Below are 115,343 nucleotides of genomic sequence, written 5' to 3'. Positions count from 1 at the left end.
AGCGTATATGACGTTGCACTGGCAGCCTTCCGGCGCGCTGAAGAGGTGTTTGATAACCCGCGTATTCAGTCTAATCCGGCGTCATTGTCATTGGCGCAGCCATTGGTGCAGATAAAGCCCAATTGGGACCGCTTAGCGGAACTGGGACTGGATGCAGACGATTTGGGTTACATCGTGGCCTCGCTAACCGATGGTGCCTTTGTGAACGAGTTTTTCTTAGCCGATGATAAAATTGATATCTTCCTATACAGTGCGGCCGGCCAGCAGGTGGCGCTGGATAGTTTACCGGACTTACCGGTTTATGGCCCGGCTGGTGGGCCGGTGCCCTTGTCAGCATTGGCGCGAATCGTTGAAACCGTGGATACCAGCGTCGTACGCCGCGTGGATGGGCAACGAACGGTAACCTTAAACATTATCCCGCCACGTTCGGTCGCGCTTGAACAAGGCGTGGAAATGGTACTTACTGATGTGGTTGGCAGCTTAACTAAAGATGGTCAGATCCCCACTGATGTGAACACCACGATCTCAGGTGCTGCAGACCAGTTGGATGCAACCAAAGAGGCGCTGTCCAGTAACTACATTGTTGCATTGGTCATAATTTACCTGTTGCTGGTGGCCATTTTCAGTCATTGGGGCTATCCACTGCTGATCATGACTACTATTCCACTTGGTATAGCAGGCGGAATGGTTGGCCTGGCGCTAATGAATGGCATTGGTTCGTTGTTACCTATGTTTGGTCTGCGCGAACTGAACCAGCCCTTTGATATGATAACCATGCTTGGCTTTCTCATTCTGATGGGAACTGTGGTGAACAACCCTATTTTGATTGTTCATCGCGCCATTGAAAATGTGAAAGAGCAAGCTGAAGATGTGGTTACTGCAGTTACCGAAGCTGTTGATTCACGCATTCGACCCATTGCAATCTCTACGCTGACAACGCTGTGCGGGCTATCACCGCTGGTGTTTATACCCGGTGAAGGAACCGAACTCTATCGTGGTGTAGGTGCTATTGTATTGTTTGGTCTCATTGGGGCCACTGTGGTTACGCTAACGGCACTGCCGGCGCTTACAATATTGGTATTACAGTGGCGTCAACGTTGGGTGAAAAATTGAAACTGAAGCTCGTAGCCTGCACTATCGGTGCCACTTATCGGCACTGATAGCTGCCATTGCATGTGCGCTAAGCTGCACGCCCCCACCAACACACTGGCCTGCCATTGGTTAGCGGAAAGGTTAGCGGAAACCTGCTGCCACCGCACCGGAATTTTCCCCATATACATGTCTACGCCACGCAATTCACTGGGTTCTGGCATCACCTCAGAAGGTAAAGTCAGTAACAACTGAAATTCTTGCTCCACGCGGGGCTGCTGTGGATCTAATTGCAAGTTTGCTTCGTTATTACTATATATGGAATCAAGTGCGCTAATAACCTTAGGGTTCAATTGTGATAATGCCCCGGAATTAGCTTCGGGACTGTCCGCCGGACTACATCCCACAAGAAAAATAAACACACTCAATTTTAACAAATATCGCATCAGCTATAGCCACAATTTGAGGTCTAACCGCATTGATTAAACAATTGCCGAGTTTATCAACAAAACTTTGTTCCAAATCAGTATTTTTTGGAATCTAAACTATATTTTTGCAGGTGAACACCGTAAAATCGGGTTGTTTGAGCAGGAGCACCACAGCTAGCGGTGTCCGTTGTCCTGTTACATTCGTCTTAGACCATACAACTCTGTTTCTCACTCAGAGCATTACCGCGGAAGATTATGATGAGCCAAACGAGTCCACAAGAAGTCGAGTATAACCTCAAGGTTGTTCGTCAATTTTCAATAATGACGATCATTTGGGGTATTGTCGGAATGACTGTCGGAGTTCTGATTGCAGCCCAGTTAATCTGGCCTGAACTGAACTTTAACACCCCCTGGTTAACCTACTCACGGTTACGTCCGTTGCACACCAATGCGGTTATTTTCGCGTTTGGTACCAGCGCCCTCTTTGCTACCTCTTATTATGTGGTGCAGAAAACCTGTAAGGTTCGGCTGTTCTCTGACAACCTGGCCGCGTTCACGTTCTGGGGCTGGCAGGCCGTTATTATTGCAGCTGTTATTACCTTACCTATGGGTCTTACTAGCTCAAAAGAATACGCCGAGCTTGAGTGGCCAATTGATATTCTGATTGCGGTTACCTGGATTGCCTACGTTATCGTGTTTTTCGGAACTCTGGTGAAACGCAAAACCTCGCACATTTATGTGGCAAATTGGTTCTACGGCGCGTTCATAATTACTATTGCAGTACTGCATATATCGAACAGCATGGCAGTGCCAGTATCTTTTGGTAAGTCTTATTCCATCTACTCCGGTGCCGTCGATGCGATGATGCAGTGGTGGTATGGCCACAACGCAGTCGGCTTCCTGTTAACAGCAGGCTTCTTGGGCATGATGTATTACTTCGTGCCAAAACAGGCAGAGCGTCCGGTTTATTCGTATCGCCTATCTGTGGTTCACTTCTGGGGTCTGATTTCGCTGTATATTTGGGCCGGACCGCACCATTTGCATTACACCGCCCTGCCTGACTGGACTCAGAACCTCGGCATGGTGATGTCAGTAGTACTTTTTGTACCGTCCTGGGGTGGCATGATCAACGGTATCATGACCTTGTCAGGTGCCTGGCATAAGCTGAAAACCGACCCTATTTTGCGCTTCCTGATTGTATCCCTGTCGTTCTACGGCATGTCGACCTTTGAAGGTCCAATGATGGCGATTAAGTCTGTAAATGCGCTGTCTCACTACACCGACTGGACCATTGGTCACGTGCACTCTGGTGCGCTTGGCTGGGTAGCCATGATTACTATAGGTGCCTTGTACCATCTGATTCCACGTCTATATGGGCAAACTCAGATCCATAGCCTGCGGTTAGTTAACATCCATTTCTGGCTGCATACCATAGGTGTGGTTTTATACATTGTAGCCATGTGGATTTCAGGCGTTATGCAAGGTCTGATGTGGCGTGCGGTAAATACCGACGGCACCCTTACCTACAGCTTTGTGGAAGGGGTACAAGCATCTTACCCGTTCTGGTTCGTTCGCTTCGTTGGTGGGTTGTTTATTGTCGCTGGTATGCTCTTGATGGCATACAACTGCTACAAGACTATCCGCGCTGAAAAGCAGCTAACTGCCACTGATAATGCGGCCCAGAGCGCGTAAGGAGTCGTCCAGATGAGTAAGAAATTGAAACACGAATTTGTCGAGAAGCACGTTGGTTGGTTATCAATTCTGATGATTATCGCTATTGCGATCGGTGGTTTGGTTGAAATCACGCCGCTGCTTTATCAGAAGCAAACCAATGAACCTGTGGTGGGTCTACAGCCATACTCAGCATTAGAGCTTGAAGGCCGTGACATATACATCCGTGAAGGTTGTAATAACTGCCATAGCCAGATGATTCGCCCATTCCGTCATGAAACCGAGCGCTACGGTCATTATTCACTAGCCGGCGAGCACGTGTGGGAACATCCATTTTTATGGGGTTCAAAACGTACAGGTCCGGATCTAGCTCGGGTTGGTCAACGGTACAGTGACGAATGGCATTATGTACATTTAATGAATCCGCGTGATGTCGTGCCGGAATCAAATATGCCAGCCTACCCATGGCTGGACGAAAACACGCTTGACGGCGAATTAACCGCCAAGAAAATGCAGGTATTCCGTTCTTTTGGTGTGCCGTATACCGATGAAGATATTGCTGGTGCAAAAGAAGCCGTACAGGGCAAAACTGAAATGGAAGCCCTGATTGCATATCTTCAATCACTAGGAACCGCTTTGCAGCGGGCCGAGTAACAGGTGGGCTTGCAATGTTTGGTTTAGATTACGGAACCTGGCGCGGTGTATATACCGTTTTAGTGTTTGTGCTGTTTATTGGTGTCGTTTGGTGGGCTTTTGGCAGTAAACGCCGGAAGAAGCAATTCGATGAAGCAGCCAACTCAATTTTTGACGAGCAAGATTCGTCAGTAAACAGCAAAAAGCAGGAGTCTAAGAACCATGAGTAGCTTCTGGAGTGCATGGATTATAGTGCTGACATTGGGCACCCTGATCGGCTTAATCTGGCTGTTACGCTGGAATATGTCCAACTACACTGACGTCCCTGAAGGCGAGGAAATGGATCATGATTTCGACGGTATAGTTGAAATCAACAACCCACTACCAACCTGGTGGACTTACCTGTTTTGGGTGTGTCTGGCCTGGGCCTTTGTTTACTTAGCACTCTACCCTGGCCTAGGTAACTTTAAAGGGCTATTGGGTTGGAGTAGTTCGAATCAGCAAGTACGCTCGTTGGAAGAGTCACAACAAGCGGTTCAAGCGGCTCGTGAAGATGGTGACATCGTTCAGTATGACCGGGAAATTCGTCGTGCTCAGGAAGAGTTTGGACCCATTTTCCAAGCCTTTGCTCAGCAGCCAATTAAAGATCTAATTAAAGATGAACAAGCGTTAAAAATCGGACAGCGCCTATATTTGCAGAACTGTGCACAATGCCATGGCTCTAATGCAATGGGCGGCAAAGGTTTCCCTAATTTAACGGATGACGACTGGTTATATGGCGGTAGTCCGGAAGATATTAAAGTATCGTTATTGGAAGGCCGCCGCGGCAACATGCCGAGCTGGAATGAGCAGTTTAACGAGCAACAAATCTCCGAACTGGCTACTTACGTGCTGAGTTTAAGTGGACGTAAAGTAGATACTGAAATGGCCAAAGCTGGTGAGCAAAACTTTGCGGTTTGTGCTGCCTGTCATGGTCAGGATGGTAAAGGTAATCAAAGTCTGGGTGCACCAAACTTAACTGATAACATTTGGTTATATGGTGGCTCGCAGGCTGCGGTTGAGGAAACCTTACGCGAAGGCCGTTTCGGTGTAATGCCTGCTTGGAAAGATATTCTGGGTGAGGATAAGATACATATTATCAGCGCTTACGTTTATAGCCTTTCCAACGAATCCGAAGAAGAGTAACGAAACGAAGCCCCGCTGTTGCGGGGTTTCTTTTAATAACCGCCTTGGCAGTTAAGGAAGTATGAGTTAATGGTAAAACCTTGGTATAAGCAAGTATGGCCTTGGGTACTAATCAGTATTCCCTTCTCGGTAATTATTGCTATGGCTATTACGTTAACCATTGCCAGCCAGTATGGTGGCACGCCAATGGTTGTTGATGAATATTATAAAAAAGGCCGTGCTATTAATGCTGAGGTGTCTAAGGTTGTCGCTGCACAGGATCTTGGCATTAGTTTTGAGTTAACCCAGCAAGATCAGCAGTTTTCATTACGATTTAACTCTGGGGAACCTGAAGCGTTAACGGCATTGCGGGTAAGCTTTTACCATAGCACTTTGGCCGAGCGAGACCTGGAAGTGCAATTAACGGCCAATGCGAATGGTGTATTCCGCGGAGAATTACCCGACATCAGCAGCGGTAAGTGGACTATTACTATTCGTCCATTCGACAACAGTTGGCGTTTAAGTCAAAGCATACTGCTACCAACGCAAGAGCCTATCATACTTAAACCGCAAACTTACGGTGTATAGGGCTAAGCGGCAATGAGCTCAGATTCATTTCCCACTATTCCAGCCGGGCTTTGTTTTCATTGCCTTCAGCCTATTCCAGCCGACACCTTCATTGAAGTTGAAGTGGCCGGGAAATCGCGTGAAGTGTGTTGCCATGGCTGCCAGGCTGTGGCCGGTACTATAGCGGCTCATGGACTTACCCATTTTTACCAGTTTCGTGATATTTCCAATCCCACCAGCGTTGAATTGGTGCCGGCCGAGTTGCAAGCTCTGGAAGCTTATGACAATGACGAGCTCCAGCAACGCTTTGTTCAGCAGCTAGATAGTGGTAGCAGCCGACAAATAACCTTATCCGTAGACGGCATGACTTGTGCGGCCTGCGCCTGGTTGATTGAGCGCGAAGTAATGCGCTGTAGCGGGGTGCTGCAGGTAGGCGTGAATGCCACCACCGAGCGAGTACAAATTCGCTGGAACCCTGAGCAAGCGCGCTTAAGTCAATTGCTGAAAGCTATTCATGGTATCGGTTATAAGGCGTTGCCCTTTCAGCAGGATATGGCCGAGCAAGATTTTGCCCGGAAGCGCAAACAATATTTGAAGCGCCTGGGGGTAGCAGGCCTTGCCACTATGCAAGTGATGATGATTGCCGTGGCTTTGTATTTTGGTGCCGTAAGTGATTTAGCCAGTGATATGCGACTGTTCCTATGGTGGGTCAGTTTAGCTTTCGCTACACCGGTTATTTTATACAGCGCACAGCCGTTCTATATAAGCGCTCTGCGCAGCATTCAGGCCAGTCGACCCAATATGGACGTGCCGGTCAGTATCGCCTTGCTGGGTGCCTATAGCGCCAGTGCTTATGCGACTCTTACGGCCCAGGGCGAAGTCTACTTTGAGTCGGTATCTATGTTTACCTTGTTTTTGTTAGCGGGGCGTTACATAGAATTACTGGCGAAACAACGCGCCGTGAGCGTTGCCGCAAACCTGGTTAAGTTGCTCCCGGCTATTGCTGAACGTGAACTCGACCAAAGTACCGAACAGGTATTGGTTCAACAACTACAACCGGGCGATATTATTAGGGTTAAGCCGGGTGCCACCCTGCCCGTTGATGGTGAGCTGTTATCCAGTCAGGCGCAGGTAAACGAGAGTTTAATGACCGGTGAAAGCCGCCCGGTAATTAAGCAACCAGGTGACGCTATGCTGGCCGGTAGCGTGAATCAGTCACAATCGGTACGGTTAAAGGTTACCGCCACCCAACACGACACTGTGCTAGCAGGTATTGTGGCATTGCAGGATTCAGCACTGGCAAGCAAACCTAAACTGGCGCTAATGGCTGATAAAATTGCCAGTGTATTTGTGTGGCGATTGCTCATTGTTGCCGCCCTAACCTTCTTTATCTGGACCTGGATAGACCCGACCAAAGCCTTTTGGGTAACTCTGGCAGTACTGGTTGCGACCTGCCCTTGTGCTTTATCGCTGGCTGCTCCGACCGCAGTTACCGGGGCTATACATAGGTTGAATAAGCACTCGGTATTAGTTCGTAACGGCGATATTCTGGAAAATCTGCATCAAATTAAAACCATTATTTTTGACAAAACCGGTACGCTTACCACCGGCAACTTTGAGCTGCAAAAATATCACTACTATAGTCAGAACCAAAGTGCGGTGAATAATGTAGTGGCAAGCATAGAAAGTTACTCTGAGCACCCGCTGGCGGCACCGTTACAAAACTTAGGTGAAGCCACACCCATAGCGCAAATTGATCATATTGCCGGACAAGGTTTGGCGGCAACGACCGCCGCCGGCATCAATTATCGGTTAGGTTCTTTAGCTTTTGTGCAGCAGTGGCATTGTGAGTTTCAACCCAACAACACTGGCAGTAATGTATTTCTTTGCGATAACACTCAGGTGTTAGCCGAATTTGAAGTTCAGGATGCGCTGCGAGAAGACGCAAAAGCCACCTTGCAGGCATTGAAAGCAAAAGAGTATCGCCTGGTGATGTTAACCGGAGATAGTGCCGAACGCGCCCAGCGGGTAGCTACAGAGTTAGGTGTTGATGAGGTTTATGCCAAGCGCTCGCCGGCTGACAAGCTAGCCCAATTAAAACTGCTACAAAATGAACAGCCGGTGATGATGGTTGGCGACGGTATTAACGATGGCCCGGTGCTGGCCCAAGCCGATGTATCCATGAGCTTTGCTGCCGCGGCGGATTTAGCCAAAGCCAGCGCCGATACCATTAGTTTGAGTGGCAAGCTTGAGCACGTAGCGCTAGTGCTGGGGACAGGTATTCGCTGTCGCCAAATTATGCGGCAAAATGTGACCTGGGCATTAGTGTATAATCTGTCTATTCTGCCAGTAGCCATGGCTGGCTTTGTCACTCCTTACATCGCAGCTATTGGTATGTCGGTTAGTTCCTTGCTGGTGCTGGGGAATTCGCTTAGGCTGTATAAACTATGAGCATTATTTACTTGTTAATACCTATCGCGGGCTTATTTGTTATTCTAGCCGTGGCAATTTTCTTCTGGGCGGTTCGCAGCAATCAGTTCGAAGATCTGGAACGTCAGGGCATGAACGTGTTGCTGGATGACGATGACGCTAAGTTAAAATCGCCTGAAAAAAACCAACCAAGTAGCCGAAATGACAAGCATTGATGCTTTCACAGCACTACTTATGGGATTAGCCGGAGCTGGTCATTGTATGGCCATGTGTGGCGGGTTAGCGGCCGCTTTTGGCGATAATATCACTAAGTTTCAGCTGTTTATTTATAATCTTGGCCGTATTACGTCATATGCAATCGCCGGCCTGCTTATTGGCTCCGCCAGTGTCGCCTTAAGTGCTATTTCCCCTGATTACCTGCTGTGGCTGCGCGCGCTTGCAGCTCTGTTTCTAATTGCGTTGGGGCTTTATTTTGGTGGCTGGTGGCTGGGGCTTAACAAGCTGGAACGGCTTGGCTTACCCCTGTGGCGACGCCTGCAACCACTGGCAGTGCGATTACGTCAGCGGCCGGATAGTTGGTCGCTGCTAGGTGCGGGCATGGTGTGGGGCTGGCTGCCCTGCGGTTTGGTTTACAGCGCTTTAAGCTGGGCTGCTCTGCAAGGCACCCCAACCGGTGGTGCGATAGTTATGCTGCTATTCGGGATAGGCACCTTGCCAGCCATGTTTATTTTTGGTCTGTTCAGCCGTACACTAAGTAGTATTATACGCTCTAAAGGTTTCCGTAAAGCCATGGGGCTGCTGTTCATTGGTTATGGGTTATGGACGGCAATAATACTTGTAAGACAAGGATTGATATGACCAGCAAAGGGTTATCCGCGCAAAATATTTCCTGCCAGAACTGTAGTCTGAGCCAGTTATGCCTGCCCTATTCGCTTGATTCAGACTCGCTGTCCAAATTAGATGACATTATAGAGCGGCACAAGCCACTACATAAACGCGATCGGTTATTCTCTGCTGCCGACAAGCTGCAGTGCCTGTTTGCAGTGCGCAGCGGTTCGTTTAAATCTTTTACCATCAATCAGGATGGTGAAGAGCAAATCACCGGCTTTCATTTGCCTGGCGACCTCATTGGTTTTGATGCCATTCATGAACAACAGCACCAAACTTATGCGGACGCTCTGGAAACCTCCATGGTGTGCAAAATTCCATATACTATCTTGGATGACCTGGGTGTTCAGATACCGGCTTTACGCCAACAAATGATGCGTTTAATGAGTGCCGAAATAACCGCGGATAAACGGCTTCACAATGTGATTAATAACAAGAGTGCGGAACAACGCGTCGCGACATTTATCGCCACTTTAGCGAACCGGTTTGGCGAGCGCGGCTTATCGGCACGTCAGTTTCGGTTGAGCATGACCCGCGCTGAGATTGGTAATTATCTGGGGTTGACTGTAGAAACCGTGAGTCGCCTTATGAATCGATTACAAAATGATGCGCTTATAGATATTGATGGTAAATTTATTCATATCCTGGATGCCGCAAAACTTGCTGCACTGGCTCAACAAAACCGCGACAGCCCCTGTAAGTTGACTTAGATCAACAATAGAATTTTCTTTTTATAAGTTGCTTGGCTACACTTTAATCATCAATGCGATCATCCATTTGATGGCGCATCACTGTGGGAGAAGACCATGTCGACAGCCAAGCAAATATTAGTGGTTCTGGACCCTCACCAGCAGGAACAAAAGGCTCTGAGCAGAGCTCTGTATCTGGCCCGCCAGCTTTCAGCAGAAGTAACCGTATTTCTGTCTATTTATGATTTTGCCTACGAAATGACGACCATGTTAGCTGCCGATGAACGCGAATCTATGCGCTCCAGTCTTATTGCCGATCGAAAAGCATGGATTATCGATATCATTGACGATATGCAAGCCAACACTAAGTATTCAGGTGTGAATATAGATATTGAAGTGATGTGGCATAACCGCCCTTTTGAAGCCATTATTAAAACTGCCATACAAAAGCCATTTGACCTCATTGTAAAAGGTACCCGCCAGCACGAAGGGTTTCAAAATTTGATTTTCACTCCCACCGATTGGCATTTGTTGCGCAAAGCTCCCTGTCAGGTGTTAATGGTGAAAGATCATGCCTGGCAGCAACAAGGAAAAATCATTGCGGCAGTGCACGCTGGTGCCACCGACGACGATCACGTGTCGTTGAATGAAAGAATTATAACCAGTGCCTGCGAGCTTGCTGCACAAGTGAATGCTCAAGTTCATTTGGTAAATAGTTTCCCGCCGGCGCCGATGACGGTAGCCATGGAGATCCCTGAGTTTGACGTTACTGATTACAGTGATTCGGTGAAAACTAATCATGAACAAGCGCTGGCCGAACTGGCCGCAAAACATCAAATCCCGGGTGAACAAACCCATGTCGTTGAAGGCCTGCCCGAGCAAGTGGTGCCGGAATTGGCGCGTAAACTAGATGCGGAATTGGTGGTGCTCGGTACCATCGGCCGCAGTGGTTTGTCTGCTGCGCTGTTGGGCAATACCGCCGAACATGTGCTGGACCAACTTCAATGCGATGTTTTAGCCGTAAAACCTGCAGGATTTAAATCACCAGTTCAGGTATAATTGCGCCGTTTTTTTAATCTCCCGAATAAATGAGCGCATTACATGAGCACAGTAACCAGCAACAGCAGCGTTGAACGGCCTTCAGCGCGACCAACCGCCAATCACGCCTTCAATAAATTGCAAAAGCGTATCCGCCGGGATGTCGGTAAAGCAATTGGTGACTTCAATATGATTGAAGACGGCGATCGTGTCATGGTGTGTTTGTCTGGTGGCAAAGACAGCTACACCATGCTCGACGTGTTGCTGTATTTACAAGGTGTTGCACCCATCAAATTCGATATTATTGCGGTGAATCTGGATCAGAAGCAACCAGGCTTCCCAGAGCATGTTTTACCAGCATATTTAACGGATTTAGGCGTAGACTTCCGTATTATCGAAGAAGATACCTACAGTATTGTTAAAGACAAAGTGCCTGAAGGCAAAACCACCTGTGCGCTTTGTTCTCGCTTGCGTCGCGGTATCCTGTACCGGGTAGCGAATGAACTTGGAGCCACCAAAATAGCGCTGGGGCATCATCGTGATGACATGTTGGAGACCTTGTTTTTAAACATGTTTTATGGCGGTAAGCTGAAGTCTATGCCACCTAAGTTGGTGAGCGACAATGGTGAGCACGTGGTGATTCGTCCGCTGGCTTATGTGCGTGAAAAAGACATTCAGAGTTATTCTGACAAAAAGGCCTTCCCTATTATTCCCTGTAACTTGTGCGGTTCGCAGGAAAACCTGCAGCGTAAAGTTATTAAAGAGATGTTTCAGCAATGGGACAAGCAGTTTCCGGGCCGGCTGGAGAGTATGTTTAGTGCGGTGCAAAACGTCGTGCCGTCACACCTGGCTGATAATCAACTGTTTAACTTTAAAGCGGTGCAGGCAACAGGTGTGGCCGATGCCAATGGCGATATCGGTTTTGATCAACCCGAGTTAAACCATGCTGTAACAACGGAAAATGAGAATCCGGTGCGTCAGCATGGTGTTACTGGCAGCATAAAGGTCGTTAATTTAGGCTAATAGCGCTAACTTCGCGAATAAGTGAACGGTTCACACGAATCATGGCATTGAGTTCTTCAATGTATTCTTCGCGGCGCTCTGAGTAAGAAATCAGCCCCTGGGTTAAATCCGTTGAGGTCGCCTTTTCACCATTGCGGCGGTGTTGTTCACGGATTTGACGTAGCTCAAGATATGCAGGGTGTGTATTAATGTTACGTAAGTAGCTACGCACCGAGGCATTCACCGAGTCAAATTTCGCCACTTCATGGCGACCATCTTCATCACGACCTGACGGAACTAAACCACAGCCTTTGCGGAAACACCATTGGCCAAAGAAGTTTAGGCCTTCGGTAGCAAAACGAGAGCTACCCCAACCCGACTCGTTCGCGGCCTGCACCAGAATCATTGCCTCCGGAATAGTATCTACCCGACGTTTTAACAGCTGCAACGCATCTTTTTGCGAGTTTTCCTCTAAATCAACGTCATACTCATCGGCAAGTTGCACGAACGCTCGTTGCTCAGCTGAATTTAACGTTTCGCCACTATCAATTTGACCGGCCAGAGCCATTAAACGAGCGCGTTGCGCTTCAATTCGAGCATTTTCTGCAATCACGGCAGGCATTAAAAACTCGAAAAACGATTGCTTACGCTGGCGGGTGTCCTGTATTTCGGTAAAGTCAGGAACCTCAGTTTTAATCTCAACTTGAGGTACGTTAACACTTGGAGACATAGTATCTATTGCAACGGAATCATTGCTGGTCCACCAAGGTAAAGTTAAAGCACCTATTAACACCACAGCAGAGGCAAAACCAAGTAAAAATCGAGTCATCAGGCACTCCAGTCGTTACTATCAGGCGGCTGTTGATCATTGCTATTAGTACCGCTATTTACCCGAAGTAGACCAAATAAATAACTGTAAACAACGCCATGAAGTATAAAAATAAACGGCACTGTAATTATAAATCCTATCCCGAGTGTTAACAACGATATAAAAATAAACGCGAAAACAACCACATACAGCATAAAGAATTTGAAAAACTGGTGTTTCACCAGCAATACCGAGTAGTACAGCGCATTGAGTACTGATATTTTGTAGGTTAACAGCAATGGCACGGCAGCAATGGTAAATACGCTGATAACCATTTCAACCAACACCGCAGCCATAGGAAAGCCTTTTAACAGGCTTCCAATCACAATCCCAATAGTGGTGGTTATAGTTGCCAATAACATCAGCGGTAAGGCTCGTGGCAAGGCATCAAACATATCTTTCACTTTGGCTTGTTGCCCACCTGCTAGCTTTATCCCTAACCAAATTAAACCACCAACCAACGGCGCTAACAGTATTCGCAGCGCCCAGGCGGTATAGAAGAATGCAGAGGTGTAAGTGTCGTCTACCATTAACGGGCCAAACCAGCTGCCCGCAAGCGACACCACCAAAAATGCCACGGCCAAAATCATTAGTGCCGCGGGTAGTAGCGGATGTATACTGCGCAACGATAAACGGAAAGCCGTTTTAATGGCTTCCTGCACAGGCAGTTCATAGTCCCCGGTTAATACCTTCTGTAATTGTTCTTTCGAACCGACTTCAGTAATTTTGGGCGTTGAATTTGGTAATGGTTTCGGCATTCGTCTTGTGCTTCCGTTACTATCTGGGGAAAATAATACAGGCCTTGTCGTTACGCCTACTATAAAGGCGTCTATGTTAGAGGATTCATTTTCTTTAGCAAACCAAAATAACTCTGATTTCACCTAGGGACTAACTATGACTGAAGCCAACCGAGCTGCAACTACCAAGCCACGGCGCGCATCCCGCCAGCGGCATGCGAATCGCCGGCCTAAACCAGCCAACCCTAAATTGGTGATATTTAATAAACCCTACGGCATGCTCACGCAATTTTCCGGCGAGCCCGACGATGTGACCTTAAAAGGTACTGTTCCTTACAATGATATTTACCCAGCTGGGCGCCTGGATAAAGACAGTGAGGGCTTGTTGCTGCTCACCAACGACGGCAGCCTGCAGGCAAAAATTACCGATCCTCGCCATAAAATGAAGAAAATTTATTGGGTGCAAGTGGAAGGCGAACCAGATGCGGCCGCTATTCAAACTCTGCAGCAAGGCGTTGAATTAAACGATGGCATGACCCGCCCGGCGCAGGCTTTTATTATGCCTGAGCCAACCAACCTGTGGCCACGTAACCCGCCCGTACGTGAACGTAAAAGTGTTCCTGACACCTGGTTATGCCTGACTATACAAGAAGGTCGGAATCGTCAGGTGCGCCGGATGACGGCTCAGGTTGGGCACCCTACTCTGCGCTTAATTCGTGCCGCCATAGGGCCATGGCAATTACAGGGTTTACAGCCTGGCGAGTGGCGCGAAGTGCCTCCGGTGTGGTAATATCGCGCCCGCAAAATTCGTCAGCTGAAGGTGTATTGATGAGCAACTCTTCCATAAAAGTAATTGTCGGCATGTCAGGTGGTGTCGACTCCTCGGTGTCTGCCTATTTACTGATGCAGCAAGGCTACCAGGTGGAAGGCTTGTTCATGAAGAACTGGGAAGAAGACGATAACGATGAATACTGCGCTGCCGCTGATGATTTGGCCGATGCCGAACAAGTGTGCGCCACTTTGGGTATTCCTTTGCACACCGTCAACTTTGCTGCTGAGTACTGGGACAACGTGTTCGAGCACTTTCTGGCCGAATATCGGGCCGGTAGAACGCCAAACCCCGACATCATGTGCAACAAAGAAATCAAATTCAAAGCCTTCTTAGAGTTTGCGACCGAAGTTCTGGGCGCTGACTACATTGCCACCGGCCACTACGTGCGCCGCCGTGCGCAGGACGGTCAGTTCCAGTTGCTACGCGGGCTGGACGACAACAAAGATCAAAGCTACTTCCTGTATGCCATTAGCCACGAGCAAGTCGCTAAAACCCTGTTCCCGGTTGGCGATATTGAGAAACCGGAAGTTCGCCGTATTGCCGAAGAGCAAAATCTGGTAACAGCGGGTAAAAAAGACTCCACTGGTATCTGTTTTATCGGTGAGCGCAAATTCAAAGATTTTCTGCAAACTTATTTACCGGCACAGCCCGGCCCTATCGAAACGGTCGACGGTTCGGTAATTGGTGAACACGAAGGCTTGATGTATCACACCTTAGGTCAGCGCAAAGGCTTACATATAGGTGGTTTAGCCGAAGCCAGCGACGAACCCTGGTATGTGGTAGATAAAGACGTACCGCGTAACACCTTAATTGTTGCCCAGGGGAAATCCCACCCACGCTTATATTCCAAAGGTTTGATTGCTGGCCAACTGGACTGGATTGATCGAGCAGGACCTAAAACTGAGCTGCAGTGCACCGTGAAAACGCGCTATCGTCAGCAAGATATCGCCTGTCGGATTAAGCCGTTAGACAATGGCCAGTTACAAGTTGAGTTTGATAATCCGGTAGCGGCTGTTACACCAGGTCAATCCGCAGTGTTTTACCTGAACGAGCAGTGTTTAGGTGGTGGCATTATCGAACAACGTATTAGTGAACATGAGGTATTGCTGTGAACGAGTGGCAACAACGTACGCTGGCCCTGGCCGGACTGGCACAAGCCGTTGCCGCAGTGCAGCAATTAGCCCGCGAAGGTTCCCTGCGAGATAACGAAACCGCAGATATTTTGTACGAAAGCGTATTGGCTATGGAAGCACCGAACACCGAAGCTGTGTACGGATCCCGTACCAAGGTTGCCTGGGGATTGCGGGTACTATTAGAGCAAATTGGTGCCAGTACCAATAAAAGCACCGAAGTCACCCGCTATATGGTGTCTATAATCGCCTTGGCTCGCCGTTATGAATCCCGCCCTGAAGCTGTTGCTAAACTGGCCGAGCGCTTACAGCAAATTCAGCGTCAGCGCGACACTTTCGCCTTCGATAACGATACAATTGTGGGCAGTATGGCCAGCGCCTACAGCGATATCATTAGCCCGCTCAGTAAACCTATTCGTATTAGCGGCAACCCGGATCATTTACAGCGCCGTCACGTTCAAAATCAAATTCGCGCGTTATTATTAGCTGCCATCCGCAGTGCCTGTTTATGGCGCGCCGTGGGCGGCAAGCGACGTCACTTTCTTCTTTCCCGTAACCGTATGGTTGATGCAACCAAACAATTGCTAATGGCGCCGGCGGCGTCCTCGGAGACTTAAACCTATGATGGAATTATCTGCGCTTACCGCACTATCCCCTGTTGATGGCCGTTATGGCAGTAAAGCCGCCGCATTACGCCCCTACTTTAGCGAGTATGGCTTAATTAAGTACCGGGTAACCGTTGAAGTACGTTGGCTGCAGCAACTTGCTGCCTGCGCACAAATTACCGAAGTACCGGCCTTATCTGCTGAAGCCGATACCTTCTTAAACGCTATTATTACCGACTTCAGTGAAACCGACGGTGAACGCGTAAAAGAAATCGAACGCACCACCAATCACGATGTGAAAGCCGTTGAATACTTTCTGAAAGAGAAAGTTGCTGGTCACAAAGAATTAGCCGCTATTAGTGAGTTTATTCACTTCGCTTGTACGTCAGAAGACATTAACAACTTGTCGCACGGCTTAATGCTTAGCAATGCCCGCGATGAAGTGGTAGTTCCTATGATGCAGGAGCTGATTGATGCGATTAAAGCGCAGGCCAAAGCCTTAAAAGAAGTTCCTATGATGGCGCGTACGCACGGCCAGCCCGCAACCCCTACTACTATGGGTAAAGAGTTTGCCAATGTGGTAGTTCGCTTACAGCGTCAATTGAAGCAAATTCAGCAGGTTGAAGTATTAGGCAAAATGAACGGCGCCGTAGGCAACTACAATGCGCACCTGGCTGCCTACCCGAATATTGACTGGCATCAGCAGGCGCAAGACTTTGTGGGTTCACTGGGCTTAACGTTAAACCCGTACACTACGCAAATTGAGCCGCACGATTACGTGGCTGAGCTGTTTGATGCGGTTGCTCGCTTCAATACTATTGTTATCGATTTTGACCGCGATTTATGGGGCTACATTGCCCTGAATCACTTTAAGCAGCGCACTATTGCTGGTGAAGTTGGCTCGTCTACCATGCCGCATAAAGTAAACCCGATTGATTTTGAAAACTCGGAAGGCAACCTGGGTATCGCCAATGCTATTTTTGGTCACCTGGCCGCCAAGCTGCCGATTTCGCGCTGGCAGCGTGACTTAACCGACTCTACCGTATTGCGTAACATTGGTGTTGGTTTTGCCTACTCATTGATTGCTTATCAAGCCAGCTTAAAAGGTATTAGCAAACTGGAAGTGAATGAAGCCAGCCTGCGTGCTGAGTTAGATTCTAACTGGGAGCTGTTGGCCGAGCCAATTCAAACCGTGATGCGCCGTTACAATATTGAACAGCCTTATGAAAAGCTGAAAGAGTTAACCCGTGGTAAGCGAGTGAATCAGGAAGCTCTGGCGGTATTTATCGACAAATTGGAGCTACCAGACAGCGTGAAAGCGGAGCTTAAGCAATTAACGCCGGCTACCTACATTGGCCGCGCTGCGGCCTTTGTTGACGAGTTAAACTAATGCAGTTGCAGAACTTTACCAGCGCGGCATTTCTGCGCGACGACTGGCAGCGTCAGCCGCGCTTGTTTCGACAAGCCTGGCCTGACTTTGAAGACCCGATTGAAGCTGAACTGTTAGCTGGGTTAGCCATGGAAGAAGGTGTGGATGCGCGCGTGGTTACACTGGATCGCGCCACCGGAAGCTGGTCAGTAGAACATGGTCCGTTCGAAGACTATGAAGCCTACGGTGAAGAAGACTGGACGCTATTAGTGCAGTCGGTAAACGAGTGGTGGCCACAGGTTCAGCAGTTGCTTACACAGTTTAGGTTTCTACCGGACTGGCGTGTGGATGACGTTATGGTTAGTTTTGCTGTTCCTGGCGGCAGTGTTGGTCCGCATTTAGATCAGTACGACGTGTTCATTATTCAGGGCAGTGGCCAGCGGCGCTGGCAGGTTGGCAATAGAGCCGAACTTCAGCAGCACCGCCCTCACCCCGATCTACAACAACTAGCGCAGCCGTTTACGCCGGTTATTGATGAAGTTTTAGAAGCCGGCGATATGCTGTATATACCTGCCGGTTGCCCCCATCATGGTGAAGCCTTAACGCCAAGTCTGAATTTCTCGATAGGTTTTCGTGCCCCGGCGCAAACTGAGTTACAAGCAGCAGTGGCGGATATGTTGTTAGATGCGGATCAAGCTGGCAGTCGCTATCAGGATCCTGTTGCCGAAAGTTATGGTGACAGTTGGCGAGTGTCGAACACGCAGCTAAGTGCGATTAAAGACTTTCTGCAACAACAATCCGATCCAGCGGCATTCGATAATGCGCTATTGCGGGTATTGTCTATGAGCAAACGTCCATTGCCACAACCTGAACTGGATTTAGAGCCAGAGCAAGTGCAGGTGATGGCTACCGACGATGTTTGGTTTTGCCGTACCCCGGGAGCCCGCTTGTTGGTAACTGAACACGGTGACGCTTATGTAAATGGTGAGCGTTTGGAAGACGCTGCATCTGCAGCTGGTTTAGTGGCTAAATTAGCGGCTACCCAGGAAGACGTGCCGGCAGCTGATTTGGACTTGAGGATCACAGAGCACGCTAAACTGGTGGCCCAGTTAGTGAATTCGGGTGCCTGGTTCTTTAGCGTAGACGCCGATGATGTTGAAGAAAGCTAAGCTGCTTTCTTCAACCATCATGGTTTAGCAGCGGCTTAAACGTTCGGGTCGGTTTGCCACAGTTTTTCATCGTTGGAAATATCGTATAACCCTTCGCTACGATTCACTAACCGATGTGCAAAGGCTTGTTGCGTTGCATCATTGGCTGCATTTTTATCCTGAAAAATTGATTCTGCGCGCATTTGCCAGCTTAAGGCAAAGTGACGCATAGCCTCACGCGCATCTTTCGCTGCTTTACCGCTCACATGATCGGTTGGTAAATCACCGGTAACAACCCACCAGTGCTTGCCATCATTAGCTTCAAATTTCCACATGGCCACCAAAGGTGCCACGTAGCGCGAGTCTTTTACCAATACCCGTTTGGTTAAAATACCCTGCTCGGCCAAATACTTATTACCTGCCTGAAAACGTTCGCGAACCCACTCGGAATTCTGCTCAGGCGTTAGTTGTTGTTGTGCTTCAGTTGTCATTCGTTCTCTACTCTTTTTGAATACGAGTTTTAATGGGTAATCATAGCGTTTTCAGGGCGTGGAAGAAAGTAAAACAGCTGTAAACAATGCTTGCAATTTGAGTCACTAATGCAGGTTTTTATTTCCGCTATTCACTAGCGAAATACGCAATCGAATGATAATGTTCGCGCAAATTTTTTCAGAGCAAATGAGGAATCTCTACCCATGTCTCTATTCGAGCATAAAGAATTTGACCAGCATGAACAGGTTGTCTTCTGCCATGATAAAGAAAGCGGTTTAAAAGCAATTATTGCGATTCATGATACCACTATGGGCCCTTCTCTGGGTGGCACTCGCTTGTGGAACTATGCGTCCTCAGCAGAAGCCTTAACCGATGTATTGCGATTGTCGCGTGGCATGACTTACAAAAGCGCTCTGGCCGGCCTACCTTTAGGTGGCGGTAAAGCGGTCATTATTGGTGATGCGAAAAAAATCAAAACGCCTGAGCTGTTCCGTGCCTATGGCCGTTTCGTCAATTCTTTAAGTGGTCGTTATATTACGGCTGAAGACGTGAACATTCGCACCAGCGACATTGCTATTGTGAATGAAGAAACTCAGTTTGTTGCTGGTACCGAAGCCAAAGCTGGTGACCCTTCTCCGCATACTGCCCTGGGTACTTTCTTAGGTGTTCAAGCCGCAGTGAAGCATAAGCTGGGCAAAGAAAATCTGCAGGGAATCAAAATCGCGATTCAAGGCTTAGGCGCTGTCGGTTATGACTTTGCTGAATATGCGGCAAAAGATGGCGCTGAGCTGTTTGTTTGCGATATTAACGACGAAGCAACGGCACGTGCGGCCAAAGAGCTTGGCGCTACCGTGGTTGGCTTAGATGACATTTATGGTTTAGACGTAGACGTGTATGCACCTTGTGCACTGGGCGCGACTATTAATGATGACACCTTAAAACTGATTAAAGCCAAAATCATTGCTGGTAGTGCGAACAACCAGTTAGCTTCGAAAGAGCACGATCAAATTGTTCACGATATGGGCATTTTGTATGCGCCGGACTACGTTATTAATGCCGGTGGTGTTATTCACGTGTGTCAGGAAGCGTCAAACATGACTCAGGAAGACGCTCGTGAGCGTGTATTAAACATCTATAACACGCTGGAAACTATCTTCCAACGCTCTACCAACGAAAACCGCCCGACCGGTATTATTGCCGACGAATTAGCGCGGGAAGTTATTGCCAAGGCAAAACAAGCTAAATAAGCTTGTCTGCCAGTATCTGCAGCGGGTGTTTCACCCGCTGTTGTTCTATCCGCTTCACTTGCGAACGACACGAAAAGCCCGTCGCAAGAACCCGCTCCGTACCATAATCAGCAATAACTTCACGCCAGCTTAAATCGTACAAATGCAGGCTGTCGACCTTATTCTCTAATTCATGGCCAAAGGTTCCGGCCATACCACAACAACCCACAGCCACCGGCTGCAGATTAATACCTGCGCGTTCAAACACCTGTTGCCACCGGTTCGCCGAGCTTGGTAACGCCGTTTTCTCAGTACAGTGCGACAGTAAAATGAAGGGCGCGTTATCATGGTTGCCCAACGCAACCTCCGGCATCGCCTTTACCAACCATTCATCCACAGTCAGCACTTCAAAGTCGGTTGCATGACTGGTTGCAAATTGCCGGTATTCGTCGCGGAAACACAACACGGTAGAGGCATCCAAACCGACCATAGGAAAGCCCTGTTGTTGTAGCTTAGCCAGCTGGCCCGCAACAGTGGTGGCGGTTTTGGTAAACTCTTCCAGAAACCCTTTCACATGCTGCGCTTTGCCGTTGCCGATAAAGCTTAGTAACACCGGCTTAAAGCCCAGCCGTGATACCAACTCGGCGAAATCTTCCACTAAGTTAGCTTCGTAAAAGCTGGTGAAAGCATCCTGCACAATAACTACACAACCTTCCTGCTCGTCATCGCTCAATGCCAGTAATTGTTTTGGTGTGTACACCGGCCAGTTCCGCTCACCAAAGCGCTGGGTGAGGCTGGGTACTGATTGCTCGGGCGCGTCCACATAACCAATCAGCTTACGCAACAACCACTGGCTTAATGCATTATGGCTTACGGCATTACTCAAACGAGGAGCTTTGGCCATCAGCGGCGCTGTTTGCTCTACCGTTTTAACAAAGTAGTCTTTCAGCGGGCGCGCATAGCGACTGTGATAATGCGCCAGGAATTTAGCCCTAAACGAAGGTACATCTACTTTCACTGGACACTGACTGGCGCAGGCTTTACACGCCAGACACTTGTCCATAGATTTTTTTACTTCATGGTTAAAATCAGGTTTAGCAGACCAACTGTTGCCGATTTTTTTAAACCAACCAACTGACTTCGCGCGCGCATAGGGCAACACGCCAGAGTCGTACCCGGTTTGCTCATTCAGGCGCAGCCATTCACGAATAAGCCCTGCCCGACCTTTCGGCGAATAACGCCGTTCGGCCGACATTTTAAATGACGGGCACATGGCTGAACTGGTGTCGTAGTTAAAGCACAAACCGTTACCATTGCAGTCCATGGCCTGCTGAAACTCGGCCTGCACTTGCACTGGTATTTGCCGATCGAAACTGCCACGTTTGGTGGCATCAACCGACACTAAACTGTCGTTGCGGTTAGCCGGTGTACAAATTTTACCCGGATTCAGACGATTGTGCGGATCAAAACAGGCTTTGATTTTGCGCAGTTCATTAAACAACCCTTCCCCAAAGAATGCCGGAGCGTACTCAGATCGATACCCTTTACCGTGCTCGCCCCACATTAAACCGCCATACTTGGCTGTTAGTGCAGCTACCTGATCACTAATTTTACGCAATAAAACTTCGTCGTCAGGATTTTTCAAATCAAGCGCAGGGCGAACGTGCAATACGCCCGCGTCAACATGACCAAACATGCCGTAATGCAGTTCGTGGTCATCGAGCAACTGTCTGAACTCAGTAATAAATGCCGCCAGCTTCTCTGGAGGCACTGCGGTGTCTTCCGCAAAGGCAACGGGCTTGCGCGATCCTTTGGTGGCCCCCAACAGGCCCACCGCTTTTTTACGCATAGCGTAAATGGTTTTAATACTGGCTTGCTCGCGGCACACCTGATAACCAATCACGCCCGCCGCCGGGTTCTCGGCAATAAACTGGTCCAGCATGTCGCTTAGTTTATCAACTTTATCTTCAATCTCACTCGCGTCTACGGCCGTGAATTCAACCATGTTGATGCCGTTCATGGTTTGTCCGTCAACATCGCTTAAGTGCGGTGCCACTGACTCCCAGATAATGTCATTACGCGCCAGGTTAAGCACTGAACTATCAATGGTTTCAACTGAGGTAGCGCGGGCTTTGACTAAGAATGGAGCGTGCTCCAGCGCCGACTGAAAGTCGTTGTATTTTACGTTTACTAGTACTTTATGGCGCGGAATGCGAGTTAACGTTAACTTGGCTTCGGTAATAAAGCCTAAGGTGCCCTCTGAGCCAGCCAGCAGACGCGATACATCCACAGTATCATCGCTTGGCTCGTACGCATGCTTTAAGTCGTAACCGGTTAAAAACCGGTTTAATGGCGGGAATTTAGCTTCAATAGCCTGACGTTGCTGCACACAGCTATCAATAACCTGCCGATAAATTCTACCAATAGTGGTGTCTTCAGAAGCTATGGTTTCGGCTTCTTGTTTAGGCACTTTACTGGTGCTGAGCAATTCACCGTTTAACAGCACTGTGTTCAGGCTGGCAATATGGTCACTGGTTTTGCCATAAACCAGCGATCCTTGACCCGAGGCATCGGTATTAATCATGCCGCCAATGGTGGCTCGGTTGCTGGTAGAAAGATCGGGTGAGAAAAACCAGCCATATGGTGCCAGCGCATCGTTCAGGCGGTCTTTCACCACGCCGGTTTGTACCCGGGCCCAGCCCTCTTCTGCGTTTATTTCAAGTACTTCGGTAAAGTAACGACTTAAGTCCACCACAATACCCTGGGTAAGTGACTGACCATTGGTGCCAGTACCACCGCCGCGCGGACTAAAGGAAATTTCCTGAAAGGTTGCTGCGGAGGCAATTTTCATCGCCTCCTGTAAATCTTGTTCCGTTTTCGGGTAAATAATAGCTTGGGGTAAGGTTTGATAAACGCTGTTATCGGTGCCCGCAATAAGCCGGGCACCGTAACTGCTGTCAATGTCACCCTGAAACGCACTTTCCTGCAAGGCCTGCAAATAATCCTGATACACCTGCTGCAGCGCAGCAAGCGTGTGGTGCCGTGGTAATACTTGCGAAGCTGTGGTTGCAGTCACATTGGTTCCCTATTGCTTGAATTTACGCCTGTTTCGCTGATTCTTTACCTAGCTGCTCGCCTAAGTAAATCCAGGTTTCCAGCACGGTATCAGGGTTTAGTGATACAGAATCAATGCCCTGCTCTACTAACCAGGCCGCAAAGTCAGGATGATCTGATGGCCCCTGACCACAAATACCTACGTATTTACCTTTTTTGCGAGCCGCCTGAATAGCCATAGACAGCATAGCTTTCACTGCTTCATTACGCTCATCAAATAGGTGTGCAATAACGCCCGAGTCGCGATCCAGCCCCAGTGTTAACTGAGTTAAGTCGTTGGAACCAATCGAGAAACCGTCAAAAATATCCAGGAACTGTTCAGCCAACAAAGCGTTCGATGGCAATTCGCACATCATGATCACCCGTAAGCCATTTTCGCCCTGACGCAAGCCTTCAGCAGCCAGTAGCTCGATAACTTTGCGACCTTCTTCGAGCGTGCGCACAAAAGGAATCATTATTTCTACGTTGGTAAGGCCCATTTGGTTGCGTACGCGCTTAATGGCCTCGCACTCAAGGGCAAAACAATCGCGGAAGTCTTCCGAGATATAGCGTGAGGCACCGCGGAAACCAAGCATTGGGTTTTCTTCATGTGGCTCATATTGACGGCCACCCACCAAGTTGGCGTACTCATTGGATTTAAAATCAGACATGCGCACAATCACGCGCTCTGGCGCAAACGCAGCACCTAGCGTAGCAATGCCTTCGGTGAGCTTGGCTACGTAATATTCACGCGGGCTTTCATAGCCGGCCATCATGTCGCTGATTTGAGCTTTTAACTCGTCGCTTTGCTGGTCAAAGTTCAGCAAGGCTTTTGGATGCACGCCAATCATGCGATTGATGATGAACTCCAGTCGCGCCAGACCAACACCTGCGTGTGGCAACTGGGCAAAATCAAAGGCCCGATCCGGGTTGCCCACGTTCATCATAATCTTCAGTGGCAAATCTGGCATAGCGCCTACGTCTGACGTAGTAACATCAAACTCCAGCTCACCTTCATAGATAAAGCCGGTGTCACCCTCGGCACAGGACACAGTCACCGCCTGTCCGTTACTGATTAAGTCAGTAGCGTTGCCACAACCGACCACAGCCGGAATACCGAGTTCGCGCGCAATAATAGCGGCGTGACAGGTGCGGCCACCGCGATTCGTAACTATGGCTGCCGCGCGCTTCATAATAGGTTCCCAGTCAGGATCCGTCATGTCGGTAACTAATACGTCGCCCGGCTGCACTTTATCCATTTCAGAAATATCGTTCAGTACCCGCGCCACACCGGCGCCAATACGTTGGCCAATGGCCCGGCCGGTGGCAATGGTAGTGCTGCTTTGTTGCAGAGCATAGCGCTCAAGACCCTGGCCCTGGCGGTTTGATTGCACCGTTTCAGGACGTGCCTGAACAATATAAAGCTTGCCGTCAATGCCATCTTTCGCCCACTCAATATCCATTGGACGGCCATAATGCTGTTCAATAATCAGCGCCTGACGCGCTAAGTCTTCAACTTCGGCGTCGGTTACCGAGAACTGCTTGCTGGTAGCCGGCTCAACGTCTTCAATCACCACTTGCTTGCCGTGGCTGCTGTCATCGGAATAAACCATCTGAATCAGCTTGCTGCCCAGGTTACGGCGTAAAATAGCCGGCTTGCCTGCTTTTAGGGTTGGCTTGTGCACGTAGAATTCGTCTGGATTCACCGCGCCCTGCACCACCATTTCGCCTAAACCAAAAGACGAGGTAATAAATACCACCTGGTCGAAACCTGATTCAGTATCAATAGTAAACAACACGCCCGATGAAGCGATATCGCTACGCACCATGCGCTGAATACCAGCCGACAGTGCTACACCGCGGTGGTCATAGCCCTGATGCACCCGGTATGAAATAGCGCGGTCGTTAAACAACGACGCAAATACGTGTTTAATGGCTTCCATAATGGCGTCAATGCCACGCACGTTCAGGAAGGTTTCCTGCTGACCGGCGAACGAAGCATCCGGCATATCTTCAGCTGTTGCTGAGCTACGCACGGCAAAGCTAACTTCGTCGTTATTATTGCTTAGTTTGGCATAGGCTTCGTGAATAGCGCGGTCAAGTTCTGGCTGAAACGGGGTATCTATAATCCACTGGCGAATCTTTTTGCCAGCTTCAGCAAGCGCTTTCACGTCGTCTACATTCAGATCATCGAGCAACGCGTATATCTTGGCGTTGACACCGCTTTGGTCAAGAAACTCATTAAAGGCATCGGCAGTGGTTGCGAAACCGTTTGGAACTGTAACGCCAGCTCCGGCTAAGTTACTGATCATTTCGCCCAGGGACGCATTTTTACCACCAACGCGGTTAACGTCGTTCATTCCCAGTTCGTCATACCAAAGTACGTATTGTTGCACGATAAAATCCTCGTGAAGATTGGCTTGCATGAAGGTCATAGGACCAGAAGAAGTGCTTTATTTTACACGGACTGCCCACACAAGTTAACATTCGATTCAGTAAACCTTGAGAGAAATTGCCATGCGATCCGCTTTTTTTATTTCAGACGGTACAGCCTTAACCGCTGAAGCATTTGGTAACGCCCTGTTATCTATGTTTCCGGTGAAAATTAAACCAGTTACATTAGCCTTTGTAGATTCTGAACAAAAAGCCCAACAGGCTTGCCAGCGTATTAATCAGGTGTATCAGGAAACAGGCCATAAACCGCTGATATTTCATACCTTTGTTAACACTGAGATAAAAGGCATAGTGACCTCGGCAAACGCTGTCAGCTACGATTTCCTGGACCATTTTATTGCGCCAGTGGCCGCCGAGCTTGATTGCGCGGCGCAACCGAAAACCCATCGTACTCACGGTATTCATAATGACTATGATTTTCGTATTGATGCCATTAACTACGCGCTGGCAAACGACGACGGCAGCAATTTAAGTAACTACGAAGAAGCAGATTTGATTCTGGTAGGAGTATCCCGTACTGGGAAAACCCCAACCAGCCTGTATTTAGCACTGCAATACGGCATAAAAGCAGCCAACTACCCCTTTACTGAAGACGACAACATGGAGCAACTGAAGCTTCCGGAAAGTCTTAAAAGTTATCGTCACAAACTATTCGGCTTAACTTTGGACGCCGACCGTTTGCACCACATCCGCAGTAAGCGCCGCGAAGGCAGCCGCTATGCGTCAATGGCACAGTGCCGGTTTGAATTGCAGCAAGTCGAGAATTTGTATCGGCGCGAAGCCATTCCTTTTATTGATTCCACGCGCTTTTCAGTGGAAGAAATAGCCGCGAAAATTCTGGCAGAAACCAATCTGGAACGGCATCGATTTTAATCTCTGCTATGCCAAAAACAAACAAGGCGCCATGCGGCGCCTTGTTATTGATTGCACTGGCAACGCATTAACGACGCGCGTTCGTGCTTTCAAAGATTTTGTCTGCCGAAGCAGCGACAAAGCCGGTGTACAAACGGCCTGGCTCAATTTCATAGCGCTTGGCAAATTCGTAAAAGCAGCTTGGAATTTCTTTCGTGCCATCACTAAAGCTAACCGGATAGCTGTCAGCCATAGTGGATGACTGCTCCAGAAATACCTCTGGTGAGCCTTTAATTTCACCACCTGAACTGTTTAACACAAAGCCTTCGTCTTTCAGCTTCTGGTTTACTTGCTCCAGCGTTTGGTAATCTGGCAGGTAGTTCACGCTTACCGTAAAGTGGTTGGCACGGAAACCAAATGCGGCCATCCAGGCAGCATATTCACTTTCTTCCAGCAACTGCTCGTACTCTTCACTACTAACCTGCCAATGCGGCCCTGAGTATAAAAAGTTCTCAGCGCTCACTGCGCTAGGTTCAATTTGCTCCACCATTTTCTTCACAATGCTTTGTAACTCTGGCGAAAATTCTTCTACCAGTAACTCGCTGATGAATACTTTCGGTAACTCTGGATTCTCATGCTCGTAATGCTTAGCAACCAGTTTTTTAGCCTTAAACTCGTAATCACCTTTGGCTTCATAACCAAGTTTTTCAAAGTGATCAGCCAGCGCCTGCAAGCGTACCGGAGCAATATTGAACGTGCGGAAAGCCACGTGATCGTTAATGATTTCGCGGCCCTGACCCAGCACCTGATGCACTTTCGCGGCAGACGGGGTTAATTTAATATAATCGTTCCAAAGGTTTCCAAAAAGCTGCTCAACCTGCTGTGACATGTTGGTATTCTCTCTTATTCATTCAATTGACGGAGCGGCCAATGGCCGCTCACCGTAGTTCTTAACCTTTTCCGTTGCGGGCTTCTTTGAGCGAGTCAGCAACCAAAAATGCGAGTTCTAATACTTGATCTGCATTCAAACGCGGATCGCACTGAGTCCGGTAACGGCTGGACAAGTCAGCTTCGCTGATCTGATAAGCACCGCCGGTACATTCAGTCACATCTTCCCCGGTCATTTCAAGATGCACACCACCTGGATAGGTTCCCTCTGCTTGATGTATCGCAAAGAAATGGCGCAGTTCCTGATGAATGGCGTCGAATGAGCGCGTTTTCAAGCCATTGTCGGCTTTTACTGTATTACCGTGCATAGGATCGCTCGACCACACTACGTGGCGGCCTTCGGCTTTTACGCGGCGAACCAGTTCAGGTAGTTTACCGGCTAAGTTATCAGCACCCATACGGGTAATCAGGGTCATGCGGCCTGCTACGTTGTCCGGATTCAGCGCATCTAACAGCTGAATTAAATCATCCGGTGCCGTGGTTGGCCCAATTTTAACCCCTATTGGGTTGTTAATGCCACGCATAAACTCTACATGGGCATGATCCAACTGGCGCGTACGCTCACCAATCCAAACCATATGTGCTGAACAGTTGTACGGCATACCGGTAAGAGTATCGGTGCGAGTCAAAGCCTCTTCATACGGCAGCAATAGCGCTTCGTGCGAAGTAAATAGCTGAGTTTCGTGAATAGCTGAGTTGGTACTGGCATTTATACCTAGTACTTCCATAAATTTCAGTGCCGATTCGATCTGCTCAGCAATTTTAGTGTATTGATCTTTCAGTGGATTGGCTGCAACAAAGCTCATGTTCCACTTATGCACTTTGTGCAAATCCGCCAGACCGCCCTGCGCAAAAGCTCGCAGTAAGTTCAAGGTAGCTGCAGAGTGGTGATAAGCCTTAATCATCCGCTCCGGATCAGGCACTCGTGCACTAGCTTCAAACTCAGGCGCATTAATAATATCGCCGCGATAGCTAGGCAAACTTACGCCGCCCAGAGTCTCTTCGTTACTTGACCGCGGTTTTGCGTACTGCCCCGCCATACGGGCAACCTTGGTAACCGGACAAGAGCCGGCAAAGGTTAATACCACCGCCATTTGCAGGATAACCTTAAAGGTATCGCGAATTTTCGGCGCGTTAAAATCCTGAAAACTTTCAGCACAGTCACCGCCTTGCAGCAAAAAGCCACGCCCGGCTGATACTTCGGCTAACTGTTTGCGCAAATCTCGAATCTCTTCCGCAAAAACTAGTGGTGGGAAGGTTTTAAGCTGGCGTTCCACGGCCTGCAACGATTCGATTGAGGCATAATCAGGTTGCTGCTGAATAGGCTTTTCCCGCCAACTACGCGAGCTCCATTGAGTCATGAGTTACCTTGTTTTACTTAAGTTGATAGTGTGGGTAGCTGTTACCCTAAAGTTTATAAAAAATGCGCTGAATGCCGCCAATGTAGCGGTTTTGCGCACTAATAACAATTGCTGAGAAGCTGCTTTTAGCGCTTTTTACGAAAATTCGCTGAGGTTCATATTCAGCTGAAGATGATCAGCCAACTCTAACCTGTCCGAACTCTGTGAATACGGCAAGGTACCAAGCCAGGGCGCGTCAATTTTGGCGCGTAAATAGTCAATGTTTTCAGCTTGATACGGCATTTTCTGCGGCAAGCACTGATTACCAACCCAACCCACCAAAGGTACTCCGGCAGCGCGAATAGCCTGCACCGTCAACATCGCATGATTCAGACAGCCCAGCTTTAGCCCAACGACTAAAATAACGCCGTCTGCAGTTTGTTTTACGAATTCGGGCATGGTTTGGTTTGCCGACAGCGGTAACTCCCAGCCGCCTGCACCTTCTACCAACAGTAAGTCTGCCGGTAATTGCTGCAATGCCGACCAGGCTGCAACCAAATCAGCCACCTGAATAGGCTTGCCAGCAATGGCTGCTGCAATATGCGGTGCTATGGGTTCTACCAAGGCAATCGGGTTTACCTGTTGATAGGTCATGGGCACCGATGCCGCAGCCTGTAATAACAGCGCATCTGAATTACGTAAGCCCTCAGAATGTTGCTCACAACCGGCTGCAATTGGCTTCATAGCACAGGTTCGTAAGCCTGTTTTTGCAAACGCCTGCAACAGCGCCACCGCTGCCACCGTTTTACCCGCGTCTGTGTCTGTACCTGTTATAAAATAAGTTTTCATATTTCGATTTGGTTAACTTATGTTGAGTTTAAGTTTTGCTTTTATCTAGTTCAATCACGCCAATAGTCCAGTCCATAGGTAACTTACCCGGTTCCGCCAAAGCGTGCTGGCGCATACTAAGTTCAAGCTGCGCCAAGCCTCCCGCGGTTAATGCCGGAGTTGCGTTACGCACGGTATAATTGGCACCTATACCTTTTAGATCGCGCAGCATTTGCAGCACACTTGGATACCAGTAGCGGAAATTGTTCGCCCTTACCTGTGCCTGCGTCGCTAAATTCTGAGGCAGGCTTCGCAAACTTTGCTCACAAGCCTGCGGGCTTAAAAACTTATTGCTGTGTGTGCCGCCATCGAGGTTACGCCAGGTACTCATCAGTGGTTCCATTGACGGTGCCAGCACTGTGGTGCAAAGCACCCGCCCCCCAGGCTTTGTTACTCGCAGTAGCTCGGTTAGTACCTGAGTAAGGTCATCACACCACTGCACCACCAGATTCGCTACTACAGTATCAAATTGGCCCGCCGCCAGCGGCAACCGCTCTATATCAGCTAGCAACCATTGCTGCTGCGGGAAGTGTTGCTGTGCCTGGTTCAGCATTCCTGGCGCTAAATCTACCCCCAGATATTCACTGCAATGCGGCAACAAGGCCGCAGTCATCGCAGCTGGGCCGCAGCCGGCATCTAGTAGCTTGCCGGCATTCGGGCCAAGTTGGCTTAGTAAAGTTTGGGCGCAATCGCGTTGCAGTTCATTATGACGGGCATAGGTGGTGGCCGCTTTGCTGAATTGTTGGGCTACGCGTTTTTTATCAAAGCCAGTTGTCATAGTTAGCGCTTGGCTCATAACGCTGCCCCATTGCTAGTCCAGAATGGCTGCTGTTTAAGCGCTGCTAAGGCAGTTACTAGTTGATCAAGTTGTGCGGTGGTGTGGTCGGCGGTGATTGTAATACGCAGCCTGGCACTCCCCTTGGGTACTGTTGGTGGGCGAATGGCCGAACACCAGATACCGGCATCGGCTAAGTAACGGCTAGCCGACAGCGCAATGTCATCGGCGCCACAAATAATGCCTTGAATAGCCGTTGTAGAAGGCAATAAATCCAACTCTGCGCTTCGGGCTCCGCTTCTGAACCGCTGAATATTTTGCTGCAGTTGATAGCGGCGCCCGGCACCTTCATCGCTGCGGCAAATTTTAATGGCGGCAGTAATTGCAGCCGCCTGAGCCGCTGAAAATGCGGTTGAATAAATATATTCGCGACAGTTTTGTACTAAATAATTGGTCAATTCCGTACTACCGGCTACAACAGCACCACCCACGCCCAGCGCTTTCCCGAAGGTTGCAGTTAGTATGGGTACTTGCTGCTGACTACAGGCACCGGCTATACCCTCGCCATCCTCACCGCACACGCCAATAGCATGGGCGTCATCAACCATAAGGTCAGCTTTCGCATCGGTGCATAATGCTGCGATGTCGGTAACGGCGGAGGTATCGCCGTCCATACTAAACACACCTTCGGTTACCACCAGCGCGGAGCCACCGGCTGATTTGTTTAGTAGCTGCGTTAAATGCGACTGGTCCTGATGCCGGAATCGTTGCCACGTGCTAGTTGCTGAGTTGCCTTTAGAGCGGTGCTCGCCCAGTGCTTCGCGCACGCCATCAATTAACGACGCGTGGCTTAGCTTGTCCAATAGAACTTTGTCGTAAAAAGCAGATATTTGCTTTAAAACGCCCGTATTTGCGGCGAAACCACTGCTAAAAAGCAACGCATCATCACGCTTTAACCAGTCACAAAGCTGCTCTACCAACTGCGCATGCGGAGCCTGATAACCGGTTACTAGCGGCGATGCACTGCTACTGCAGCCATAATCTGCGGCCGTTTCACGAAAGGCTGTTAATAATGCTGGATGTTGGCTTAAACCTAAATAGTCATTGCTGGAGAAGTTAAGGTACGTGTGGTCATTCACGCGAATGCGCGAATTCTCCAGCAGCGCCAGCGTGCGTCGCTGCCGCCGCTCGTTTATAGCGGGTTCTGGCAACGCAATATGCAAGCCACCGGCACTGCCCATAGTTAACGAACTTCGTAGTATTGAGCAGGCTGTTGCTGCTCCTGTACGGCATCTTCAATAACCGCCTGATGAACCTCGTCGCTGTAATCATCACGCGCTTCAGGTTTTATTCCCAGTCGCTTGAATAGCTCCTGATCACGCTTTGCTTCTGGATTAGCAGTAGTTAACAAGCGCTCGCCATAAAAGATCGAGTTGGCGCCAGCAAAAAAGCACAAGGCCTGCATTTGCTCGTTCATGTCTTCGCGGCCCGCCGATAAGCGTACATGTGATGCTGGCATCAGAATACGGGCTACGGCTACGGTCCGAATAAATTCAAACGGGTCTAAGTCGTCCAGCTCAGCAAACGGCGTGCCCTCAACTTTCACCAACATGTTAATGGGTACACTTTCAGGATGCTGCGGTAAGTTCGCTAACTGCATTAATAAGCTAGCACGGTCACGCAAACCCTCGCCCATACCAACAATACCACCGGCGCACACTTTCATACCGGCATCACGCACGTTACCAAGGGTATTCAAGCGATCCTGATAGGTTCGGGTGGTAATAATATCGCCGTAAAACTCCGGCGACGTATCTAAGTTGTGGTTGTAATAGTCAAGACCGGCCTGCTGCAGCATTTTTGCCTGAGGCGCGGTTAACATACCCAGCGTCATACAGGTTTCCAGACCAATTTCCTTCACGCCACGCACCATATCAAGAATGTATGGCATGTCGCGGTCTTTCGGGTTCCGCCAGGCGGCGCCCATACAAAAACGGGTGGCACCAATAGCTTTGGCCTGCTCGGCTTCGTGCAGCACCTTCTCTACGGCCATTAAGCGCTCACGATCAACGCCGGTATGGTAATGCGCACTTTGCGGACAATACTTACAATCTTCCGGGCAGGCGCCGGTTTTAATGGACAACAAAGTGCTCACCTGCACTTCGTTTGGATTGAAATGCTGACGGTGAACCTGCTGAGCCTGAAACAACAGATCGTTGAAAGGTAACTCGAGTAAAGATTCGATTTCTTCAATGGTCCAGTCTTGGCGTATGGTTGTTTGTTGCGCAGTCATTGTTGGCGTTTCCATTAGTTAAAACTTGTTATAAGTTGCGAACCGTTATGCTCGACTAGCTTACTGGCAGTAGTTACACTGTCAACTTATTTACAACCAATAACTTTACGAATGGTTATTTATTAACCATTCACAAGCTATTAACCGGGAATTAACCATGAATTCAGCTGATTTAGACTTTGACCGTAAGCACCTGTGGCACCCTTATACGTCATTGACAAATCCGCTCCCCACCTACCCCGTAGTGGCTGCCAAGGAATGCCAGCTGGAACTGGCCGACGGCCGTAAACTGGTTGATGGCATGTCGTCCTGGTGGGCCGCTATTCATGGTTACAATCATCCGGTGCTGAATAAGGCTGCTGGTGATCAACTGCAGAAAATGAGTCACGTGATGTTTGGTGGTATTACGCACCCACCAGCTGTGGCCCTGGGCCGGCAATTGGTCGACATTACCCCCGACCCCTTACAACGCGTGTTTCTGGCCGATTCAGGTTCGGTTGCCGTGGAAGTAGCCATTAAAATGGCAGTGCAGTACTGGTTTAGCCGTAATCAACCTGAAAAAAATCGCATGGCCAGTATTCGCGGCGGCTACCACGGCGATACTTTCGCGGCTATGTCGGTGTGTGATCCGGTCAATGGCATGCATCATTTGTTTCAGGGCGCACTGCGCGAGCAGCTATTTGCTCCGGTACCAGGCCTTACGCCGCAAGACGACTGGCAGGAAAGCGAGCTGGATGCCTTAGAAACCCTGTTAAAGAACCATCAGCATGAGCTGGCAGCATTAATTCTGGAACCCGTTGTGCAAGGCGCCGGTGGCATGCGCTTTTATCACCCGAACTACCTTAGTGGTGCCAAAGCCTTGTGCGAGAAATACCAAGTTCTGTTAATCGCCGACGAAATCGCCACCGGCTTTGGTCGTACCGGTAAGCTGTTTGCCTGCGAACATGCGGCTATATGCCCTGATATTTTATGTTTAGGCAAAGCCTTAACTGGCGGCTATATGACCCAGGCTGCGGTACTTACTACCACCGATGTGGCCAACACTATCGGCAATGGCCCCGCCGGGGGATCCTTTATGCACGGGCCTACCTTTATGGGTAATCCGCTAGCCTGCGCGGTGGCCAGTGCCAGTATCGAGGTGCTGTTAAGCAGCAACTGGCAACAGCGCGTGGCAGCTATTGAACAGCAACTGCGCGATGAGTTAGCAGCGGCGCGGGACTTACCGGCGGTTGCTGACGTTCGGGTTTTTGGTGCTATTGGTGTGATGGAAATGCGCGAACCTGTTGATGCAGCCAGCGCCCAGAAGTTTTTCGTGGAGCGCGGCGTGTGGATTCGCCCCTTCGGTAAATTAGTTTACTTAATGCCGCCGTTTATAATAGAACCGAACGAGTTAACCCAGCTCACGGATGCCATGTTGGCGCTAGCCCGCAGCAGTTAATTCGGGCAAAACCACTAAATCAATAAATATCTGCGCTAAGGTGCAGGTATTACTTGAGTCTGCGGCAAAGCGCGGTAACATATCAGACCTTATTAATCCTATTCATAATTTATAAAGTGGAGCCGGTTCCCCCATGTCTTTCGCTTCTGTTGTTGATGTTCTATCAGGCGAGATTGCTGTTGGCAGCGAGATCACTGTACGCGGTTGGGTTCGTACCCGACGTGATTCTAAAGCTGGTATCTCTTTTATCAACATTCACGACGGCTCATGCTTTGACGCCGTTCAGGCCGTAGTGCCAAGCGAAGTTGACAATTACCAGAGCGAAGTCGTGAAACTCACCACCGGCTGTTCTGTTGCCGTTACCGGCACCGTTGCCGAATCAGCTGGTCAGGGCCAGGCATTCGAGTTACAGGCAACCAAAGTACATGTGTATGGCTGGGTTGAAGACCCCGACACCTACCCCATGTCACCAAAACGCCATTCGATGGAATATTTACGTGAGCATGCACACCTGCGTACCCGTACCAATGTAACTGGCGCGGTTATGCGAGTTCGTAACTGCCTGTCGCAAGCGTTGCACCGCTTTTTCCATGAGCAGGGTTACCTGTGGGTGAGCACCCCAATTATTACTGCATCCGATGCCGAAGGCGCGGGTGAAATGTTCCGAGTGTCGACGCTGGACATGATGAATATCCCGAAGAAAGATAACGGCCAGATAGATTACGCACAGGACTTTTTCGGTAAGGAAGCTTTCTTAACGGTATCCGGCCAGCTCAACGTTGAGTCTTATGCCTGTTCACTGTCAAAAGTGTACACCTTTGGCCCTACCTTCCGGGCCGAGAACTCCAACACCAGCCGTCACCTGTCAGAGTTCTGGATGGTTGAACCAGAAGTAGCCTTTGCTGACTTGAATGACATTGCCGGACTGGCCGAGAGCATGCTGAAGTATGCCTTCAAAGCTGTACTAACCGAACGTGCTGATGACATGGCGTTCTTCCAGCAGCGTATTGACTCTGGCGTTATTGATCGTCTGCAGCAAGTGATTGAGCAAGACTTTGTGCACATGGACTACACCGACGCTGTAGAAATTTTACAAAACTGTGGTAAAAAGTTTGAGTATCCGGTGGCCTGGGGTACCGATTTACAGTCTGAGCACGAGCGTTACCTGGCTGAAGTGCACGTCGGCGCGCCTATTATTCTGAAGAACTACCCGAAAGATATTAAGGCCTTTTACATGCGTCAGAATGACGATGGTAAAACTGTAGCAGCAATGGACGTGCTGGCGCCGGGAATTGGCGAAATCATTGGCGGTAGTGCCCGTGAAGAGCGTTTAGACGTTCTGGACGCACGCTTAGATGAAATGCAGTTACCGAAAGAACAATACAGCTGGTACCGTGATTTACGCCGTTATGGCACCGTACCTCATGCTGGTTTTGGGCTTGGTTTCGAGCGCCTGGTAACTTACGTTACTGGCATGCAAAACATTCGTGACGTGATTCCGTTCCCACGTGCACCAAAAAGCGCTGATTTTTAATCAGCGCCAGATTCACCTTTACTCGTTGAATCAAACCACTGAAAAACTCCTGAGGCTTCCCGCGCTGGCTTAATCGGCGTTGGAACCGCAGGCGTTCCTACATACAAAAAACCAATCAGTTCATCGTCTTCTGCCAATCCTAATTCAGTTCGCACGAATTCATCCTGAGCTAACCAGCCGGTACGCCAAATGGCCCCCAGCCCTTGTGCAAAACATGCTTGTTGCATAGCCATGACTGCCGCTGCGGTACTACAAATTTGCTCTACCCACGGCACTTTGTCATGTGGTTGATGCTGCATCACCGCCGCTATCAGTACGGGTGCACGAAACGGTAATTGAGCGGCATGATTCACGGCCACCTCGTCGTCGCCGCGCGCCTTTGAAGCGGTAGCAAAGAGCTGGCTAAGCTGTTGCCGGCCATCACCGCGGTATCCATAAAAGCGGTATGGGGTAAGCTGCATATGATCCGGCGCGCGCAATGCGGCCGCTTCAATAATTGCGAGCTGCTCGCGTGTTGGGCCCGGCTCCATTAAGCGCGGCATCGACGAGCGTGTCACTAATAATTCCAAAGCATCCATGGTTTTGTATCTACTTCTAATTGAGACTTGCAATCAGTCTATCAGGCTTCCAAACCCAGACAAAGAACAGCACCTGTACAAGCTGATAAAGATCACGCTCTGTTACATAGTAAGACTGGTTTAAAGCGGCCCGTTTCGTTATGCTAACAACTATCGTATAAAAGCCACAAGTAGGTATTTCATGGGCGCAGTATCGTCAACTTTCAGTCAGCTATGGCGAGTCTTAAACGGCACACGCAAAGTGATCGTAAACTTGGTTTTCTTTTTCGTTCTGGCACTAATTATTATTGCCCTGACCAGCGAAGAAGACCCTATTGTGGTGCCGGATAACGCTATTCTAGTGCTTAACCCACAAGGCGTTATTGTTGAAGAAAAAACTTATGTCGATCCGGTGGAAGCTTTCTTTGAAGAAACCTTTGGCGGTCAACCCGAAAATCCTGAAGTATTGCTAAGCGATATTCTAAATTCTATTAAACGTGCCCAAACCGATGACAGTATTGGCGCCCTGCTGCTGAATCTGGAAAATCTCCGGGGCGGTGGTGTTAATAAATTGCAGGCTATTGGTGCCGCTCTCGATGAGTTCCGTCAATCTGGTAAACCTATTATTGCCGTTGGTGATTACTACTCACAGTCGCAATATTACCTGGCTGCTCATGCTGATAAGGTCTACCTGAACCCGCTCGGCGGCGTTGATCTGCAAGGTTTTGGTTACTATCAGTTGTACTTCAAAGACATGCTGGCAAAACTTAAAGTGAACTCGCATGTATTTAAAGCTGGTGCGTACAAGTCAGCGGTTGAGCCCTACACCCGCAATGACATGTCTGACGAAGCACGTGAGGCCAACAGCGAACTCTATATGGCGTTGTGGGACGCATTTAAAGACGATTTAACCGCGCATCGAGCTATTGAGCCACGTTTATTACAAGGCGATTTAGAAGACTTTATGGCGCTGTATGAAGCAGCCGATGCCGACAGCGCGGCTTTCGCTGTGCAAACCAAACTAGTAGATGCATTAAAAACCCGGGAAGAAATTCGTACTGAGCTCATTAACTTGTCGGGCTTCGATGAAGAAAAAGAGAGCTATAAGAACATTAACTTCCTGAGCTATCTGGAAGCAACGAATGATGCACCACAACTGGGCGGTAGTTCGAAGCCAACTATTGCGCTTATTCACGCCCGTGGTGTGATTATGGACGGTTATCACAAGCCAGGTATTATTGGTGGTGACAGCACCGCAGAGCTACTTCGTAACGCCCGTTTGAATGAAAATACCAAAGCTGTGGTACTTCGTATCGACAGCCCTGGTGGTAGCGGTTTTGCCTCTGAGATTATTCGTCAGGAAGTACTGCAATTACAACAAGCCGGCATTCCGGTGGTGGCTTCTATGAGCACAGTGGCAGCATCTGGTGGTTACTGGATAGCAGCAAGTGCAGACGAAATCTGGGCAGCACCAACCACTATTACCGGCTCGATTGGTGTATTCGGTATGTTCTTCACCCTGGAAGACAGTCTGGCAGAGCTTGGTATTAATAGTGACGGCTTCAGAACGACAGAATACCCGTACCTAAACCCAACTCGCGAACTGTCTGACAGTGCCAAGCAGCTGGTGCAAAGTAACATTGAAAAATTCTATAAAGACTTTGTGTCCTTGGTTGCTGAAAGTCGCGAAATGAGTTTTGACGCTGTTCATGAAGTGGCTCAGGGTCGCGTTTGGACCGGCAGCAAAGCACAGGAACTTGGCCTGGTAGATTCACTGGGTAACTTGAATGATGCGGTATTGGCAGCGGCGCGTTTAGCTGAATTGGATGACTATCGGGTTGCCCCGGTAGAGCCGGAACTGTCTGCCAAAGAAATGTTCTTCAAGGAACTCTTCGGTAAAGCCGCAGTTTGGTTACCAGAACCAGCCCAGCAACCACAACGTGGATTGGTAAAACAAAGTATTTACCGGGTTTGGCGTGAAGTTGAAATGCTCGACAAATTCAACGATCCACAAGGCATTTATGCACTTTGTGAACTCTGCCCTACTGATTAAGTAGTGAAAAAATGCTATAAAGCGGGTTCCACCGAACTAGTAAATGGATTGTGAGCTCGTGAGCAGAAAACGTATTTATGTAGCCTACACAGGCGGCACCATTGGTATGCAGAAATCGGCACAGGGATTTATTCCGGTGCCGGGTTTTTTAACTGAATGCGTACAAAAAATGCCGGAGTTCTTTCGCGCAGAAATGCCGGAGTTCACCATTCATGAGTATGCGCCCTTAATGGATTCTTCAGATATGTCGCCAGCCGATTGGCTGCACATTGCCGAAGACATTCAAAACAACTATGCCGACTACGACGGCTTTGTGGTGCTGCATGGTACTGACACCATGGCCTACACGGCGTCTGCGTTGTCGTTTATGTTCGAGAACCTGGGTAAACCGGTAATCATCACCGGGTCGCAAATTCCATTAGCGGCGCTTCGCTCCGACGGCCAAACCAATCTACTTAATGCGCTTTATATAGCCGCTAACTACCCTATTCCTGAAGTCAGTTTATTTTTCAATAACACTCTGTTTCGTGGCAACCGTGCCACCAAAGCCGATGCTAATGGTTTTGATGCCTTTGCCTCACCGAACTTCCCGCCATTGCTAGAAGCCGGTATTCAAATTGTGGTGCACGAAGGCCAGCTAGCTCCGTTAAGTGACGAGCCATTGCGACTGACGCCAGTAAGCCCGCAGGCTATAGGTGTCGTAACTTTGTATCCGGGTATTGCCGCCGATATTTTTAATAATATGCTGCAGCAACCGGTAAAGGCGCTGATTCTGCAAAGCTATGGCGTAGGTAACGCGCCGCAAGACCCGGCGCTATTGGCCGCTTTAGAGCGTGGTATAGAATCCGGTACGACTATTTTAAATCGCACCCAGTGTTTCCGCGGCAAAGTAAATATGGGTGGTTACGCGACCGGTAATGCGCTGGCCGAAATTGGTGTGGTGAGCGCCAACGACATGAGTATTGAAGCGGCGCTGACCAAACTGCACTACTTGCTGTCACAAGATATGTCACGTTCGCAACGAGAGCATCTACTGCAACAGAATTTGCGTGGTGAACTTACCTTCTAGTCATCAGTTTCTAAATACCAGTTTCTACACCCCATTGAGGCCGTCAATCACTACCTGATTACGGCCTTTATTTTTTGCTTCGTAACAAGCACGGTCAGCCCGACGTATCCAGTCAATCACGTATTCATCAGCAATACTGGATGCAGCCAAGCCAATACTAATGGTTACCGCTTTTACACTCGGGTGCTCATGTTCCAGCTCTTCTACTTCCCGGCGAATCCGTTCGGCTATCTGTAAAGCATGCTTTTCATCGCAGTCGCGCAACAATACAGCAAACTCATCACCACCAACGCGGGCGGCAAAATCGTCCACTCTAATCTCGCCCACAATAATTTTTGCTAATTGCTGTAGTACCCAGTCGCCAACCTCATGCCCGGCACTATCGTTAACCGATTTAAAATGATCTAAATCCAGTGACAACAGCACCGTTTGTACCTGCTGTTGGCGATGTAAATTAAATAACTTTTCGATTTTTTCGTCGTAGCCACGGCGATTAGCGAGTTTGGTGAGCGCGTCTTCGTTCGCCACGTTAATAAGCTCTTTTTCACGCGCATAGCGCATGCTGACATCTACTATGGTGCCCACCATACCCACTAGTTTTTGGTCAAACTCAACCGGATATAGCTGACAGTTCACCCACACGGTATTGCCCTCAGGGCGCACATAGCGATGATCCAAGCTAAAGAAACTCTTATCTTCTAATGCTTGTTGCCACATCACGCATACACGTTTGGCATCATTCGCTGGCATGGCTTTGCACCAGTCGCCATCTTGAAACAGTTGTTTAGGCCAGCCGGTAATGCGGGCAACCGCTGAATTAATAAACTCAGCTTTGCCGTTATTATCAACGACAAACAACCCGGCACTGGAGGCCTCTAGAATGGATTGCAAATAAACCTGCCGTTGCTGCAATTGTTGCTGTGATACATGGTTGTCTTCCAATAGTTGATTAAAAGCGACCACCAATGCATCAATTTCTTCATACCCAATAGGGTCCAGTTCAGCGCGGGCGCCGGCTTGCAATCGCGAGAGTTCATTGGTCAGGCGGGGTAAATGCCGCATCTGCAAATGCAGTAGCCACCAAATAATAATCATCACCACAAAAGCTGCGGTTATTATGGCTAAAAGTAAGGTGCGAGTCGCTTGATCGGCAGCCGCGTAGGCTTCTTCTTCCGGAATCACGCCCGCAATAATCCAATTATTATCTTGCAGGCTTTCATAAGACTGCAATGATTTACCGCCACGCAGAGCTTCGATATGAACCACCCCACGCCAACCAGCAAGTACGCGTTTTCTGAAGATTTCACGATCCTCAGGTATTGCTTGCATAATAAAGTCTTGCTGCGGGTGGCTGATAATCAAACCATCGGCACTGATGACTGAAATATAACCGGTAAGGCCTATTTGCGTGCGCTCCAGTGCTTTCAGAAAACTGTTATCGCGCAACGACATGCTGCCGACCAGAATCGCTATAATATCGCCACGACCGTCTCTTACTGCGTAACTCAGATTCACTAGCGGTAGCTGGTTCGGGTCAGTCAAAAAGGGTTCGCTGAGAACAACTTCTGCACTCACCACTGCACGTTTGTAATAGTCACGAAAGCTCGCATCGGCGTTGCGCCGGGATTCAAAGATTGGCCAGTCGTCAAGCACGCGACCTTCGGGTGACAACACCAACAAATTATCGAATAACACTTTGAGGGCTGACTCGTTCGCCAAAGACACCTGTTCCGGACCTACTTGCCGAATATTTTCAGCCCACTGCTGTAACGCTTTTTTACGCGTATTCAGCATAAAATCAGCAGCGTCAGCAACAATAGCCGTGGCATGATTTAATTGCTCACGAGCAGCTAAGTCAGCTTGCTCACGTTGCACACTTAAGGTTACCCAGGCTGCCACGACAATGAGCGCAAACATTCCACTGGTTAGCGTAAAAAGGATTCGGGAGCGGAGTGACTTTGTTATCTTCGGCATCGGCGGTCGTTATAATTATGTTGTTTTAAGCAGAATACCATGGTGCTCCTTAATGCCAAGGGCGAATTTAAATTTTCTTTAATTGGTAATTTGCGGTGGAGTTTCGTGTGACATTTAAGTGAATTTCAGTATGCTAGCTGCTGCGTTAATCACTTAGTCTTAACCTTAACTATAAGAATAAAATTATGGCTTTGAAATCTCCTGCGTTTTCATCTCGAATTGGCTTTATTCTGGCTGCGGCCGGATCCGCCGTGGGTGTTGGTAATATTTGGGGCTTCCCTACCCAGGCCGCCAGTAACGGCGGCGGCGCATTTTTGTTGGTGTACCTGATTATGGTAGTGATTCTGGCCTATCCTATGCTGGTGGCCGAGCTCACCATTGGCCGTATGCGCCAGCGTAATCCGGTTGAGGCTTTACGTAGCTTAAGCAAACGCCCGTTCTGGCGCGGTTTTGGTGCGGTAAGTGGCGTTGTTGGCCTGATTGTATTAGCTCTTATTTTAAGCTTCTACAGCATCGTTTCCGGCTGGTTACTGGCCTTTATGTTTGCGCCCTTGGCCGAACTGTTTGGCTATCAGGAGTTAGCACTGTGGCTTACCGAATTCAGTACCGAACGCAATCTAATCATGATGGGACTATTCACCTTAGTTACCATTTATGTGGTGCGTTCCGGCGTAACCGATGGTATTGAGCGCTGGTCACGGCGCTTAATGCCGCTGCTGTTTGTGCTGCTGATTGCCATGGCGGTTTATATATCCACCCTGCCAGGCGCCACCGACGGCTTAATGATGTACTTAACGCCAGATTTCAGCCGCGTTTCTGATCCCGACTTAATTATCCGGGCTATGGGCCAGGCGTTCTTCTCACTATCGCTGGGCGTATGCTGCATGATGACCTACGGCGCTTATCTGTCGCGTGATGAAAACCTGCCAAAAACAGCAGCATGGGTAGCTCTGTTGGACAGCTCAGTGGCCTTCCTAGCCGGTTTACTGATTCTGCCGGCTATGTTCGCAGCACAGTATAATGGCGTTGAAATTTACGATGCCAACGGCAGCTTGCTATCAGCCGATACGCTGGTATTTACCGTATTGCCGGCCATGTTCGATACCATGGGTAATGGCGGCCTTTGGGTTGGTTTAGCTTTCTTTGCGCTCATGGTTATTGCGGCTATTACTTCGTCTATATCTATGCTGGAAGCACCGGTAAACGCCTTGCGCGAAGAAACCGGCCAACCGCGTTCACAAATGGTGTGGGTAGTAGGTTCAACCGTTGCCTTAATCTCCACCATCATTATTTTGAACTTCAACACGCTGTTCACGGCTGTGGTTACCTTCAGCACCGTCTATATGCAGCCTCTGTTAGCCCTTGTATTCGGCGTTCTACTTACTTGGGTGCTACGCCAGCACTTCCTGTTAAAAGCGCTGCAGGAAGGCTCACCGGAAATTCACAAGAGCCTGTTCTGGAAAATCTGGCCCTGGTACGTGAAGTTCATCTGCCCAATACTGATCCTCGTCATTATCTGGCAGGGTTAGTTCTTAACTGCTGCTTTATACGCATAAAAAAAGCCCGGCTAGTGCCGGGCTTTTTAGTGTTTGCTGCAGCCGAAGCTTAGATAACAAACATGTCCATAAATTCATGAACTGGTGTTTGTTCCAACTTCTTCTGATCTTTACACAGGCTGAAGATGTTGTTGGTACGACCGATTGGGAAGCGCGTTGCAAGGTTACGCTTGAACTTGTCTTCCAGTACCGGAATACCTTCTTCGCGACGCAGGCGGTGACCAATTGGGTATTCAACTTCAATACGGTCAGTGCTGCTGCCGTCTTTGAAGAAGATCTGCATAGCGTTGGCAATAGAACGTTTGTCAGGATCGTGATATTCACGGCTGTAACGCTCGTCTTCAACCACTTCCATTTTCTCGCGCAATTCATCAATGATCGGATTGCTACGGTGGAAGTCGTCTTCGTAATGCTCAGCTACCAGGTTACCAAACGCCAACGGTACTGCGGTCATATACTGTAAGCAGTGATCGCGGTCAGCCGGGTTGGCCAAATCGCCTTTCTTCGAAATAATACGAATGGCTGATTCGTGCGTGGTCAGCACAATTTTCTCAATGTCGTCCAGACGGTCTTTCACTTGCGGATGCAAGGTCACAGCTGCTTCACAAGCAGTCTGCGAGTGGAACTCAGCCGGGAACGAAATCTTGAACAACACGTTTTCCATTACGTAGCTACCGTAGTCACGCTGGAATTTGAACTGTGCATCTTCTTTCGACTTCAGTTTCTGGTCTTTATTGGTCTTGTTGAACAAGATGTCATAGAAGCCCCACTGTGGTGCAGTTAATGCACCTGGAATGCCCATTTCGCCGCGCATGCTGATGTCAGCTAAACGCACGGCACGTGACGTCGCATCACCGGCAGCCCATGACTTACGTGAACCAGCGTTTGGAGCGTGACGGTAAGTACGTAAAGACTGGCCGTCTACCCATGCTTGCGATACGGCAGCAAGGATCTGCTCACGGTTACCGCCCATCAACCAGGTAACTACCGCAGTTGAGGCCACTTTTACCAATACCACGTGGTCTAAACCAACACGGTTGAAGCTGTTCTCAAGCGCCAGTACACCTTGAATCTCGTGCGCTTTAATCATGCCTTCTAACACGGTCTTCATGGTTAGCGGCTCAAGCCCACGGGAAACGCGGTTTTGTGAGATGAAATCAGCGGTAGCCAAAATGCCGCCCAGGTTGTCAGACGGGTGACCCCACTCAGCTGCTAACCAGGTATCGTTGAAATCTAACCAACGGATAACACAGCCGATATCCCAAGCTGCTTTCATTGGATCCATACGGAACTGGGTACCAGGCACGCGTGCGCCGTTAGGTACCACAGTACCTTCAACCAATGGGCCTAAATGCTTGGTACACTCTGGGAAGCGCAATGCCAACAGGCCACAACCTAAGGTGTCCATTAAGCAGTTACGCGCGGTGTCCCACGCTTCGTCGCTATCTACTTTATAGTCGATAACGTAGTCTGCAATGTCCTGAATGACTTTGTCATAATCCGGACGTTCGTTTGTATCAAAATTCGCACTCATATTCTGCGTACTCCTTGTCGCAACTTTTTAAATTAAATAACTTAACGCTGTTCGATTGGTGTCACTTTACGTGGCTCTGCACCAACATAATCGGCTGACGGACGAATAATACGGTTATCCGCACGTTGTTCGAATACGTGTGCAGCCCAGCCAGTCAGGCGTGACATCACGAAAATTGGGGTAAACAACTTAGTTGGAATGCCCATAAAGTGGTACGCAGACGCATGATAGAAGTCGGCGTTGGGGAACAATCCTTTTTCACGCTTCATCACGTCATCAACACGTACTGAAACCGGGAATAAAGTGTCATCACCTACATCGTCAGACAATTTCTTCGCGTATTCTTTGATAATCTCGTTGCGCGGATCAGATTCGGTATATACCGCATGACCAAAGCCCATGATTTTATCTTTACGCTCAAGCATACCCATAATGGCTTTCTCAGCTTCGTCAGCTGAAGACCACTGAGCAATCATGTCCATCGCGGCTTCGTTAGCGCCACCGTGCAATGGTCCACGTAATGAACCAATAGCACCGGTTACACAGCTGTGCAGATCCGATAAGGTTGATGCACATACACGAGCGGTAAAGGTTGAAGCATTAAACTCATGCTCTGCATACAGAATCAATGAGGTATTCATCACTTCTTCGTGCAATGCATTTGGCGCTTCGCCGCGCAGCATGGTTAAGAAATGCGCGCCTACTGAATCATCATCAGTTTCGGTTTCAATACGCTCGCCGTCGTGGCTAAAGCGGTACCAGTAGCAAATGATACTTGGCAAGCTGGCCAACAGACGATCGGCTTTGTCTTCCTGCTCTGAGAAGCTCTCTTCCGTTTCCAGATTACCCAGCATTGAGGTACCGGTACGCATAACATCCATTGGATGTGCGTTAGCCGGAATACGTTCTAACACTTCTTTTAATGCTTGTGGCAGGCCACGCATGCCTTTCAGCTTAGCTTTGTAAGATTCTAATTCGCTTTGCTTCGGCAATTCGCCTTTTAAAATCAGGTATGCCACTTCTTCGAACTGACAGTTCTTGGCCAGATCTTTGATGTCGTAGCCACGGTACGTTAGGCCTGAGCCTGATTTACCGACTGTTGATAAAGCGGTTTTACCTGCGACTTGACCACGTAGGCCTGCGCCACCCTGTTTTTTCTCTGCCATGATTTGGCTCCTTCTTATTTATTTCTGCCTTGCGCAAATAGCGCATCCAGTTTTTCTTCAAAATCGTGATAGTTCAGAAAGTCATACAGCTCAGAACGAGTCTGCATGTTGTCGACAACGGCTTTTTGATCGCCGTCGGTTAAAATGTGTTCGTACACGTTGAGCGCGGCTTTGTTCATAGCGCGGAAAGCACTTAATGGATACAGCACCATTTCAACGCCAACGTCTGCTAATTCCTGCTTATTATACAGTGGCGTTTGTCCAAATTCAGTGATATTCGCCAATACAGGTACAGACAGTGCTTTAGTAAAGGCTTGATAGTGTTCAAGCTCCGTTACAGCTTCGGCAAAAATAGCATCGGCACCGGCATCAACACAGGCCTGTGCGCGTTCGATAGCGGATTCTAAACCTTGTTGAGCAAAAGCGTCGGTACGCGCCATAATGAAGAAGTCCGGATCGGTTTTAGCATCAACGGCGGCTTTCACCCGGTCAACCATCTCGTCCAGGCTCACAATCTCTTTGTTTGGACGGTGTCCACAACGCTTCTGTGCGACCTGATCTTCAATGTGAATACCAGCGGCACCGGCACGGATCATCTCTTTCACTGTCCGTGAAATATTAAATGCCCCACCCCAGCCAGTGTCAGCATCTACCAACAATGGCAGCGATGACGCAGCGGTAATACGACGTACATCTTCCAGCACGTCATTTAATGAGGTCATACCCAAATCCGGCAACCCAAAGGAAGCATTGGCTACCCCAGCTCCGGATAAGTAAATGGCTTTATGGCCAGTACGCTCTGCCATCATGGCGGTGTAGGCGTTAATAGTACCAACCACTTGCAACGGTGCTTCCGCTGCAATGGCTTGACGTAATTTAGCTCCTGGAGATACTTGCGACATCTTCCTGCTCCTGTAATTGTAATTTCACTTGAATATTTTTACGGCTGGCGGCGATATGACGCCGCATCAGCATTTCGGCCAGTTCACCATCACCTGAGGCAATAGCATCAACAATTTGGCTATGTTCTTTAAAAGCGGTTTTGGCGCGCGGCCCGGCCATGCCGAATTGCACGCGATACATGCGAACTAGCTGATACAACTCGCCGCACAACCAATCGATGAGTTGTTGATTCTGACTGCCGTGAATCAGTCGGTAGTGAAAATCAACATCGCCCTCACTTTGGTAATAACTTTGTCCGCTTTGTAGCGACTCGGCTTTGGCGTGATCGGCCAGTAGTTGTTTTAGTTCATCTATTTGCTGCACTGTCATACGCTCAGCCGCCAAACGGCAGGCCATGCCTTCCAGGGCTTCGCGTATTTCATATATTTCAATCAGTTTAGCAGCGGATAACGTAATAACTCGCGCGCCTACATTGGGTGTACGAATCACCAGGCCGCCAGCTTCTAAACGTTGGATTGCTTCACGAAGGGAACTACGACTGACATTGAACTCACGCGCCAATTCCGGTTCGCTGATTTTGCTACCCGGCGGTATATCCCCTTCAACAATGCGTTGCTGAAGCGTATGAAATACATGGAACGATAAAGACATAGTCACTTTGTCGACAATTCTAGATGGCAGAAGCCTAACAGATTCTAGTTCTTAGGTAAATAACAAGATATTGTCGACATCTTATAATTTCAGGATTTCTGATGTTGGGCTCTAAAAACCAATAAAAAGACAAAAAAAAGCTCGGGACCAATCCGAATTGTCCCGAGCATAGGGGAATGGCTCAAAGGGATTGAGCCGTGCGCTAACTCATCTCGCTAAACGCCTAAAAATTAAGCGTTGTTAATTGCGGTATTTTTAAGCATAGTCAAAAATTGAACAATTGCTAAAATTTTTATACTTTTTTTATACCGTTGTTTTATATAGAGAAATCAATAGTTACACACGACTAATGAACAAGTTGTACACACCTTCTACACCGCTGTAGGCGAGGCCCCACGGAACAATTGATAGAAATTATTGCGGGTAACCTCAGCCACCTCGGCCAGCGTAATATTTTTCACATCAGCCACACATTTGGCCACATCCGCTACAAATGCCGGCTGATTTTCTTTACCGCGATGCGGCACCGGTGCCAACCACGGGCTGTCGGTTTCAATCAATATTCTTTCTAAGGGTAGTTTTTGGACCGTTTCACGCAGCTCTTTGGCGTTGGCAAAGCTGGCAATACCGGAAATCGAAATATAAAAGTCCAGTTCGTCTATGGCTTGTTTTGCCATGTCATAGCTTTCTGTAAAGCAATGCAATACGCCGCCACAACGTTCCGCTTTGCCCTCACGTAAAATAGCCAGAGTGTCTTCCTGCGCAGCACGGGTATGAATAATCAATGGCTTATCAAGCTCTACCGCAATATCGACATGACCGGCGAAGCTTTCTTTTTGAATCTGTTGATTGTCCGCATCGTAGAAGTAATCCAGCCCGGTTTCCCCCACAGCTACAACTTCGGGGCGTGACGCCAGCTTTCTCAGCAGCTCAGCATCGTAACCATGTTCGGCTACGTACAGTGGATGCGCACCGCAAGACACTGAAATATTCGAGAATTCAGCCACGCGCGCCTGCATTTCTTCAAACTCAGCCAGAGTTACGCATACGCACAACATATGCTCTACTTTGGCTGCCGCAGCATTGGCCAGAACTTTCTTTAAGCCGGCGGCGTCTTTTGCTTGTTTGATTTTATCCAAATGACAATGGGAATCGACATACATAATGGAAGGTACCTTACTTCTTTAAGAACACCGTTAAATGGTGGATGTAGGTGCATCAGACTGCACCAAATGACCAAGCAGCGTTTCTATTCGATTGCGTAAATGCGATTTGTCTTCCAGCAGTTGCACACCGAAGCCGGCTTCACTGTTAGCTGATCCTCTGGGCGGAGACAACCACACGACCTTGCCTTTCACCAACGTTGCTTCGGTGTCTTTTGGTAACGTAACCGACAACATAACTTCTTCACCGAGCTTGTGTTGTACCTGGCCTTTACCAGTGGCCACGAACAGGCCGCCCTGCTGTACAAATGGCATATAGGCTTTGCGCACTTGCTCTTCATTACTCAAATTTAATGTGTAGTCACTCACTGGGCCACCTTAACCACTGGTCGCGCAGCAATAACCGGCCATTTAAGCCGGATTGTTGCTGTTGCTGCTGACGCACGCGTTGTATAGCATGAATGTGTTCACTCAAATCTGCCATCGACACGTTCTGACGCATAAGCCAGTCGTTGGCAGTAGCAACTTCATTCGTGTGCAAACGAAGTGGTTGTATATGTTGTTTGATACGGACTAAATCCTGCATCAAAAACTCGCTGGCGTCCAGCCATGTAGCCAGATTGTCTTTATCGGTTAAACCAGGCCAGGCGCCCTGACCCATTAAGGCAGCCCATAATTCAGCAATAGGATCATGCTCAGTTGTACTAGCGTCATCACTGCGTTGCTGTAACTGCGCCAATGCCTTCAATGGTGCTTCCGGCCAGGCGCGCAGAATAGGATCATCGGCGGCCAGCGGTTGTTGGCCATATTGCTCCAGCCACTGCTTCAGCTCGGTGCCCACAAAGGACGGAAATCGGTGCATACGCATCCGACTCCGCAGCGTGGGAAGCAATTGCATCGGCCGCTCAGCTGCAAGCACCAAAAAGGTATTCGCGGTAGGTTCTTCCAGAGTCTTCAGCAAGGCATTAGCAGCGGCTAGAGTGAGCTTGTCAGCATATTTAATGACCGCAAGTTTACGGCCGCTCTGATTGGCGGTTTGACTTAGTTGCTGGGTGAGCTTGCGAATTTGATCCACGCCAATTGACGCTTGCTCAGCATCGCCAACCTCGATCAGGTCGGGATGATTGCCGGCTTTCATTAGCAGGCAGCTTTTGCAGGTACCACAGGCTTTACTGGTGGGTTGCTGGCACAGCAGCCACTGGCTTAAGTTGCCAATCAATACGTCGCTGGCAGCATCTAAGCGCCAGGGAACACAATGCGCATGCGCCAGTCGATCGTGGCGCGCATCATCGAGTAGTTGTAACCAAAGTTCTCGCAGCCAGGGATAGCGCATTAAAATAAGTTCTCTTCAATCGCTTGTAATAAATCACGCTGAACCGCCGGGAAGCTTTGGTTCGCGTCTACTACCACTATATTGGGCTCACTGGCAGCTATATCCAGATAGCGCTGACGGGTGCGTTCAAAAAACGCTAGATCTTCTTGCTCAATACGATCTAAGGCACCACGACTACGGGCGCGTTCTAAACCTATTTCCGGGTCAATATCCAGCAACAAGGTTAAGTTTGGACGAAAATTACCAAGTACCAAATCGCGTAACGACGTCAGCATGGCATCACCGAGTTCACGGCCCCCACCCTGATAGGCCCGAGAGGACATATCGTGCCGGTCGCCCACTACCCATGCCTGCTGAGCAAGAGCTGGTTTAATCACATTTTCAACCAGTTGTACGCGGCTTGCATACATCAGTAACAGCTCAGTTGAAGCGGTTAACTGCTCGTCCCACTCTTGCTTTACCAGCACCCGCAGTTGCTCCGCCAACGGGGTTCCGCCCGGCTCCCTAACCGTTTCGGTTGGGATGCTTTTCGCCTGCAGGTGACTAACGATGCTAGCTATGGCTGAGCTTTTACCGGCGCCCTCTAAACCTTCAACAACAATAAATTTTCCTGGCATTAGTTCGACGTGTTCCTTTGATATTTATTCACGGCACGGTTGTGCTCAACTAAGGTGCGCGAAAATATGTGTTCGCCTTTGCCGTTGGCCACAAAATAAAAATACTCTGAGTCGTCAGGCTGTGCGGCTGCCAGTAAGCTGTCATAACTGGACATAGCTATTGGTGTTGGCGGCAAACCGTCAATACGATAGGTATTGTAAGCCGTGGACTCACGCAAGTGTGCACGGGTTAAGTTACCATCAAAATTATCAATACCATAAATGGTGGTTGGGTCCGACTGCAGCCGCATGCCTTCGTTAATACGATTGATAAACACCGAACTAACCAACCCTCGCTCACTGTCAAAGCCAGTTTCTTTTTCAATAATAGAAGCCATGATCATAAGCTCATACTTTGACTTTAAAGGTAAATCCGGCCAGCGTACAGACCATGCACGTTCAACGGCATCTTGCATTTTAGTGAATGCAGATTTCAGTATGGTTACTTCCGAGGTGTTCGCATGAAAGCTATATGTGTCCGGAAACAAGGCACCTTCCAGGCTTGGCCAAGGGCGGTCAGCGCTAATTCGCTCATATAATTCAGCGTTACTTAAGTCGGTGGTATCTTTCTTCAAATAAGGATGAGCCGCCAGTTGCTGCCGCCATTGTGCCAGGGTTTGTCCTTCTATCAACGTAATAGTGAACAAGTGCTGATCGCCTGTGGCCAGCTTATTAAATAACTGCTCTAAGCTCATTCCCGGTTCCAGTTGATACACCCCAGCCTGCAGTCGAGAACTATTGGACCACAACCGAATGCTGAGGTAGTCACGCTGAGGTTCAACCTGAACACCTTTAGCGGCTAAATCACGAAGCACGCTGCGGGTGTGGCTGCCTGATTTAATTTCCAGCAGTTGTGACTGTATCAGGCCCGGCATCGGACGTTGAAATAGCCAATAGCTGCTGGCAATTAGCGCAATAGCCACTAAACCAGCCACTGCAGTGGCTATAAGAATAAATCGTTTCATTTAATTAGCCCGTTCACACCCTTAGGAAGTGTTGCATCTGGTAACGCCACGCCGTTAATTGTGGCTATTGACTGCGCGCCGAATACGGAGTTACATATAAACGCCTGCTGCGCCGACAGTAACGCTGCAAGCGGGTAATCCCCCTGCGCAACCTTACCCAGCCACTGCTCAGTCAGAATCACCTGACGAGCTACTCCGGCCACCCCAGCCTGAGTTAGCGAAGGAGTATGCCACTGCTGACCATCATACCAAAATAAATTACCCCGTGTGCTCTCACAAAGGTAGTTACGGGTATCGCAAACGATTAAATCATCGATGCTGTCAGCTGTGTCCGAAGTTTGTTGCGCACTTAGCTCGTTAGCCAACAACACTTGCTCGAGCCGATTAAGAGTTTTCAACCCCGCTAAGGCTGGCTGACAAGCCAGTTGTAGTTTTGTCTGGCCTAACTGCAGTTGCTGTTTAATAGTTTTCGTACTAGTGGCTTGCGGCGGAAGATCAGACAGCGTCAGGTACCAGTTACTCTGATTTGGCACCCGTGCATAGCCTCGACCGGAAGCGCCACTGGTAATAATGATTTTAACAATAGCGTCAGATGCATGGGTTGCTGCTTCAGCAATGCACCGCAGCAAGCTGGACTCAGTGGGTATAGGCAGGTTTAAGTGGGCACTGGCCTGTTGCAGTCGTTGGTAGTGATAAGACCACCACAGCGGTTTGCTCTGGCTTAATCGGAGCGTGGTAAAGTGACCGTCACCGAACTGTAAACCACGGTCAAGCTGCGTTGTTGGCAACGCCTCGCACAATTCACCATTTAGCCAGGTTTTCTGCATGTGTAGTTCTCTGTTGCTGTTTGCCTATTTTAGTCGGTTAGCGGCCTCAAATTACAGACAAAAAAAAGGCGGAATTTTCATTCCGCCCTTTCTGACTCAGAACAATTAATCGTTCGAGTGATTTGTTACATAATCAATGGCGGATTGAACCGTTTTGATTTTTTCAGCTTCTTCGTCTGGAATTTCAGTTTCAAACTCTTCTTCCAGAGCCATTACCAACTCAACTGTATCCAGTGAGTCTGCGCCCAGGTCATTTTCAAAAGAAGCTTCAGGTTTTACTTCTTCTTCTTTAACGCCCAGTTGCTCGATGATGATTTTCTTAACGCGTTCTTCGATAGTGCTCATATTTTAAGATTCCCTTAAATTTATAGGTCTTTGATACGGAAATTGGCTGTAGTGTAGTTAAACCGAACCAATTAATAAAGTAAAAATTCTAACAATACCAACAGGTCATACCCCTATTGGTTATACCATTGCCATACCGCCATTCACATGGATGGTCTCGCCGGTAACATAAGCAGCGGCTGGCGATGCTAAGAACACCACGGCTGCAGCCACTTCTTCCGGCGCGCCCAAACGAGCGGTTGGGATATTTTTGAAAATGCTTTGCTTCTGATCGTCGGTTAAGGATTTTGTCATATCGGTGTCAATAAAGCCCGGCGACACACAATTAACGGTAATACCTCGGGCCGCAATTTCCTGCGCCAAAGATTTACTAAAGCCAACTAAACCGGCTTTGGCAGCGCAATAGTTCGCCTGCCCCGGGTTCCCGGTAGTACCTACCACCGACGAAATGTTAATGATACGCCCATTTCGACGTTTCATCATCCCGCGCATAACGCCTTTACACATGCGGAACACAGCTTTCAGGTTGGTATCCAGTACTGCGTCCCACTCATCGTCTTTCATACGCATAAGCAGGTTGTCACGAGTAATACCAGCGTTGTTTACCAGGATATCCAACTGACCATATTTTTCATCAATGGCTTTTAGTAATTCAGCAACAGCGTCGGCGTCGGTTACATCAACCGCGTAGCCCATGCCCTTGTCGCCAAGGTAGGCACCAATTGATTCAGCACCAGAGGCACTAGTCGCGGTACCCACCACGGTAGCGCCTGCGGCAACCAGTTGCTCGGCAATAGCCCGGCCAATACCGCGACTAGCGCCGGTCACTAAAGCTACTTGTCCATCTAAATTAAATAACATTCGCTAAGTTCCTCACTTTCCTTCGTGGAGTATTTACTGCTTGGCAGCATCTCTGAATGCATCAACTGTATTCAAAGCGTCGCAATTCATGGTTTTAACAATTCGTTTATTCAAGCCGGACAGTACTTTACCTGGTCCCACTTCATAAGCTTGTTCAACACCCTGCTGGGCAAGGTAGTTAATAGTTTCGGTCCAGCGCACTGGTGAGTATAGCTGGCGTACCAGAGCGTCGCGAATAGCATCAACAGAATCAGCATTGGTAACATCCACGTTATTAATCACTGGTGTTTGTGGCTGTTTCAATTCAACGTTGGCCAAGGCTTCCTGTAACTGCTCTGCGGCCGGGCGCATTAATTCACAATGCGACGGTACGCTAACTGGCAATGGTAACACGCGCTTAGCACCGGCTTGCCGACAGGCTTCTGCTGCACGCTCTACCGCCAGCTTTTCTCCTGCAATAACCACCTGCCCTGGTGAGTTATAGTTCACCGGCGCCACAATTTGACCTTCAGCAGCCTCTTTACAGGCTTTGGCAACTTTGTCGTCGTCCAGCCCGATAACCGCGGCCATAGCACCTTTACCCGCAGGTACGGCCTGTTGCATGTACTCACCGCGCAATGCTACCAGCTTCACTGCATCGGCAAAGTTTAATGCCCCGGCGGCTACTAACGCCGAATACTCACCCAAACTATGACCGGCCATAAACTTAGGTGTTACCAGGCCTTGCTCTTTAGCAACGTCGTACAACGCCACGCTGGCGGTTAACAAGGCCGGTTGGGTGTTATGCGTTTGATTTAACTCTTCGTCAGGGCCCTGCTGTACCAGCTTCCATAAATCGAAGCCTAATGCATCACTGGCCTCTTTATAACGCTGTTCAATACTACTAAATTCACTTGCAACATCGGCCAACATGCCCACACTTTGTGAGCCTTGTCCCGGAAATAAATAAGCTGTACTCATAACAGATGTATCCTTTATCTTGTTAATTTTAATACTTAACCAGCGCCGAGCCCCAGGCAAAACCGCCACCAAAGGCTTCTAATAATAACGTCTGACCGGGCTTAATGCGACCATCGCGCACCGCCACATCCAGGGCGATAGGAACAGATGCAGCCGAAGTATTGCCAGTGTAATCCAGCGTAATGACCACCTGATCCATCGACATTTTCAATTTTTTTGCCGTTGCTTTAATAATACGTAAGTTAGCCTGATGCGGAATTAACCAGTCTAAGTCATCCGCCGACAACTTATTTGCGGCCAAAGTATCGGTAACCAGTGAGCTCAACTTACTGACCGCAACTTTGAACACCTCATTACCCTTCATAAACATCCAGGCTTCGTGCACTGAGGCTTCTAAACCACGTTGGGGCATACCCGCACCAAGTAAGTGGCCAAATTCGCCGGCACTGTGTAAGTGGGTAGACATAACGCCCGGCTCTTCGCTTGCACTTAGCACGACCGCGCCGGCGCCATCACCAAATAAAACCAGTGTGTTACGGTCTTCCGGGTGACACAACCGAGCCAGAACATCAGCGCCAACCACCAGAATATTTTTACATTGGCCGTTACGAATGTACTGATCAGCAACGCTCATGGCGAAAATAAAGCCGGAGCATGCTGCTGCTACATCAAAGGCAGGAATATTGGTAACACCAAGTTTGCTTTGCAGTTGACAGGCTGCGCTAGGAAAGGCTTGTTCGGCCGAGGTGGTGGCCATCACTATCATATCAATGTCTTGCGCACTAAGGCCGGCCGCTTCTAGTGCTTGCTGAGCTGCCGCTTCGGCCATGGTAACCACGGTTTCACCGGTACCAGCCAAACGCCGTTCATGAATACCGGTGCGCTCGACAATCCAGTCGTGAGAGGTTTCAACTCGTTGTTCCAGGTCTTTATTAGTCAGCCGTTGCGGCGGCAAATAATGCCCCGTTCCAGCAATTTTTGAATACATGGCAATCGCTTATTGTTGTTCAAGTAAGACAGTTTCAACCCGGTCGCGGATACGCGACGGGAGGTCTTCCTGAGCCTCAATGACAGCCTGTTCAATTGCACTAAAAAAGGCTCTTTCGTTGGCGTCACCGTGGCTTTTTATTACTACGCCACGCAATCCTACCAGACTAGCGCCATTGTAGTGGTCGGGCTTCAGCCATTCCCAGCTTTGACTCAAGCGACGGTAGAAAAGTTTCGCAAACAACCGAGAGGCCCAATGCTTGGCAATACTCTGGCGAATATTGTTCAATAATAGTTCAGCTAAACCTTCACAACTTTTCAGCGCAACATTGCCAACAAAGCCGTCACAAACAATCACATCGGCCTTGCCGCTGAACAGGTCATCCCCTTCAATAAAACCAATGTAATTAATATGGGGCGACTGTTGGAACAGTTGCGCTGCGCCTTTTACGGCATCGTTGCCTTTAATGTCTTCTTCACCCATGTTCAGCAATGCTACGCGCGGGCGCTTACCTAACTGCCTGGCTTCAGCTGCCACAGCACCCATAACACCGAACTGGAATAAGGTATCTGAATCACACACCGGGTTGGCACCCAAATCCAGAATTAGCCCATGCCCACCGTTGTTATTCGGCAAGGCAGACATTAATGCTGGCCGGAGCACGCCGGGCAAAGTTTTCAAAGTGAAATAGGCAGTGGTCATTAAGGCACCGGTATTACCGGCACTGACGCACGCAGACACACTTCCCTCAGCCAATAGATCTAAGGCTACTCGCATGGAAGAATCAGGTTTAGCACGTAGTGAATAACCAGGCTTGTCCGTCATGGTAACGGTTTGGCTGGCATGTTGAATACGAACACGAGGATGTTCGTTTAAGTTGTGCTGGTTTAGCAGCGCTTGCAACTCTTGTTGCTCGCCTACCAGCACAAACTTTACTTTCGGAAACGCGTCAAGCGCACGTGAGAGTGCGCCAACTACAACTGAGGGGCCTGAATCGCCCCCCATTGCATCAAGTGCTAGTGTTAGGTCGGCCATAGCCATACCTGACTAGACTCGCTTAGTTACCGACTACTTTACGGCCTTTATAAAAACCATCGGCAGTTACGTGGTGACGACGATGCGTTTCACCAGAGGTAGAATCAACCGACAGTGTAGGGCCGCTCAGCGCATCGTGTGAACGACGCATGTCGCGTTTTGAACGACTTTTCTTACTCTTTTGTACAGCCATTTTACGCTATCTCCTAAGTTTATTTGCGCTTTAATTTTTGTAACACCGCGAAAGGATTCTCGCTTGGCTCCGGGGAATCATCAATCTTCCCCCAGCTCATGGCATTACTATCAATCGAACAATCTTTATCATCGTGCTTCACAACGACTGGCATGGCCAGTATAAGTTCGTCTTCCACCATACGATGTAGGTTTACTTCGCCGAGTTCATCAAGTTCTACAGCTTCGTAGTCGCTTGGTAACTCGTCTGCTTTTTGTCGCTTGGTAATAGGTGCATACTTAAATTCAGTCTGAAGCACAATTGACATGGCTTCGTTGCAACGTTCACAAGCAACCACGGTGGCGACTTCAGCTTTGCCTTCAATGTATTTGATGTTTTGCTCATCTACATCGAACTGCAGCTGCACGTCAACATCCGCGCAGGGTTCTAACAGCAGCTCCTGCAATCGCACCAGCGAACCTGCCGGAACGACGCCATCATAACTTAATTGTTTCCCGGAACTTTTAACCGGATCGACCGTTACCGGTACTCGAACCTTTTCCATAGCGCGCGAATCTTACTGGATTGAATGGTGAAACACAAGTGATTTCAAGGAATTCTACCCATTGAAACCACGATTCTTTTAACGATTAAGCGCCTGTATCTGCACTTGTATCTAACAGCGGGTTAACGCCATACACCCGCAGCATTTCCAGCAATCGAATCACCGGCAAACCAACTAAGGCATTGGGGTCGTTCCCGCGTAATGCTGAAAACAACGTAATACCAAGCGCCTCGCTCTTAAAACTACCAGCACATTGGTACGGCTGTTCTTTGCGTAAGTACCCTTCTATTTCTTCAGCCGTTAAGTTGCGGAACACCACTTCGAAGGTCTCAACGCAACTTTCTACACTTATTGTACCTTTAGTTACCGCGGCAACTGCCAGCCCGGTATAAAAGGTAACAGCCTGGCCTGACGCTGCAGTTAATTGCGCCACGGCCTTTTCGTGCGTGTGCGGCTTGCCGACAATACTGCCATTGACCACAGCAACCTGATCGGAACCAATCACCAAGGCCTGGGTGTTATCCTTAAACTGCTCTGCTACCGCGCAGGCTTTTGCTTTCGCCAGCCGCTCTACTAACTCAGTCGCGCTTTCGTCTGCTACCGGAGTTTCGTCAACTTCAGGAGCAATGGCACTAAAGGTAAGGCCGGTTTGTTCCAGTAACTGGCGGCGGAACGGCGACGTTGAGGCCAGTACGATTTTATAATTGCTCATGCGGCGCCCCTTCTATTTATACAGCCAGTGCTGAACATCAGCCACATCATCAATCACAGCCAGTGGTTGGTGCTGAGCTAACTGCTCCGCCGAATGCACGCCGTAACTCACTCCAATGCGAGGCATATCAATAGCCGCGGCCATTTGCATGTCGTAAATAGAGTCGCCCACCATAACCGCCTGATCCGGGCTTAACTGAAACTCGTCCAGTAAGTCCAGTAGCATTTGCGGGCTTGGCTTAGACTCGCTCTCATCGGCACAACGGGAACTATCAAAGTAATGCCCGGTTTCGGTTTCGAGCCAAATGCGATCCAGCCCCCGGCGCATTTTACCGGTAGCCACCGCCAGCTTATGGCCGTTGTTACGCAACAACCCTAAAGTCGTTAGGCTATTGGCAAAAAATGGGGTTGGAGTTGGGTTTAACTCAACGTATTCACGCCGATATTGTTCCAGAAAGCCGTTCAGCGAATCGGCCGGTAGTTCCCCGAACAGTCGGGTGATTGCCGGTTGTAAACTCAAACCAATAATATCCCGAACTGCATGGGCTTCCGGTACGGGTAAACCTACCGCCGTGGCACTGTTTTGCATGGAGGATACAATTCGCCCAACGGAATCCATTAAGGTTCCGTCCCAGTCAAATATAATCAACTCAGGTGCTTTGCCCATTACAGCCCTCGTAAGTATTTCAGGGTTTGCTTTAACGCTTTGTCCATAGGTGCGTTCACAGTTACGGTAGCACCCGTTTGCGGATGCTGGAAGCGTAACTGATGCGCATGCAGAAACAAACGCTGTAAGCCGGATCCGCTTAGCTTCTCATCAAAGGCTTGATCACCGTACTTGGAGTCGTAAGCAATAGGATGCCCGGCATGCAGTGCATGCACGCGAATCTGATGGGTTCGTCCGGTAACCGGCGAAGCCTCTACTAAGGTGCAGTCGGCAAAGCGCTCGCTGATACGAAAACGTGTTTGCGACTCCTTCCCTGCTGCATCAACGCGTACCACCCGCTCACCAGACTTCAGCGTGTTCTTTAATAAAGGTGCAGCCACCATACTGACATGTTGCTGCCACTGGCCACGCACCAGCGCGTAATACTGCTTATCCATTTTCTTTTCGCGCAACTGCTCGTGCAGGTCGCGAAGTGCAGAACGCCGCTTTGAAATCAGAATGCAGCCGCTGGTTTCCCGATCCAGGCGATGCACCAGTTCCAGGTGCTTCGCGTCAGGACGCAGCGCCCGTAAGCTTTCAATTAAGCCAAACTGTAACCCGGAGCCACCATGCACAGCCATACCAGCAGGCTTATTCAACACCAGCAGTACGTCGTCTTCGTACAGTACTTGTGCTTCGAGTTGCTGCACGCTATCTAACTTAGCGGAAGGCAACGGCGTTGCTGTGGTCACCCGCACTGGCGGAATGCGTACTAAATCACCCGCTTGTAATTTATAGTCGGGCTTGGCGCGTTTTTTGTTCACGCGCACCTCTCCCTTGCGCAGAATCCGGTAAACCAATGACTTAGGTACACCCTTTAAACGCGCTAAAAGAAAGTTATCAATTCGCTGGCCCGCATACTCTGCGTCAACAGTCTGCCAGGTGACTTTTTGTTGCTCTTCACTCATGGCGCGCATTCTAGCATTATTCGTTGTTAGCGAAAGCAGAAATTGCTGCTTGTATTTAGCTTGATTTATATGGGATAATTCCGTGTCAAATACCGTAAAAGGCATACTGTTTGTTATTAACAAACATTAAAGCTAAGTCCTTAATTACGGAGTGATTGCAGTAGAAATGCAGCGTTGCGGCGATAGACGCGCAACTCATAACACTATTTTTCGTGTGACCTGAATACTGCACAACAACCCGACATGTCCACGTCAGGGTACGATGAACAAACATCGAGATCCTGATGGCACGGAAAAGTTCGGAAGAAAACTGTTGTATGCGAGTTTGTTCAGGTCGCTAATTAAGCCAAAGCGACAACATGGCACGAAACGCAAGCGAAGTTCGGCTTGGTAACCAATTGAACGTAACACGTCGAGATGACGGGTTACTGGTCACGCAGCAGATGCTGGCCAATAAACAATGACGAATTCGAATTTGCGAGCCCGGTATTAGTACCGTCGTGTCAGGTTGTGGCTGACAAAATAACGAGTCACAACAATGAAAAGAATGCTAATTAATGCAACCCAGCTAGAAGAGCTGCGCGTTGCTTTGGTCGATGGCCAACGGTTATATGATCTGGATATTGAAAGCCCGGGTCATGAGCAAAAGAAAGCAAACATCTACAAAGGTAAAATCACCCGTATAGAACCAAGCCTAGAGGCTGCGTTTGTTGACTACGGCGCTGAACGCCACGGCTTCCTGCCACTAAAAGAAATTGCCCGCACTTACTTCCCTTCCGGCTATACGCTTGAAGGACGTCCGAACATTAAAGACGTTATTAAAGAAGGCCAGCAAGTTATTGTACAAATAGATAAAGAAGAGCGTGGCCAGAAAGGCGCTGCGTTAACTACCTTTATCTCGCTGGCTGGCAGCTATTTAGTGTTAATGCCGAACAACCCTCGTGCTGGTGGTATTTCCCGCCGCATTGAAGGCGACGAGCGGACAGAATTAAAAGACGCCCTGAACCAGCTGAATGTTCCGAAAGAAATGGGCCTGATTGTACGTACCGCTGGTGTTGGTAAATCACCAGAAGAGTTGGAATGGGACTTAAACGTTCTGTTGCACCACTGGGAAGCTATTCGCAAAGCGGCAGAAGACCGCCCTGCACCTTTCCTGATCCATCAGGAAAGCAACGTTATTTTCCGCGCAATTCGTGACTACTTACGTCGTGACATTGGCGAAGTGTTAATTGATAGCAAGAAAGTGTTCGAACAGGTACGTGACCACGTTGCCCTGATTCGTCCTGATTTCGTCAATCGCGTTAAAATGTATGACAGCGATGCGCCACTGTTTAATCATTATCAAATTGAAAGCCAAATTGAATCGGCGTTTCAGCGTGAAGTTCGCCTGCCCTCAGGTGGCTCTATTGTTATAGATCCAACTGAAGCCTTAACTTCAATTGATATTAACTCTGCCCGGGCAACCAAAGGCGGAGACATTGAAGAAACCGCCTTTCAAACCAACCTGGAAGCGGCCGAAGAAATTGCCCGTCAGTTGCGTTTACGCGACGTAGGTGGCTTGGTTGTTATCGACTTTATTGATATGACCCCAACGCGTCATCAACGCGAAGTTGAAAATCGCCTGCGCGATAGCTTGAAACACGACCGCGCCCGTATTCAGGTTGCCCGTATTTCTCGCTTCGGTTTGTTAGAAATGTCACGTCAGCGCCTGCGTCCGTCGCTAGGTGAAGGTGCGAACCACATTTGTCCGCGTTGTAGCGGCCAGGGCACTATTCGTTCAGACGAATCTTTAGCGCTATCTATTCTGCGCTTAATTGAAGAAGAAGCGCTGAAAGAAAATACCCTGCAAGTGCAAGCTCAGGTACCAGTACCTGTTGCTACTTACTTGTTGAACGAAAAGCGTAAAGCCATTAATGAAATGGAACAACGCCATAAAGTTTCTATTCTGGTTATTCCAAATCACTACCTGGAAACTCCACACTTTGACGTGAAACGCCTGCGTTCAGACGAAGTGGACGAAGGTAATAGCTTTGAACTGATTCAGAACCCGCAGTTAGCTGGCATTGAAATGAATCTGGGCAAAGAGAAGCCACAGTTAGAGCAACCTGCGCTGCAAGGTTTACAAGCACCATCAACCCCTGCCCCGGCGCCGGCACCAGCAGCCGCTGCTAAAGCGACACCAACAGCTCCAACTGGTCCTGGCCTGGTAAGTCGTATCGGCAAATGGTTGAAGTCGCTGTTTGGTAGTGATGACGATAAACAGAAGAAATCATCATCGCAACGCCCACAACGTGGTCAACGTGGTGGTCAACAACAACGTGGTAACCAGCAAGGTAACCAACAACGTCGTGGCCGTAATCGCCGTGGTCGTGGTGGCAACCGTAACCGTCGTGATGATGAACAACGCGCGAACAATCAGCAAAATGATCGTGCTGCTCGTCAAGGCAAGCCAGCACAAGCTGAAACGGCAAAAACTGAGCCGAAGAAGCAAGCAGCTAAAGACACTAATGCTGCTGAGAATAAGCCGGAAGCGAAAGCTGAAAATAAAGCTGAGAAGCCACCAGCCAAGCCGAAGCAACGCCGTCAGCGTCGCAAGCTGGACAAATCAGTTCGCCAGTCACAGCAAGACGGTGATGTAGCAGCTCCAGCGAAAGCCGCTGAGCCAGCCACTGAAACCAAAGCTGCCGCCGAGACTAAGCCAGAAGCTAAAGCGAAGAGCAGCGGTGGTCGTAAGTTAGACCCTCGTATGGCCGCAGCTGCCGAAATGGTTGCTGAAGAGAATAAATCAGCACCAGCAGAAGCTGTTAGCGAACAGGCTCAACCTCAGCCAGTAGCTCAACAAGAAGAAACAAAAGAAGAACCGAAAGTAGAAGCTAAAACTGAAGCGCCGGCAGTTGCTGAAACGCAAGCTGAGCAGCCGAAGCCTGAGCTTAACGCCGAGTCAGAAGCTAAGACTGAAGAAGTTGAACCTGAAGCGAAAGCTGATAGTGAGGCTAATAGCGAAGCTGCAACTGAGTCTGAGCCGAAAGACGAAGTAGCTGCTGAGCGACCAACTCGCAATCGTTCACGTCGTTCACCGCGTCATTTGCGTGCGGCAGGACAACAACGTAAGCGCGATAAAACAGCTGAAGCTGAAGCCAATGAATCAGCAGCTGCTGAAACTAGCGACACAGCCCCTACTGCTGATACCAGCGCTGCAGAAACGGCAGAAGCTGCTGCGGCACCAGCGCAAGAAGAAGCTGTAGCTGCTAAAGAAGAACCAGCAACAGCAGCGCCAGTTGCTGAGAAACCAGCAGCCGAAGCACAAGCCGAAGTGAAGGCAGAGCCAGGCAAAGCGGAAGCTCAGCAGCCAACTGAAGCTCCGGCAGCAGCAACTCAGCCGGAATCGGTAACGGCACCAACTGAAGAAGCATCAGCTCCTGCAGCCAAGCCGGATGCAACGGCAGCTAAGCCAGCAGCTGCCAGCGGTTCCGTATCCGTAGCTAAGAAAATGGCGTCTGCGCCAATGACGAAAGCAACGGCAGCGCCATCCTCGGGTGAGACAAAACAATTGTCTGCACGCGCGGTAGAAGCGCGTCAAAGTGTGACCAAAGACGAACGCGTTGCTAGTGTCGTAAATGCTCGCAACAAGTCAGAGTCGACTATGGCGAAGTGCTCTCCGGAATAAGCATTCTTGAAGAGCAGATATAAGAAAGGCGCCAATAGGCGCCTTTTTTTATGGTTTGCTAACTGTGTTAGAAGGTTATTTTACCGGCGTTCTTTTCCAGTAGCTTAGGGCCAATACCGCGCACATCCAGCAGTTGCTCAACCGCAGTAAAGCGCCCTATTTCTTCCCGTAAGGCAATAATTTGCTCGGCCCGTTTCATACCTACGCCAACCAAAGACTGAGCTAGCTCAGCTGCACTGGCGGTATTTAAATTCACGGTAGCTTCGGTGCCTTGTTTACTTTGAGTAGCGCTGCTTTGATCGGCTACTGCGGGTTGCAGCAATCCAAACGACATCATGAGCGCAACGATGAAAAAGATTTTCCGTACCATAACTGTCTCCAGGTTAAGCTGCTGTCCTTGCAGCTCTTGAAGTTTAGTTAGGCAGTGCGCTCAAACCAAGCGGATATGTCTTCTTAGTATTGCAGACTTTGATGAATTTGTTGTAAGGCTTCCAGCGGCTTGTCAGCAGCCGTAATAGGTCTGCCTATAACCAGCACGTCGACACCGGCTGCCTGAGCCTGTTCAGGCGTCATGGTACGGCGTTGATCATCAGCACCACTGCCTGCCGGTCGAATACCTGGCGTTACTAATATAAAAGATTCGCCAAGCTCGGCTTTTAACTGTTCGGCTTCCTGCGCTGAACACACCACCCCATCAAGCTCGCAGCTTTTGGTTAGCTTCGCTAAATGCAGCACTTGCTCAGCGGCACTGCGCACCACACCAGTTTCGGCTAAGTCTTCATCACTCATGCTGGTTAACACGGTAACCGCAATCAGCTTTGGTGCTTTACTACCGTATGGCGCCAAAGCTTCGCGCGCGGCGGTTAACATACGTCGGCCGCCTGAGGCGTGCACGTTTACCATCCATACACCCAGTTCAGCACTGGCAGCTACGGCTTTTGCGACGGTATTTGGAATGTCGTGATATTTTAAATCCAGAAATACCCGGAAACCTTGCTGGGTAAGCTCTTTCACAAACTCAGGGCCAGCTACGGCAAATAGCTCTTTACCTACTTTCAAACCACACAAGTCAGGTGACAGTTGATCTACCAACGCCTTGGCGTCCGCGCGGTTATTAAAATCCAGGGCAACAAATATCTGCGAATTCATTTACTCTCCATCTAATCCAATAATGGGCTTAATATCACCCCAGGTACGGCATGACGGACAATGCCAATACAAGGTGCTGCCGGAAAAACCGCAGTGCCGGCATTTGTATTTCGGCCGCTGGTGCAACTGCTGCTGCACCAGGCGTTGTAATAGCACTAAACTGTCACGGGCTTTGCCAACGTCAGCTGCCCGAATATGGAAATCCATCAACTGATGGAAACCTATCATAGTGGGGTTTTTACGCAGCGCATTCTGCACGAATTGCTCTGCGGCCTCAATGCCATTTTCGCTGGCAATTAACTCAGATAGCATCACAATTGACGATGTTGTCGGGTGGCGCTTAATGCATTCATGTAAAAACTGCACCAACCCAGACACATCATTAAGAGCGTTAAAGCACACCTGAATAAGCGGTAATGCTTCCGACAAAAAGTCAGCGTCTTGCTCCAGTACCTGCATTAAGGTTTGTACCGCGCGCTGATACTGCCCCTGCGAGTGCCACAAGCGCCCTAATGACAAGGTGGCCCGCACGCAGTTTGGATCGTGCTTCAATGCTTTCTGGTAGTACTTCACAGTATGGCGGGTGTCGGCCTGCTTCTCGGCAAGTTCGCAATACAGTTGTGACACCACGGCATGCGCATGTTTATCGTGGCGAGTAAGTTTAAGCGCCACAATAATAGCTTTGTCCCATTCATGGGTGGCTTCATAAAGTTCCAGCAAATGCTTTTGGCTAGGCTGTTGAAACTCTTTTAAGCGCTGTAATTCGGTAAACATGTCTTCTGCCCGATCGTACAAACCAGCCGCCAGATAGTCCCGCCCTAATTCAAACATAGCGGTGCGACGGTCAGATTCCGATAAGTTCGGTCGTGAAGTCAGGTTTTGATGTATTTTAATGGCCCGTTCAACCTCGCCACGGCGCCGGAACAACTTACCTAAGGCCCAGTGGGTTTCAATAGTGTCGGAGTCCACATCAAGCAACTCAACGAACAGGTCAACGGCTTTGTCAGATTGATCTGACAACAGTAAATTCAGACCAGTGACGTACTGGCGGGAAAATTGCTGCTGCTCACGTCGCTCTTCTATGCGAACGCTATTGCGCCCCATAAACCAACCATAAGCGGCGGCGACAGGAAGAAGTAAAAACAGCAGTTCAAGCATTGGACTTAGGATCCCTGCCTGGTTTTATTCAATTGCTGCACTTGTTTGCGCAAACGTCGAACCCGCAGTCGCAAGCGCCATTGGCTGGCTATCATACTGATAACGCCAAATAAGAAGCCGGCCCCAACGAATAGAGCAACTAAAGTCGCCACGCTAACATCGCGTTGCACCACAAAAAAATCAACGAAAACAACTTGATTGTTCTGTGCGCCAAAGGCTAATGCTATAGCAAACAAAACCAACACCGGAATCAGTACCAGCAATTTGCGAATCATGTGGGGGTCCTTTCTCACTCAAAAAAAAACGGCATGCTATATGATAGCATGCCGTTTTTGTTAACCTGAAGTTAACTCTGCCCTAAATTGTCAACCCGCTCGCGTAATGCTTTGCCTGGTTTAAAATGGGGCACATATTTTCCGCTTAACTCTACCTTGGTACCGGTTTTGGGATTACGCCCTACTCGCGGTGCCCGATAATGTAATGCGAAGCTACCGAAACCTCTAATTTCAATGCGCTCGCCAGTAGCTAGCGCTTGAACCATTTGCTCCAGTAGCTCTTTCACCGCTTGCTCGACATGCCGAGGGGGAAGCTGCGAATGAATTCCTGAGAGCTTCTCAATCAATTCAGATTTCGTCACACTAAACTCCTTCTCGTGGTCGCCAAGGGTGCTGCATTAATTAATCGTCAGTTTTCGCAGCTTTGAAGGCTTCTGCCATTGCGTTGGTGAACTTGTCACCTTCTTGCTGTTGTTTAGTATTAACAGACTCAACGGCTTCTTTCTCTTCAACTTCGTCTTTCGCGCGAATTGACAGGCTTAAAGTACGGTTCTTACGGTCAACGCCCATGAAGCGAGCTTCAACTTCGTCGCCAACTTTCAATTCAGTGGTCGCATCTTCAACGCGGTCACGTGAAATGTCAGCAGCGCGGACATAACCTTCAACTGAATCAGCAAGTTCAACTTTCGCACCTTTGGCATCAACTTCGATAACCTTACCAGTAACGATAGCACCTTTTTTGTTAGCTGCCAGATAATCGTTGAACGGGTCTTCTTCAAGTTGTTTAACACCTAAAGAGATGCGCTCGCGTTCTGCGTCAACTTGCAGTACCACGGCTTCAACTTCTTCGCCTTTCTTGAATTCACGAACGGCTTCTTCGCCAGCAGCGTTCCAGCTGATATCTGACAAGTGAACCAGACCGTCAATGCCGCCATCCAAGCCAATGAAGATACCGAAATCGGTAATTGACTTGATTTTGCCACTAACTTTGTCGCCTTTGTTGAAGTTCTTAGAGAACTCTTCCCAAGGGTTTGGTTTACACTGTTTCAGACCCAGTGAAATACGACGACGCTCTTCGTCAATTTCAAGAACCATAACTTCAACCACATCATCCAGGTTAACAACCTTAGAAGGATGTACGTTTTTGTTAGTCCAATCCATTTCAGAAACGTGTACCAGACCTTCTACGCCTTCTTCGATTTCTACGAAGCAACCGTAATCAGTCAGGTTAGTTACACGACCTTCCAGACGGTGTCCTTCAGGGTAACGGTTAGCGATATCTGCCCATGGATCTTCGCCTAATTGCTTCAGGCCAAGTGATACACGAGTGCGCTCACGATCAAACTTCAGTACTTTAACGTTGATTTCGTCACCAACATTAACAACTTCGCTCGGATGCTTCACACGTTTCCATGCCATATCAGTGATGTGCAACAGACCGTCAACACCACCTAAATCAACGAACGCACCGTAGTCAGTCAGGTTCTTAACGATACCTTTAACTTCTTGACCTTCTTGCAGATTTTCCAGTAACGCATCGCGTTCTGCACTGTTTTCAGTCTCAATCACGGCACGACGTGAAACAACAACGTTATTGCGCTTCTGATCAAGCTTAATAACCTTGAATTCCAAATCTTTATTTTCCAGGTGAGCTGTTTCGCGCACTGGGCGAACATCTACTAATGAACCTGGTAAGAATGCGCGTACGCCACCTAAATCAACAGTGAAGCCACCTTTGACTTTACCACTGATGATACCGATAACTGTATCTTCATTCTCGTAAGCTTTTTCCAGCTGCAGCCATGCTTCGAAGCGTTTCGCTTTTTCACGGGACAGGATGGTTTCACCGAAGCCATCTTCAACGGCATCAAGTGCTACATCAACTTCGTCACCCACGCTAATTTCCAGCTCACCTTCCGCGTTACGGAATTGCTCAACCGGGATTGCGCTTTCTGATTTCAGGCCAGCGTCAACTAATACCACATCGCGGTTAATCGCAACGATAGTACCTTTAACAATGGAACCTGGGCGAGTTTCGACTTCTTTTAGGCTTTCTTCAAACAGCTGTGCAAAATTATCTGACATATGAGTTAACTTATTTCAGTTTATCGACGTCCACCATTTGTCCGTATATGGCGGGGTTGTTTAAAATTATCTGACTGCAGTCCTTGCGCCAGACCCCTAAAGCCAGCAACACCTTATTGTGCGCTTGCCTCAGAATTTGAAAGTTTGCTGTGTGCAAACTTCAGTATCTCTGTAACTACTTGATCTATAGATAATTCTGTAGAATCAACAAACAGAGAATCCTCCGCAGGCTTTAATGGCGCTACAGAGCGATTTGTATCGCGTTCATCACGTTCTTCGATTTCGGCGATTAATTGGTCAATATTAGCAGTAAAACCTTTCTCAAGCAATTGCTTGTAGCGGCGTTCAGCCCGTTCCTGGGCACTTGCCGTTAAAAAGATTTTCGCAGCAGCATCAGTGAATACCACAGTTCCCATATCGCGACCGTCGGCAACCAGTCCGGGCATTTCTTTAAATGCGCGCTGGCGGCGTAATAGCGCTTCACGAATACGTGGCAAAGCCGCTACTTTAGAGGCCATGTTACCAACCTCTTCGGTACGTATGGTTACGGTTACATCTTCGCCTTCTAAAATAATGTGGGTTAGTGATTTTTCTTCTTCGGCAACAAACTTTACGTCCAAATCTGTTGCTAAGGCCACTAAACTCTCTTCATCATCCGGCGTAAACCCGTGATGGATGGCAGCTAATGCCAACACCCGGTAAATTGCACCACTATCGAGCAGATGCCAGCCCAGTTTTTCTGCCAGTAAACGACTTACTGTTCCTTTACCTGCACCGCTGGGTCCGTCCACAGTTATGACTGGTATATGCTTGATCATGCTGTCCTCATGAGTCCGGCACATAAAAAACTGTACCAGACCATTTGATTAAAAATACGAAGCGCCGTAATTATACGGATTTTAAGAAAAATTGCATTAACTGCCGACAACACTGTGACATCAACTGGCAGCGAACGAGATACTACCGGCCGTTAATGACAGCGCTGTGAAAATTCAGTAAAGAATTCAGGATAGGTTTTAGCGCAGCAATCAGGATCTAAAATGGTTACGCCCACTGGCGCAAAGGTAAGTAACGCAAAACACATAGCCATGCGATGATCGTTGTAGGTTTCTATTTCCGCGTGTTGCCACTGCTGCGGCGGGTGGATCAGCAAACCGTCATCAAATAACTTAACCTCAGCGCCAACCTTTTTCAGCTCAGTAGCCATAGCCAGCAAGCGATCGGTTTCTTTTAAGCGCCAGTTCGCTACATTGCGAATGCGGGTGGGACCGTCGGCAAATAACGCCAGTGTAGCCAGCGTCATCGCCGCATCGGGAATGGCATTTAAGTCCACATCAATGCCCCGCAATTGGCCGCTTTGTTCGGTTACGCCCTGAGCAGTCATATGCTGCGGCTGTACGTCAATATTCGCGCCCATACGCTGCAGCACTTCTGCAAAGGCGACATCACCCTGCAAGCTTTGCGACCCTGCCCCTGCTACCTGCACCGGACCACCGCCAATAACACCAGCAGCTAACCAGTACGACGCCGCGCTGGCATCACCTTCAATCCAGTACTCGCCCGGCGACCGGTAGCGCTGTGCACCTGCTATTTCGAAGCTGTTTTCGGTAAGTTGCGTAATTTCAATGCCGAACACTTTCAGCATGCTCAGTGTAAGCTCAATATAGGGCCATGACACAATAGTGCCGGTAAGCGTCAGTACGCTATTATTTGGGGCCAGTGGCAATGCCATTAGCAATGCGCTAATAAATTGACTGGAGGCACTGCCATCCACTTGTATGGCACCACCTTGCAAGCCACCAGCGATAGTTACCGGAGGATAACCAGGCTCGCCCGTCGATTTAATCTCAGCGCCACCCATTACCAATGCATCAATCAGCGGCGCCAATGGCCGCTCCAGCATGCGTGGCTCACCGGTAATAACCACTGAGTGCTTAATCGTAGCAGCCAACACTGCGGTTAACGGACGCACGGCTGTGCCGGCATTACCAAGAAAGAGTTCGCCAGGTTGCGAGGTCCAGCTCCCACCACAGCCATTTACCTGCAAGGTGCGGCCATTATCGCTTAGTTCCTGCTGAGCAACGCCTAAAGCCGCCAATGCGTTACGCATGTGGCGGGTATCGTCGCTAACGAGTAGATTGGTTAGTACCGTGGGGGTATCGCACAAAGCGGCCATAAGCAGCGCCCGATTGGCAATGCTTTTCGAGCCAGGTAACACAACCTGGCCCGAACAAGTTTTACTTGGTGCTAAATAAAGTTTAGTCGGTGCTGTCACAATGGTGCTTACAGCAACTCCTTCATCGCCTTAATGAAAGCATCGTTTTCATGCGGCAAGCCAATGCTGACCCGCAGGTGGTTTGGCAGCTCATAGCCCGCCACCGGACGCACAATCACGCCTTTGTGAAGTAGTTGCTCGTAAATTTCGCCCGACTTCGGGCCAAACTCGATGGTTAAGAAGTTACCGCGTGACGGAATATAGTTCAGCTTCTGTTGCTCACAAAAAGCAATTAACTGGTCCATGCCGGCATCATTTACCGCAACCGATTGCTGCAGGTAGTCCTGATCATCCAGTACGGCAGTAGCTGCTGCTAACGACAAGCTGTTCATATTGAACGGCTGACGAATACGATTCAGCAAGTCAGCAATTTCTTCGCTCGACACCGCATAACCGGCACGTAGGCCCGCTAAACCGTAGGCTTTCGAGAAGGTACGGCTGACCACCAAATTTGGAAACTCAGCTAACCAGCCAACCGAATCAGCACGCAGCTTTTCCGGTACATATTCGTTATAAGCTTCGTCTAGAACCACAATCACGTGTTCTGGTACTTTAGCCACAAACGCGTGTAAATCTTCTGCAGTTAAGAAAGTGCCGGTAGGATTATTCGGGTTGGCAATAAACACCATACGGGTGCGCTCAGTAATAGCAGCAGCCATAGCGTCTAAATCGTGACCGTAATCTACCGCAGGCACGGCCACCGGCGTAGCGCCAATGGCTTGGGTAACTAACGGGTACACTACAAACGCGTGTTGCGAGAAAATAACTTCATGCTCAGCACCCACGAAAGTGCGGGCTAAAATTTCTAGCACATCGTTGGAGCCATTACCTAAGGTAATCTGACTGGCCTGCACGCGCAGCCGGTCGGCCAGTTTCGTTTTCAGGTAGTAGCCGTTTGCATCAGGGTAGCGCGCCAGATCGTCTAGTTCGTCGCGCAGTGCCGCTTTTACTTTGTCGCTTAAGCCCAACGGGTTCTCGTTCGATGCTAATTTTACAATACCGCTAATACCAAGTTCGCGTTCCAGCTCAGTAATAGGTTTGCCGGCCTGATACGGCTTCAGTTTCCGAACACCCGGGTTAGCAAGTTCAAGCGCATTAAAACGTGTCATAGTAGTTTTGTTATCCATTTTTTTGTGCAAAGTCATGCATGAATTCAAGCAGCGTATCTATACCTGCCATTGGCATGGCGTTGTAAATGCTTGCGCGCATACCGCCAACGTAGCGATGCCCTTTTAAACCAACTAACCCGGCGGCATTCGCCTGCTGCAGGAATAAGGCATCAAGGCTGTCATCAGCCAATAGAAAAGGTACGTTCATACGTGAACGAAATTCAGGATGAACTTCATTGCGATAAAATGCGGAGCTGTCCACATAGTCGTAAATTTTGCGGGCTTTTTCGGCGTTAATTTTACCCATAGCTTCCACCCCGCCCTGACGCTTCAGCCAGGCAAACACTAACCCGGAAATATACCAGGCATAGGTATTCGGCGTGTTGTACATAGAGCCTTGCTCGGCCTGCACCGCATAATCCATGATAGTGGAAAGCTGCGGTTGTGGCTGACCTAGCAAGTTCTTATCAACAATAGCGATAGCAAAACCTGAGGGACCGATATTCTTCTGTGCACCGGCATAAACGATACCGAATTTAGTTATGTCTAGTGGCTCAGACAGAATGTTCGAGGACATATCGGCCACTATGGGCGCTTTTATATCGGTTGGAATGGTGTGCAGTGCTAAACCGTCAACGGTTTCGTTTGGGCAGTAGTGAAAGTAGGCAGCGTTGTCAGACAGTTGCCAGTGCTCGCGGGCAACTATAGCTTTACCTTCCGCGCGTTGCTCAACGCCACCGGCTACATTCACATGCTTAACGAACTTACCCGCTTCGCGAATGGCAAAATCCGACCACACCCCGGTATTCAGGTAATCTACCGTGGCATCGGGTGCAGCTATATTCTGCGGAACTGCGGAAAATTGACCACGCCCGCCACCATGCATAAACAACACATGATACTGCTCAGGAATGGTCATTAGCTCGCGCAAATCCTGTTCGGCTTGCTCAGCCATTCGCATAAAGGCCGGGTCGCGGTGACTAATTTCCATCACCGAAATACCACTACCCTGCCAGTTGCGTAACTCTTCCTGAGCTTGCTGCATAACCTCAGCAGGCAACATCGCAGGACCGGCAGAAAAGTTATACAGCGCTGGCATCAAGGTTATTCCTCGTCGGTTTCCGGGGCGTCGGTAGCTGGTGCATCAGTGTCGTTAACTTTAACGTCTTCAGATTCTGCCACGGCATCACCTTCAATCACTTCACCGTCAACCACCAGCTCTTCGTCGATTTCATCAATACGCTGCATACCTACAACTTTTTCGTCATCGCCGGTACGAATTAAGCGTACGCCCTGAGTGTTACGACCTACGGTTGATACTTCTTTAACGCGGGTACGCACCAGGGTGCCTTTATTACTAATTAACATGATTTCGTTGGTATCAATAACTTCCATGGCACCAACTACCTGACCATTACGCTCGCTCACCTTGATTGAGACCACACCTTTGGTTGCCCGGCTCTTCGCTGGGTAATCCGTAATAGGTGTACGCTTACCAAAACCGTTCTCGGTAACCGTTAAAATGGCTGGCACTTCTTCTTCAATAGTACGCGGTACAATCAGAGAAACGACGCGTTGCCCTTCTTCTAAACGAATACCACGAACACCAGTTGCGGTACGGCCCATAGAGCGTACTTGTTCCTGGCTGAAGCGAACCACTTTACCAGCGTCAGAGAACAGCATGATTTCGCTGCCGGCACTGGTAATATCAACGCCAATCAGTTCATCGCCGTCGTTCAGGTTCAAGGCAATAATACCGCCTGAGCGTGGACGCGAGTATTCAGTTAATGGAGTTTTCTTCACGGTACCGTTACGGGTAGCCATGATTACAAACTGATCTTCCGGATAATCACGTGTTGGCAGAATAGCGGTAATACGCTCATCGGCTTCCAGCGGTAACAGGTTCACAATAGGTCGGCCACGCGATGCACGGCTGGCCAGTGGTAATTGATACACCTTCATCCAGTAAATACGACCACGGGTTGAGAAGCACAAAATAGTATCGTGCGTATTCGCTACCCATAAGCGCTCAACGAAATCTTCGTCTTTCATCTTAGTGGCTGCTTTACCTTTACCACCACGACGCTGCGCTTCGTATTCCGTTAGCGGTTGATACTTCACATAACCTTCATGCGACAGTGTTACCACCACGTCTTCTTCATTAATTAAGTCTTCCATGCTGATGTCGTGTGCGGCAGCAGTAATTTCTGTGCGGCGCTCATCACCATAGTTGGTACGAATCAATTCTAGTTCTTCGCGAATAACTTCCATTAAGCGCTCAGAGCTGTTCAGAATTAGTAGTAGCGCTTCAATTTGCGCTAACAGATTCTTGTATTCTTCCAGAATCTTTTCGTGTTCCAAACCGGTTAACTTGTGCAGGCGTAAATCAAGAATAGCCTGAGCTTGTTCTTCGGTTAAGTAGTACTGGCCATCGCGAATACCAAACTCTGGTTCTAAATGATCCGGGCGTGCCGCATCAACACCAGCACGTTCCAGCATGGCCGCTACGTCACCTAATAGCCACGGGCGTGCTAATAAGGCCGCACGAGCTTCCGCCGGAGTTGGTGATTTACGAATTAATTCAATAATTTCGTCAATGTTAGCCAGCGCAATGGCCAGGCCTTCAAGAATGTGAGCACGTTCACGTGCTTTACGCAGTTCGTATACCGAGCGGCGCGTGACTACTTCGCGACGGTGCAAAATAAAGCACTTCAGCATGTCGACCAGGTTAAACAGGCGCGGCTGGTTTTTATCCAGTGCCACCATGTTAATACCAAATACAACCTGCATTTGCGTGTTGGCATACAAGTGGTTCAGCACCACTTCACCAACTTCACCGCGTTTCAGTTCAATCACAATACGCATGCCGTCTTTATCAGACTCATCGCGCAAACCGCTAATGCCTTCCAGGCGTTTTTCTTTTACCAGCTCGGCAATCTTTTCAATTAAGCGGGCTTTGTTCACCTGATACGGAATTTCGTTAACAATAATGGCTTCGCGGCCATTGCTGTCAGTTTCAATTTCCGCTTTGGCACGCAAATGAATACGGCCACGACCAGTTTTATAAGCTTCGATAATACCGGCACGACCAGAAATGCTGGCGGCAGTTGGGAAATCAGGACCCGGGATATATTCCATCAATTCTTCAATTTCAATATCCGGGTTTTCAATCATCGCCAAACAGCCGTTAACCACTTCGGTTAAGTTGTGCGGCGGAATGTTGGTGGCCATACCAACAGCAATACCGGAGGAGCCGTTTACCAACAGATTAGGGACTTTGGTAGGCAATACTTCTGGAATTTGTTCGGTGCCGTCGTAGTTAGGTACAAAATTAACGGTTTCTTTATCCAGATCGGCTAATAGCTCGTGCGCAATTTTCGCCATGCGAATTTCGGTATAACGCATTGCTGCTGCCGAGTCGCCATCAACGGAACCGAAGTTACCCTGACCGTCTACCAGCATATAGCGCAACGAGAACGGCTGGGCCATACGTACAATAGTGTCGTACACAGCACTATCACCGTGTGGGTGATATTTACCGATAACGTCACCGACAATACGTGCCGACTTTTTATAAGGCTTGTTAAAATCGTTACGGAGTTCGTTCATCGCAAATAACACGCGGCGATGCACTGGCTTCAAACCGTCACGCACATCAGGCAAGGCCCGACCCACAATAACGCTCATCGCGTAGTCAAGGTATGAACTCTTCAGTTCGTCTTCTATATTTACCGGAACTATTTCTCTGGCAAGATCACTCATAAAACCTGTCCCTAAAGATCTGTCAGTCTATTGTTATAATGATGCAGCATTGTACCCATACCGAGTGACTATCGCACCCTTTTTTCTGGATCCATATGTTACGAAAGAACAGGCAAGCTCCGGAACCCTTTTTTCACCTAACAAACTCCAGTACACTTGCATCAATTCTTGCTGTCTTAACGAGTAATCATTCCATGACCACGGCCAACACGCAATCAAACCAGAACGTAGATCCGCAGGAAATTGATAAATTTTCTGCACTGGCTTCACGTTGGTGGGATCCCGAAGGCGAATTTAAACCACTGCACAAAATAAATCCGCTGCGGCTGGACTATATTTTGGACCACTGTGGTGGCGTGTTTGATAAGAACACACTGGATATTGGTTGCGGCGGCGGTTTGCTGGCCGAAGGGTTGGCGCGTGCTGGTGCCAAAGTCACCGGCATTGATTTAGCTCCGGCATCGCTGGAGGTTGCCCGTTTGCACGCACTGGAAAGCCAGCTCGATATAAGCTACCAGGCAGTATCAGCAGAAGCATTTGCGGCTGAGCACAGTAACCAGTTTGACGTGGTCACTTGTTTAGAAATGCTGGAACACGTGCCCGACCCCGCTGCTATTGTGGCAGCAGCTGCTCAGGCTGTGAAACCAGGTGGCAAGGTGTTCTTCTCTACCTTAAACCGTAATGTGAAGTCATGGCTGCTAGGCATAGTGGCAGCGGAATATGTGTTGCGCTGGGTTCCAACGGGCACCCATCAACATCAGAAATTTATTCGCCCGTCGGAATTATTGCAGATGACAGATGCGGCCGGTTTGGTGGCACAAAACATGACGGGCATGCACTATTTGCCCTGGCGCGGTTTCTATTTTGATAATAGCAACGTAGACGTTAATTATATTGTGTGTCTGGAGCGTCCGGCGGAATGAGCACTGAAGCAGTAGCCAACACTGACTTACCTACCCAGGCACCAAAAGCCATTTTATTTGACCTGGACGGTACCTTATTAGATACCGCTGCAGATTTAGGTGCCGCCCTGAACCACATGCTGGAACAACATCAACGCCCGGCGGTACCCGATCACGAGTTTCGCCCGCTGGCCTCGCATGGCGCCAACGGCTTGCTGCAATTAGGCTTTGGCGATCACTTTCACGCGAATAAACAAAGCCTGCGCGAGCAGTTCTTAACTCGCTATGAAAGCAACATTGCTACCCATACAGTGCTGTATAAAGGCACTCAGGAGCTGCTAAGCGAACTCAGCAAACGCGGTATTGCAGTAGCCATAGTTACCAACAAACCGACTTTTTTAACCAAGCTATTGCTGCCGGAGTTCTCATTACTGGCACCCATTGAGGTGGTTGTGTGTGGTGATACGCTGAATGTAGCTAAGCCAGATCCTGCGCCATTAATGCACGCTGCGCAGGCCTTATCAGTAGCGGCCAGTGACTGTTGGTATGTGGGTGACGCTGAGCGCGATATTGAAGCGGGCCGACGCGCTGGAATGCGAACTATTTTAGCTGAGTATGGCTACATTCATGCTAACGATGAACCCCATAAATGGCAGGCTGATCACCACATTTCGGCCCCAAATGAGCTTATTAAGCTTTTACCCTAAAACACAAGATATAGTAAATGTTAGCCGCATTACCCACAGATGTTGTGGGTGATCGCCATCTAGCCCACGTTTTATAAGGCTTAGACTTTGTGGCTATGAGACTGTGTTTTTAATAGTTAAAATATTATTAAAAAAAAATTTAAACACTTGATTATCGGCAAAGTCGCGCCCCCTCTGCGTCCCATCGCAACCGCCACCATTTGCTAACTATAATTTACGGTTTTCTTCATAAAAAGTCCCTTGATCCGAGCGCGATAACTGCTAGCATAAACGTCAATCTCAAACCCAAGATATTGTGCAATTTTCAAACTGAACAACTAATAACCACTATATCTTGTGTTTCCTGGCTTCTACATAAATATGCGCTAACTCAATAAACAGAACCGGACACAGCCTTATGAACCAACAGCTTTTTGTTACCAAGCGTAGCGGCAAACGCGAGCCTCTTGATCTTGATAAAATCCACCGCGTTATTATCTGGGCCGCCGAAGGCTTGAACAATGTTTCAGCCTCACAGGTTGAAATTAAATCCCACATTCAGTTTTACGATGGTATTAAGACCGAAGACATTCACGAAACCATTATTAAAGCTGCGGCGGATTTGATTTCTGAAGAAGCTCCGGACTACCAGTACATGGCAGCTCGTCTGGCGGTATTCCACCTGCGCAAATTGGCGTACGGCCAATTTGAGCCACCGCATTTGTACGCGCATGTAACCAAGCTGGTTGAAAACGGTCGTTACGACAAGCATTTGCTGGACGATTACACCGAAGCCGAATTCAATGAAATGAATGACTATATTGATCATTCACGTGATTTGAATTTTTCTTATGCCGCTATTAAGCAGCTGGAAGGCAAATACCTGGTGCAAAACCGGGTTACCGGTGAGATTTATGAGAGCGCGCAGTTCCTGTATATGTTGGTAGCGGCTTGTTTATTCGGCAACTACCCGCGCGACACCCGCATGGATTACGTGAAGCGTTTTTACGACGCCACCTCATTATTCAAGATTTCACTGCCAACGCCAATCATGTCCGGTGTGCGTACGCCAACGCGTCAGTTCAGCTCGTGTGTATTGATTGAAGCAGGCGATAGCTTAGATTCCATTAACGCCACCGCCAGTGCCATTGTGAAATATGTGTCGCAACGTGCCGGTATTGGTATTAATGCCGGTAACATCCGCGCCCTGGGCAGCCCTATTCGCAACGGCGAAGCTTTCCACACCGGTTGTATTCCCTTCTATAAATACTTCCAAACAGCGGTTAAAAGCTGTTCGCAAGGCGGTGTTCGTGGCGGCGCAGCCACCCTGTTCTACCCGCTGTGGCACTTGGAAATTGAAAACCTGTTGGTGCTGAAGAACAACCGCGGTGTTGAAGAAAACCGCGTACGCCACCTTGACTACGGTGTGCAGTTCAACCGCGTTATGTATCAACGTCTGGTGAAAGACGACTACATTACTTTGTTTAGTCCTTCTGACGTGCCTGGTTTGTACGACGCTTTCTTCGCTGATCAAAACGAGTTCGAACGTTTGTACATTCAGTACGAAAACGACGAAAGCATTCGTAAGAAACGTATTAAAGCCATTGAGCTGTTTGGTTTATTTATGCAGGAACGTGCCAGTACTGGCCGTATTTACCTGCAGAACGTTGACCATTGCAACACGCACAGCCCGTTCGATCCTAAGCTGGCACCGGTTCGTCAAAGCAATTTGTGTCTTGAAATTGCCCTGCCAACCAAGCCACTGCGCCATGTAAACGACGAAGAAGGTGAAATTGCCTTATGTACGTTGTCGGCGTTCAACTTAGGTGCCATCGAGAAGCTGGAAGACTTTGAAGGCTTAGCTGAATTGGCAGTTCGCGCACTTGATAGCCTGCTCGATTATCAGGAATACCCGGTACCAGCGGCTAAAAACGCCTCTATGGGCCGTCGTACCTTAGGCATTGGCGTTATCAACTTCGCTTATTACCTGGCCAAGCATGGCGTGAAGTACTCTGATGGTTCAGCCAACGGCCTGGTTCACCAAACCTTTGAAGCGATTCAGTACTACCTGATGAAAGCTTCCATGGAACTGGCGAAAGAACGTGGCGCTTGCCCGAAATTTAATGAAACTACGTATTACAAAGGCGTCATGCCAATTGACACCTATAAGAAAGATTTGGATGCGGTATGTAACGAAGCACTGCAACTGGATTGGGACAAACTGCGCGCCGATATTAAAGAACACGGCATGCGTAACTCTACCCTGTCAGCGCTGATGCCTTCGGAAACGTCATCGCAGATATCCAATGCCACTAACGGTATTGAGCCGCCACGCGGACATATCAGTGTGAAAGCTTCCAAAGACGGCGTCACCCGTCAGGTAGTACCGGAATATGAGCGCTTAAAAGATCAATACGAACTGCTGTGGTCTATTCCGAACAACAAAGGCTATTTAGAATTAGTTGGCATTATGCAGAAGTTTGTAGACCAAACTATTTCTGCCAATACCAACTACGACCCGAGCAAGTTCGAAGGTGGCAAAGTGCCGATGAAACAGCTGCTGCAAGATCTGCTGTACGGCTACAAGCTCGGTATTAAAACCATGTACTATCACAATACCCGCGACGGTGCGTCTGATAGCCAAAACGACTTGAAAGCTCGGGTAGCAAACCCGGAAAGTACGCCAGCAACTCAAGCCGCAACAGTAGCCATTATCGAAGACGATGATGATTGTGCTGGCGGCGCATGCAAAATATAACAATAGGCGAAGTGTAATTTATGTCTTATTCAACGTTTAACCAGAATCATACCAACCCGCTTACCGAACCTATGTTCTTCGGTAACTCGGTGAGTGTTGCGCGGTATGATCAGCAAAAGCACAGTATTTTCGAGAAACTTATCGAGAAGCAAATCAGCTTTTTCTGGCGCCCGGAAGAAGTTGACGTTAGCCGCGACCGCGTTGATTTCAACGCCATGACAGCTAGCGAAAAGCATATCTTTATTTCCAATCTGAAATACCAAACACTGCTGGATTCGGTGCAGGGCCGTAGCCCCAACATTGCCCTGCTGCCAATAGTATCGTTGCCGGAACTGGAAACCTGGATAGAAACCTGGTCATTCTTTGAAACTATTCACTCGCGTTCGTACACGCACATTCTGCGTAACCTGTTTACCGACCCGAGTGAAGTGTTTGACGACATCGTGATTAACCGCGAAATTCAGGTTCGTGCGAACGACATTTCGCAGTACTACGATGACCTGATTTTCCACACCCAACTGTGGCAAACCCACGGTGAAGGTGAAATTGAAGTAGACGGCAAAACCTACTTGATTAATCAGCGTGAGCTAAAGAAAAAGCTGTTCCTGTGCATTAACTCAGTGAACGCGCTGGAAGCGATTCGCTTTTACGTGAGCTTTGCCTGTACTTTTGCTTTTGCAGAGCGCGAAATGATGGAAGGTAATTCTAAAATTATCCGCCTGATTGCGCGTGACGAGAACCTGCATCTGGTTTCTACACAACACATTCTGAACTTATGGCAGTACGGCGAAGACGACCCGGAAATGAAAGAAATTTCCGAAGAGTTACGTGAAGAAGCTTTAGCTATTTTCATGAAAGCCGTTGAGCAGGAAAAACAATGGGCGCACTACTTGTTTAAAGACGGCTCTATGATTGGCCTGAACGAAAGCATGTTATGTCAGTACGTTGAGTACATTGCCAACCTGCGTATGGAAGCCATTGGCTTTGACGCGCCGTTTGATCAGCGCAGCAACCCACTGCCGTGGATGAACAAATATCTGGTATCAGATAACGTGCAGGTAGCACCACAAGAAGCCGAAATCAGCTCCTATCTAGTCGGTCAAATTGACAGTGAAGTGAGTGCGTCTGATTTAGGTGACTTCGAGCTATAACGAATCATGAGCGACACTTTTAAAGTGAAAGTAAACGGTCAGCGCGAGCTGACCGTTTCTGCTTCAACTGACGGTAGTCAGGGTACCCTGCTTGATGCGTTGGAAAAAGAACAGGTTGAAGTTCACTATCATTGTCGCAATGGTTTCTGCGGGGCTTGCCGTACCAAACTCAAAAGCGGCGAAGTTACCTATATAAATGAACCGCTGGCCTTTGTTCGTTCGGGCGATATTCTACCCTGCTGCTGCGTGCCGGCTTCTGATTTGGATATTGAACACTAACGAGCTGTTATCGGTTATTCCGATAAGGCACATCGTATTTTGCCATTTCCAATTTTGCCGCGAATGTACGACAATAGTGTCATCTTATCTTTAAACACCCAGTCGTTTAACTAACGGGAGTATTCATGTTTACAGTTATTTTTGGTCGTCCAGCGTGCCCATTTTGCGTACGCGCAAAGAACATTGCTGAAACGTTAAAAGCGGATCGCGAAGATTTTGATTTTCGCTACATTGATATTCACGCTGAAGGTATTAGCAAAGCCGACCTGGAAAAAACCGTTGGTAAGCCAGTAGAAACCGTACCGCAAATCTTCGTGGACGAAGAGCACATTGGCGGCTGCACTGAGTTTGAAGCTTATGCTCGTGCGAACTTAGGCTTGTCAGCTGCGTAAAGTTACAGCTTATTAACGATAAAAGCCGCAATCACCTGGTGACTGCGGCTTTTTCAATTCTGCTTTTCACGATTTATTTAAACTCAGCCAGCGCCTGCTGTATTCGCTTTTCGGAAACCGGGTAACGCGTTTTCAGAGTTTGTGCGAACAAGCTTACCCGTAACTCTTCCAGCATCCAGCGTACTTCCGCCAACGCTTTGGGTATTTGTTCCGACTTTTTATATTTACCCACACAAGCCTGATAATCAGCGCCCAGCTTTTCCAGCGCCAGCATCGCCAACCGATCCTTATTCGGATCTACCGGTAGTTTTTCCAAACGGCGTTCAATGGCCTGTAAGTAACGTGGCAAATCTTCCAGTCGTGCAGCACTGGTGCGACTAACAAACCCCGGATACACCAAGGCTTCAAGCTGCTGCTTCATGTCACCATGGGCTTGAATTTGATCCAGCGGTAACTTGCCTTTCAATCGTTTTTGAATGGCGTTGTGCCGCAGCAGCACGGTTTCAACAATACCAGCAATGCGTTCAACCTGAGCATTCAACTGCCCTTTCACCTGCTCCAGCGCCGCCAGAAAGTCTTCTTCAGTGCGAATCGTTAATTCAGCAATTAAATGGTCAATAGCAGCAGCCACGCAGTCATCAATCAACGCATCTACTTTGCCCCAGGGGTTGAAGTACATAGCCAGCTTAGCTTTGTTCGACAGGCTTTGCTGCAAATGTTTCACCGGTGACGGCGCATTCAGCAATACCAGCTTACGCAAACCATACTGGTGCGCATGTGCGGCCGCTTCGGGGGTATCAAACATTTCCAGAGCTACGTCTTTGCCCTGATCCACCAATGCCGGGAAGGCCTGCAATTCAAACGCGCCCTGCCGCTGGGTTACGCGTTCCGGTAACTCACCAAAGCTCCAACTGGTTAGCTGGGTTTGTTGCAGCTCATCACCCACACTGGCAGCAATGGTTTCTGTTACTTTCCCGCTTAACTGTTCTTGTATGGCGGTCAGGTTTCGCCCCTGCGCCAACACCTGGCCTTTATTGCCACTAACCCGAAAGTTCATGCGCAAATGCACAGGCACTTGCTCAAGCTGCCAGGCATCAGCGGGAATCTCAACGCCACTCATACGGCGCAGGTGTTCAGTAATCGCCTGTAATAATGGCTTTTCAAAAGGCTCTATAGACGCCATTAATGCCTGCGCATAATTGGGCGCAGGAACAAAGTTACGGCGGTAATTCTTCGGCAGGCTTTTAATTAGGGCCACCAGCAACTCTTCACGCAACGCCGGAATTAACCACATAAAACCTTCGTCTTGCAGCTGATTTAACAGCCCCAGTGGTATTTCAAGCGTCACGCCGTCGTCTGGTTCGGTCGGCTCAAACTTATAACTAAGCGGCAGTTTCAAGTTGCCCTGACGCCAGAATTCCGGGTAATCACGCTCAGTCACGTGATCAGCACTTTGCTGCATTAAGTCTTCGCGGCTGAATTTCAGCAGTTCAGGTTGTTGCTTAGCAGCCTTATGCCACCAGCCCGCAAGCAGTTGCTCGTTGTAAATATTCTCGGGTAAATCACGGTCGTAGGCAGCAAATAGCGCTTCATCGTCTACCAGAATATCGCGGCGGCGTGATTTCTCTTCCAGCTCCTGAATAGCACCAATGAGCTTCAGATTGTGCTGCACAAAGGGCAACTGACGTTGTAACTGGCCAGCCACTAAACCTTCGCGAATAAATAGCTCACGCGCCTGAGTTGGATTTATCGGACCAAACTGTACCTTGCGGCGCGGCACAATAATTAAACCGAACAAAGTCACCTGCTCGTCGGCAACCACGCTGCCCTGCTTCTTCTCAAAGCGCGGGTTCAGGTAATTCCGCTTCACCAGATGCTTAGCCGCCTGCTCCACCCAACTAGGCTCAATACGGGCATTAATGCGCGCAAATAAGCGCGAGGTTTCAACCAGCTCAGCACTCATTACCCATTTGGGTGACTTTTTCGCAAGCCCGGAGCCGGGGAAAATATAGAACTTACTCTGCCGCGCCCCCTGGAAGCTGTTATCGTCCTGCTTCTGGCCAATATGCGACAGCAAGCCGGTAAGCATAGCCCGATGAATGGAATCATAGTCGGCGGTTTCCTGGTTCAACCGCAACCCCATTTCCCGCGCCGATTGGCGCGTCTGGGTATAAATGTCCTGCCACTCGCGAAAGCGCATAAAGTGAATCATGTTCTCTTTGCAGTACTTGCGGAACTGACTGTTGGAAAGCTCCCGTTGCTGCTCTTTTAAATGATTCCACAGTAGCAAATAGCTTTCGAAATCTGAGTTTTTACTGGCATAACGCTTATGATATTCGTCAGCCTTTTGCTGCGCTTCCCGTGGTCGTTCACGCGGGTCCTGAATACTCAGCGCCGCCACAATCACGGCTACTTCCTGTACACAGCCAAATTCAGCTGCAGCCAGCACCATACGGCCCAGGCGCGGATCTAAGGGTAAACGCGACAACTGCTGGCCAACTTTAGTTAAACGCGGTTGCTTCTGCCCACCGGTTTGCTTCAGCGCATGCAGTTCCTGCAGCAAGTTAATGCCGTCTTTAACGTACCGTTCATCGGGCTTTTGAATAAACGGAAAGCGGCGAATGTCACCAAGACGCAAGGCCGTCATTTGTAGAATAACCGCAGCCAAATTAGTGCGTAATATTTCCGGGTCGGTAAACTCCGGCCGGTTTAAAAAGTCATCTTCGCTATACAACCGAATACAAATACCCGGTGCTACCCGACCACAACGGCCTTTGCGCTGATTGGCACTGGCTTGCGAAATTGGCTCAATCGGCAATCGCTGCACTTTGGTGCGGTAACTGTAACGGCTGATACGCGCTGTACCCGGGTCTACCACATAGCGAATACCAGGCACTGTCAGTGAGGTTTCCGCCACGTTGGTGGCAATCACCACCCGGCGTTTTGAATGGCTTTGGAACACGCGGTTCTGATCGGCCGCCGACAGCCGCGCAAATAGCGGCAGTATGTCGAGATCTCTGAAGTTGGCGTCCTGCAGCGCTTCGGCATAGTCACGTATTTCGCGCTCACCGCTGGCAAATATAAGTACGTCGCCCGGGCCTTCAGCAATAAGCTCTGATACCGCCTCAACTACGCCGGTAATAGCATCGCGTTCGCCACCATTGGCATCCACCAGCGAGCGATAACGGGTTTCCACCGGAAAAGTACGGCCGCTAACGGTTATTACCGGTGCATCGGAAAAATGTTTGGAAAAGCGTTCGGTTTCTATGGTTGCTGAGGTAATCACCAGCTTTAAGTCGGGCCGCTTCGGCAACAACTGATGCAAAATACCCAGCAAGAAATCAATGTTCAAACTGCGTTCGTGAGCTTCATCAATGATAATGGCGTCGTAGGCTTTCAGCAGCGGGTCCTGCTGTAATTCGGCCAGCAGCATGCCGTCGGTCATGATTTTGACCGCAGTAAGAGGCTCGGTTACATCACTAAAGCGAACCTTGTAGCCAACTGCCGTACCTAACGCCACTTTCATTTCGTCGGCAATACGCTGCGCCACACTGCGGGCAGCCAAACGCCGCGGCTGAGTGTGACCAATCATGCCCTTGCGACCAAAACCAAGTTCCAACAACAATTTCGGCAACTGGGTAGTTTTACCTGAGCCGGTTTCGCCCGCTAATACAACCACCTGGTGTGCCTGCAACGCCTTCATAATATCGGCTTTTTGCTGCACTACCGGTAATTCTTCCGGGTAGTTCAAATGAAACTGTTGCTGCTGGCGAGCCAACGCTATGGCATCTTGCTCCGAACTTGAATTCAAACGAAACCTACTCCTAAGCCAATATCCGGGTAAAAAAAAGCCCCACAAAAGTGAGGCTAGTTTATCAGGTTGAAGACTTTGCTGTCAGCGTGACTTCGTCTTTTTGGTTTTCTGATCGTAACTATCACGCAAATGCATGTCTAATGCCCGCAAAATGTCGGTGCGGCTCACAATACCAACCAGTTTATGCTGATAATCGGTTACCGGGTAAATCTTCGGTTTATGCGCCGACATATTTTGCGCCAAATCCATTACCGCAGCATCCAGCTTAACTGTTAGCACGTCACCCCGGAACATACAGTCACCTACGGTAGCTGTTTGTTCCTTGTGATAGGTGTCGCGCAACATGGTTGCCAGACAGTCCTGCTCCGACAAAAAACCTATTACTTTTTTCTTATCATCAACAACAGGGCCACCGCGCTGCTCGGTTTTTAACAGCAGCTCAACAGCCTCTTCAATCGCCATGTTTTCATGAAACACCACCGGATGGCGATTCATGTACTCACTGACTTGTACCGACTGCATAAAGCCTCCAAATTGCCGTTTAGGATTCTTATGCTAAGTATAGTCAATCCTGATAAATGGCAACTTCAGTTTCACCGCCTTCAACCCGGCTGGCACGATACATACCTTCGGTGTTAAACGGCATGTGCACGTTACCTTTGTGGTCAACAATAATCACGCCGCCAGTACCGCCGGCGTCTTTTAATACGCCATGAATAACCGCATCACCTGCAGTTTTCACGTCTACTTGCTGATACTTCATACGTGAACAAATATCAGCCGCCACGTGGTAGCGAATAAAATATTCACCGTGGCCGGTAGCAGAAACCGCGCAGCTCTCGTTGTCAGCCCAGGTGCCCGCGCCAATAATAGGTGAATCGCCAATCCGGCCATAACGTTTGGCGGTCATGCCGCCGGTTGATGTTGCAGCCGCTAAATTACCCTGCTTATCGCGTGCGACAGCACCCACGGTGCCGTACTTATATTTGGTGTCCAACTGCTGCCAGGCTTGTTGCTCCGGCTGTTCACTTTCCATAATCTTCGCTTTGGCGTCTTGCAGTTGCTGATAGCGATGGTCGGTGTCGAACATTTTATTGTCGACAAATTCAAAACCCTGTTGCTCAGCAAATTGCTCGGCACCCACGCCACTTAGCATCACGTGTACTGATTTTTCCTGTACTTCACGCGCCAGAGCAATGGGGCTGGCAATGCGCTTGACGCCAGCTACAGCACCAGCTTCTAAAGTGTCACCACGCATAAAGGAGGCGTCCAGCTCGTGTTCGCCTTCCCAGGTATACACCGCGCCTTTGGCGGCATTAAATAGTGGTGATTTTTCCATAATTTGAACCGCGGCAATAACCGCATCAGAACTACTGCCGCCGTCGGCTAAAATGGCGTAACCGGCGCTAATAGCTTCGTCCAGCTTGGCTTTGTAAGCAGCTTCCTGCTCGTCATTCAGATTGGCGCGGGTAATAGTGCCGGCACCACCGTGAATAGCAATAGCGAACTTACCTTGGTCATGATCGTGGGCTTGTACGTTCTGCGCGCCCAGTGTGGCGAGCATAGTAAATGCTGCCAGGGTAGTGATTTTCACAGTCAAATGTTTCATTGTTTTTGTACTCATTGGTTGTGCGAGAAATCGAGGTTTCTCTATCCTGCCACCCCCGCCCATTGCAAACAAGGTGTATTGCCGCTGCCAGTCGCGCCGTTGCCGCCGCTTATCTCGCCGCAAACGCCCTGCTGCGTTGCTAGCAGCAGGTGAATACGATAATCTGAGGACACTTTAACTACACAGGCTAAAACCAGCTGCCTGACACGTAACGGATAACGAACAACACCATGACAGAGCCTACGTTGTATTGGCACGACTTTGAAACCTGGGGCGCGAATCCAAACGTGGACCGTCCGGCGCAGTTTGCCGGTGTTCGCACTGATTTGGATTTAAACGTAATTGGCCGGCCGCTAACCATTTATTCACAGCCAACGCCGGATTTTCTGCCGCACCCGCAAGCCGTTATGATTACCGGCATCACCCCGCAATACGCGTTAAACCAGGGCATGCAGGAAACCGAATTCGCAGCCAAAATTCATGCCGAGTTTAGCCGCGAAAACACCACAATTGTGGGTTACAACAACATTAAATTCGACGACGAAGTTACCCGCTTTTTGTTCTATCGCAATTTTTTAGACCCATACGCGCACACCTGGCAGCAGCAAAATTCACGGTGGGATTTAATTGATTTAATGCGCGCTTGTTACGCGCTGCGCCCCGAAGGTATTGAATGGCCACAGCACGACAATGGCCGCGTGAGTATGAAGCTGGAAGACCTGACCCGCGGCAACGGTATTGATCACGGTCAGGCGCACGACGCTATGGCCGACGTGTATGCCACTATTGCCATAGCTAAGCTGGTGAAAACACAACAACCCAAACTGTACGACTACGCCTTCAACTTACGCCGCAAGCAAGCGGTGCAGCAACTGATTGATGTGGTGAACTTCACTCCCCTGGTACACATTAGCGGCCTGTATGGCGCCGAGCATGGCTTTGTTAGTTGGTTAATGCCATTGGCCTACCACCCGCAGAATAACAACGCTGTTATTTGCTGGGACTTACGCCACGACCCGTCGCTAGCCCAGGGGCTTAGTGCCGAAGCACTGCTGGAACGTTTATACACGCCCCGTGCTGAGCTGGCCGAACAAGATCTGGCACCACTGGGTTTGCACCTGTTACACACCAATAAGTGCCCCTTTGTGGCCACCACCAAAGTGCTGAGCAACGAACGCGCCGAAGCACTGCAGCTAGACCTTGACGCTTGCCTTCAACGTCAGCAACTGCTGGCTCAGAATAGCCAGTTACGCGACACCCTGATTCAGGTTTATGAAGCCCAGCATAACCGCTTTAAAGAGCCTACAGACCCTGATTTGCAGCTGTATTCAGGGGCGTTTTTCAGTGATCAGGACAAAACCAATATGGCCATGATTCGGGCCACTGAACCTGAGCAACTGGCCGGCCAGAGCTTTAACTTTGCCGATTCCCGACTACCGGAAATGCTATTTCGCTACCGCGCCCGGAACTTCCCCAACACCTTATCGCATCAAGAGCTCATGCGCTGGCAACAGTTTTGCCGCGAGCGCTTAATGGCACCGCCAGGAAAAGCCCTGTCGGTGAATCAATTTGTATCCGAACTAGAGCAACTTGCTGAACGTTATCAGCAAGATCCGCACAAACTGGCGTTGTTACAAGATCTTTACCGATATGCCGAGAGCCTGTAAGGTAATTCTTATTTAGCTGGGGAATAACACGCAACATGCGCAACTATGACTACATTATTGTTGGTGGTGGCTCTGCAGGTTGCGTGCTGGCCAATCGCTTGTCAGCCGACGGCCGCTTTCAGATCGCTTTGTTTGAAGCTGGTGACGAAGGCAAATCACCCTTTGTGTCTATGCCCGGCGGCTTTGCCCGGTTTGTGCACAGCAAACGCTGGAACTGGCGCTACCGTAGCGTAGACAAAGCACCACTAAGAGGCGGCAAAGGCTTTTATACCCCGCGCGGTAAAATGCTCGGCGGCAGTAGCGCCATTAATGCCATGATTTATACCCGTGGCGCACCCAGTGATTACAACCATTGGGCGGCGGTAAGTTCGAACGAGTGGAATTATGAGCATATGCTGCAAGTGTTCAAACGCAGTGAACACTGCTCTGACGCTGATTCCACTTACCATGGCACTAACGGCGAACTGCATGTCACCCATGTACAGCCCTACTTTCAAGTATCCAAAGCCTTTCTAAAAGCTGGACAAGAAGCCGGTATTCCGTTGAATAATGATTTTAATGGGGCTGAGCTATACGGTGTTGGCCCCTACCATTTCACCATTAAGAATAAAGAGCGCTGGAGCACCAGACGGGCCTTCTTAGATCCAGTGCGTAAGCGCCCAAATTTGCACGTATTTACCAACTGTCCGGTGCAACGAGTTCTATTCACTGACCGCCAGGCAACGGGCATCGCCTACCTGCACAAGGGCAAAGAATACATAGCAACGGCCTCACGCGAAGTTATCAGCGCCGCCGGAGCTATCGCCTCACCACAACTGCTGAAACGTTCCGGCATAGGCCCCGCTGAGGAACTTCATAACTGCGGTATTCCGGTACTTGCCGAGCGCAAGGAAGTTGGTGAGAACTTGCAGGATCACGTGGATATTTCACTGCACTTTCGCAATCGTTTAGCCGATGGTTTAACCCTTGCTCCGGTAGGTTTGCTGAAGCTGGGCTGGCACTGGCTTAAATACACTATTAACCGCTCCGGGCCGCTGGCTCATTCCATGTGTGAAGTGGGCGGATTCTTGCGTAGCGCCAACAACATTGAAACCCCGGATCTGCAATTACATGTGGTGCCGGTTATGTTTAACGACAGCGGCTACGACATGTGGCCAGCACTACGTCACGGGTTTACCTGTCATGTGTGCCTGCTGCGACCTGAATCGCGCGGTCAGGTTCGGTTAAACCCTGACGACCCGTCCGGTAATCCACTCATTACCTATAACTTTCTGCAGCATCAGCAAGATTGCGATGCCCTGATTAGCGGAGTTCGTCAGGCTCAGAAGATTATGCAAATGCCCGCGCTACAACATCATAACGGTGGTGCCATGAGCATTATGGATGCCAACAACGATAAGCAGTTACTGGATAAACTCAAAGCCGAAGCGGGTTTAATTTATCATCCAGTTGGCACCTGCCGTATGGGTAAGGATGCTGATGCTGTGGTAAATCCCCGGCTGCAGGTAAATGGCGTGAAGGGCTTACGGGTTATCGACGCCTCTATTATGCCAACGGTGGTAAGCGGTAACACTAACGCTCCTACCATAGCCATTGCTGAACAAGGTGCTGCTTTTATACTGGCTGATGCTGACCCCGCCTAATCAGCTAATGAATAACAACGCATAAAAAAAGCGGACCTGAGTCCGCTTTTTTTCTAGCCTCTTAGCTAGTTATTTTTTATGTACTGAACCAACCCGGAATAACCGTGCCAGCGCAGGGATAAGAATCAAGGCACCCAGCATATTCCACAGGAACATAAAGGTTAGCAGTATGCCCATATCGGCCTGGAACTTAATTGGTGAGAACATCCAGGTGGCAACACCAATGGCCAGAGTTAACCCAGTAAAGCCTACCGCTTTACCCGTACTTTCCAGTGCCATTTGATAGGTTTCATACAGCGGCATGCCTTGCTGTAAGCCTTCTTTCACCTTGGTGTAGATATAAATACCGTAATCCACACCAATACCTACACCTAGCGCAATAACCGGTAAGGTAGCCACTTTAACGCCGATGCCCAGTACCGCCATTAAGCCCTGGCTCATCACTGTGGTAAAGGCCAGCGGTAGTACAATACAAAGCACCGTACGAATGCTACGGAAAGCAATAAAGCACAGCACTATCACCACGCCGTATACCCACAACAGCATTTTCACCTGAGCGGTTTCAATAACTGCGTTGGTAGCCGCTTCAATACCGGAATTACCAGCGGCCATAAGTAACTCAAGGCCTTCTTCCTGGTACTGACTGTTAAACTCATGTACCGAGGCAACCACCTGCTTCAAGGTTTCGGCCTTGTGGTCGTTCAGGTAAATAATGATTGGCGCCATAGAGCAATCCGGGTTGATTAAGCCTGGCGGCGCCCGGTTTACGTTGGCATTAATCACGTATTTGTTACGGTTTAAGCTGTACCATTTCAGGTTGCCTTCGTTCAAACCGAAGCCACCCATTTTGGCAACGTACACAATAGATTTCACATCCTGTACGCCCGGGGTGTTTTCCATGTGCCAGCTAAAGCGATCCATTACCTCAAGATTGTCATAGGCAATACACATTTCTGGTGCGGTTTCGGCCATCACCACGAAAATGTCGGTACTGGAGCTGTAGTTATCAACAATGAACTTGTTGTCCAGGTTATAGCGGCTGTCAGGGCGCAGTTCTGGTGCACCGGCATCTAAGTCGCCGATTTTCATTTGCTGACCGTAATACAAGCCCCAGCACAACATGACTAAAGCCACACCAATGGCGCCATAGGCCCATTTTGGTTGAGCAAAACGAGCGAAGAAATGTAATACGCCGTGCTCTTCCTGCCGTACTTTAGTTTGATAGTTAATACCGCGATCCGACACGCCAAAGTAAGACATCAGAATTGGCAGTAAACCCAGGTTGGTTAGCACTACAACCGCAACACCAATACTGGCTGCAATGGCAAGCTCTTGAATCACTTCAATATCAATAACCATTAAGGTAGTGAAACCAATAGCGTCACTAACCAGTGCTACAAAGCCAGCTATATATAAGCTACGAAAGGCCAGGCGGGCTGCCTGCGTTTTATCAAAACCGTCAACCCGGAAATTACCCAGGGCATTAATAATCTGCACCCCGTGGCTAACCCCGATGGCAAACACCAGAAATGGCACCAGCATGGAGTAAGGGTTAATACCGCTACCAATTAACTTGATAATACCCAACTGCCAAATTACCGCGATGATGGAACAACCCAGTACCGACAAGGCGCTGCGCCAACAGCGGCAGTAACCAAACAACATCACCAGGGTGATACCCAGAGCCAGCAAAAAGAACAAACCCACTTGCTGTGCGCCTTCAATCAGGTCACCAATAACTTTGGCAAAACCGGTAATGTGAATAGCAACATCTTCAGACTGGTATTTGTCCCGAACTAACCGCTCCAACTGCTCCGAGAACTGCTGATAATCCAGTGGTTCACCAGTATCAGGGTTGGTTTCATCCAGCGGTACATATATAAGTGCAGATTCAAAGTTATTAGCAACCAGGTTGCCTACTTCGCCAGATTTCAAAATATTAGTGCGCAATTGCTCCAGTGACTCTTCACTGGCGTCCCAGCTGTCAGGAATAACCGGACCACCGACGAAACCTTCTTCGGTTACTTCGCTCCAGCGCACATTCGGTGTCCAGACGCTACGCAAACCACTTCGATTCACTCCCGGAATAAAGAACACTTCATCGGTTATTTCCTGCAGCGTTTTTTGATATTCCGCGGTAAAAATATCACCATTCTTACTTTCAACAGCAATACGAACCACGTTACCAAGGCTGGCCAGATCGTCCTGATGCTTAAAGTAATTCTGAATAAATTCATGATTGGTAGGAATCATTTTGGTGAAGCTGGCTTCCGGGCGCACTTGTGAAGCGTGATACCCCAAAAATAGCGTCAACAAGGTGAAAGCGATAATCCACAACGGCCGTGAACTAAATAAGAGGCGCTCTACAAGCGGTGCTTGTTGTTCATTAAAATTAGCTGGCATAGCTTATTCCTGTCCTTGTGCTGCTGTCGGAGCCGGAGTTTGCTCATTGGCTGGCGCTGTTTCTACCGGTAATGCCGGAGCAATAAAACTCAATAGTCCACCCTGACCAACCAGAGTAAAAGATCCGTCGTCGTGAGCCACTACGTCGGTTAACACATCACCACTAACGTGTTCGGTTAGTTGGATTAGAGTTCCGTTTGGATTAAATATAGCGATAACACCCGAGTGCCCTACTACTACACTGTTGCCCTTCGCAGTTAGGGTTGAACCACTCAAGTTCACGCGGGTACCGGCAGTTACGCGAGTAAAAGATTCAGCCTGATCGTCAGAATAGAACACGTTTCCGCGCAAACCATAAACCCATAAACGATTGTTGTTATCTATGTGAGCACCGAATAACGAGCCATTGTATGGAAAATCAACTTGCTCCCAGCTTTCACCGCGATCTGGTGAACGATAGAAAGTACCAGATTCGGCGGCAACATAAGTATAAGTGCCGTCATAAGCAAAGGCGTTATAATGATAGCCGCGTTCGTTATCTAATCTGTTGCTAATAACCTGCCAGCTAGCACCACCGTCGGAGCTTTTCAGCATTAAGCCGTACGCAGCTGCTACCAGAATTTCATCTTTATTAATGGCAAACACACTTAATAACGGCCGCGTTGGCCCTTCAGACTCAAGCGCAAATGCTAAAGATTCAAGCTCATATTCGATATTTTCGATTTCAAAAGCGAGTTCTTCAGCAGTAGCGTCGTCAGCAGTTTCCAGTTCAGCTTCAAATTCTTGCAACTGCTGCTCAAACGCAACTTTCTGCAATTCCAATATGTCGAATCCATCAAGCTGGCGCTGCCAGGTTTCGCCAGCATCATTGGTATGAATAATCACGCCATGGTGACCTACCGCCCAACCGTGTTGGTTGTCGGCGAAGTCCACAGAGGTTAGTAATACACTGGTATCTACTTCCGCTTGTTGCCACTGGGCATCCTGATTATCGCGAAACAGCACTATGCCGTAGTCGCCCACAGCAAAGGTACGCTCATCGGTTTGCGCAAGCTTCAGCATGGCTGCTGAGGTGGCTTCCGGGGCGCGCATAGCGGGTTCTTCGATAACTTCATAGCTGGTGTTAGTAGGCGCTGCGTAACTACTACTGGCTGCAAGAGCCGCTACGCAAAACAAATATTTGACGGGTTTCAGCATGGAATCCTCGACTCCGTTAACAATCGGTTAATTGTATTCATGTCAGTTAACAATGAACACAGTGATTCAACTCGGTGCACTGCGCATTCGTCTTGTTTGACGAAACTTTGTTCAATTTAAACAATCTGACTTATTTTATCACTCTAGATAGTTGCAAAATTGTTCTTTGCGATACATGCTAAGCAAATATACGAGAGGTCTGTCCACTGTTCTCGCGATGATGCTACCAGATTATTGCGCAGATAACAGAGTTTCTCTAAGCATTTAATTGTTTTCTATTTTGATGTAGCGTTAGCAAAGTAAGCAGACAGAACAACAAGGATAATTACAATGAATAAATTTATGCTTAAAGCGGGAATATTTGCTTTATCCGTGGTCTCAGCGAGCGTCATGGCCAAAGTAAGTCCTGAAGAAGCCCAACGCTTAGGCGCTGACTTGACTCCAATTGGAGCTGAAAAAGCGGCCAATGCCGACGGTTCTATTCCAGCCTGGGATGGCGGTTACAGCAGCAGCGAAGGTAATGCGGAACGTCCACAAGACCCGTTCGCCAGCGATCAAATTCAGTTAACTATTACCAATGCGAACTTAAGTGAGCATCGCGACCTGTTAACTCCGGGTCAAATTGCATTGTTTGAGAAATATCCTGAATACGAAATGAACGTATACCAGACTCGTCGTACTGCTGCTTATCCGCAAGCAGTTTACGAGCTGGCTAAAAAGAACGCCGTTAACACCTCACTTGTAGCTGGTGGTAACGGTTTAGAAGATTTTGATACACACGTACCTTTCCCAATTCCGCAAAGCGGCTTGGAAGTTGTTTGGAACCACATCACACGTTACCGCGGTGGTGCTGTTGAGCGTTTAATTAATCAGTTCCCGGTACTTTCCAACGGTGACTTCGTTCCGGTTAAATTACGCGAAACTCTGGTATTCCCCGAATACTTACAAAGTGGCCGTGAGTCAGCCGACGACAACGTCCTGTTCTACTTCTTACAAGAAGTACTGGCACCGGCACGTTTAACCGGTACTGTTCTATTAGTACACGAAACTATTAACCAGGTTAAAGAAGGTCGTCGTGCCTGGATTTACAATGCTGGTCAGCGTCGTGTTCGTCGTGCTCCTAACGTAGCTTATGACGGACCAGGTACAGCAGCTGATGGCTTACGTACTTCCGATAACCTGGATATGTACAATGGTGCACCAGATAAGTACAACTGGGAATTGAAAGGCAAGAAAGAGCTTTATATTCCTTACAACAACTACAAAATGATTGATCCGTCGAACAGCTATGACGACATCCTGAATGCAGGTCACATGAATACCGACCTGATTCGCTACGAGAAACACCGCGTATGGGTTGTTGAAGGCACGCTGAAGGACGGCGAGCGTCACATCTATTCTAAGCGTACTATGTACGTAGACGAAGATACCTGGACAGTGTCAGTTGTTGATCATTACGATGGTCGTGGTGAGTTATGGCGTGTTGGCGAAGCTTATGCCACGCAGTTCTACACTCAAGACGTTCCATGGATGGCCGCTGAAGGCTTGTACGACCTGAACTCTGGTCGTTACCTGATCATCGGCCTGGCCAACGAAGAAGACGAATACATGCACTGGGACATCGAGCCGTCGCGTAACGACTTCTCTACCAACGCATTACGTCGTATGGGTATTCGCTAACAGCGAACCACACACACTAAAAAGCCGGCTATTGCCGGCTTTTTTTATGCTTGTTTATAAGTCGTCGCAAGTAAATCTATTTACGTTCAAAGCGAGCCAATAAACTGGAAGTGTCCCAGCGTGAGCCACCCATTTGCTGAACTTCGGCATAGAACTGATCGATTAAGGCCGTGGCTGGTAAGCTAATGCCCTGCCGGTTAGCTTCAGCTAACGCAATGCTTAAGTCCTTGCGCATCCAGTCTACCGCAAAGCCATGGTCGTATTCGTCCTGCCACATGGTTTTATAGCGATTCTCGAGCTGCCAGGAACCTGCTGCGCCCTTGCCTATGGCATTAACCAGCTTGTCAGGATCAAGCCCAACCTTACGAGCAAGCTGCAAACCTTCAGCCACCCCCTGCACCACGTTCGCAATACAAATCTGGTTTACCATTTTGGCTAACTGACCACTGCCAGCAGGCCCCATCAGCTGACGCGTTTTAGCGTAGCAGGCAAGCAGGCTATCCACGGTGTCCAGCGTACTTTGTTCGCCACCAATCATAGCGGTAAGCACACCCTTTTCAGCTCCACCCTGGCCACCAGACACTGGTGCATCCAAAAACTCACCGCCCTGATTACCAATAGCTTCGGCTAACTCATGCGCAAGCTCGGCCGAAGCCGTAGTGTGATCAACCACTACAGTGCCGGGCTTTAAACTTGCCAAAATGCCGGTGTCGCCGTAAACCACACTGCGAACGTCGTCATCGTTACCCACACACAGCAGCACAACATCGGCATCTGCCGCGGCAGCTTTTGGAGTGTCTGCCTGATTGCCTTTATAGGTTTTTACCCAGCTGTCGGCTTTCGCTGTGGTGCGGTTATACACAGTGGTATTAAATCCATTGGATTGCAGGTGTCCGGCCATAGGAAATCCCATCACACCAAGACCTATAAATGCACATTTCAAGCTCACAGTGACTGCTCCTATTGTTTGTTCGTTGTTTTGGTTTGAAATTAATCTGACGCAGACTTTATTCTAACAGGTCGCACTATTTGAATCTGCGTTTCCACAACGCTAAATTGCGCGGGCAGCTGAGTGAGTACGTCCCCATCCACTTCAATAGCTTCGGCGGTATCACCTAGGGCCGGTTGTAGTGTCAGGCTACTGGCCGAGTACATAGTCACGGCACTGAGCTGCTTATGTTTACCCCGCAGCACTGCCACCAAGTAACCAATATGCTTCCAACGCGGTACCTGAGTAACACACACCACGCTGAGCCCTTGCGCTAACGGCAGCGGTTGCTCGCAATACGGATGCAAACGAATCCCACCGCCGCAATAAGCGCCCACACCCACACTAAATAGTAGTACCGATTTCGGTGCTTGCTGATTCACTCCAAGCGCTATGGCACGTGGCTTTAGTAGCCAACGCAATGCCGCCATCACATAACTGAATTTGCCATAGCGCTGTTTTTCCCGGGGCGACTGCGCTTTAACCAGATCAGCAGAAAGCGCAAGCCCGGCGCTATTCACAAATACCTGATCGTTTACCCGACCTACTCGCAACTTTTCGGTAGTTACATCAGGTTGTTGTAATAACCATTGCCAGTTATCAATCTCATAGCGCCGTGCGCAGTCGTTACCGGTACCAAGCGGCACCAGAATCAGTTCAACCGGCAGTTCTCTGGCAACCAGTTGCTGCACCGCAAAATTCACCGTGCCATCACCACCAAATACAAACACAGACAAGGACGTATCCGGCGCTAATTCAGTGAATTCATTTTGCAGTACCAGTTGCAGGCGTTTGGCATCCCGCACGCGGTCAGGCGTAGTGTGAAACAGAACCACCGGCGCGTTGCCCTGTTGTTGGCACCAGTCCTGATAAGCACTAATAGCGCTACCAGTTTGTGCCGCAACACCCTGAATTACAAATAGCACTGGTTTCATGGCCGCTTTATCAACCAATGTTGATAGCGGCCTAATGCCTGAAAAGGCGCCTGACGGCTGTACTTCAGTTCAAGTTCAAGTAGCTCGGCAGCATCCTGATGCTGTTTCGGTTCGCGCAAGTAGTCGTGGAAACAACGCACCCCGGTTTTCTCAATAATCTGTAACTGATTGTCCGCCAGCCACTGTGTGACATCTGCTGGTGCAATGGGCTGCTGAGGGCTCAAACGTACGCGCTTTTTCACCTGCAACTCGCTTTGAACATAGTCAAAGTTGCCATAAATAGTGTTGGCGAATAGCTTGGCATCGCGATTGTAAAACATCAGGCTTAGCACCGCTTCAGGCGCCATAAATTGCTTCAGCACCGCGATGGCGGCAGCCGGGTCGTGCAGCCATTCCAGCACCGCATGACAAATCACCAGGTCAAAGGTTTCGCCCGCTAGTTGATTGGGTAATTCCTGTAGCTCAGCGCAAATATAACGGTAGTTCTCGCCCAGCCCTGCGTCAGCATGAACTGCCTGCGCCCCCTGAACCATTTCAGCTGCTATATCAGTATGGGTAACCTGACAGCCCTGCTCTGCAAACCAAATATTAACCTGACCCAGGCCAGCACCAATATCCAACACCCGCATGGGTTTGGCAGCAGCTTTTTCCAGCAAAGGAGCAAGGTCCCGGGCCAAAACAGCCAGCCGTAAGCGGCCTTTCGAGGTAGCGTAAATATTCCGGGCAAACTTGTCGGTAATGCCGGCAAAGCTCGTATCTGTCGGTTTCTTCATGCGGGGTTATCAATCTCTATAAACTCATGCACTAACCCGTGTTCAGCAGCCAGATAATTACCCAGCGCCTGCACCCCGTAGCGTTCGGTAGCGTGATGCCCAGCCGCAATAAAGTCGATGCCCTGCTCGCGGGCGCTATGAATAGTCTGCTCCGATACTTCGCCGGTAATAAAGCAGTCAATCCCGGCAGCAGCTGCGTTATCAATGAAGCCCTGACCACCGCCTGTGCACCAGGCCAGTGTTTGAACAGGTCGGTGGGTATGATGCACCGCACAAGTTACCGGACGCTGTAACTGCTCGCCCAGTTGTTCCGCTAACACTTCGCCAGTTACGGGTTCGGCTAACCGCCCATGCATAACGACCCCGTGCGGGCTAACCTCAGCCAGGGCACCATCAACCTGCCAATTCATTAATTCAGCTAGCTGTGCGTTATTACCCAGCGTTGGATGAACATCAAGCGGCAAATGATAAGCGTAAACATTTATGTCCGCTGCCAGTAGCGCCGCAATACGCTGTTTCTTCATGCCGGTAATAGCGGCGTTCTCGCCTTTCCAGAAATACCCATGATGAACCAGCACCGCATCAGCTTTTGCAGCAATAGCAGCGTTAACAAAGGCTTGGCTGGCGGTAACGCCGCTCACAATTTTCGTGATTTGTGATCGCCCTTCTACTTGCAAACCATTGGGGCAGTAATCAGTCATCGTTTCTGGCTGCATTAGTTCATCTAAAATACGGGTTAACTGTTCTCTTTGCATGGTCACCTCGACCCTGATTGATAGCGTTAATACCCGCTATTTTAACGGAAATTAGACAGCAATCGAAAAAAACGGTATAAAAAGTGTGTAATTTCATTCAACTTAAATTTTAACAGCATAGGAAACCATGCATGAGCTCACTTGATAAAGAGAAGGTACTCGCTGAGTTTACCGAAGCTTACCAACAAGCACATGGCAAAAAGCCAAAAATTGAAAGCAGCAACGGCTGGTATTCAGTTGATGGTGGCAAAAACGTTCGACTTGCACAACTAGTTGACGACGCTAAAGCTTTGTCGAAAGGGAAATCTGCGAGTAAGAGCTCGGGTAAAGAAACCAAAGCAGCAGCGCCGAAGAAAAGCGCAGCCAAAACCGCTACTAAGTCTACCAAGAGCACAGCGAAAGCTGAGAAAAAAGCTCCTGCGAAGAAAGCACCCGCTAAGAAAGCTGCAGCGAAAAAGCCTGCCGCCAAAGCGAAAGCAAAATCTTCAGGCAGCGGCAGTGGCTTAACCGCGAAAGAATTATGGCGTGAACGGCTGGAACAAAGCCCGTCAAAATCACGTTTACCGCGCGGCGTTTAAAGCCACGTAGTTAAAATAGTTAAAATATAAGCAAAAAAAATCCGGATATGCGTTAAACCATATCCGGATGTTTGCCAACGGCTTTATCAATTGGCACTTTTATTTTTCTGTATCGGTGCACCAGAAACTCTGAACGATCAAACATCACTTTTTCTACCGCAAAATCTCCCTGCGACACAATATACTTGTCATCTTCCAGCACTTTTATCACCAGGCCTAACTTGCCCTGATGCTTGCCGCGCTTCACAAATATAGTCTGCCCTTGTAAACGAGGGTTATTGTACGTAAATGTAGGACCACTCATGGCTGTAAGTTCCGGTTAAGACCTGTGTACTTTTATCGGCATGGCTTCGTAAAACTTGATAGCCTTACGAAGCTCCTTAAAGCCAGTACTAGTATTGGTTGCGGCGCCCAATATACAGGGTTATTTCACCTACCGGCAAGCCATACTTATACATTTGCGTACGATTGATCATATTGTCCTCATCAACCAGATACAGCCAGTCATCCAGTTTTACCGTTAACGGCTCGCCATCTACCTCTACAGTCAGGTTATATACCCAATTTAGGGCATTACCAGCGGTAGTTCCCTTAGCAACACCTTCTACGTCATCGGCGCGGCCTTCATAGGTATTGGGTCCGGTTTTGGTAATTCGCCACACGCGGGTTTCTTCGCGACCGTCAGCGTAATAAAACTTCTCATCCAGTACGCCTTCGTTGCCTTCCCAGCTACCGTTTAAGTCAGCCCGAAAGCGCTGAATTACTTTACCTTTAAAATCTTCGATGGTGCCGTAAGCAACCAGTTCGCCCACAAAAAAGGTTTCCAGTTGTAGCTTCGGCTTTTCTGACTGATAGTCGTCAATGCCGGCGCTGCAACCAACCAGCACCACCTGGGCACTTATTGCTACTGCTAATGATTGAAAAAGCTTCATTGATTTACTCCGGTTAATTCATCGCGCTCGTCTTCAAACCGGCTATTTTCAGACAGCCAGATATCCAAAAACTTCTGGGTAAACTCTTTGTTCTCAATTTGCCCCAACTTACCGTCATTGCCGTAGAATTCAGCGTAACCCTCGCTAGTTTCTACCAACGTAATGCAGTCGCCTTCGCTCACGTTCGGCCAAATGTCGGTTAAGGTGTTCAGCCAGCCTTTGGCTTCGTCATCAATTGCGTAATCCAGGCGTTCCCATTCTTCCTGAGTGGTTTCGACCAAATCCTCAGCGTCAATGTCGCGTAGGTAGTCTAATCGCAGCGCGCGTTGGTCAGCATCTTTATACTCACCGGTATTGGTGTACAACCGGGCATCGTACACGTCCCAGAACATCACGCTTAACCGAGTTTCTCCCACCAGCTTCAGTGGCTCAAGCTGGTCAGCTGCGCAGCTGCTGGCTGCCGCTATATTAGGTGTTAGCAGCAGCATTGGTAGCGCTAACACACTTAGTCTTGCGAACGTGCTTTTCATATCACAAACCTCCGCCGCATCAATTTAACAAACAGCGCCATGTAAGCACCCCAACCTATTGCGTAGGCAATAAGCATAGCTGGTTCCGGACCCGGCACCGTGGCGGCACCCAGTTTGGCGCCAAAATAATAAGTCATAGGCCCAAAAATAACGCCCAGGGCTACCGCCAGCCAGAATCGATTTTTTAGCCAGTCCAGTGCGGTCATGGCCATGGCAACATACCCTAACCAGAGCAGTATCAGCCACGGCGGTAATAAGCCGCCATCAAAAGCAATAAGTCCGCTCATGCCTACCGCTAATTCCAGCAACAAGCCAACAAACACGAGTTGCAAATACAGCACCCATTGCAGGCGACCGCTATAGGCAGTTACCGCCAGCTGCGCCAGTACCAGGGCAATGGTTGCCCACACCCACTCTGCTCTACCTGCTACGGCACTCAGCCACACCAGGTCGAACAGTAGAAATCCGGCAACGCGTTTCGCTTGTTCTAACATAAAGATCCACTGTGTTGGAACGCGCGACAGCCCGGCTTAGTTGCAACAAATTGCACGGCCGAAATGGTGCGTTCACGGAAACCACCTTCACAATAGCTTAGATAAAAATTCCATAAGCGCGAGAATCTATCGTCGTAGCCAAGCGGTGCTAGCACCTCAGTTTTTGCGTTAAAGCGGTCACGCCAGTCTTTTAAGGTTTGGGCATAATCAAGGCCGATATCGCCTAGTTGCCGCACTACCATGTCAGTTTGCTCAGCAATAAGGGTGCTCATCAGCTGCACTGACGGCAGGAAGCCCCCCGGGAAAATATGTTTCTGAATAAAATCGACCGAATTGGCGTAGCTCTTCATACGCTGGTCGGCAATAGTAATAGCTTGCAGCGCCATTTTACCAGTCGGCTTTAATAGCCGGCTGCAGGTATGGAAAAACACCGGCAGGTAACGTTCACCTACGGCTTCAATCATTTCCACCGACACCAGTTTGTCGTATTGCCCCTGCAAGTCGCGATAATCTTCTTTTAACAGGGTTACCTGATCCTGCAACCCAAGCTTATTCACTAATTCGGTGGCGTACTTGTGCTGCTCACTAGAAATAGTGGTGGTAGTTACTTTGCAGCCGTAATTTTGGGCTGCATAAACCGCTAAACCGCCCCACCCGGTGCCAATTTCCACCAAGTGATCACTAGGTTGTAACTCTAAAGCGTCACACAGGCGCTTTAGCTTATGTTCCTGAGCTTCTTCAAGCGTAGCCTCTGGGCTTGGATACACCGCACTGGAATACTGCATGTGCGAATCTAAGAACTCGCGGTACAAAGTATTACCCAGGTCGTAATGGGCTGAAATATTCTCTTTCGCCTGCACTTTGGTGTTGCTGCGACGCCAGTGTTGAATCTTTTGAAACGGCAAAGTTAGCCAGGTGAACTTGGCTTCAAACGCATCCAGTGCTGGCAAGTTACGCGCAAACACTTGAATTACTGCGGTTAAATCTGGAGTCTCCCAGCTGTTGTCGATATACAGCTCGCCCGAGGCAATGCTGCCACCCAGCAACATGCGGCGATAAAACGACGGATGCAGCACATTCACTTCGGCATGCAAATCAGTGGCCTTAGCCGCCTGACCAAAAGTGGCGACGTGCGAACCTTCTTCTAAAAATACCATGCGGCCATAACTAAGATGGCCGAGTAATCGTAAAACTAAGCTACGTGCTTGTTTATCTACCCAACTGATTTGATTTGTTGTTGTCATCACTGATTCACCGTTTGGCATTCAGTTGTTTCCTCTTTGCAATCAGATTTAGCTGTTAGGATGACCGTAAATGGGCACCCGTTTTAAGAATAATCGCAACGCTTGCCAGTAAATTCCCCAAAGAATACTAAGCGTCATGATTGGATATTTGTACAATACGCGCCGAATGCCACTAGGGTTCATTTCGTGGCGCTGTAAAGTTAAGGTCGCATCAAAATGACGCTGCTGTTGCCAGGCTTCCAAATGCACCATGGCACGCTGCTGGCCGGCACGCGGCGGCTTTAATCGCCATTTGTACTGCATTTCCATAGGATTGAACGGCGACACGTGAAAGGCTTTGGCATGACTTAATGGGGCCGATTTGGTTTCGGCTAAATCAAGCAGGTAGTAGTGTTTTTCCAGCCAGGGAGTATTGCTGACTTCCGCCAGCATATGCGAATACTGGCCATCGGCGGCACCTTCCTGTTGCAGAAAAAAGCAATTAATGGGACTGAAAAACAGCCCGAAGGTGCGCAGTTGACCAAGCATAAACACCCGCCCTTGCATGGGCTTACCAGCAAGCTCAGTCATTTTCGTTAAAACTTTTTCGGTAATAGTGCCACTTTCACCAGGCAGATAATCCGACTGCCGGAAGGTTAACGGCGCCCATTTATCAATGCGAAAAAATCTGCTGCTGGCACTGATTTGCTCCAGCTCATCCAACGCTAACCACCATTGCACGGTACCGTAATTGAATCGGTGTTCTTTGGGTTTAAAGCGGCGATGGCAAACCATGCCCCAGTAAATGGCGCTGGCTAACATGACCACTCACAGCCTAAAGCTTTGGCAACGTCCAGCGCGCTGCGCACGCCGTCTTCATGAAAACCGTTATACCAGTAGGCGCCACAAAAATGGGTGTGCTGCTGGCCACAAATTTCGCCGCGCCGCTTCCGAGCTGCCAACGACGCGACACTGTATACTGGATGCCCATAGGTAAAGCGGCGCAAAATTTTATCGGCATCAATAGCGCTGGTGTTGTTCAACGTTACGCAAAATACTTCCGGTGCTTCAATGCCCTGCAATATATTCATGTTGTAGGTTACTGAGCTTGGCCGCGTGGTCACTTCGGCGCCATCGTTCAACAGATAGTTCCAGCTGGCCCAGGCTAGCTGCCGATTCGGCAACAGGCTTTTATCCGTATGTAGCACCACATCATTGTCCTGATATGGAATAGCGCCCAGAATCTCCTGCTCAAGGTTGCTGCTGTCAGCCAGCAATGCCAGCGCTTCATCGCTATGACAGGCCATAATGACTTCATCAAACCACTGCTGCTGGCCACTGGCAAAAGTCAGGCAAACATTGCCCTGGTCACTTGGCTTGCGCTCTACCCGCTCAATTTGGCTATTTAATTGAATATTGTGCTTGAAAGGCTCAATAAGCGGCGGAATATAACTGTTAGAACCACCGCAAATGGTGGCCCACTGGGGTCTGTCAGCTACGTTTAATAAGCCATGGTTTTCGAAAAACCGTAAGAAGAAGCCCAACGGGAACTGCTCAGCTTCGGCCAGGCTGGCCGACCAGATAGCCGCCACCATAGGCAACAGGTACTGACGCACCACACTGGCTGGTAAGTTATGCTGTTGCAGGAATTCGCCTAAGGTTACATCGTCCAGGTCTTCACCACGGGCCAGCGCCGCTTTGGCTTCTTTGTTGAATTTTAAAATGCCGTTTACCAGGCGATAAAACGACGGTTTAAAGAAGTTGCGGCGCTGCGCAAACAAGGTGTTCAGGTTGTGGCCGTTGTATTCCAACCCGGATACCGGGTCGGTGACGCTAAAACTCATTTCGGTATCGCGCCAGGAAACCTTCAGCTCACGCATCAGCGCGCGGAAATTTGGGTAAGTTTTGTCGTTAAACACAATAAAGCCGGTGTCTACACGATAGATTTTACCAGCTACTTCTACTTCGTTGGTGGCTGTATGCCCGCCAATATAGTCATTTTTTTCAAACACATAAACATCATGCTTGGCGCTTAACATGTAAGCTGACACCAAACCTGACACCCCAGAACCTACTACTGCAATTTTCATCGAACGTCCTTGAATACAACCTGTTGGCGTTAGGCCAGTTTACTGGAAATAGCCACCTGCCAACTTTGCGGCAACAGCGACAGGAATTTTAGAAACAATCCAAATCCGGTTGGAAAGGTAATGTCGGTAGTATTCTTCTCAATGCCTTTACGAATAGCGTTCGACGCATAGTCCACCGTAACTTTCATTGGCATTTCAAAGTCGTTGGCGTCAGTCATTGGGGTTTCCACAAAGCCCGGCGAAACGGTTAGTACTTTAATATGACGTTTCTTCAGATCGAGCTGCAAACTACGGGCTATATAATGCAGTGCTGCTTTCGAGCCGCCGTACGCCTGCGCACGGGTAAACGGCAGTAATCGAGCCGTACTACCCACTAATACCAATTTAGAACCAGCTTTAAAGTTCGCTAATAATGCCTGCACACAATTCATGGTGCCTACTACGTTCACGTTGAACACCCGCTCGAACATGGCGGCTTCGAACTTTTCAACGTCCAGGTATTCACACACGCCGGCGTTTAAAATGGCAATATCAATGTCGGTATAAACACCAAGCTTCTGCAAAGTGTCTTCGCGGTCGGTAATGTCTAAGCGACAGCCTTCAATTTTACCCGGGTACTCCTGTTCCAGAGCATGCAAGGCGTCTTCACTTCGAGCACACACAACCACGTGATGTCCGGCTTTGGCATAATCTACCGCCAACTGGCGGCCAATACCTGAGCTTCCGCCCGTAATTAAAATATTCATTCAGTCACCAATCGGTCGCGTACTTTTTTCACGAAATAGCCCAACACAGGAATGTGCTCGTACAACATAGCACCAAGATCGTAGTGATCCTGCTGCTCACTCACTTTGTCATTTTTAATGTGGAACTGACTGACACCAGGCAACACTAGCTCGCGACCACCAGCTAATTTTTCGTGTGAAAAACGCATTTGCCACGCCATAAACAGCCAATTACCTGAAAAAGCACGCTCGGTGAAGGCAAAATGACAGTACTCCACATTTTCCATGGTGTGTTTAAAGTATTTTTCTAAATCATCAATACCTTGCACCAAGTGAATGGGGTCCGTGAAAGTCACATCGTCAGCGTAGATTTCATTCAAACGGTCCAAATTATCAAGCTTGAACTCGTCGTAAAAATCCATAATCTTGTCCATTAGCGCACCAACATCGCTGTTGGTTGCCGGCTCTTTACTATGATCTTGTACGTCTATTTCAGAACTCATTTTTAACTCGCTTGAAGGTTTGTAGAAAATCATCACGGGCTTCGCCGTGATCCACCATGGGTAAAGGATAGTCACTATGCCCATGTTTTTCTAACCACTGCTGTGGCGCATGTATATACTTGGTCGGTACTTGCGCCAACTCTGTCACCCATTTACGAATGTAGCTACCGTCAGGATCAACCTTCTCGCTTTGGCGGGTGGGGTTGAACACCCGGAAGTACGGCACCGCATCTGTACCGGTAGACGCACTCCACTGCCAACCGCCGTTGTTGGCCGGAAAGCTGCCGTCAATTAAATGCTCCATAAAGAATTGTTCACCCCAACGCCAGTTTAGCCGTAGGTCTTTTACTAGAAAGTTGGCGACTATCATACGCAAACGATTGTGCATAAAGCCTTCCTGAACCAACTGGCGCATGCCAGCATCCACAATCGGGTAGCCCGTGCGACCTTCACACCAACGCTTAAAGTCTTCTTTATCAGTGCGCCAGGGGTAGTTGTCGGTGTATTCCTGAAAGGCCTTGCCCATCGACAGCCGCGGTACGTGATGCATCAGGTGTTGATAGAACTCGCGCCAGGCGAGCTCGGTTAGCCACACATCAGCGCCCTCTGTTAATCCGTAAGGAAATTCCGGTGACAGTTCGCTCAGTGCCCGCGCCGCGGTGTAAGGCGACAACATGCCAAGCTCCCAGTAAGGTGATAGCCGCGACGTGCTGTCCAGCGCAGGCAAGTCGCGCTCAGCCTTGTAATCGGCTACTGAGTCGCTCACATAGCGGCGCAACTTGGCCAGCACCGATTGCTCCCCGACTACCCAGGCAGAACTATCGCGCCGCGGTAAATCAAATTCAGGTAGTTCCGGCGCTGTGGTAGCGGCCGGCCACTGGTGGCGAATAACCTGCCAGTTATTGGCTTGCTTAATGTGAGTACGCCAGGCCCGGTTAAATGGCGTAAACATTTTATAAAAGCCGCCGGTTTGGGTGCTGATAGCCTGCGGTGGTGCTAATAACAAACCGTGATAGCCCTGCACCGCCACTTGATCGTGCTGCAACGCTTTTACCACAGCTCTGTCGCGGCGGGCTTCATGCAGCGGATATTCGTGATTATAGTGTAGCTTGTTTACGCCCTGCTCATCACAAAACTTAGCTACCGCCGCTGGCACGCCGGTATAACTGGCAATTTCACGAACATGCAAGGCAATGCCCCGTTCGGCACACTCCTGACGAAACTCAGCCAAATGACGCAACAGTAAGTCAGTTTTAATGGGCGCCCAGTGGTGTTCCTGCCATTGTTTAGGGGTTACCAGAAATAGTGCCGGAATAGGTGCGTTTTGCCCTTGTTCGTGTTGTTGCTCTTTTACCGCAGCAGTTACCGCAGGGTTGTCCGTAAGGCGCAGGTCGCCACGGAACCAAATTGCCTGTGCCATATTAAAGTCCGTATCTTAGTTTTAAGTTATTTGGATAAGGGTCTAAATAAAGCTGGCTATCCAGATAAGGCTGCGGATGCTCGCGCAGATAATGCTTAATCATAGTTAATGGTGCCATTAGGGGTTCAACCCCTTCCCGGTACCCCAAAATTAAGTCGGCCAGCTCTTGCTTCTGGCGGTCGGAAAGTTGGTTTTTGAAGTAACCCTGAATATGCTGCAGCACATTGGTATGGTTACGTTTACTGGCAGGTTTACCTAATGCGTCCATAACCTGTTGTAAGTAATAGTTACAATCTTCGGTTCGAGGCTGGTTTAGATTCGCTAGCCAAGGGCCTAACTGGCGATACACAGGCTGCGAATGGGCTAACAACAGCAGCTTTAAGCGACTGTGAAATTCTATTAAAGCAGCCTTGGTTACCGGCTGCGGCAGTGCTTGCCAGGCGGCGTACACATAAACCCGCATCACAAAGTTCTCACGTAATAAAGGGTCGTTTAAACGGCCGTCTTCTTCTAGCGGTAAGGCCGGAAATAATTCACGTAAGCGAGTAGTGAAAATACCCTCACCTTCTTTTCGGGCGTGGCCGGTTTCCGGGTCGTATAGCTTCACCCGTTCCATGCCGCAACTGGGTGATTTTGCGCACAACACATAACCGCTAATTTGATTTAGCTTAGGTTTGGCCTTGTCAGCGAACTCCCGCAGTGGCTCTGTGACATTGTCACCGGTTTTCGGAATAACCGCCTGCACACCAGATTCTGATTGCTCTAACCGAATGGTAGGACGCGGAACCGGCAGACCAATACCAACTTCAGGACAGAGTTTTACGAACTCAACATGCTGAGCCAGCTCGTCCTGACAAAAACTGGAGCGTTTGTGGCCTCCATCGTAGCGTACTTTGTCGCCTAGCAAACAAGCGCTTATCCCTACTTTCACAGCCGCCATACTTCGTCCTTAATTTATCTCTAAGCTAATATTCTAAAGTCAGTTACGTAGCCAGAGCCACTGTGGTTCAACGCACATAGCCTAAGGTTCAAATAAACTGAAAAAAAACCTTAAAAAAACTGTCGTTATTCTGTTAATAAAAAGATCCTTATGTCTACAGGTATCGTAATCTGTGCATAAATCAACAACAACTGGATACATGGACTATGTCAGCGGTAAAACGTATTCCTCTGTTTCCATTGACTTCCCACGTGTTACCGGGCGGTCAAATCAGGTTACGTATATTCGAACCACGCTATCTGCGAATGGTGAAAGACGCCATGCGCCACGGTAGTGAAATTGGTATGTGCATGCTTGACGCATTTGGGAATAAAGAGAATAACTCCCATATTTTACCTCTTGGGACGCTCGCTAAAATTGTTGACTTCGAATGCTTACCCGACGGGCTTTTGGGCATTACCGTGGTGGGTCAAAGCTTGTTCTGTATTCGTTCTATAGACACTGAGAAAGACGGATTGCGCGTTGCCGAAGTAGAAGCCAGACAAAACTGGCCGCAGGAACAGCTGTGTAATGAAGATTCCTTACTACGCCATCGCATGGAAGAAATTTACCAGCAGCATCCTGAGCTGAAGGATTTATGCCCAGAGCATTCGACTGATCGTACCGACTGGTTATGCTTACGCTGGCTGGAAATATTGCCGTTAGACCCGAGTATGAAGCAAGAATTATTGGATTCGAAAGACTGTCATAAAGCACGAGATTATATTCGCAACTTAATTCTATAAACGTCCTTGTGATCCAAAAATCAGGGGCGGTTCGTAGTAAAAGTAACTTGTACAATATTGGAACAGGTATACACTATGCAAATGGCGTCCGCACGCGAAACACAACGGAAAGTTATGACCAGTGCTCGAACGGACAACGCTGACTATGCTGCAGACTTGTTAGCGCAAGTTGCAGCAACTCAAAGCCGTCGCGCTTTCAGTGAGCTTTTCCGTCATTTTGCCCCTAAATTACAGGCTTATGCCACCCGCCAGTTTGGTAACGAACAAACCGCTATGGATCTTGTTCAGGAAACCATGACCAACGTTTGGCATAAAGCACACCTGTTCAAACCCGATAAAGGGTCTCCATCGACCTGGATTTTTACCATAGCGCGTAACATCCGTTTCGATATTCTGCGTAAGAATAAGCATCGTCAGAACGACTTAAGTGCTGACGAATTGTGGCCAATCCTTGCTGAGAATAATGAGTCACTTGATGACGATTATTCGCTGGATGGCAAAGTACTGATGCAGGAAATTTCGTCCTATTACGCGCAACTGCCTGATGCGCAGCGCGAAGTAATAGAACGAATTTATATAGAAGGGAAATCTCAGCAAGAAGTCTCTGACTCGCTTGGAATTCCGCTGGGCACGGTGAAATCCCGTACCCGTTTGGCATTAAAGAAACTGAAAGAGTTGATAACTGCTCATGATTAAATCACATCCATCCGAAGCCAATTTGTTCCAATATGTTGCTGGTGAGCTCAGTGCAGGTTTGTCACTGGTTATGGCAACACACGTAGACATGTGTTCTCAGTGTCAGGCTGCGGTGGCCGATATTGAAGAAACTTTATGCAAACAAGAGTTTGGTAGTACTGAACCGCTGGAAGCATTGAATTGTGAGCAAATGATGGCAGCCATATTCGCGTCTTCTGCACCGAAAAGTGTGGTACGTACGCCGGTTGAATCTATGCTGAGTCTGGAAGGTAAGCGTTTCAACCTGCCGAACACGCTAGCACGTAACCGTGACAGAATCGGCCCTTGGAGCCACATGGTTGGTAAATTATGGCGTGCCCCAATGCAAGTGTCGTCTGACAGCAGCGTGAATCTGATTTATATGGCGCAAGGTGCAACTGTACCTGAGCACACGCACAAAGGAACCGAAGCTACTCTGGTGGTAAATGGTACCTTTAACGACGAGCACGACAGCTATCACGATGGTGATTTTATCCTGCTAAACGAAAAGCATCGCCACAGTCCGCAAACGCAGCAGGAAGACTGCCTGACGTTAGCGTCACTGGATGCCCCGTTGCACTTCACCTCAGGTATTAGCCGCTTGCTGAACCCTTTTAGCAGCTTGTTCTTTCGTTAGTTTAAAGCGCTAACAGTAAAGCATTAAAAAAGCCGGTACTTGTGTACCGGCTTTTTTGTATTTTTCGTAGCTAAGGGAAGTACCTAAGGGCGTTAATTGCCACCCTCAGGTTTAGCGTTTTCAACACGCTGTTTCAGCTTCTGACCAGGACGGAAAGTGACGACCCGTCGTGCAGAAATTGGAATATCTTCGCCAGTTTTCGGATTACGGCCCGGACGCTCACCTTTTTCACGCAATTCAAAATTGCCAAATCCAGACAGCTTCACCGGATCGCCCTGCTCTAGCGCAGTCCGAATTTCTTCAAAGAAGTTCTCGACTAATTCTTTTGCATCGCGTTTGTTAATACCAAACTTGTCGAACAAATGCTCAGCCATTTCCGCTTTGGTCAGTGCCATAGCTTACTCCCTTAGAGTTGCTCCGAATTCATCTTGCAATAGTTTGACCACAGTAGCAATGCTTGCATCAACCTCTGCGTCTTCTAATGTCTTCTCGGTGTCCTGCAACGTTAGCGACAAAGCCAGACTGCGATAGCCATCGGCTACCCCAGGACCTTGATAAACATCGAATAAGTTTAGGCCAACCAAGTTCTTAACGCCAATGTTTTCTATGGCGGTAAAGATTTCGCCAACAGCCACGCGATTTTCAACCACTACGGCCAAATCACGGCGAATAGACGGATACCGCGAAATTGGTGCAGCTTTTGGCAACCGGCGTTGTTGAATGGCACCAAGTTCCAGTTCAAACACGAAGGTACGGCCGTTCAGGCCAAGCTTCTTCTCAAACTGCGGATGAATAGCACCAACATAACCTACCCGCTTGCTGGCACGGTAAATAGCCGCACACTGACCCGGGTGTAATGCTGGATGTTGATCAGCAACAAACTTAAACTCATTCGCAAAACCAGTGTGGTTCAATAAGCTTTCCACGTCACCTTTAATGTCGTAGAAGTCTACTGCACGGTCAGCGTCGCTCCAGTGTTCACCAGTAACTTTACCAGCACGCACGCCAGCTAGCATAGGTTCCTGCAATACACCGCTTGGTGCATCATCGTCTGGTAAGAAGCGTAAACCACTTTCAAAAAATGCCAAAGATGGTTGCTGACGTTTTTGGTTGTACGCCACAGTAGCCAACAAACCTGGCCACAAGCTTACACGCATGGATGACATTTCCACCGAAATCGGATGCGGTAACGATAGCGCCGCTGTTTCGTTAAATAACAACGCCTGATGTTTAGGATCGACGAAGCTATAGGTGATAGCTTCCTGATAACCGCGATCAACCAAATCTTCCGAGAACCGCAGCAACGACTGCTGTTGTTCCTGGCGTGGGATCATGCTTAAACTTGCCGCCGGCGCAGCCGCTTCAATATTGTTATAGCCGTATACCCGCGCTACTTCTTCAATCAAATCTTCTTCAATAGCAATATCAAAACGGAAGGTTGGTACTACCACCTGCCAGCCATCGGCATTGGTTTTCACGTCAAAGCCAAGACGTTTTAAAATGTCTTCAACCTGATTGTCGTCAATACTCACACCCAAAATTTTCTTCAGGCGCGCCGCACGCAAAGTAACCTGTGCAGGCTTAGGTAAGTGTGACTCTGCCACAGCTTCAACGATAGGACCTGCTTCACCGCCGCAAATCTCCAGTAACAGCGCCGTAGCGCGCTCCATAGCGGTGCGTTGTAGCTCAGGGTCAACGCCACGCTCATAACGGTGTGATGCATCTGTGTGTAAGCCAAAGCGACGGGCGCGGCCAGCAATAGCGTCTGGCGCAAAGAATGCGCTTTCCAGGAAAATAGCTTTGCTTTGGTCGGTCACACCGCTTTGCTTACCACCGAAAATACCAGCCATGGCCAGTGCTTTCTGTTCATCAGCAATAACTAATACGTCGTCTTGCAGCGTCACTACCTGACCGTCTAACAGCTCAAGCTGTTCGCCTGGCTTGGCATAGCGAACTTGTACGTCACCTTGCAGGCTGTCTAAATCGAATGCGTGCATCGGATGACCCAGCTCGAGCAATACGTAGTTGGTTACGTCAACTACAGGGTCAATGCTACGTACGCCACTGCGACGCAAGCGCTCGGTTAACCACACCGGGCTTAGCGCTTTCACGTCTACACCTTGAATAACTCGGCCCAGATAACGTGGGCAGGCGTCAGGCGCTTGCAATTCAATATTACGGGTTTCACTAAGCGTTGGGGCAACAGCGGCAAACGCAGGTTCTTGCACATCACAACGGTTCAGTACGCCTACTTCACGAGCTAAGCCTTTAATACCTAAGCAGTCGGCACGGTTTGGCGTTAAATCAACGTCCATAGTTACGTCGTCTAACTGCAAGTATTTACGGTAATCAGTACCTACCGGCGCATCCGCTGGCAGTTCTAAAATGCCATCGTGCTCGTCAGTTAAACCAAGCTCAGACGATGAACACAGCATGCCGTTAGACGGCTCGCCGCGCAGCTTGGCTTTCTTGATTTTGAAGTTACCAGGTAACACGGCACCTACTTTGGCCACCGCAACTTTAATACCGGTACGGCAGTTTGGCGCGCCACACACAATGTTGTGCAACTCGTCGTCACCGGTGTTCACCTGGGTTACTTGCAGCTTGTCGGCGTCCGGGTGCTGGCCGCAAGAAACCACTTCACCAATTACTACACCACTAAATTCTTCCGCTACCGGAGTAACACCGTCAACTTCCAGACCAGCCATGCTCAGCTGTTCACTTAAGGCGTTGGTATCAATGCCTGGATTTACCCACTCGCGTAACCACTGTTCACTGAATTTCATACATCAACACCCATTAATTAAACTGTTTCAGGAAGCGCACATCGTTCTCGAAGAACGCGCGAAGATCATTTACCTGGTAGCGGAGCATAGTTAAACGCTCAACGCCCATACCAAAGGCAAAGCCTGAGTACTTTTCGGGATCAATATTCACAGCGCGCAGTACATTTGGGTGCACCATGCCGCAACCCAGTACTTCCAACCATTCGCCGTCAGCACGACGCACGTCTACTTCAGCAGAAGGCTCAGTAAACGGGAAGTAAGACGGACGGAAGCGCACTTCCAGACTCTCTTCAAAGAAGTTGGTTAGAAAGTCCTGCAGAATGCCCTTTAACTGGGTGAAGCTCACGTCGGTGTCAACCATCAGGCCTTCAACCTGATGGAACATTGGCGTGTGGGTTTGATCGTAATCGTTCCGGTATACGCGGCCCGGCGAAATAATACGCAGCGGCGGCTGTTCCATTTCCATGGTGCGAATTTGCACGCCGGAAGTTTGCGTACGCAGCAATGCGTCGGCATTAAAATAGAAAGTATCGTGATCGGCACGAGCCGGATGATTCGCCGGAATGTTCAGCGCATCAAAGTTATGGAAGCTGTCTTCCACTTCAGGGCCCTGCTTTACGCTAAAGCCTAAGTCACCAAAAAAGGCTTCAATACGTTGAATGGTACGGGTAACCGGGTGCAAGCCGCCAACTTTACTTAACCGACCTGGCATAGTTACGTCTATGGCTTCGGCCGCCAGCTTCTCAGCTAATTCAGCCGCTTTCAGCTCGTCATTTTTGGCGTTAATAAACTGCTGCACTTCCTGCTTGGCGCGGTTAATTTCCTGACCTGCCGCCGGGCGCTCTTCGGCGCTCAATTTACCCAGGCTTTTCAGCTGTTCAGTGAGTTGACCTTTTTTACCTAAGTAATCAACCCGCACTTGATCCAGTTGCTGCGGTGATGTCGCATCAGCAACGGCTGCTTTCGCTGCAGCGACAATCTCATTCAACTTCATGACATTCCTCAATGGTGAGCGTTAAAGGTTGTGCGTGAATTCTAAGCATTCGTTAAGCGGGCTATGATAGCCAATTTGCGCGAAAAATAACATAAAAAAAGGGAACGCTAAGCGTTCCCTTCCCAAACTATTCTGCGCTTACAACAAGTTCTTAAATAGAACTTTTCGCTTTCTCAACTAAAGCGGCAAAGCCACTTGAATCGTGAACAGCGATGTCTGCAAGAATTTTACGATCGATTTCTACAGATGCTTTTTTCAAACCATTGATAAAGCGGCTGTATGATAAACCGTTTTGACGTGCCGCAGCATTGATACGCACAATCCACAATTGACGGAATTGACGTTTCTTGTTGCGACGGTCACGGTATGCATATTGACCAGCTTTAATTACGGCCTGGAACGCTACGCGATATACGCGACTACGTGCACCATAATAACCTTTCGCTTGTTTTAGAACTTTCTTGTGACGCGCACGCGCGACCACACCACGTTTTACTCGTGCCATGCTATCTCTCCTTCCTTATGCGTACGGTAACATACGCGCGACTAACGCTACGTCGGACTGGTGTACCATGCTTTTAGCGCGCAGGTGACGTTTCCGCTTAGAGCTCTTCTTAGTCAGGATGTGACGCAAGTGTGATTGCTTGCACTTAAAGCCGCCAGAAGCGGTTTTCTTAAAGCGCTTTGACGCGCCTTTATTGGATTTAATTTTCGGCATGAAAATATGACTCCGCATTGTTAATAAAAGTGTGACAGGGTGAGGTTCGCTTACGCTTGCCTACTTGTAGACCACAATCACTTCTTAGCAGGGGCCAGCACCATAATCATCTGGCGACCCTCAGCACGTCTTGGGAACGATTCAAGTACTGAAATTTCTTCTAAATCCTTTTTAATGCGATTTAGCAATTCAATTCCAATTTCCTGATGCGCCATTTCCCGGCCACGGAAACGAACGGTGACTTTAGTTTTGTCACCTCCCTCGAGGAAGCGAGTCAGGTTGCGCAGTTTTACCTGATAATCGCCCTCATCTGTACCAGGTCGGAACTTAACTTCCTTAACCTGAATTTGTTTCTGCTTCTTCTTCTGCTCTTTCTGATCTTTGCTCTTCTCGTAGAGGAACTTACCGTAATCCATCAACCGACAGACTGGGGGCTCAGCATTCGGGCTGATTTCCACCAAATCAACTCCTGCCTCAGCAGCAGCATCAAGAGCTTCTTGTAAACTAACGATTCCAATTTGTTCAGCTTCAACACCAATTAATCTTACCTCTGGTAAGCGAATTTCTTCGTTGATGCGATTTTTATCACTAGCTTTCTGAGTTCTTTTTCCGCCTTTAATGGGTTATTCCTCCAACAAGTTAACTAATTTTGCGACTACTAACTTCGTCATGTAAACGCTGCTCAAAGTCCTGCAAGCTAAGCGTACCAAGGTCTTCACCTTTACGAGTTCGTACCGCAACCGCGCCGTTGTCGACTTCTTTATCGCCAACAACCAGCAAATATGGAACACGTTTTAAAGTGTGCTCGCGGATTTTAAAGCCTATTTTCTCATTTCTCAAGTCGGCTGTTGCTCTAAAACCCTTTTCGTTCAATTCTTTGGCA

General features: G+C 49.0%; 110 protein-coding genes (2 of these 110 cut by a window edge). 38 read left to right on the top strand and 72 right to left on the bottom strand.

Translation table 11 applies throughout. From position 1 onward, the window contains the following. A protein-coding gene (locus CCE91_RS06535; protein ID WP_086434406.1) for an efflux RND transporter permease subunit crosses the window boundary here: on the top strand, positions 1-1,113 show its 3' end. 2,019 nt of this gene lie to the left of the window's left edge; only the last 1,113 of its 3,132 coding nucleotides appear in the window; its start codon lies beyond the left edge, outside the window; it ends in the stop codon at positions 1,111-1,113. On the opposite strand, the gene CCE91_RS06530 is transcribed toward CCE91_RS06535, so the two are convergent. Then, a complete protein-coding gene (locus CCE91_RS06530) occupies positions 1,092-1,385 on the bottom strand; it encodes a hypothetical protein (protein ID WP_126797141.1) in 294 nt (97 codons plus the stop codon). The two genes, CCE91_RS06535 and CCE91_RS06530, sit on opposite strands and share 22 nt — an antisense overlap. Before the next feature lie 390 nt (positions 1,386-1,775). Between CCE91_RS06530 and ccoN the strand changes: the two genes are divergently transcribed. From ccoN to ttcA, 11 genes are all read left to right on the top strand, one after another. Next, the gene (ccoN, locus tag CCE91_RS06525; RefSeq protein WP_086434404.1) at positions 1,776-3,209 is read left to right on the top strand and encodes a cytochrome-c oxidase, cbb3-type subunit I; all 1,434 of its coding nucleotides are present in this window, start codon (positions 1,776-1,778) and stop codon (positions 3,207-3,209) included. A gap of 12 nt (positions 3,210-3,221) precedes the next feature. Beyond that, positions 3,222-3,842 (top strand): cytochrome-c oxidase, cbb3-type subunit II, encoded by a 621-nt coding sequence (gene ccoO / locus CCE91_RS06520; RefSeq protein ID WP_086434403.1) that lies wholly within the window; start codon positions 3,222-3,224, stop codon positions 3,840-3,842. Positions 3,843-3,856: 14 nt separating this feature from the next. Next, positions 3,857-4,051 carry a cbb3-type cytochrome oxidase subunit 3 gene (locus CCE91_RS06515; protein WP_086434402.1) on the top strand — a complete coding sequence of 65 codons (195 nt, stop codon included), beginning with the start codon at positions 3,857-3,859 and terminating at the stop codon, positions 4,049-4,051. Beyond that, positions 4,044-5,006: a cytochrome-c oxidase, cbb3-type subunit III gene (ccoP, locus tag CCE91_RS06510; protein ID WP_086434401.1), complete on the top strand. Its 963-nt coding sequence runs from the start codon at positions 4,044-4,046 to the stop codon at positions 5,004-5,006. The genes CCE91_RS06515 and ccoP overlap by 8 nt, the downstream gene beginning before the upstream one ends. Positions 5,007-5,075: 69 nt before the next feature. Further along, on the top strand, positions 5,076-5,573 hold the full coding sequence (locus tag CCE91_RS06505; RefSeq protein WP_086434400.1) for a FixH family protein: 498 nt from the start codon (positions 5,076-5,078) through the stop codon (positions 5,571-5,573). 12 nt (positions 5,574-5,585) lie between these two features. Beyond that, complete coding sequence (locus CCE91_RS06500) at positions 5,586-8,003, top strand: heavy metal translocating P-type ATPase (RefSeq protein WP_086434399.1); 2,418 nt, start codon at positions 5,586-5,588, stop codon at positions 8,001-8,003. Then, complete coding sequence (gene ccoS, locus CCE91_RS06495) at positions 8,000-8,197, top strand: cbb3-type cytochrome oxidase assembly protein CcoS (RefSeq protein WP_086434398.1); 198 nt, start codon at positions 8,000-8,002, stop codon at positions 8,195-8,197. Before CCE91_RS06500 ends, ccoS begins: the two co-directional genes overlap by 4 nt. After that, positions 8,184-8,840 (top strand): sulfite exporter TauE/SafE family protein, encoded by a 657-nt coding sequence (locus CCE91_RS06490; RefSeq protein ID WP_086434397.1) that lies wholly within the window; start codon positions 8,184-8,186, stop codon positions 8,838-8,840. Before ccoS ends, CCE91_RS06490 begins: the two co-directional genes overlap by 14 nt. Next, positions 8,837-9,580, top strand: a complete 744-nt coding sequence (gene fnr, locus CCE91_RS06485) for a fumarate/nitrate reduction transcriptional regulator Fnr (protein WP_198677976.1) — start codon at positions 8,837-8,839, stop codon at positions 9,578-9,580. The genes CCE91_RS06490 and fnr overlap by 4 nt, the downstream gene beginning before the upstream one ends. Positions 9,581-9,676: 96 nt before the next feature. Next, a complete protein-coding gene (gene uspE, locus CCE91_RS06480) occupies positions 9,677-10,618 on the top strand; it encodes a universal stress protein UspE (protein WP_086434396.1) in 942 nt (313 codons plus the stop codon). A gap of 42 nt (positions 10,619-10,660) precedes the next feature. Continuing rightward, the gene (gene ttcA / locus CCE91_RS06475) at positions 10,661-11,620 is read left to right on the top strand and encodes a tRNA 2-thiocytidine(32) synthetase TtcA (RefSeq protein WP_086434395.1); all 960 of its coding nucleotides are present in this window, start codon (positions 10,661-10,663) and stop codon (positions 11,618-11,620) included. Here the strand turns inward: ttcA and CCE91_RS06470 are convergent. Both CCE91_RS06470 and CCE91_RS06465 read right to left on the bottom strand, forming a co-directional pair. Then, a complete protein-coding gene (locus CCE91_RS06470; RefSeq protein WP_086434394.1) occupies positions 11,607-12,428 on the bottom strand; it encodes a glucosaminidase domain-containing protein in 822 nt (273 codons plus the stop codon). The two genes, ttcA and CCE91_RS06470, sit on opposite strands and share 14 nt — an antisense overlap. Further along, positions 12,428-13,225, bottom strand: a complete 798-nt coding sequence (locus tag CCE91_RS06465; protein WP_086434393.1) for a hypothetical protein — start codon at positions 13,223-13,225, stop codon at positions 12,428-12,430. Before CCE91_RS06465 ends, CCE91_RS06470 begins: the two co-directional genes overlap by 1 nt. Positions 13,226-13,361: 136 nt before the next feature. Here CCE91_RS06465 and CCE91_RS06460 point away from each other — a divergent pair, with 136 nt between their 5' ends. The 5 genes from CCE91_RS06460 to CCE91_RS06440 are packed head-to-tail and all read left to right on the top strand — an operon-like array spanning position 13,362 to position 18,309. After that, a complete protein-coding gene (locus CCE91_RS06460; protein WP_086434392.1) occupies positions 13,362-13,994 on the top strand; it encodes a pseudouridine synthase in 633 nt (210 codons plus the stop codon). 35 nt (positions 13,995-14,029) lie between these two features. Next, complete coding sequence (gene mnmA / locus CCE91_RS06455) at positions 14,030-15,148, top strand: tRNA 2-thiouridine(34) synthase MnmA (RefSeq protein ID WP_086434864.1); 1,119 nt, start codon at positions 14,030-14,032, stop codon at positions 15,146-15,148. Next, positions 15,145-15,783 carry a high frequency lysogenization protein HflD gene (gene hflD, locus CCE91_RS06450; protein WP_157984129.1) on the top strand — a complete coding sequence of 213 codons (639 nt, stop codon included), beginning with the start codon at positions 15,145-15,147 and terminating at the stop codon, positions 15,781-15,783. The genes mnmA and hflD overlap by 4 nt, the downstream gene beginning before the upstream one ends. Positions 15,784-15,790: 7 nt before the next feature. Beyond that, positions 15,791-17,161 carry an adenylosuccinate lyase gene (gene purB / locus CCE91_RS06445; RefSeq protein WP_086434863.1) on the top strand — a complete coding sequence of 457 codons (1,371 nt, stop codon included), beginning with the start codon at positions 15,791-15,793 and terminating at the stop codon, positions 17,159-17,161. Next, positions 17,161-18,309: a cupin domain-containing protein gene (locus CCE91_RS06440; protein ID WP_086434390.1), complete on the top strand. Its 1,149-nt coding sequence runs from the start codon at positions 17,161-17,163 to the stop codon at positions 18,307-18,309. Before purB ends, CCE91_RS06440 begins: the two co-directional genes overlap by 1 nt. 35 nt (positions 18,310-18,344) lie before the next feature. Here the strand turns inward: CCE91_RS06440 and CCE91_RS06435 are convergent, their stop codons facing one another. Further along, a complete protein-coding gene (locus tag CCE91_RS06435) occupies positions 18,345-18,779 on the bottom strand; it encodes a DUF4826 family protein (RefSeq protein ID WP_086434389.1) in 435 nt (144 codons plus the stop codon). A 204-nt stretch (positions 18,780-18,983) separates the two neighbouring features. Between CCE91_RS06435 and CCE91_RS06430 the strand changes: the two genes are divergently transcribed. Then, positions 18,984-20,027 (top strand): Glu/Leu/Phe/Val dehydrogenase dimerization domain-containing protein, encoded by a 1,044-nt coding sequence (locus CCE91_RS06430; protein ID WP_086434388.1) that lies wholly within the window; start codon positions 18,984-18,986, stop codon positions 20,025-20,027. On the opposite strand, the gene ydiJ is transcribed toward CCE91_RS06430, so the two are convergent. Then, positions 20,020-23,082 carry a D-2-hydroxyglutarate dehydrogenase YdiJ gene (gene ydiJ / locus CCE91_RS06425; protein ID WP_407681277.1) on the bottom strand — a complete coding sequence of 1,021 codons (3,063 nt, stop codon included), beginning with the start codon at positions 23,080-23,082 and terminating at the stop codon, positions 20,020-20,022. The genes CCE91_RS06430 and ydiJ overlap by 8 nt on opposite strands. Positions 23,083-23,104: 22 nt before the next feature. After that, on the bottom strand, positions 23,105-25,495 hold the full coding sequence (gene ppsA / locus CCE91_RS06420) for a phosphoenolpyruvate synthase (RefSeq protein ID WP_086434861.1): 2,391 nt from the start codon (positions 25,493-25,495) through the stop codon (positions 23,105-23,107). Between the two features lie 121 nt (positions 25,496-25,616). Between ppsA and ppsR the strand changes: the two genes are divergently transcribed. Then, positions 25,617-26,426: a posphoenolpyruvate synthetase regulatory kinase/phosphorylase PpsR gene (gene ppsR / locus CCE91_RS06415; protein ID WP_086434387.1), complete on the top strand. Its 810-nt coding sequence runs from the start codon at positions 25,617-25,619 to the stop codon at positions 26,424-26,426. A 67-nt stretch (positions 26,427-26,493) separates the two neighbouring features. Here ppsR and CCE91_RS06410 read toward each other — a convergent pair whose 3' ends face one another. The 6 genes from CCE91_RS06410 to bioB form a co-directional block, all read right to left on the bottom strand. Then, on the bottom strand, positions 26,494-27,294 hold the full coding sequence (locus CCE91_RS06410) for a DUF1338 domain-containing protein (RefSeq protein WP_086434386.1): 801 nt from the start codon (positions 27,292-27,294) through the stop codon (positions 26,494-26,496). Between the two features lie 61 nt (positions 27,295-27,355). Continuing rightward, entirely contained in the window at positions 27,356-28,714 is a 1,359-nt protein-coding gene (locus CCE91_RS06405) for a class II 3-deoxy-7-phosphoheptulonate synthase (protein WP_086434385.1), read from the bottom strand. Positions 28,715-28,849: 135 nt separating this feature from the next. Beyond that, positions 28,850-29,542 carry a dethiobiotin synthase gene (bioD, locus tag CCE91_RS06400; protein WP_086434384.1) on the bottom strand — a complete coding sequence of 231 codons (693 nt, stop codon included), beginning with the start codon at positions 29,540-29,542 and terminating at the stop codon, positions 28,850-28,852. A gap of 28 nt (positions 29,543-29,570) precedes the next feature. Next, positions 29,571-30,377 (bottom strand): methyltransferase domain-containing protein, encoded by an 807-nt coding sequence (locus tag CCE91_RS06395; protein WP_086434383.1) that lies wholly within the window; start codon positions 30,375-30,377, stop codon positions 29,571-29,573. Beyond that, positions 30,374-31,597: an aminotransferase class I/II-fold pyridoxal phosphate-dependent enzyme gene (locus tag CCE91_RS06390; protein WP_086434382.1), complete on the bottom strand. Its 1,224-nt coding sequence runs from the start codon at positions 31,595-31,597 to the stop codon at positions 30,374-30,376. Before CCE91_RS06390 ends, CCE91_RS06395 begins: the two co-directional genes overlap by 4 nt. Before the next feature lie 2 nt (positions 31,598-31,599). Next, positions 31,600-32,649 (bottom strand): biotin synthase BioB, encoded by a 1,050-nt coding sequence (gene bioB, locus CCE91_RS06385; protein ID WP_086434381.1) that lies wholly within the window; start codon positions 32,647-32,649, stop codon positions 31,600-31,602. Between the two features lie 157 nt (positions 32,650-32,806). Here bioB and bioA point away from each other — a divergent pair, with 157 nt between their 5' ends. Then, complete coding sequence (bioA, locus tag CCE91_RS06380) at positions 32,807-34,087, top strand: adenosylmethionine--8-amino-7-oxononanoate transaminase (RefSeq protein WP_086434380.1); 1,281 nt, start codon at positions 32,807-32,809, stop codon at positions 34,085-34,087. Between the two features lie 133 nt (positions 34,088-34,220). Further along, positions 34,221-35,621 carry an asparagine--tRNA ligase gene (gene asnS / locus CCE91_RS06375; RefSeq protein ID WP_086434379.1) on the top strand — a complete coding sequence of 467 codons (1,401 nt, stop codon included), beginning with the start codon at positions 34,221-34,223 and terminating at the stop codon, positions 35,619-35,621. On the opposite strand, the gene CCE91_RS06370 is transcribed toward asnS, so the two are convergent. Continuing rightward, positions 35,618-36,178 (bottom strand): nitroreductase family protein, encoded by a 561-nt coding sequence (locus tag CCE91_RS06370; RefSeq protein ID WP_407681276.1) that lies wholly within the window; start codon positions 36,176-36,178, stop codon positions 35,618-35,620. The genes asnS and CCE91_RS06370 overlap by 4 nt on opposite strands. 202 nt (positions 36,179-36,380) lie before the next feature. Here CCE91_RS06370 and sppA point away from each other — a divergent pair, with 202 nt between their 5' ends. Together sppA and ansA are read left to right on the top strand one after the other, a co-directional pair. Beyond that, a complete protein-coding gene (gene sppA, locus CCE91_RS06365) occupies positions 36,381-38,231 on the top strand; it encodes a signal peptide peptidase SppA (protein WP_086434377.1) in 1,851 nt (616 codons plus the stop codon). A gap of 58 nt (positions 38,232-38,289) precedes the next feature. Further along, a complete protein-coding gene (ansA, locus tag CCE91_RS06360) occupies positions 38,290-39,300 on the top strand; it encodes an asparaginase (RefSeq protein ID WP_086434376.1) in 1,011 nt (336 codons plus the stop codon). A 24-nt stretch (positions 39,301-39,324) separates the two neighbouring features. On the opposite strand, the gene CCE91_RS06355 is transcribed toward ansA, so the two are convergent. Continuing rightward, positions 39,325-41,217 (bottom strand): sensor domain-containing diguanylate cyclase, encoded by a 1,893-nt coding sequence (locus tag CCE91_RS06355; protein WP_159454936.1) that lies wholly within the window; start codon positions 41,215-41,217, stop codon positions 39,325-39,327. Positions 41,218-41,459: 242 nt separating this feature from the next. On the opposite strand from CCE91_RS06355, the gene CCE91_RS06350 reads away from it, so the two are divergent. Continuing rightward, the gene (locus tag CCE91_RS06350) at positions 41,460-42,803 is read left to right on the top strand and encodes a sodium-dependent transporter (protein ID WP_086434374.1); all 1,344 of its coding nucleotides are present in this window, start codon (positions 41,460-41,462) and stop codon (positions 42,801-42,803) included. Positions 42,804-42,879: 76 nt separating this feature from the next. Here CCE91_RS06350 and CCE91_RS06345 read toward each other — a convergent pair whose 3' ends face one another. The 20 genes from CCE91_RS06345 to rluC all read right to left on the bottom strand — a co-directional run bounded on the left by CCE91_RS06345 (position 42,880) and on the right by rluC (position 59,279). Beyond that, the gene (locus CCE91_RS06345) at positions 42,880-44,364 is read right to left on the bottom strand and encodes a bifunctional 2-methylcitrate dehydratase/aconitate hydratase (RefSeq protein ID WP_086434373.1); all 1,485 of its coding nucleotides are present in this window, start codon (positions 44,362-44,364) and stop codon (positions 42,880-42,882) included. 41 nt (positions 44,365-44,405) lie between these two features. Beyond that, positions 44,406-45,530 carry a bifunctional 2-methylcitrate synthase/citrate synthase gene (gene prpC, locus CCE91_RS06340; protein WP_086434372.1) on the bottom strand — a complete coding sequence of 375 codons (1,125 nt, stop codon included), beginning with the start codon at positions 45,528-45,530 and terminating at the stop codon, positions 44,406-44,408. A gap of 14 nt (positions 45,531-45,544) precedes the next feature. Next, entirely contained in the window at positions 45,545-46,432 is an 888-nt protein-coding gene (gene prpB / locus CCE91_RS06335; RefSeq protein WP_086434371.1) for a methylisocitrate lyase, read from the bottom strand. Next, positions 46,407-47,084, bottom strand: coding sequence for a GntR family transcriptional regulator (locus CCE91_RS06330; protein WP_086434370.1), 678 nt, complete (start codon positions 47,082-47,084; stop codon positions 46,407-46,409). The genes prpB and CCE91_RS06330 overlap by 26 nt, the downstream gene beginning before the upstream one ends. 371 nt (positions 47,085-47,455) lie before the next feature. Next, positions 47,456-48,247: a TatD family hydrolase gene (locus tag CCE91_RS06325; RefSeq protein WP_086434369.1), complete on the bottom strand. Its 792-nt coding sequence runs from the start codon at positions 48,245-48,247 to the stop codon at positions 47,456-47,458. Between the two features lie 33 nt (positions 48,248-48,280). After that, positions 48,281-48,616, bottom strand: coding sequence for a PilZ domain-containing protein (locus tag CCE91_RS06320; protein WP_086434368.1), 336 nt, complete (start codon positions 48,614-48,616; stop codon positions 48,281-48,283). Then, complete coding sequence (locus tag CCE91_RS06315) at positions 48,609-49,580, bottom strand: DNA polymerase III subunit delta' (RefSeq protein WP_086434367.1); 972 nt, start codon at positions 49,578-49,580, stop codon at positions 48,609-48,611. The genes CCE91_RS06320 and CCE91_RS06315 overlap by 8 nt, the downstream gene beginning before the upstream one ends. Further along, on the bottom strand, positions 49,580-50,197 hold the full coding sequence (gene tmk, locus CCE91_RS06310; protein WP_086434366.1) for a dTMP kinase: 618 nt from the start codon (positions 50,195-50,197) through the stop codon (positions 49,580-49,582). Before tmk ends, CCE91_RS06315 begins: the two co-directional genes overlap by 1 nt. Next, positions 50,197-51,201, bottom strand: a complete 1,005-nt coding sequence (mltG, locus tag CCE91_RS06305; RefSeq protein ID WP_086434365.1) for an endolytic transglycosylase MltG — start codon at positions 51,199-51,201, stop codon at positions 50,197-50,199. The genes tmk and mltG overlap by 1 nt, the downstream gene beginning before the upstream one ends. Next, positions 51,198-52,028 carry an aminodeoxychorismate lyase gene (pabC, locus tag CCE91_RS06300; RefSeq protein ID WP_086434364.1) on the bottom strand — a complete coding sequence of 277 codons (831 nt, stop codon included), beginning with the start codon at positions 52,026-52,028 and terminating at the stop codon, positions 51,198-51,200. Before pabC ends, mltG begins: the two co-directional genes overlap by 4 nt. A 105-nt stretch (positions 52,029-52,133) precedes the next feature. Further along, positions 52,134-52,373, bottom strand: coding sequence for an acyl carrier protein (gene acpP / locus CCE91_RS06295; RefSeq protein WP_086434363.1), 240 nt, complete (start codon positions 52,371-52,373; stop codon positions 52,134-52,136). 120 nt (positions 52,374-52,493) lie between these two features. Continuing rightward, entirely contained in the window at positions 52,494-53,234 is a 741-nt protein-coding gene (gene fabG / locus CCE91_RS06290) for a 3-oxoacyl-ACP reductase FabG (RefSeq protein ID WP_086434362.1), read from the bottom strand. A 33-nt stretch (positions 53,235-53,267) separates the two neighbouring features. Continuing rightward, positions 53,268-54,194 (bottom strand): ACP S-malonyltransferase, encoded by a 927-nt coding sequence (gene fabD / locus CCE91_RS06285; RefSeq protein WP_086434361.1) that lies wholly within the window; start codon positions 54,192-54,194, stop codon positions 53,268-53,270. A gap of 28 nt (positions 54,195-54,222) precedes the next feature. After that, positions 54,223-55,182, bottom strand: a complete 960-nt coding sequence (locus CCE91_RS06280; protein WP_086434360.1) for a beta-ketoacyl-ACP synthase III — start codon at positions 55,180-55,182, stop codon at positions 54,223-54,225. Positions 55,183-55,191: 9 nt separating this feature from the next. Next, entirely contained in the window at positions 55,192-56,217 is a 1,026-nt protein-coding gene (gene plsX, locus CCE91_RS06275) for a phosphate acyltransferase PlsX (protein WP_086434359.1), read from the bottom strand. A 22-nt stretch (positions 56,218-56,239) separates the two neighbouring features. Further along, the gene (rpmF, locus tag CCE91_RS06270; protein ID WP_086434358.1) at positions 56,240-56,410 is read right to left on the bottom strand and encodes a 50S ribosomal protein L32; all 171 of its coding nucleotides are present in this window, start codon (positions 56,408-56,410) and stop codon (positions 56,240-56,242) included. Between the two features lie 19 nt (positions 56,411-56,429). Next, positions 56,430-56,954: a 23S rRNA accumulation protein YceD gene (yceD, locus tag CCE91_RS06265; RefSeq protein WP_086434357.1), complete on the bottom strand. Its 525-nt coding sequence runs from the start codon at positions 56,952-56,954 to the stop codon at positions 56,430-56,432. 85 nt (positions 56,955-57,039) lie between these two features. Continuing rightward, entirely contained in the window at positions 57,040-57,666 is a 627-nt protein-coding gene (locus CCE91_RS06260) for a Maf family protein (protein WP_086434356.1), read from the bottom strand. Positions 57,667-57,678: 12 nt separating this feature from the next. Further along, positions 57,679-58,332: an HAD-IA family hydrolase gene (locus CCE91_RS06255; RefSeq protein WP_086434355.1), complete on the bottom strand. Its 654-nt coding sequence runs from the start codon at positions 58,330-58,332 to the stop codon at positions 57,679-57,681. Then, positions 58,332-59,279, bottom strand: a complete 948-nt coding sequence (gene rluC / locus CCE91_RS06250; RefSeq protein ID WP_086434860.1) for a 23S rRNA pseudouridine(955/2504/2580) synthase RluC — start codon at positions 59,277-59,279, stop codon at positions 58,332-58,334. Before rluC ends, CCE91_RS06255 begins: the two co-directional genes overlap by 1 nt. A 538-nt stretch (positions 59,280-59,817) precedes the next feature. Here rluC and rne point away from each other — a divergent pair. Beyond that, the gene (gene rne, locus CCE91_RS06245; protein WP_198677977.1) at positions 59,818-62,946 is read left to right on the top strand and encodes a ribonuclease E; all 3,129 of its coding nucleotides are present in this window, start codon (positions 59,818-59,820) and stop codon (positions 62,944-62,946) included. A 67-nt stretch (positions 62,947-63,013) separates the two neighbouring features. Here the strand turns inward: rne and CCE91_RS06240 are convergent, their stop codons facing one another. From CCE91_RS06240 to gyrA, 11 genes are all read right to left on the bottom strand, one after another. Then, positions 63,014-63,316, bottom strand: a complete 303-nt coding sequence (locus tag CCE91_RS06240; RefSeq protein WP_086434354.1) for a ComEA family DNA-binding protein — start codon at positions 63,314-63,316, stop codon at positions 63,014-63,016. 83 nt (positions 63,317-63,399) lie between these two features. Further along, entirely contained in the window at positions 63,400-64,095 is a 696-nt protein-coding gene (gene pyrF / locus CCE91_RS06235) for an orotidine-5'-phosphate decarboxylase (RefSeq protein ID WP_086434353.1), read from the bottom strand. Beyond that, positions 64,096-65,253 (bottom strand): lipopolysaccharide assembly protein LapB, encoded by a 1,158-nt coding sequence (gene lapB / locus CCE91_RS06230; protein WP_086434352.1) that lies wholly within the window; start codon positions 65,251-65,253, stop codon positions 64,096-64,098. Between the two features lie 5 nt (positions 65,254-65,258). Continuing rightward, the gene (locus tag CCE91_RS06225; RefSeq protein WP_086434351.1) at positions 65,259-65,528 is read right to left on the bottom strand and encodes a lipopolysaccharide assembly protein LapA domain-containing protein; all 270 of its coding nucleotides are present in this window, start codon (positions 65,526-65,528) and stop codon (positions 65,259-65,261) included. A gap of 71 nt (positions 65,529-65,599) precedes the next feature. After that, positions 65,600-65,890 carry an integration host factor subunit beta gene (gene ihfB, locus CCE91_RS06220; protein WP_086434350.1) on the bottom strand — a complete coding sequence of 97 codons (291 nt, stop codon included), beginning with the start codon at positions 65,888-65,890 and terminating at the stop codon, positions 65,600-65,602. 40 nt (positions 65,891-65,930) lie between these two features. Continuing rightward, entirely contained in the window at positions 65,931-67,613 is a 1,683-nt protein-coding gene (gene rpsA / locus CCE91_RS06215; RefSeq protein ID WP_086434349.1) for a 30S ribosomal protein S1, read from the bottom strand. 113 nt (positions 67,614-67,726) lie between these two features. After that, entirely contained in the window at positions 67,727-68,431 is a 705-nt protein-coding gene (cmk, locus tag CCE91_RS06210) for a (d)CMP kinase (protein WP_086434348.1), read from the bottom strand. A gap of 152 nt (positions 68,432-68,583) precedes the next feature. Then, a complete protein-coding gene (gene aroA / locus CCE91_RS06205; RefSeq protein WP_086434347.1) occupies positions 68,584-69,888 on the bottom strand; it encodes a 3-phosphoshikimate 1-carboxyvinyltransferase in 1,305 nt (434 codons plus the stop codon). Positions 69,889-69,896: 8 nt separating this feature from the next. Beyond that, a complete protein-coding gene (gene hisC, locus CCE91_RS06200; RefSeq protein WP_086434858.1) occupies positions 69,897-70,997 on the bottom strand; it encodes a histidinol-phosphate transaminase in 1,101 nt (366 codons plus the stop codon). Between the two features lie 10 nt (positions 70,998-71,007). Next, entirely contained in the window at positions 71,008-72,096 is a 1,089-nt protein-coding gene (serC, locus tag CCE91_RS06195) for a 3-phosphoserine/phosphohydroxythreonine transaminase (RefSeq protein ID WP_086434346.1), read from the bottom strand. A 5-nt stretch (positions 72,097-72,101) separates the two neighbouring features. After that, entirely contained in the window at positions 72,102-74,759 is a 2,658-nt protein-coding gene (gene gyrA, locus CCE91_RS06190; RefSeq protein ID WP_086434345.1) for a DNA topoisomerase (ATP-hydrolyzing) subunit A, read from the bottom strand. Between the two features lie 194 nt (positions 74,760-74,953). On the opposite strand from gyrA, the gene ubiG reads away from it, so the two are divergent. The 6 genes from ubiG (at position 74,954) to CCE91_RS06160 (ending at position 80,927) form a co-directional block, all read left to right on the top strand. Beyond that, positions 74,954-75,682: a bifunctional 2-polyprenyl-6-hydroxyphenol methylase/3-demethylubiquinol 3-O-methyltransferase UbiG gene (gene ubiG / locus CCE91_RS06185; RefSeq protein ID WP_086434344.1), complete on the top strand. Its 729-nt coding sequence runs from the start codon at positions 74,954-74,956 to the stop codon at positions 75,680-75,682. After that, positions 75,679-76,368 carry an HAD family hydrolase gene (locus CCE91_RS06180; RefSeq protein ID WP_086434343.1) on the top strand — a complete coding sequence of 230 codons (690 nt, stop codon included), beginning with the start codon at positions 75,679-75,681 and terminating at the stop codon, positions 76,366-76,368. Before ubiG ends, CCE91_RS06180 begins: the two co-directional genes overlap by 4 nt. 397 nt (positions 76,369-76,765) lie before the next feature. Next, positions 76,766-79,105, top strand: a complete 2,340-nt coding sequence (nrdA, locus tag CCE91_RS06175; RefSeq protein ID WP_086434342.1) for a class 1a ribonucleoside-diphosphate reductase subunit alpha — start codon at positions 76,766-76,768, stop codon at positions 79,103-79,105. A 20-nt stretch (positions 79,106-79,125) separates the two neighbouring features. Further along, the gene (nrdB, locus tag CCE91_RS06170) at positions 79,126-80,256 is read left to right on the top strand and encodes a class Ia ribonucleoside-diphosphate reductase subunit beta (RefSeq protein WP_086434341.1); all 1,131 of its coding nucleotides are present in this window, start codon (positions 79,126-79,128) and stop codon (positions 80,254-80,256) included. Between the two features lie 6 nt (positions 80,257-80,262). Then, positions 80,263-80,535 carry a class I ribonucleotide reductase maintenance protein YfaE gene (yfaE, locus tag CCE91_RS06165; RefSeq protein WP_086434340.1) on the top strand — a complete coding sequence of 91 codons (273 nt, stop codon included), beginning with the start codon at positions 80,263-80,265 and terminating at the stop codon, positions 80,533-80,535. Between the two features lie 125 nt (positions 80,536-80,660). Beyond that, positions 80,661-80,927, top strand: a complete 267-nt coding sequence (locus CCE91_RS06160; RefSeq protein ID WP_086434339.1) for a GrxA family glutaredoxin — start codon at positions 80,661-80,663, stop codon at positions 80,925-80,927. A 73-nt stretch (positions 80,928-81,000) separates the two neighbouring features. Here CCE91_RS06160 and hrpA read toward each other — a convergent pair whose 3' ends face one another. From hrpA to CCE91_RS06145, 3 genes are all read right to left on the bottom strand, one after another. Next, on the bottom strand, positions 81,001-84,738 hold the full coding sequence (gene hrpA, locus CCE91_RS06155; RefSeq protein ID WP_234996273.1) for an ATP-dependent RNA helicase HrpA: 3,738 nt from the start codon (positions 84,736-84,738) through the stop codon (positions 81,001-81,003). An 84-nt stretch (positions 84,739-84,822) separates the two neighbouring features. Continuing rightward, positions 84,823-85,263: a CBS domain-containing protein gene (locus CCE91_RS06150; RefSeq protein WP_086434337.1), complete on the bottom strand. Its 441-nt coding sequence runs from the start codon at positions 85,261-85,263 to the stop codon at positions 84,823-84,825. Positions 85,264-85,306: 43 nt separating this feature from the next. Further along, positions 85,307-86,350, bottom strand: coding sequence for an isoaspartyl peptidase/L-asparaginase family protein (locus CCE91_RS06145; RefSeq protein WP_086434857.1), 1,044 nt, complete (start codon positions 86,348-86,350; stop codon positions 85,307-85,309). A gap of 230 nt (positions 86,351-86,580) precedes the next feature. Here CCE91_RS06145 and sbcB point away from each other — a divergent pair, with 230 nt between their 5' ends. Both sbcB and CCE91_RS06135 read left to right on the top strand, forming a co-directional pair. Beyond that, complete coding sequence (gene sbcB / locus CCE91_RS06140; RefSeq protein ID WP_086434336.1) at positions 86,581-88,017, top strand: exodeoxyribonuclease I; 1,437 nt, start codon at positions 86,581-86,583, stop codon at positions 88,015-88,017. Between the two features lie 35 nt (positions 88,018-88,052). Further along, the gene (locus CCE91_RS06135; RefSeq protein WP_086434335.1) at positions 88,053-89,660 is read left to right on the top strand and encodes a GMC family oxidoreductase; all 1,608 of its coding nucleotides are present in this window, start codon (positions 88,053-88,055) and stop codon (positions 89,658-89,660) included. 69 nt (positions 89,661-89,729) lie between these two features. Here CCE91_RS06135 and CCE91_RS06130 read toward each other — a convergent pair whose 3' ends face one another. Beyond that, positions 89,730-92,063 (bottom strand): efflux RND transporter permease subunit, encoded by a 2,334-nt coding sequence (locus CCE91_RS06130; protein ID WP_086434334.1) that lies wholly within the window; start codon positions 92,061-92,063, stop codon positions 89,730-89,732. Between the two features lie 3 nt (positions 92,064-92,066). Further along, complete coding sequence (locus CCE91_RS06125) at positions 92,067-93,260, bottom strand: sialidase family protein (protein WP_086434333.1); 1,194 nt, start codon at positions 93,258-93,260, stop codon at positions 92,067-92,069. 330 nt (positions 93,261-93,590) lie between these two features. Here CCE91_RS06125 and CCE91_RS06120 point away from each other — a divergent pair, with 330 nt between their 5' ends. Next, a complete protein-coding gene (locus tag CCE91_RS06120) occupies positions 93,591-94,940 on the top strand; it encodes a DUF1329 domain-containing protein (RefSeq protein ID WP_086434332.1) in 1,350 nt (449 codons plus the stop codon). A 76-nt stretch (positions 94,941-95,016) separates the two neighbouring features. Here CCE91_RS06120 and CCE91_RS06115 read toward each other — a convergent pair whose 3' ends face one another. The 4 genes from CCE91_RS06115 to CCE91_RS06100 are packed head-to-tail and all read right to left on the bottom strand — an operon-like array spanning position 95,017 to position 98,391. After that, positions 95,017-95,889 (bottom strand): NAD(P)-dependent oxidoreductase, encoded by an 873-nt coding sequence (locus CCE91_RS06115; RefSeq protein ID WP_086434331.1) that lies wholly within the window; start codon positions 95,887-95,889, stop codon positions 95,017-95,019. 41 nt (positions 95,890-95,930) lie between these two features. Further along, the gene (locus CCE91_RS06110) at positions 95,931-96,863 is read right to left on the bottom strand and encodes a diacylglycerol/lipid kinase family protein (protein ID WP_126797143.1); all 933 of its coding nucleotides are present in this window, start codon (positions 96,861-96,863) and stop codon (positions 95,931-95,933) included. Next, positions 96,860-97,636 carry a methyltransferase domain-containing protein gene (locus CCE91_RS06105; RefSeq protein WP_086434329.1) on the bottom strand — a complete coding sequence of 259 codons (777 nt, stop codon included), beginning with the start codon at positions 97,634-97,636 and terminating at the stop codon, positions 96,860-96,862. The genes CCE91_RS06110 and CCE91_RS06105 overlap by 4 nt, the downstream gene beginning before the upstream one ends. Beyond that, a complete protein-coding gene (locus CCE91_RS06100) occupies positions 97,633-98,391 on the bottom strand; it encodes a Nif3-like dinuclear metal center hexameric protein (protein ID WP_086434328.1) in 759 nt (252 codons plus the stop codon). The genes CCE91_RS06105 and CCE91_RS06100 overlap by 4 nt, the downstream gene beginning before the upstream one ends. A 131-nt stretch (positions 98,392-98,522) precedes the next feature. Between CCE91_RS06100 and CCE91_RS06095 the strand changes: the two genes are divergently transcribed. Next, on the top strand, positions 98,523-98,969 hold the full coding sequence (locus tag CCE91_RS06095; protein ID WP_086434327.1) for a hypothetical protein: 447 nt from the start codon (positions 98,523-98,525) through the stop codon (positions 98,967-98,969). Between the two features lie 52 nt (positions 98,970-99,021). Here CCE91_RS06095 and CCE91_RS06090 read toward each other — a convergent pair whose 3' ends face one another. From CCE91_RS06090 to CCE91_RS06040, 11 genes are all read right to left on the bottom strand, one after another. Beyond that, positions 99,022-99,273, bottom strand: a complete 252-nt coding sequence (locus tag CCE91_RS06090) for a DUF3912 family protein (protein WP_086434326.1) — start codon at positions 99,271-99,273, stop codon at positions 99,022-99,024. Between the two features lie 88 nt (positions 99,274-99,361). Beyond that, the gene (locus CCE91_RS06085; RefSeq protein WP_086434325.1) at positions 99,362-99,901 is read right to left on the bottom strand and encodes a DUF3833 domain-containing protein; all 540 of its coding nucleotides are present in this window, start codon (positions 99,899-99,901) and stop codon (positions 99,362-99,364) included. Beyond that, positions 99,898-100,431, bottom strand: a complete 534-nt coding sequence (locus CCE91_RS06080) for a chalcone isomerase family protein (RefSeq protein ID WP_086434324.1) — start codon at positions 100,429-100,431, stop codon at positions 99,898-99,900. Before CCE91_RS06080 ends, CCE91_RS06085 begins: the two co-directional genes overlap by 4 nt. Next, positions 100,428-100,925 (bottom strand): DUF2878 domain-containing protein, encoded by a 498-nt coding sequence (locus CCE91_RS06075; RefSeq protein ID WP_086434323.1) that lies wholly within the window; start codon positions 100,923-100,925, stop codon positions 100,428-100,430. The genes CCE91_RS06080 and CCE91_RS06075 overlap by 4 nt, the downstream gene beginning before the upstream one ends. Next, complete coding sequence (locus CCE91_RS06070; RefSeq protein ID WP_086434322.1) at positions 100,919-102,190, bottom strand: SAM-dependent methyltransferase; 1,272 nt, start codon at positions 102,188-102,190, stop codon at positions 100,919-100,921. Before CCE91_RS06070 ends, CCE91_RS06075 begins: the two co-directional genes overlap by 7 nt. Before the next feature lie 27 nt (positions 102,191-102,217). Continuing rightward, positions 102,218-102,970, bottom strand: coding sequence for a DUF1365 domain-containing protein (locus CCE91_RS06065; RefSeq protein ID WP_086434321.1), 753 nt, complete (start codon positions 102,968-102,970; stop codon positions 102,218-102,220). Next, on the bottom strand, positions 102,964-104,238 hold the full coding sequence (locus tag CCE91_RS06060; RefSeq protein ID WP_086434320.1) for an NAD(P)/FAD-dependent oxidoreductase: 1,275 nt from the start codon (positions 104,236-104,238) through the stop codon (positions 102,964-102,966). Before CCE91_RS06060 ends, CCE91_RS06065 begins: the two co-directional genes overlap by 7 nt. A gap of 29 nt (positions 104,239-104,267) precedes the next feature. Then, positions 104,268-104,984 carry an SDR family NAD(P)-dependent oxidoreductase gene (locus CCE91_RS06055; protein WP_086434319.1) on the bottom strand — a complete coding sequence of 239 codons (717 nt, stop codon included), beginning with the start codon at positions 104,982-104,984 and terminating at the stop codon, positions 104,268-104,270. Next, the gene (locus tag CCE91_RS06050) at positions 104,981-105,466 is read right to left on the bottom strand and encodes a nuclear transport factor 2 family protein (protein WP_086434318.1); all 486 of its coding nucleotides are present in this window, start codon (positions 105,464-105,466) and stop codon (positions 104,981-104,983) included. The genes CCE91_RS06055 and CCE91_RS06050 overlap by 4 nt, the downstream gene beginning before the upstream one ends. Continuing rightward, the gene (gene phrB, locus CCE91_RS06045) at positions 105,456-106,886 is read right to left on the bottom strand and encodes a deoxyribodipyrimidine photo-lyase (RefSeq protein WP_086434317.1); all 1,431 of its coding nucleotides are present in this window, start codon (positions 106,884-106,886) and stop codon (positions 105,456-105,458) included. Before phrB ends, CCE91_RS06050 begins: the two co-directional genes overlap by 11 nt. A gap of 1 nt (position 106,887) precedes the next feature. Further along, on the bottom strand, positions 106,888-107,826 hold the full coding sequence (locus CCE91_RS06040) for a YbgA family protein (protein ID WP_086434316.1): 939 nt from the start codon (positions 107,824-107,826) through the stop codon (positions 106,888-106,890). A 206-nt stretch (positions 107,827-108,032) separates the two neighbouring features. Between CCE91_RS06040 and CCE91_RS06035 the strand changes: the two genes are divergently transcribed. From CCE91_RS06035 to CCE91_RS06025, 3 genes are all read left to right on the top strand, one after another. Next, positions 108,033-108,611, top strand: coding sequence for an LON peptidase substrate-binding domain-containing protein (locus CCE91_RS06035; RefSeq protein ID WP_086434315.1), 579 nt, complete (start codon positions 108,033-108,035; stop codon positions 108,609-108,611). Between the two features lie 114 nt (positions 108,612-108,725). Continuing rightward, the gene (locus CCE91_RS06030; protein WP_234996272.1) at positions 108,726-109,307 is read left to right on the top strand and encodes a sigma-70 family RNA polymerase sigma factor; all 582 of its coding nucleotides are present in this window, start codon (positions 108,726-108,728) and stop codon (positions 109,305-109,307) included. Continuing rightward, positions 109,300-109,962, top strand: a complete 663-nt coding sequence (locus tag CCE91_RS06025; protein WP_086434313.1) for a ChrR family anti-sigma-E factor — start codon at positions 109,300-109,302, stop codon at positions 109,960-109,962. The genes CCE91_RS06030 and CCE91_RS06025 overlap by 8 nt, the downstream gene beginning before the upstream one ends. A 92-nt stretch (positions 109,963-110,054) precedes the next feature. Here the strand turns inward: CCE91_RS06025 and CCE91_RS06020 are convergent, their stop codons facing one another. The 7 genes from CCE91_RS06020 to thrS form a co-directional block, all read right to left on the bottom strand. After that, entirely contained in the window at positions 110,055-110,357 is a 303-nt protein-coding gene (locus CCE91_RS06020) for an integration host factor subunit alpha (RefSeq protein WP_086434312.1), read from the bottom strand. 3 nt (positions 110,358-110,360) lie between these two features. After that, positions 110,361-112,748: a phenylalanine--tRNA ligase subunit beta gene (gene pheT, locus CCE91_RS06015; RefSeq protein ID WP_086434311.1), complete on the bottom strand. Its 2,388-nt coding sequence runs from the start codon at positions 112,746-112,748 to the stop codon at positions 110,361-110,363. 13 nt (positions 112,749-112,761) lie between these two features. Continuing rightward, the gene (pheS, locus tag CCE91_RS06010) at positions 112,762-113,742 is read right to left on the bottom strand and encodes a phenylalanine--tRNA ligase subunit alpha (RefSeq protein WP_086434310.1); all 981 of its coding nucleotides are present in this window, start codon (positions 113,740-113,742) and stop codon (positions 112,762-112,764) included. A gap of 151 nt (positions 113,743-113,893) precedes the next feature. Continuing rightward, positions 113,894-114,247, bottom strand: coding sequence for a 50S ribosomal protein L20 (gene rplT, locus CCE91_RS06005; protein ID WP_086434309.1), 354 nt, complete (start codon positions 114,245-114,247; stop codon positions 113,894-113,896). A gap of 15 nt (positions 114,248-114,262) precedes the next feature. Further along, positions 114,263-114,460 (bottom strand): 50S ribosomal protein L35, encoded by a 198-nt coding sequence (rpmI, locus tag CCE91_RS06000; RefSeq protein WP_086434308.1) that lies wholly within the window; start codon positions 114,458-114,460, stop codon positions 114,263-114,265. Between the two features lie 77 nt (positions 114,461-114,537). Continuing rightward, complete coding sequence (gene infC / locus CCE91_RS05995) at positions 114,538-115,080, bottom strand: translation initiation factor IF-3 (protein WP_086434307.1); 543 nt, start codon at positions 115,078-115,080, stop codon at positions 114,538-114,540. Positions 115,081-115,099: 19 nt separating this feature from the next. Then, positions 115,100-115,343, bottom strand: partial view of a threonine--tRNA ligase gene (thrS, locus tag CCE91_RS05990; protein WP_086434306.1) — the end only. It continues 1,673 nt past the right edge of the window; only the last 244 of its 1,917 coding nucleotides appear in the window; its start codon lies beyond the right edge, outside the window; the stop codon is at positions 115,100-115,102.

This window comes from Pseudidiomarina planktonica, from assembly GCF_900177775.1.
Taxonomy (GTDB): domain Bacteria; phylum Pseudomonadota; class Gammaproteobacteria; order Enterobacterales; family Alteromonadaceae; genus Pseudidiomarina; species Pseudidiomarina planktonica.
This window is presented reverse-complemented; position numbering and strand designations above follow the sequence as displayed.

Coding starts and splice junctions, on each gene's coding strand:
- ccoN (WP_086434404.1), top strand. CDS start 1,776: ATGAGCCAAACGAGTCCACAAGAAGTCGAGTATAACCTCAAGGTTGTT.
- ccoO (WP_086434403.1), top strand. CDS start 3,222: ATGAGTAAGAAATTGAAACACGAATTTGTCGAGAAGCACGTTGGTTGG.
- CCE91_RS06515 (WP_086434402.1), top strand. CDS start 3,857: ATGTTTGGTTTAGATTACGGAACCTGGCGCGGTGTATATACCGTTTTA.
- ccoP (WP_086434401.1), top strand. CDS start 4,044: ATGAGTAGCTTCTGGAGTGCATGGATTATAGTGCTGACATTGGGCACC.
- CCE91_RS06505 (WP_086434400.1), top strand. CDS start 5,076: ATGGTAAAACCTTGGTATAAGCAAGTATGGCCTTGGGTACTAATCAGT.
- CCE91_RS06500 (WP_086434399.1), top strand. CDS start 5,586: ATGAGCTCAGATTCATTTCCCACTATTCCAGCCGGGCTTTGTTTTCAT.
- ccoS (WP_086434398.1), top strand. CDS start 8,000: ATGAGCATTATTTACTTGTTAATACCTATCGCGGGCTTATTTGTTATT.
- CCE91_RS06490 (WP_086434397.1), top strand. CDS start 8,184: ATGACAAGCATTGATGCTTTCACAGCACTACTTATGGGATTAGCCGGA.
- fnr (WP_198677976.1), top strand. CDS start 8,837: ATGACCAGCAAAGGGTTATCCGCGCAAAATATTTCCTGCCAGAACTGT.
- uspE (WP_086434396.1), top strand. CDS start 9,677: ATGTCGACAGCCAAGCAAATATTAGTGGTTCTGGACCCTCACCAGCAG.
- ttcA (WP_086434395.1), top strand. CDS start 10,661: ATGAGCACAGTAACCAGCAACAGCAGCGTTGAACGGCCTTCAGCGCGA.
- CCE91_RS06470 (WP_086434394.1), bottom strand. CDS start 12,428: ATGACTCGATTTTTACTTGGTTTTGCCTCTGCTGTGGTGTTAATAGGT.
- CCE91_RS06465 (WP_086434393.1), bottom strand. CDS start 13,225: ATGCCGAAACCATTACCAAATTCAACGCCCAAAATTACTGAAGTCGGT.
- CCE91_RS06460 (WP_086434392.1), top strand. CDS start 13,362: ATGACTGAAGCCAACCGAGCTGCAACTACCAAGCCACGGCGCGCATCC.
- purB (WP_086434863.1), top strand. CDS start 15,791: ATGGAATTATCTGCGCTTACCGCACTATCCCCTGTTGATGGCCGTTAT.
- CCE91_RS06440 (WP_086434390.1), top strand. CDS start 17,161: ATGCAGTTGCAGAACTTTACCAGCGCGGCATTTCTGCGCGACGACTGG.
- CCE91_RS06435 (WP_086434389.1), bottom strand. CDS start 18,779: ATGACAACTGAAGCACAACAACAACTAACGCCTGAGCAGAATTCCGAG.
- CCE91_RS06430 (WP_086434388.1), top strand. CDS start 18,984: ATGTCTCTATTCGAGCATAAAGAATTTGACCAGCATGAACAGGTTGTC.
- ppsR (WP_086434387.1), top strand. CDS start 25,617: ATGCGATCCGCTTTTTTTATTTCAGACGGTACAGCCTTAACCGCTGAA.
- CCE91_RS06410 (WP_086434386.1), bottom strand. CDS start 27,294: ATGTCACAGCAGGTTGAGCAGCTTTTTGGAAACCTTTGGAACGATTAT.
- CCE91_RS06405 (WP_086434385.1), bottom strand. CDS start 28,714: ATGACTCAATGGAGCTCGCGTAGTTGGCGGGAAAAGCCTATTCAGCAG.
- bioD (WP_086434384.1), bottom strand. CDS start 29,542: ATGAAAACTTATTTTATAACAGGTACAGACACAGACGCGGGTAAAACG.
- CCE91_RS06395 (WP_086434383.1), bottom strand. CDS start 30,377: ATGAGCCAAGCGCTAACTATGACAACTGGCTTTGATAAAAAACGCGTA.
- CCE91_RS06390 (WP_086434382.1), bottom strand. CDS start 31,597: ATGGGCAGTGCCGGTGGCTTGCATATTGCGTTGCCAGAACCCGCTATA.
- bioB (WP_086434381.1), bottom strand. CDS start 32,649: ATGACTGCGCAACAAACAACCATACGCCAAGACTGGACCATTGAAGAA.
- bioA (WP_086434380.1), top strand. CDS start 32,807: ATGAATTCAGCTGATTTAGACTTTGACCGTAAGCACCTGTGGCACCCT.
- asnS (WP_086434379.1), top strand. CDS start 34,221: ATGTCTTTCGCTTCTGTTGTTGATGTTCTATCAGGCGAGATTGCTGTT.
- sppA (WP_086434377.1), top strand. CDS start 36,381: ATGGGCGCAGTATCGTCAACTTTCAGTCAGCTATGGCGAGTCTTAAAC.
- CCE91_RS06355 (WP_159454936.1), bottom strand. CDS start 41,217: ATGTTTGCGCTCATTGTCGTGGCAGCCTGGGTAACCTTAAGTGTGCAA.
- CCE91_RS06350 (WP_086434374.1), top strand. CDS start 41,460: ATGGCTTTGAAATCTCCTGCGTTTTCATCTCGAATTGGCTTTATTCTG.
- CCE91_RS06345 (WP_086434373.1), bottom strand. CDS start 44,364: ATGAGTGCGAATTTTGATACAAACGAACGTCCGGATTATGACAAAGTC.
- prpC (WP_086434372.1), bottom strand. CDS start 45,530: ATGGCAGAGAAAAAACAGGGTGGCGCAGGCCTACGTGGTCAAGTCGCA.
- prpB (WP_086434371.1), bottom strand. CDS start 46,432: ATGTCGCAAGTATCTCCAGGAGCTAAATTACGTCAAGCCATTGCAGCG.
- CCE91_RS06330 (WP_086434370.1), bottom strand. CDS start 47,084: ATGTCTTTATCGTTCCATGTATTTCATACGCTTCAGCAACGCATTGTT.
- CCE91_RS06325 (WP_086434369.1), bottom strand. CDS start 48,247: ATGTATGTCGATTCCCATTGTCATTTGGATAAAATCAAACAAGCAAAA.
- CCE91_RS06315 (WP_086434367.1), bottom strand. CDS start 49,580: ATGCGCTATCCCTGGCTGCGAGAACTTTGGTTACAACTACTCGATGAT.
- tmk (WP_086434366.1), bottom strand. CDS start 50,197: ATGCCAGGAAAATTTATTGTTGTTGAAGGTTTAGAGGGCGCCGGTAAA.
- mltG (WP_086434365.1), bottom strand. CDS start 51,201: ATGAAACGATTTATTCTTATAGCCACTGCAGTGGCTGGTTTAGTGGCT.
- pabC (WP_086434364.1), bottom strand. CDS start 52,028: ATGCAGAAAACCTGGCTAAATGGTGAATTGTGCGAGGCGTTGCCAACA.
- acpP (WP_086434363.1), bottom strand. CDS start 52,373: ATGAGCACTATCGAAGAACGCGTTAAGAAAATCATCATCGAGCAACTG.
- fabG (WP_086434362.1), bottom strand. CDS start 53,234: ATGTTATTTAATTTAGATGGACAAGTAGCTTTAGTGACCGGCGCTAGT.
- fabD (WP_086434361.1), bottom strand. CDS start 54,194: ATGAGTACAGCTTATTTATTTCCGGGACAAGGCTCACAAAGTGTGGGC.
- CCE91_RS06280 (WP_086434360.1), bottom strand. CDS start 55,182: ATGTATTCAAAAATTGCTGGAACGGGGCATTATTTGCCGCCGCAACGG.
- plsX (WP_086434359.1), bottom strand. CDS start 56,217: ATGGCCGACCTAACACTAGCACTTGATGCAATGGGGGGCGATTCAGGC.
- rpmF (WP_086434358.1), bottom strand. CDS start 56,410: ATGGCTGTACAAAAGAGTAAGAAAAGTCGTTCAAAACGCGACATGCGT.
- yceD (WP_086434357.1), bottom strand. CDS start 56,954: ATGGAAAAGGTTCGAGTACCGGTAACGGTCGATCCGGTTAAAAGTTCC.
- CCE91_RS06260 (WP_086434356.1), bottom strand. CDS start 57,666: ATGAGCAATTATAAAATCGTACTGGCCTCAACGTCGCCGTTCCGCCGC.
- CCE91_RS06255 (WP_086434355.1), bottom strand. CDS start 58,332: ATGGGCAAAGCACCTGAGTTGATTATATTTGACTGGGACGGAACCTTA.
- rluC (WP_086434860.1), bottom strand. CDS start 59,279: ATGAGTGAAGAGCAACAAAAAGTCACCTGGCAGACTGTTGACGCAGAG.
- rne (WP_198677977.1), top strand. CDS start 59,818: ATGAAAAGAATGCTAATTAATGCAACCCAGCTAGAAGAGCTGCGCGTT.
- CCE91_RS06240 (WP_086434354.1), bottom strand. CDS start 63,316: ATGGTACGGAAAATCTTTTTCATCGTTGCGCTCATGATGTCGTTTGGA.
- pyrF (WP_086434353.1), bottom strand. CDS start 64,095: ATGAATTCGCAGATATTTGTTGCCCTGGATTTTAATAACCGCGCGGAC.
- lapB (WP_086434352.1), bottom strand. CDS start 65,253: ATGCTTGAACTGCTGTTTTTACTTCTTCCTGTCGCCGCCGCTTATGGT.
- CCE91_RS06225 (WP_086434351.1), bottom strand. CDS start 65,528: ATGATTCGCAAATTGCTGGTACTGATTCCGGTGTTGGTTTTGTTTGCT.
- rpsA (WP_086434349.1), bottom strand. CDS start 67,613: ATGTCAGATAATTTTGCACAGCTGTTTGAAGAAAGCCTAAAAGAAGTC.
- cmk (WP_086434348.1), bottom strand. CDS start 68,431: ATGATCAAGCATATACCAGTCATAACTGTGGACGGACCCAGCGGTGCA.
- hisC (WP_086434858.1), bottom strand. CDS start 70,997: ATGACACGTTTTAATGCGCTTGAACTTGCTAACCCGGGTGTTCGGAAA.
- serC (WP_086434346.1), bottom strand. CDS start 72,096: ATGCCAGCGCTGTATAACTTTTCTGCCGGTCCTGCGATGTTGCCTGCT.
- gyrA (WP_086434345.1), bottom strand. CDS start 74,759: ATGAGTGATCTTGCCAGAGAAATAGTTCCGGTAAATATAGAAGACGAA.
- ubiG (WP_086434344.1), top strand. CDS start 74,954: ATGACCACGGCCAACACGCAATCAAACCAGAACGTAGATCCGCAGGAA.
- CCE91_RS06180 (WP_086434343.1), top strand. CDS start 75,679: ATGAGCACTGAAGCAGTAGCCAACACTGACTTACCTACCCAGGCACCA.
- nrdA (WP_086434342.1), top strand. CDS start 76,766: ATGAACCAACAGCTTTTTGTTACCAAGCGTAGCGGCAAACGCGAGCCT.
- nrdB (WP_086434341.1), top strand. CDS start 79,126: ATGTCTTATTCAACGTTTAACCAGAATCATACCAACCCGCTTACCGAA.
- yfaE (WP_086434340.1), top strand. CDS start 80,263: ATGAGCGACACTTTTAAAGTGAAAGTAAACGGTCAGCGCGAGCTGACC.
- CCE91_RS06160 (WP_086434339.1), top strand. CDS start 80,661: ATGTTTACAGTTATTTTTGGTCGTCCAGCGTGCCCATTTTGCGTACGC.
- CCE91_RS06150 (WP_086434337.1), bottom strand. CDS start 85,263: ATGCAGTCGGTACAAGTCAGTGAGTACATGAATCGCCATCCGGTGGTG.
- CCE91_RS06145 (WP_086434857.1), bottom strand. CDS start 86,350: ATGAAACATTTGACTGTGAAAATCACTACCCTGGCAGCATTTACTATG.
- sbcB (WP_086434336.1), top strand. CDS start 86,581: ATGACAGAGCCTACGTTGTATTGGCACGACTTTGAAACCTGGGGCGCG.
- CCE91_RS06135 (WP_086434335.1), top strand. CDS start 88,053: ATGCGCAACTATGACTACATTATTGTTGGTGGTGGCTCTGCAGGTTGC.
- CCE91_RS06130 (WP_086434334.1), bottom strand. CDS start 92,063: ATGCCAGCTAATTTTAATGAACAACAAGCACCGCTTGTAGAGCGCCTC.
- CCE91_RS06125 (WP_086434333.1), bottom strand. CDS start 93,260: ATGCTGAAACCCGTCAAATATTTGTTTTGCGTAGCGGCTCTTGCAGCC.
- CCE91_RS06120 (WP_086434332.1), top strand. CDS start 93,591: ATGAATAAATTTATGCTTAAAGCGGGAATATTTGCTTTATCCGTGGTC.
- CCE91_RS06110 (WP_126797143.1), bottom strand. CDS start 96,863: ATGAAACCAGTGCTATTTGTAATTCAGGGTGTTGCGGCACAAACTGGT.
- CCE91_RS06105 (WP_086434329.1), bottom strand. CDS start 97,636: ATGAAGAAACCGACAGATACGAGCTTTGCCGGCATTACCGACAAGTTT.
- CCE91_RS06100 (WP_086434328.1), bottom strand. CDS start 98,391: ATGCAAAGAGAACAGTTAACCCGTATTTTAGATGAACTAATGCAGCCA.
- CCE91_RS06095 (WP_086434327.1), top strand. CDS start 98,523: ATGAGCTCACTTGATAAAGAGAAGGTACTCGCTGAGTTTACCGAAGCT.
- CCE91_RS06090 (WP_086434326.1), bottom strand. CDS start 99,273: ATGAGTGGTCCTACATTTACGTACAATAACCCTCGTTTACAAGGGCAG.
- CCE91_RS06085 (WP_086434325.1), bottom strand. CDS start 99,901: ATGAAGCTTTTTCAATCATTAGCAGTAGCAATAAGTGCCCAGGTGGTG.
- CCE91_RS06080 (WP_086434324.1), bottom strand. CDS start 100,431: ATGAAAAGCACGTTCGCAAGACTAAGTGTGTTAGCGCTACCAATGCTG.
- CCE91_RS06075 (WP_086434323.1), bottom strand. CDS start 100,925: ATGTTAGAACAAGCGAAACGCGTTGCCGGATTTCTACTGTTCGACCTG.
- CCE91_RS06070 (WP_086434322.1), bottom strand. CDS start 102,190: ATGCCAAACGGTGAATCAGTGATGACAACAACAAATCAAATCAGTTGG.
- CCE91_RS06065 (WP_086434321.1), bottom strand. CDS start 102,970: ATGTTAGCCAGCGCCATTTACTGGGGCATGGTTTGCCATCGCCGCTTT.
- CCE91_RS06060 (WP_086434320.1), bottom strand. CDS start 104,238: ATGAAAATTGCAGTAGTAGGTTCTGGGGTGTCAGGTTTGGTGTCAGCT.
- CCE91_RS06055 (WP_086434319.1), bottom strand. CDS start 104,984: ATGAATATTTTAATTACGGGCGGAAGCTCAGGTATTGGCCGCCAGTTG.
- CCE91_RS06050 (WP_086434318.1), bottom strand. CDS start 105,466: ATGAGTTCTGAAATAGACGTACAAGATCATAGTAAAGAGCCGGCAACC.
- phrB (WP_086434317.1), bottom strand. CDS start 106,886: ATGGCACAGGCAATTTGGTTCCGTGGCGACCTGCGCCTTACGGACAAC.
- CCE91_RS06040 (WP_086434316.1), bottom strand. CDS start 107,826: ATGGCGGCTGTGAAAGTAGGGATAAGCGCTTGTTTGCTAGGCGACAAA.
- CCE91_RS06035 (WP_086434315.1), top strand. CDS start 108,033: ATGTCAGCGGTAAAACGTATTCCTCTGTTTCCATTGACTTCCCACGTG.
- CCE91_RS06030 (WP_234996272.1), top strand. CDS start 108,726: ATGACCAGTGCTCGAACGGACAACGCTGACTATGCTGCAGACTTGTTA.
- CCE91_RS06025 (WP_086434313.1), top strand. CDS start 109,300: ATGATTAAATCACATCCATCCGAAGCCAATTTGTTCCAATATGTTGCT.
- CCE91_RS06020 (WP_086434312.1), bottom strand. CDS start 110,357: ATGGCACTGACCAAAGCGGAAATGGCTGAGCATTTGTTCGACAAGTTT.
- pheT (WP_086434311.1), bottom strand. CDS start 112,748: ATGAAATTCAGTGAACAGTGGTTACGCGAGTGGGTAAATCCAGGCATT.
- pheS (WP_086434310.1), bottom strand. CDS start 113,742: ATGAAGTTGAATGAGATTGTCGCTGCAGCGAAAGCAGCCGTTGCTGAT.
- rplT (WP_086434309.1), bottom strand. CDS start 114,247: ATGGCACGAGTAAAACGTGGTGTGGTCGCGCGTGCGCGTCACAAGAAA.
- rpmI (WP_086434308.1), bottom strand. CDS start 114,460: ATGCCGAAAATTAAATCCAATAAAGGCGCGTCAAAGCGCTTTAAGAAA.